The sequence below is a fragment of the Cytobacillus sp. FSL K6-0265 genome, from assembly GCF_038003465.1.
Taxonomy (GTDB): Bacteria; Bacillota; Bacilli; order Bacillales; family Cytobacillaceae; genus Cytobacillus; species Cytobacillus stercorigallinarum.
In genome coordinates, this window is the sequence record NZ_JBBOPE010000001.1 from 3,571,706 (window position 1) to 3,687,048 (window position 115,343).

Below are 115,343 nucleotides of genomic sequence, written 5' to 3' on the forward strand. Positions count from 1 at the left end.
AGGTCGTGCCTCTGACAAAATACTGACTTCATCAAAATCCATAATAGTAGGGATTTTTTCAATAAATACCTTTGCAGTAGTATTAGCAATTAAAGCGGCTCTTTCTGGATGGGCATCAACTACGGTTATATTCACCACTTGCGTATCATCAACACTCGCCACAGTAATCTTATTCGCTAATTGATCACTTGTTTCTTCTAATTTCAACTCTTTAATTACTTCTTCTAATACAACTGTGTCTCGAATGATGACTTGTAAAGTATTTCGATAACCAACTTCTGCCCCAATAATAATATTCGTATCACTTTGATAGAGTAATGTTGGTTTATTTAATAAGTGATAAATAAAAGCAATCCCACAAGCAAGCAACATAAACAGGAGCACAAGCCAAAACTTTTTCTTAATGACTTTATACAGTTCAGGTAATTGTATTTCTTTAGCCCCAGGTTCATTCAAATATCTGTTCATTTGTAATCCACCTTTTGTGTTTTCTTTATAAAGAACAAAAAAAGTAAAAAAATAGAATTAGATTAGGTTTATTTCATTTTAGTTCTTTATAAAGAACAAGTCAACATGTTTTCTTTCTCGCACTTTGCAGCATTTGCCGTTTCCTGTTTAACCACAAAAAAGGCTTTATTACATAATAGAGTGGAAACAATCTTTTCGGTAACGGGAAAGCTTGATAATCTTCGGACAAAGGATAGAACCATTGTAAATAATGAATGAACTTCTGCTTCAAAGTAAATAAACTGCGTAAATATTGTGCATGATAATGAGCTATTTCCTTTGGTACATGATGATCATGTAACGAAACCAAATGGTGAAAATAAAATGATGCACCTTTTGCTAACTTGATTGCTGCGCGCTTATCCATATATGTTGATTCAATATTTGAATTAAATAGTTTTGCCGATAATAATAATGCCTGCCCAGCGATTTTTTCGTATTGATACTGGGTTAAATGATGTGACCAGTCCTTATCATTCACAAAACTTCCCTGTAACAAGATCTGATGAATATCAAACAGCCATCTTAACCTTGACCACCCGTGTCTAGCACCGTGAGTACTTAAGAAATAGAATAAATCTTTTTCACCTAAATAAGGAAAGCTAATTTGACTACTCCACTGACTTTCTCTCCTTCTCTCCCATAACTCGGTAAAATGGGGCTCTGTGCTTGGTGCAGGATGAAGGCGCCAGTGAACTTCTACCTTCGTTCGATGTTGCTTATGAAAGTAGGTAAAGTGATGATGCCGCCATTTCCAATCATCCATTACCGATTCAATGTAATCATCTTTTTCATAACCTTGTTGGAGCATTAATTGTTCTGCTTGTTCAATACGCTCAATTGGCACAAGCAAATCGATATCCGCACATGTGCGCAAAGACAGATCACCGTAAAGCTCTTTAGCCAGTATAGGACCTTTGAGAAAAAGAAGCGGTAAGGATGCTTGTTGAAACTGTCGATAGAGTGTATGCATTTCCGCAGTCAAATGCAGCATACGATAGATGTTCTGCTCATAATCTTTTTTTATTTTTGTAACGATATATGCTGGCAATTCATCTGCCAATCTTTGTTCATTTATTGCATGGAAGATTTGCGGGAATATTCGATGATGCTTAACCGCTAGTAGGAACTGATCCCAATCTACTTTGTTACATAATGAAAGCACTAGTTGCTTTTCATTTTTCATCAATGATATGATCAGTTGCATTTCTAATGGTAAATCTTTATTGTTTAAAAATGACGTTCTTACCATCTCTCTTTCTCCTTTTTCGGTATACATGCAAACATGCTAACAATTGTAAACTTATCTTTTTCATGCGCCCCGCTCAGAAAGAAAGTGCCACTCCTTAACCATGCATGAGCGACAAACTCACCACATTCATCCCTCGCAGTCCCTAAGTATAAAGTACTTTCTATTCCTCTTCTTTCAAGCATTTTCATACAAGCAACAGCCTTAACTAAACATTCACTCTCCCAAAACGTATACCGACTCATATGATGTACTGCTTCAGAAATTTGTTGAATCGCATTCTCTCTATGAATTTTCTGCGTTTCTTCTGTCTCTTTCATATGCTTGCCTAGTAGATGTGAAACTTTAGAAAATGGTAACTGCTTATAAATTCTTGCATATGCTAGGTAGATCATGGCCTCTATTAATAAGCGTTTTTTCTCCCAAGGAAGAGAAAGAAAATGTTTAAGTTTACGAAAAAGTATGCTATTCATGTTGCTGTACTTCAATAAGCCCTTCTTTTAGAAGCTGTTCAAGAAAGAAAAAAACCTCTTCTTCACATTTGATTTGCTCTACTTCATATTCTGCTTGCATTTGCGATATGAGAGAAGAGACCAACACGGTTTCTTGCATCTTTCCCCAAATATCACCACCAATGACACCTAAATTATAATATTTACCGTTTTCAATATTCAGCATCACTTTCTCACCGTTCATATCACTTACCATGTTTCCACTCACTTGTTTCACACTATCATTGATTGACAATGGCTTCTTTGCTATCATTATGTTCCTCCTCAAATAAGTTATGAATCGTATCAGCCAGCTCATATGCTGAAAATGAGTTCGACCGTTCGATCGCGTACATGGGAATTTGACTAGCAATCTTAACTGATAAGTCAAAATGCCAAGCTAATAGATCTAACCGCTCAATCATAAAAGGGCGATATGTATGAGTATCCAAAACTTCAATTTTTTGCAACCCATTTAAAGATTGTATTTCTTTTGGTCTTTCATTCACCTGATGTAGGACGAAAATACCTGCAAGTGGAACCGAATGATGGGTAAATATATTCTGTACAGGTATCGCATATTTATTTTCTCTCTCAAAAAGAGGGTGATAACTTGTAACGGATAAACCTAACTTTTTAATACTTTCATCCCATAGTTTTTGTTGTGGATAGCTCGGTACTACGTAGGCTATGCCGTTTATTAATTGAATAGGTATGACATCATCACTTAATAACGACCATCCTTTAAGAATAAGCGTCGAAGCTAGTGTCGACTTACCTGCCCCTGAATCGCCGACAATTAAATAAGCTTTGCCATCCCTCATTATTGCGCTTCCATGAAGGGGTAATATCCGCCTCTGCATTAATAGAACACCCATACACGATCCTAATATAAATAAACGGACTTTATCTATTGAACCACTAGGATGGGGATCAAAATAAATGACCCTGCCGCCCTCAATATAGAAAGTTGCCGTTTCATTTACTTTGAATAGAACTGATTGGTCTGTTAATACTTTAAATTGTCTTTCCTTACCATAACTATCCCATATAGATGATAAATCTCTTTGTTTAATACTAATTACCTCAGAGGGAGTAGAGGGCTCTGATTCTTCGGTAGCAACGAGTTCTTTAAACGGAATATCACTTAATACATATAAACCGAATGCTCGATATTTGTGTATCTTCTTTTCCAACACGTTCCTCCTTTCTAAGAAAAGCGCCAGACGCCACTGCCTATAAGCGTACAGAAAGATCTTTAGCCTATTTTTTCGAATGAAATACCTAAGGGCAATAGCGTCCATTTTTAGCGCACGAAATATCAATTAAACTTATCATCTTTTTGACTCTTCTCTAAGAAGCCCTTATACATAAGGCACAAGGGCCGTTTGCTTTAATGTGCTTACGAATAATGAATAGTTTCATCTTCATCTGGTTGGACAGCATCCGGGATTTGCAACCCTGGTCCTCCCATCGTTCTCTTTATTTCAAGTTCTTGCAAAATGGGTGTTTGCCAAATTTTTGTCACTGATTTCACCTCCTTTAATAAGAAAACGATAGAGAATAAGTGTCCGCATCGCTATGCGAAAATCATCATCAAACACTTGGTTTGCTTGTGGTTGCTGAATACGTTTTAGATGGTGCCGGATGACTGACACATCGATATAGTGCTGAATGCGCTGATCGTTTAATGCTTTCTCCATTTCATTTAGAAAAGACGGCCAATTTGGTTGCAATCGCAGCAACCCATCTGCACCTTGCACACCCTTGCTTTTTACATTTAATCGATTAAGATTCGGTAAATATCCTTTCGTTGCTCGTCGAATAAAGGCACGATTGAATCCATTTTTTACAAATTGGTCCTCTGGAAGAGATAAACAAAAACGGACCACCCTTAAATCATCTGTAGGGTCTCTAGGAATTACGCCATATTTCAAGGCCATTTTTGCGCCATATACTCCTGTTGTATGCCAATAATAAAGGTCTTTGAATTGCTGTTCTCTCACTTGATACGCATTAGTTAGACCGTTCCCCCCTTGGTCAATACCGTACTCTCTTAATTTTTCATATACCTTTGTTTGTCTTGCAAATGCGGGATGAATAAATTGTGGGAAGGGATGCCCCCGATTCACATGGGATGCTCTTATTTTTTTATTTATAATCGTCGACCAAACTTTTTTTCGATCCACGCCTATATTAGTACTATAGGCATTTGTCTCTTTAAAAAAATGTAATAATCGATACTTTTTAAGAAGACTGGCATAGTAATCAAGAGCTGGGCCCCAAGAAATGGTCCAATTGCCTCGTTGGCCATTGAGAAGAATACCTATGTCCAGTGCTGATGCTTGTTCGTAAATTCCGCGTAACCAATACGTATTGTCGAAGTATTTATAAGGTGATTCAATCACATTCAACCACTCATCTATTTCTGTATAAGCATTGCGTTCAGAGAATGAGAAGAAGTGCGGCACGAGAGTAGGATACAGCTTAAGCATTTCTTCAATCCATGGTCTTTCGTTCGCTTGTCTGCTTTTCGGTGTCCAATCTTCAAACTTGGGGATAGGGATATAGCTGAATGTATGTAGCGGTTCCCCTTGTAATGATTTCGCTGCGAATGCAGTGACAGTACCTGAATCCAAACCTCCACTTAAATGAGCACCTTTTGCCTTGAATGTTCTTAATTTGGAATCAACTACTTTTTGAAATAATTCTTGAAATGCTTCAATATATTGTTCATCATTCTTTAGGTGAAGCGGTTCTCTTTCTTCTAGTAGATGACAGTATTGCTTGAACTCCGTCTTATGTTTCGTTACTGTGATTGAGTGTGAAGGTGGTATTTGATAGATAGATTGATAGACCGTTGAGGTTAAATCTACTGATTCTATCGTTAATGGATTAGCAAGATATTCAGCGATCCAGTTTTCATTATATGTATCATCTACCTCTGGTAAGGTCAGTAAAGCACCCATTGTCGATGCGAATGAGAAGAACAAAGCATTTTTAGTAAAATATAATGTTCTCGTACCTGAGAAATCTCTAGCCCCAAACCACGATTGCTTTTTTTCATTCCAAATCATGAATACAAAATCACCGACTAAATACTTAGGACAGTCTTCTCCCCATTTTTCATAGGCATATAAAATCAGTTGACTATCGGTTATCATATATTTCTCATACTTCCGAATATTTAATTGCTGATATAAATCTTCACGATTATCAATAATACTATTGCATATGATAGTTAAACCTTTTTCACAATCGTAATAGGGGATTTCCTCATCCCTTGATTGTGGTGTAATCCAATTTAAAGAACAACTTAAGAATAGGTGGCGCTCTCTTCTTGTTTGCACTCGATCAAAACGGAACCCTTGAAACTGTTGCAACATCCTATCCCCGTAATGAACAGGAATTTCCCACTCATTGAAGCTCCCTATCCCAGCAATGGCTGTCATGCGCTACCTCCCTTATTGTTAGTTCTTTATAAAGAACATATAAGTACTCTTAAACTAACATCATACAAATCAACTGTCAATATTGTTTTTGATACAAATGGCTTATTTTTTTCAATTAAAGTTCATTTTTGTTTAAGGCTAAAATGAGCTTTGCAATCTTTCTCGTGAAGTTAAAAAAAGTCTGGTAGAACTGTATACGTTTCTACAGTTCTACCAGACCTACATATTCCCCTTCTACTTACTATCACCCCAAATATCAAATGCCCATTCAGGGTTATCAATGAAAGGATTGCGGTTATTTTGAAATTCTTCATAGATTAATTGATTTCTACGTTGTTCATTTTCATCTACAGGATCCTCTTTATGCCACTCTAACAATACGGATAACTTCCCATGTAAAGGCGTGCGCCCATTATTGACTTGATCGTTCAATTCTAAATCTAGTTCACCATCATCGCCTTCATAACGAACTGCCATATAAAAAAGCATTCTGGCAAGATCCCCCTTCACTTCATCACGAGGTTCAAAAGAATCATGATCATAATAATTACCTTTTGCTTCCTGATGCTCTTGTCCACCATTATCAAAATCTAAGTTTCCTCTAGAAGCATTTACACTTACATCTGTCGGCCTTAAATGATGCAGGTCTGTTCCTACACCTGGATTAGTATCAAACCCACCATGAGATTTTGCCCAAATATGTTCACGGTTCCAGTCATCTGCATCTGGACCTTTTAAGTCCTTGTCTTGCGATCTTCCACTATAGAATAAAATCACATTATCTCGGTTTTGGGGATCTTCATCCGTCACCATTAACGCTTCCCATACCTCACGATAAGTGAGTTCATTATGATCATCTATAATCTCATGAAGCGCTGCTTTTAATTCATCTCCCGTTTTCCCTTCTGCCTCTTTATAATAGTTACTATTAACCTTATATTCATTTGTTTCGTTTCCCTCTGTTAATGGGGGTTCCCCTCCTTTTGAACAACTAACTAACAAACTCAATAAAACGAATAATGGGATAAATGAACGTATGCTCATTGTTTCCTCTCCTTCATAAAGTACTTAAAAGAATATTATCTATGAAAAATAAATATTTGAACAGCACCAACAGTAGGCTTTTTATATAATAGAAATTTTCCGTCCCTTTTATCAAAGAAATGAAATACTTATATGAAGAACAAAAATCCTTGTGTGGAAATTACATACAATTTATGAAGTATTGTTTCCAAATGAAACTAGAGCAAATTCTCTATTAGAATTTGCTCTAGTTTCATTTTATTTACCTATCCATGTCTCAGTATTTTTCCTAAATCCCTTTTAGCGCCTCGTCTATCGTTTCCTCTCCTGTAACGAGGTCAAATGATTGATGAATGGTCCGATCATTATGTAGGACCTCAACGATTGTTGCAGCCACATCTTCACGTGGAATCGTATTTCTCTCGAGAGAAGCAGATGCCTTCACTTTCCCTATGCCTGGTTCATTCAATAAGCCACCAGGACGTACGATTGTGTAGTCTAATGAGCTATTCATCAACATTTTATCAGCATAATGTTTAGCTGCCATATATGGTTCGATTGCAGTCCATTTTTCTCTGTCATTCGCATGTATGGCGCTAACCATCACAAATCTAGAAACACCGGCTTGTTCTGCGGCTTCAATAGCTTTACCTGCACCGTCTAAATCAATGAGCAATGTTTGATCATATCCAGTGTGACCTCCTGATCCTGCTGTGAAGACAACAGCATCACATCCTTGCATAGCCGTAGCCAATTCATCCACTGTACCAGTTAATGATGCATGAACTGCTTCCAATCCACTGTTTTTAAAATCGTTTAATTGTTCTACTTTTCTTACCATTGCTACAGGTGTATCACCGGTTGATTTACTTAATTTGTTCATCACCTGTTTACCAATTTGCCCGTTTGCTCCTATTACTAATACTTTCATTCTTTTTCTCCTCTCTTCCCTTTTCATTTATTGGTGAAAATCGTTTATGAAAATGTTTTTTCACCTATACTAAATAATACTATTTTCTAGGGGAGTTTATAAAATGCCACATTATCTGTATTCTTATTTCACTCGCTTACCATTGGTCTTTCGTATACTCATCATGGCACTGATGACAATTATCCTTTTTGGCGGTTTTGTTCACTTATTAGAGCCAAATAGTTTTCCCACTTGGTTTGACGGTATTTGGTGGGCTGTCATCACTGCATCAACTGTTGGATATGGTGACTATGTTCCTCACTCTGTTGTCGGTAGAATAGCAGGAATTGTCCTTGTTTTGACAGGAGCAGGTTTTATTGCTTCTTATTTCGTCGCATTGTCTACTGCCGCTGTCGCTAAGCAAAATGACTATATTCAGGGGAATTTTCAATTTAAAGACCATGATCATATTATTGTCATTGGTTGGAATGCTCGTTCGAGAGAAATTTTGAAAACGATTTGTAGCTATGTTAATAGCGTACCCGTCACATTAATCGATGAAACATTGGAGGAAAATCCACTGCCCCATGAAAACCTTCATTTCGTCAAAGGGAATCCACAAAGAGATGATGTGCTCATGAAAGCAAGTGTGATGGACGCTAGACAATTGATTATTACAGCTGATCAAAACAAAGACGAACATCAAGCAGATATGCACAGTATTTTGACTTTAATTGCTATTAAAGGGTTGAATCCAGCTTTGCCTTGTATTGTTGAAGTCCTTACTACCGAACAGATGAAAAATGCGAAACGTGCAGGAGCAGATGAAATCGTGCAAACGAACTTATTAACAAGCTTTGTCATGATTAGTAGTCTTACTTCAAGGGAAATGGTTACTGCATTTCTCAGTTTACTAAGGCAAATGGATCAAAGGAGACTAGGGATTGAACCCGTATTGACAGACCATATTGGGGCCAATTTTCGTGATGTGAGCATTAACTTAATGAATGAAGATATATTGATTCTTGGTGTCAAACGGGGAGATGAGATGATTATTCATCCCCCTCACCCATTTTCACTTCAGGCAGAGGACTTGCTTATTACAATAAAAAATTAATATTCTAAAATCCTCTCTAATTCTCCAACAAGTTCGTGACCTATAGCTACGTATTTTTCGGTAACTTCTCCGTCTTTATCAACTGGTGATTGAAATTGATTAAATGAGGCAGAGAAATTACCGATATTGGCATTATTTTCATCAATATTGCTCTCGTAAATATGTGACAAGAGGTAAGGTGTTCCCAATTCTACTGTACAATTGCTCGTATCTAATTGACCATCTATGGACTTGAAGGGTATACGTAAGAAATGATACCCATTGTTCGTATCAATTTTGTAATCAAACGCACCATGGTCGTAATCCCAATTTCCTCCGATTGTATAACCCATTGGTTTTAATAATTGCTCCAGTTTAAACAAGTGATATTGCTTTCCCTCGATATTAGAATGAATTTCTCTCATTGCTTTCATTCCTTTCATCATCATATTTGCGTTTAGTTTTACCATTTCCCCTCTCACTAATACTCGCCCTTTTCACTTCTTTCTTTTAGGAGAATCTCATTTACTCCAAATAATTACCCAATTATTCATTCGAGATAAATAACTAACCTAAAGGGACAAACACACAATCGGGATAGGATCTTAACTCATAAAGTAATAGCAGAACCCAGGGAAATGTATACAGATTGTTTTATTTTTATATGCCCAAAAAGTCTTTATTTTTTTACCAGTATGGAAGGAGTGATTTATCAATGCCAGAATGCAATCGCAATGCGAATGGTGCCTGTTCTGATGCAGGTGGAATAAATACAGTTGCAAACGGGGAGGCTGCTCACGCGGAAGGGAATTCAACGACTGCTGATGGTAATGCTTCCCATGCAGAAGGATTTGAAACATTAGCTACTGGAGTCGCTTCTCATACGGAAGGGAGCCAAACTAATGCTATTGGTACAACGGCCCATACGGAGGGGTTTCAAACCGTTGCTGTTAGTGACGCTGCTCATGCGGAAGGGAGTTTAACCACTGCTGAAGGTGAGTCCTCTCATGCGGAAGGGTATAATACTTCAGCTAGTGGAGCTGCCTCTCATACGGAAGGTTCTAGTAATTCGGCAACGGGTGATACTGCTCATGCGGAAGGATTCAAAACTATTTCTGCTGGTAAAGCTAGTCATGCGGAAGGCGTTAATACCGCTGCCATGGAATTAGCTGCTCACGCGGAAGGCCTAAACACTTTATCAACTGGGGAAGCTAGTCATTCTGAGGGAATAGATACGCAAGCTGCAGAAAGTGCAAGTCACGTGGAAGGATTGACTACTTCTGCGCTCGGTGTTGCTTCTCATGCAGAAGGAAGCTCTACCCAAGCAAATGGCGTTGCTTCTCATGCGGAAGGGTTTAGTACAACTACTATTGGTGATGCTTCTCATGCAGAAGGGAACTCAACTAGAGCTATCGGATCTGCTTCTCATACAGAAGGGTTTGAAACTGTTGCAAGTGGGGAAACAGCACACGCTGAGGGAAATACAACCGAAGCCTCTGGATATGCTGCTCATGCAGAAGGCCACCAAACGGTTGCAAGTGGCAATCAAGCACATGCGGAAGGAACACTCACCTCAGCCAATGGTCTTAGTGCCCATGCTGAAGGGAATACAACAACTGCTAGTGGTGATTACACGCATGCGGAAGGGGTAAGAAATACCGCCTCTGGCGAAACCGCTCATGCTGAAGGAATGGACACCGAAGCGAGTGGCTTTGTTTCTCACACAGAAGGAAGAAACACAGTTGCAAATAATTCTTACGCTCATGCAGAAGGATATTTAACGACTGCATCTGGCTCCACTTCCCATGCAGAAGGTGGTAGCAGTGTAGCATCCGATAGTTTTGCACATGCGGAAGGCCTTTTTACCCAAGCAAGCGGCTATGTTTCTCACGCAGAAGGAAGTTCAACTGTTGCTTCAAATGCCTTTACCCATGCAGAAGGAATTGAAACGACAGCAGCAGGATACGCTTCGCACACCGAAGGATCTCTTACAAGAACAGAAGGGATAAGCGCCCATGCTGAAGGATATACAACGCTAGCAAGCGGGGATTATTCCCATGCTGAAGGAAGCGGAACCACCGCGAGTGGGAACTATGCACATGCAGAAGGATTCAATAATGTCGCCTCTGGTTATGGAGCCCATGTGGAAGGTGGAGTGAATGCAAGTAACGCTTCTTTACCTAATACTGCTTCTGGTAATAGTTCGCATGCTGAAGGTTACGGAACCACTGCAAGCGGTACAGGTGCTCATGCAGAAGGATTAAATACCCAATCTGCAGCGAATGCCTCACATGCTGAGGGTGTCAATAATAACGCGACGGGGCAAGCTGCTCATGTAGAGGGACAAAATAATGTAGCCCAAGGTGTCTTTTCTCATGCAGAAGGATTTCAGAACATAGCTACAAACATCGGCTCGCACATAATGGGACTATATGGAGAAACAACAGACGATTACTCTTGGCATGTCGGCAACGGAACAAGTGCTAACAGCAGAGGTTTAGCTGCGCTACTCCAAGGATCTACAGGAGATTTATATATCGATGGCACACTTCATGAAAATGGCGCTGACTATGCTGAAATGTTTGAAACGATTGATGGAAACAGCATTACACCAGGTAGATTTACTACATTGCAAGGTAAAAAGGTGAAAATAGCAACTAGCAATGACACTTATATTTTGGGCATTACAAGTGCTGCTCCTGCCATTAAGGGTAATGCCGCTGAACTGCATTGGCATAATAAATATCTAAAGGATCAATGGGGCCGCATTCAATATGAACAAATCCCAATTGACCCAAATGATGAGAACCTCGCAAAGCTAATGCGACAAGCACCAAAACTAAACCCAGCATACGATTCACAACAATCTTATATACCAAGAAGCAGACGTGAAGAATGGGTAACCGTTGGTCTACTCGGTCAATTATTAGTTACTGATGATGGTAGTTGTTCAACTGATGGTTACTGTTTACCGAATGATGAAGGGATTGCCACATTTTCAGAAACTGGTTATCGTGTGATGGATAGAATAAGTTCTAATCAGATACTAGTCATGTTTAAATAAGCGAATCATTTTTATGGTGTTGGCAAGTACGATGGAAGGACCAATGGTTAACGTGATATTCACATTCTTAGGTCAACTGTTCATCTTAGGAGAGACCTTTGATAGAAATCATTTCAAAACTAAATGAACTCGCCACCCCGTGCGAGTTCATTCTTTATTTTATTTCGTTATTTCAAGCGTTCTTCAAGCTCTTTTTTCTTCTCTTCAAAACCTGGTTTCCCAAGCAAAGCAAACATATTTACTTTATATTCCTCCACACCAGGTTGGTCAAATGGATTCACACCAAGTAGATATCCGCTAATAGCGCAAGCTTTCTCAAAGAAATAAACAAGATAACCAAAAGTAAATGCATCCATTGCTGGAATCGTTACAATGAGGTTAGGTACATTCCCATCTGTATGGGCAAGCATTGTCCCTTCGAATGCTTTATGATTCACAAAATCAACCGATTGACCAGCTAAATAGTTTAAGCCGTCCAAGTCATTTTCTATTTTTTCAATCTTCACTTCATGTCGTGGTTTCTTCACTTTAATAACCGTTTCAAATAAATCTCTTCTACCTTCTTGCACATATTGCCCAAGTGAATGGAGATCGGTAGAAAAGTTGGCAGATGAAGGATAAATACCTTTTTGATCTTTTCCTTCACTTTCACCAAATAATTGTTTCCACCATTCAGAAAAATATTGTAACCCCGGCTCGTAATTAACAAGCATTTCAATTGTTTTTCCTTTATTATAAAGAATATTTCTGACAGCTGCGTATTGATAAGCGATATTTTCTTCAAGGTTGGCAGAACTTAACTCTTTACGAGCGACTTCAGCCCCCTCCATTACTTGAGTAATATCAATATTGGCCACTGCAATTGGTAATAAGCCTACAGCCGTTAACACAGAGAATCTTCCGCCAACATCATCTGGAATGATAAATGATGCGTAGCCTTCTTCATTCGCTAATGTTTTTAAAGCGCCCTTTTCTTTATCAGTAGTAGCATAAATCCGTCTTCTCGCTTCCTCTAGGCCATATTTCTCTTCTAATATTTTTCGGAATAATCGAAAGGCAATCGCTGGTTCTGTCGTTGTTCCAGATTTGGAAATCACATTAATAGAGAAATCTTTATCCTCTAGTAAATCGATGACATCATGAATATAACTAGAGCTAATATTATTGCCAACAAAAACGATTTGAGGTGTGTTTCGTTTTTCTTTAGAAAGAGCATTATAAAAACTATGTTGTAACATCTCAATGGCAGCTCTTGCGCCAAGGTAAGAACCACCAATTCCGATTACTAAAAGAACATCAGAATCTTCCTTGATTTTTGTTGCTGCCTGTTGAATTCTTGCAAACTCCTCGCGATCATAGTTTTGCGGTAAATCTACCCATCCTAAGAAATCATGACCTGCACCTGTTTTACTTTTAATAGCGGTATGCGCTGCTGTTACCGCTTCCTTTAAATATGATAATTCATGCTCACCAAAAAAGCTGAACGCTTTCGTATAATCAAACTGTATATGAGTCATCGTTTTTCCTCCGCTTATGTAATTCATGAATCAATAGTCCTCTACCACTTTATCGAAAGACAAGGAATTTTTCAAGAATCAGTCTTTGCCAATGGCGGTTTGAACAACCATTTTAATCGTTTAATCATTTCCAAAATAAGGTTTAGTGCATGAATTATATTATAAACAGATTAATTCTTTTATCTTTTTCAACAATCCCATAGATCCTATAAAGAAAGCTCTCGCTTCACGAGAGCTTCTTACTTATAATGCTGAACGATAGATTGAAAGAACATCCTCTTTATCTAATACTTGAAAACGACCAAAAGGACCATTATAAACGGCTTTATTTGCCATATCTTCTAGCTTACTATCATCTATACCATAATCTGATAATTGTTCTGGCGCATCAATACTGTTCCAAAATAGTCTTAAACGGGCAATTCCTTCTAATGCGACTTCCTCATCTGTCTTGCCTGTTGGATCGACTTCAAACACTTTTATTGCTAATTGTTTCATTCTCTCAGGCTTTGCATGTAATGTATGCTTCATCCAATGAGGGAATAAAATGGCCAGACCGCCACCATGAGGAATATCATAGACTGCTGATACGGCATGTTCGATATTATGAGTTGCCCAGTCTCCTCTATAACCCATATTGAGAATGCCGTTTAATGCCATTGTACCGCTATATAAAATGGTTGCACGGTGCTCATAATTTTCTAAATCATCTATTAGTTTCGGGGCTGTATCCATTATCGTTGTTAAGAGAGATTCACACATACGATCTTGAAAGTCCGTGTTTTCTTCTAAATGGAAATAATGTTCAAGTACATGAGACATCATATCAACTATGCCATAAATTGTTTGGTCTCTTGGTACTGAATATGTATGTGTTGGATCTAAAATAGAAAATTGAGGGAATACAGCCGGGCTTCCCCAAGACAATTTTTCATGTGTTTCCCAATTCGTAATGACCGCCCCTGAGTTCATTTCAGAACCGGTAGCAGCTATTGTAAGTACGGTACCGAATGGAATAGCTTCTTCCACTCTTACTTTATCCGTCACCATTTCCCAAGCATCACCAGCAAATTTCGCTGCTCCAGCAATGGCTTTTGTACAATCGATGACACTTCCTCCACCAACAGCTAGAATGAAATCAATCTCTTTCTCGCGGCAAATATTGACACCTTCACGCACAGAAGAGACACGAGGATTTGGATCCACCCCACTTAGTTCATACACTTCTGCATCCATTTTCTGTAACTCTTTCATCACCTGATCGTAAAGACCATTTCTCTTAATACTTCCGCCACCATAAACGACCAACACCTTACGGCCAAAAGGAGAAATCTCTTCACTTAATTTACTTAGTTCACCTTTACCAAAAATCAATTTCGTTGGATTCCAAAATGTAAAATTCTCCATTCTATCACCTTCCTTTTTTGTTATTATCATTTTTTTTACTAAGGATTGCAAAGAATACATCTTTTTTTATTTATTTTAAAAAATAAAACAAATGATTCTCTATATTCTCTCTTCCGATGAACGAAATGATTCTTTGTTTCGACAAAAAAGACACCGAGAATTTCCCGGTGTCTTCTACCTGAAGCTGAACTAGCTTATTTTTTAATTAAATCTTCACGTTCAGATTGTGCAATCCACTCTTGCAACTTATCTTTTAGTGTATTGAAACCTTGGCTACCATTATCCTCTACTTTTTGCGCTACAGGATTATTTGGGCGTTTGCGAGGTTTTTTCTCTTTTTCTGTTGGAGCTGGCGCTTCTTGTGTTGCACGGATAGAAAGGCCAATTTTTCCAGCATTTTCATCAATAGAAAGTACTTTTACTTGCACTTCATCTCCAACACTTAAATGTTCATTAATATCTTTAACGAAGCCATGAGTAACTTCTGAAATGTGAACAAGTCCTTGTGTATTTTCATCTAATGCAACAAAGGCACCATAAGGTTGAATACCTGTTACTTTACCAGTAATCACGCTGCCTACTTCAATTTTCTCTGACATGGGAACACTCCTAATTATTAATATTTTATCGTTTATATACGCAATAAAAAATTATATCATACTCTATTGCTAATATCAAAAGTTAAATGGATAGTCAATAAATAGCCATAATTAATTAACGAAATGTTCACACAATTAACGAGTAAAAAAGTTAAATGGTGGTAAAATTAAATATAGAAGGGGTGATAAAAATGAATCACATTGGTGAAAATATTCGCTTAGTCCGTGAACAACATGGGTTAACAAGATTAGAACTTGCAAAAAAAGCGCGGGTAGGTAGGGCAGTAATCGAAAAATATGAGTCAGGTAGTTCCACCCCAGATACGCTAACAATCCTCAAGCTATGTACAATATTGGACATCCCAGTATCAACTATTACAAACCAACAAGTTGACCTTCAAAATCAGAATGAGTTCCATCATACGATGCTTCATCAACAGGATTTTAATGAAAATAGTTTCCATTCTTACGTATAAACATATAGATTTTCGGCAAGGCTTGTATTGTAAGTCTTTCTAGAATTCCCCCTTTGTTGAAGGCAATCTGTTATAGGATTGCCTATTTTTATTTTTTGTCGCAAATACAGTGTTTCTCCTTGTAAGCAATGGCCATGAATGATATGACTTAAGAGCAACACCTTACATAACCGTAAAGAAATGAGGACAACCATTGCCAAACGAAAAAATGCTTCTAAATGGAAATGACTTTTATTATGAATATTACCCACACCCAACCCCTAAACGATCATTTGTATTATTGCATGGGTTTCTTTCTTCCAGCTTTAGTTTTCGCAAGCTCATACCATTGCTACAAAAAGAAAATACAGTACTCACAATTGACCTTCCCCCATTTGGGAATAGCGGAAAAGCGAAAAAGTTTACCTACTCTTATGAAAATATTGCTTCATCGGTTATTTTACTTCTTGAAAAATTATCTATTCAACAAATGGTGATGGTCGGGCATTCAATGGGAGGACAAATTTGCCTAAACATTGCTCATCAAAGACCTGACCTGCTTGAGGCTGTCGTCTTATTATGCAGCTCTTCTTATCTACCGAAAATGCCGGCAAAGTATGTTTACGCAAGTCGCCTCCCTTTCTTTTCTCTTTTTGTAAAAAAGTATCTTGAAAAATCAGGGGTAGAAAAAAACTTAAACAACGTTGTTTATGATAAAGAAATGATTGATGATGCCATGAGGAATGGTTATTTAGAACCTTTTTTAAACAAGGATATATTCTATTCTTTAGCGAGAATGATACGTGACCGGGAGGGAGATTTGGATGAGGCCTTATTAAAAACAATTATCACTCCTTGTTTACTCATTTGGGGAGAGGCGGACAAGGTAGTCCCCCTCTCTATCGGTCAAAGGTTACAGAGAGACCTACCGCATAGTGAATTACATATCCTTAAACAAGCAGGACATCTTATTCCCGAAGAAAAACCTGAGGAGATTGTAGCAATTATCGAACAATACTTACAGAAAAAAAGAGAATGAATGGATTGAGATCATTTTTATTCCTTCATTCAATCTCGCAGGAACTATTACTTTTTATCACCAGGAGCTTATTTGCATATTTTTTACATTGATCGAGAGGAATTACTTCATCAAAAGAGAATTCATAGGTTGCTTGGATATAACGGGCTAATTCATCAGTATCGTCAACAGTTTGGACCATTTGGAGGATATCCGCAATTTCCGTATCGTAATTGCCAGTACCGACATGAAACGGGTCCCAATCATTTAAACAATCTACTAACAAAAGATTCATTTGTTGTGTATTCATTATACATTCACCTAATTATTTTTCATTTATGTTTACATATCTTATCATATAGATAGAAATCGATAAATAAAGAAATGGTGGGATAGAATTGGAAAATCAATATTTTCATGAAATTTTTGATCGTAAAAATACGTCATCAGTGAAGTGGGAAATGACCAAAATGGTTTTTGGAGAAGAAGACGTCCTACCAATGTGGGTCGCAGATATGGATTTCAAACCGCCTAAAAAGGTGACAAATGCACTTCAAAAACGTTTAAATCACGGAATTTATGGGTATACATTTGCTTCCCCATCCTTACCAAAAGCAATCAAGGATTGGGTAAGTGCACATCACGGCTGGGATATTCCCCTGCAATCCATATTATACAATAGCGGTGTGGTTCCTTCCTTGGCAGCGGCTGTACAGACCTATACAGAAGAAGGGGACAATATATTAATACATACCCCTGTTTATCCGCCATTTACAAATGTCATTGAAAGTAATCATCGTAAAGTTTTACGGTCTCCATTAAATCTTGTCAATGGACATTACAAAATTGATTTTGATGATTTTGAACAACAACTTAAAAAAGGGGCGAAGATGTTTATTCTCTGTAACCCTCATAATCCAGGAGGGAATGTATGGTCAAAAGAGGATTTACAGCAGATCGGAGACCTATGTATCGCTTATGATTGTTTAATCCTATCGGATGAAATTCATGCGGATCTAGTCTATAAGCCAAAAAAACATGTGGCTATTGCCAGCTTAAGTGAAGAATTGCGAGATCAGACGATTACATGTATTGCACCAACGAAAACTTTTAATATTGCTGGTTTGCAAGCATCAGCCCTTATCATTCCCAATGAGACATTAAAGAAGAAATTTGCAGATTTTCAAGCAAAACAAGGCTTCCATCAGTTATCCATTTTTGGAATGATCGGTATGGAAGCTGCCTATACTTATGGAGCAGATTGGTTAGAAGCTTTACTCTCTTATTTACAACAAAATATCCAGAGTGTAAAAAGTTTTATAGAAAAGGAATTGCCTGATATTAATGTCATTGAACCAGAAGGGACGTATTTAATCTGGCTAGATTGTCGTCAACTCGGCTTAACTGATGAGGACATTCAGCAAAAGCTTGTAAAGAAGGGGAAACTTGGATTAGAGCCAGGACCTAAATACGGCCCAGGTGGAGAAGGGTTTGTCCGTATGAATATTGCCTGCCCTCATGACTTACTTATGGAAGGACTTCACCGTTTAAAAACAGCTTTTTCTTAAATAAAAACATGTCGGAAGAACTATCTCCGACATGTTTTTTATTTTAATAAATTCTCTATATGCTTTTTTGTTTCTATCCAATCTTCTATTGTCACACTATACATCACTGTGTGACGAATTTCTCCATTCCTGCGAATCATATGATTGCGTAATACCCCTTCCTTTTTCGCACCAATTCTCTCAATTGCCCTTTGTGATTGGAGGTTCTCGTGGCCTGTTTTTATTTGTACTCGATTTAATTTCAGTTCTTCAAAACAATAAGATAATAAAAGGTATTTACAATTTGTATTGATTGCACTGCGCCAATACTGAGGATGAAGCCATGTTGATCCGATTTCTAACTTTTTATGGGTAAGATCCACATCTAAAAACCAGGTGCAGCCAATAATTTGCTGCTCCTTTTTATTAAAAATAACAAAAGGGAACTCTCTTCCTTCTTCACGCTTTTTGATACCTGATTCTACATATGTAACGACGTCATTATATTGAGTTAAGTCCACTGACATATGTGTCCAAATTGACTCCTCTTTCGCTGCCTTACTTATCCCTTCTATATGACAAGTTTCTAGTGGAACCAGTTGTACTACACTATTTTCTAATACCTTCATAAAACTCCTCTCCTTTAACCTATTAAAGCATATTTACAGTCAAATAATACAGGTTTTTACTTAATATTCTTAATTTTATTTCCGAGTTGATTTTCATTAAATTTATTTCATAACTTATGACAAACTTGGCTCACTTTAATCGGTTACTGCCATTTCCATCGATTAACAAGCCTAGTTTTTTATCGTTCTCTAAACAATGAAAAAAAGAACAAATCCATTCCATTAGAATCTGTTCTTTCTTCCATGCCTATAATGATGATTAACTTTTACTATTTTGTGCTTCTTTCTGCTTTGGTTCTTTGTCTTTTGAAATCACTCCACATGCAATTCTTTCTCCTGAATCGCCAGAAGGCTGTGTTATGCCATCATCGTTTTTTTCATCAATGACAATAGATGTACCATCTTTTGTTAATAATGACGACTTTTCATCTTTCATTGTAACCTCAGCTGCAACTAAATCCGTCTTCACTTTCCCATCATCTTCCACAATAATATTAGGTAAATCCCCCGCATGATGACCATCTTGATTCAGTAAACCATGATCTTTATCTTCGGGATTAAAGTGATTGCCAGCCGATTTAAAGTCAGGTGCCTCACACTCACCTTTCTCATGGATATGAATCGCATGATCCCCTGGTGGCAGACCCTTTAAATCTAACCCTACCTTGACCCCACTGGCCTGCTCTTCTAATTTAACTGTACCAAGAGAATCCCCAACTGCATTAAACATTTCTACATCTACTTTTTTTACTTCCTGTTCAGTACAACCCATTAATAAAACAGATAGACTAAATAATAAATAAACCATCTTCTTATTCATAAAGAAAGCCTCCAAAAAGAAAATCATGCCCTTAGCTTTTCCCAATCAAAAAAAAATACAACCACTACTCAAAGTGGTTGTTGAAAAGTTTACAAACATGAAAGTCGCCTTCAATCAACTGAAGAATTTTTACTTTTTTGTTTTAATTGATTTTCGAGTTCGCGTGTTTTTTCACTCTCTTTTTTTGAGTGGTGAATAAACCATCTCATTGCCAATGCAGCTAAAATCATAAAGGCAACTAACCATATAACGGCCGGAATATATTCTGTCTTGTCTTCAGGAAAATAAAGAAATAAAGAAAACACATAAGTTTGAAGCACGGCTATGTTCCTTTCTTACCTTCGTTGGATATCCTTATTATAACAGTCGATGTAATCTATACCAACCTTTATTCGATGACTTGTATTTTCTCAATAATCACGTCTTCTACTGGTTTATGGTTTTCATTTACTTCCACTTGTGCAATTTCATCAACAATATCCATCCCATCTATCACTTGTCCAAAAACAGTATGACGCCCATCTAGCCATGGCGTCCCACCATTTTCCACATAAGTCTCAATGATGTCAGCTGGATATTCATTATCTTTCATTTGTTGTTCTAGGCCATCCCCTAATGTTGTATTCTGAACAATAAAGAATTGGCTACCATTTGTATCAGCACCTTTGTTAGCCATCGATAATGCACCACGAATATTAAATAATTGATTGGAGAACTCATCCTCAAAGAATTCCCCGTAAATACTTTCTCCACCAAGACCTGTACCTTCAGGGTCTCCCCCTTGAACCATAAACTCTTCCATCACACGATGAAAGATAACCCCGTCATAATAGCCTTCTTTACTATGGGTGATAAAGTTTTCTACTGTCTTTGGTGCAATATCCGGAAAAAGTTTAATCGTGATTTCGCCTAATGATGTTACCATCTTAACCACTTGCTCATTGTCCCCTACTTCATTTGAAAGCTGCGGGAAATCCTTTACTGCATCAGTTTCACTTGTATTCTTTTGCTTTTTTTCTTCTGTTTTCGACTCGTCCACTTTTTCAGCATCAGTTGTATCGTTATTCTCACCACAACCAGCAAGTAATAAAAGAAGAGTGGCAAATAAAACGAACCATTTTTTTCTCATTTTCTCACTCCCAAACATATGTATTGTACTACCATTATTTTTAAAATAAGCCATTTTGTAAAGAGCCTATCTATCTGTTTTATAGATTGTCTTTCCCTTATTTATCCTTCATAATAAAAAAAAGATCATTTGTCAGGGGGTACATCAATGAGTGAATTAAACATCGGAGATAAAGTTACCGGAATATACAAAACAGGGAAATATATTGGAGAAATCACAGACATTCGTCCGCAAAGTTATTTAGTAAGGGTCTTAGCAGTCCTGAAACATCCTACACAAGGTGATTTACATCATCCTAAAGAAGTAGATGGCGTTTTCTTTCAAGAAAGAAGAGCATTGGCCTATAAAGAACAAACGAATATCCCTTTAAAAATGGTGAAACCTTTTACGGAAGAAATTCCCGACTATCAAGCTTCTCTTCAAGAAGCGATAGAAAAAATGCGCACGGACTTACTTAGCAAAAGCACACCATGGGCAGAAAAAAGCTTAATGAACTTAACATCATTAGAAAAAGACTATTTTAGATAATATTTTACAATGCCCCTGAATAATAGCGATTGTTCAGGGGTCTTGTTTATATTTTCCTTTACACACTGAACTGTTTTACTGCTGTCATTAATACCCCAAATTATTAATCCAAACTAGTCCTGTAAGATGGATTGTAAAATATTCAGTATTTAGGTTCATTTGACCACTTCCTTGATAACCTATAGAAAACGCAAAAAGGGCAAAAAAATAAGACCCAAGTTTACTTTGAGTCTTTACACATGCTGTTTTAACACTTTCGAGAAATCTATGACATCACCGATAGTAGCAGGCTTTGGCTTTTTTAAATAGCGCTTATCTTTTTCAACGAGCTTAAAGATTTGATAAGTCGTTAGGGCATCATCCAATGCTTTATGATGCTTACCCGTGCCTTCTTTTCCATACTCTTGCACCGCCTTCCATAAACCTGTCTGATTCTGATTGCCGAAGAATCTTTTATACTCCATTGATAAATCTATTTCTTTACCATCAAAAGGGAAAGGTAATTTCGTATGTAGGCAATTATTACGGAGCACCTTCATGTCCATATTTCCCCATGTCACAATATGCAAAGCGTTTTTACTTTGTATTTTCCTTAACTGTTCTAACATTTGTTGAAAAGTTATTCCTTCATCCACCTGTTGTTGAGAAATTTTCAAAAACGTGCTACACCTTTTAGATAAATGAGGATATTTGATCGGTTTTACAAAAGATGAAAACTGTTCAATAATTTTCCCATTCTCTACTAAAATATAACCGACTTCGATGATTTCCGGATAAAACCCTTTCCAATTCCGCTCAGGCATTGTAAATTCAAAGTCAATAAATAAGTACCTCTTACCTTCCACCATTTACGCCCCCCTTTGTGATATTCATAAGAAAAGCTTCTATATGTTGGTGCAACTCCTTTATTCTTATTATAACATGCTATTTTTTTATTTTTCAGTTATTCATATTGAAATAACTAATCTCAAACTTACTCAATCATATTTCGCGATTGTCCAAAATATGTATTGTTTCGTTTAAATAAGCGTGTTACAATACCTTCTTTTGTCCGATTGTATTATTTCTTTATAATTTTACCGTCGAGTAAAATAACATTTTTTGTAAAATTTACTCAAGGTACTTTGTATCATTTTATATGATTGTGTGCTATAACAACTTGATTTAAGATCTCTCAAATATATAATAGAATTCATACACAACTTATTTGTATTTATTAAAGGTTAGTAGTAAATTTATAATATTTAAATAATTAACAACACGAGAAATGCAGGCAAATGTTAAAAAGATGGACAATCTTTTAACAATTACACACATTTGTCATTATTGTACAGAGAGGGGTTTAGTATGGCTAAGCAAGAGTTAAAGAGAGATTTAAAGAACAGACATGTTCAGTTAATAGCCATTGGAGGAACGATTGGGACAGGCTTATTCTTAGGAGCAGGTAAATCGATTCAGATGGCTGGACCTGCTATTTTATTCGCCTACATAATGATTGGGATACTTGTATTTTTTATCATGAGGGCATTAGGTGAGCTTTTATTATCTAACTCTGATTATCAGACTTTTACCGATTTTTCCATTGATTATATTGGTCCTTGGGCCGGGTATGTGACTGGCTGGACTTATTGGTTCTGTTGGATCATGATTGGGATGGCAGATATCATTGCTGTTGGCGTGTACATGCAATATTGGTTTGATATACCCCAATGGATTCCAGCCATCATTTGTTTAATCTTGTTATTGACGCTCAATTTACTAACAGTAAAACTTTTCGGAGAAATTGAATTTTGGTTTGCATTAATTAAAATTATTACCATAATCGCTTTAATCATTATTGGTATCATTCTTTTAGTGATAGGATTCCAAACAGATTATGGAACTGTCTCAGTAAGTAATTTATGGGAACATGGTGGTATGTTACCAAACGGTATAACCGGCTTCTTGTTCGCTCTTCAAATGGTTGTTTTCGCATTTGTAGGTGTTGAATTAATTGGTGTAACGGCTGCAGAAACTGAAAATCCAAAAAAGAATATTCCATCTGCCATTAACAAAATACCACTGCGTATTCTCATTTTCTATATTGGAGCATTATTCGTAATCTTAAGTATCACACCATGGACAGAGCTATCTGCTTCCAGTAGTCCGTTTGTCTCTGTGTTTGGTTTAATAGGTATTCCGGTTGCTGCAGGTATCATTAATTTTGTTGTTATTACTTCCGCAGCATCAGCAGGTAATAGTAGTTTATTCTCAACAAGTAGAATGCTATATACTTTAGGTAAAAATGAGGATGCACCGAAAAAACTTGGGAAAGTAAATAAAAACCATGTACCAAGTAATGCACTTTTTGTTTCTACAATCATCGTTGCATTAGGTGCGTTACTAAGCTATGTCATTCCTGATCAAGCATTCACGGTTGTTACAACTATTAGTACAATCTGTTTCTTCTGGGTATGGGGGGTCATTCTTGTTTCTCATATTCGTTATACAAAAACTCGACCGGACTTGCACAAGGCATCTACATTTAGAGCTCCACTGACACCTTTTGTGAACTATGTAGTCCTTGTAGCTTTTGCCGCTATACTAGTAATCATGTTCTTTTCAGATGACACACGAATACCATTAGTGCTTACACCTATTTGGTTTATTGCTCTATTTATTGCTTATCGTATTCGACGAAAAAAATAAATAAAAATTGGCTTCTTAGTCATGCAAAAACGAACCAATTCTTTTACACAATAGAATTGGTTCTTTTTATTTTATGAGTATCATTAGTCTCATAATTAAGAGCCTCTCCCTTCAGCAAATCCATTGGGTTATTATTTCAGTAACTCTAACCCTTTCTCAACAAATGCTAAGCTTTTATGAGACACTTCTGATTTTAACATATTCTCTTGGTGCAAATTCAGTCACACCTGCTTCAATTTCTAGGTCACTCCATTCACTTTCATATCGATTAGATTGATCGGTTTTAAACTTACTTGTCATTTCTTTTGCTTCAATTAACCAAACACTAAAGAAAATGGCAAAGAAAATCCCTAGAGAAATGATTATTTTTCCATACATATACAAACCACCACCTAAAAGTAGTTTGTATATTTATTCAAAAATTTATTCCTTCAAAAATTTTTTTCTCAAAAAATACGTGTTTCTACCTATTTAAAAAGTTAATTGGGAATCCTACTGGCAAACGATTTCTTCAATGCAAGTAACAACAATTTACGTTATAATTACTACCGTAGCCGTTAGGTTCTAATAGGAATGAGTATATTAGAGTGCATTAACTTGCAATTCATGATTTTTCTTCAAAGGGGGTAATTTCTTGTCACTGTTACACTTGGCGATTATTGCGCCATTTATTATCGCAGTGTTTGTACCGCTTATATATAAACATATTAAGTCAGTACATACAGGGTGGTTTATACTACCACTTCCTATTCTGCTGTTCGTTTACTTTAGTAGTTACATTTCAAAAACAGCAAATAAACAAGTAACAATGGAATCGTTTTCATGGATCTCTTCCTTAGGAATTGACTTCACAGTTAAAGTGGATGGACTTGGATTATTATTCGCTTTATTAATTACCGGAATTGGTTCATTAGTTATTTTGTATTCAATTTATTATCTTTCTAAACAAAGAGAGAAATTAAATACATTCTATGTTTATTTATTGCTATTTATGGGGGCAATGCTTGGCGTTGTTTTATCAGACAATTTAATTGTCCTTTATGCTTTTTGGGAATTAACTAGTTTTTCATCCTTTCTCTTAATTGGCTACTGGTATAATCGGGAAAAATCGCGTTATGGTGCCCAAAAATCTATGATCATCACCGTTCTAGGTGGACTAGCTATGTTGGGTGGTATCATCCTTCTTTATAATATGACGGGCACATTCAGCATTACCGAGATTGTCGCACAAGCTGATACAATCATTAATCACCCACTCTTTGTTGCCGCTCTTTTATGTATTTTATTAGGAGCATTTACAAAATCCGCGCAATTCCCATTTCATATCTGGTTACCTGATGCGATGGAAGCACCTACACCTGTTAGTGCTTATCTTCACTCAGCGACAATGGTTAAAGCGGGAATTTATCTAGTAGCTAGAATGAGTCCGGTTTTTGCAGAACATACATTATGGATGGGACTCATCATTGCTTTCGGATTGTTCACATTATTCTGGGGATCTTTCTCAGCGGTCAAGCAAACGGATTTAAAATCAATCCTTGCCTTTTCGACCGTTAGCCAACTTGGCTTAATTATGTCTTTATTAGGGGTTGGGGCAGCTGCCCTACATTTCGATCATCCTGAATACTTTATGGTAGCAACTACTGCCGCAATTTTTCATTTGATGAACCATGCTACTTTTAAAGGAAGTTTGTTTATGGTAGTAGGAATCGTCGATCATGAAACAGGTACGAGGGATATCCGTAAGCTTGGTGGTTTGATGAATCTCATGCCTATCACCTTTACCATTGCGATAATTGGCACCTTTGCAATGGCCGGTCTACCACCATTCAACGGTTTTCTGAGTAAAGAGATGTTCTTTACTGGCATGATTAATGCGCTCCATATGGACTTTGATTGGAGTATTATTATTCCAGTTATCGCTTGGATTGCAAGTGTTTTTACGTTCATTTATAGCATGATCCTTGTTTTCAAAACATTTACAGGGAAATATCAACCAGAAAAGTTAGAGAAAAAACCGCATGAAGCGCCAATTGGCATGCTTATTTCTCCTATTATTTTGGCATCTTTAGTTATTGTTATTGGCATTTTCCCTAATATCGTAAAACCGATATTAGTTCCTGCTATTGAAACCATTATGCCAATGTACGAGTTTGATGTTCATATTTCTATGTGGCATGGCTTTAATACAGAATTATTTATGACAATAGGCGTGATTGTCGTTGGGGTTCTCATGTATCTCGGATTAAATAAGTGGCGTGGAATTTATGGGATATTCCCAGAGAAGCTTGCCCTTAATCGGTTTTATGATGGGCTCCTTGATTCAATGCATAAAGGTTCTTACAGCTTAAACCGCAATGTAATGTCTGGATCCATTAACCATTATTTGAGTTATATGTTTATCTTCATGGTGGTTCTTATTATTGGTTCGTTATTTGGACAAAATGCCTTTACCTTTAGTACCGATAATTTAGCACCGATTGAGTTTTACGAAGTGATACTCACATTGATAGTTGCTGTCTCATCAATCGCATTATTATTTGTTAAGTCTCGTATCGTTTCGATTCTTTTAACTGGAACAATAGGATATATGGTTTCCTTGTTATTCATTGTATTTCGAGCGCCAGATTTAGCACTGACACAATTAGTGATTGAAACGATTTCTGTATCATTATTTTTACTATGCTTCTACCATTTACCGAAAAAACTAACGGATGATCCGATGCCAGTTAAAGTCCGTAATGCGGTTATCTCAGTCGGAGTAGGTTTATTCGTGATTTTAGTTGGTTTAACCGCGCATAGTACAAAACTATTCGATTCGATCTCGCAATATTATATTGAAAACACGTATAGTGAAGCTGCTGGTAAAAACATGGTCAATGTTATTCTCGTTGACTTTAGGGGCTTTGATACAATGTTTGAAATCGCCGTGCTGGGTATTGCTGCACTAGCTATTTTCGGTCTGATTAAGTTAAGGAGAAATGGAGGAAAGAAAATTGAAAACAAGTAATGTTATCTTGCAATCGATGACGAAAGTATTATTATTTCTCATCATGATTTTCTCCATTTATATCTTTTTTGCCGGACATTATACACCTGGGGGCGGCTTTGTTGGTGGCTTATTAACTTCAGGAGCCATCCTGCTCTTACTCTTGGCCTATGACCTCCAAACAGTAAGAAATATTTTACCAGTCAACTTTTTATATATGGTTGCAGTCGGTTTAGTTTTTGCCATCGGAACTGGTGTTGGCTCACTCATTTTCGACAAACCTTTTTTAACACATGCATTTGGAGACATTCATGTACCTATTTTAGGTGAACTTCACTTGCATACAGCTACATTGTTTGATTTAGGGGTATATCTTGTTGTTGTAGGTGTGACAATGTCCATTATTCAAACGATAGGAGGAGATGATGAATAATGGAAATACTAATGATTTTTATTGCCGGCATTTTATTCATGTCAGCGACCTATTTGATGCTCTCACGAAGTGTTGTACGAATCATTTTAGGGACAACCGTATTAAGTCATGGCGTACATCTTCTCTTATTAACAATGGGCGGCTTGAAGAGAGGAGCACCACCTCTAGTAGGTGAAGAGGCAAGTGCATATACAGACCCGCTTCCTCAAGCACTTATTTTAACAGCGATTGTTATAGCTTTTGGGGTTACTGCTCTATTTCTCGTATTAGGGTATCGCTCTTATAAAGAACTTGGAACAGACAATATGGAGAAATTGAGAGGAAATGATGGCAATGATTAATTTTTTAATACTACCAATTTTAGTCCCATTAATTACCGCCGTCATTCTGATCTTCTTAAATAAGTCAGTTATTGCTCAAAGGTGGGTTTCTGGTCTATCGGCGTTTGTAACAGTCATTCTATCTGCCTTGTTAGTAAATAAGGTGAAAAATGACGGCATACAAACATTAAACTTATCAAACTGGGATGCGCCTTTTGGCATTACCCTCGTCTCTGATATGTTATCTGCTTTACTTGTATTAACAACGAGTATCGTCGCATTTGCTTGTATCATTTATTCGTTTAAGGGCATTGGCGAAGCACGCGAAAAACATCATTTTTATGCTGCATTACAATTTCTCATTGTAGGTGTGAATGGTGCTTTCACAACAGGCGATATCTTTAACCTTTTCGTCTTTTTCGAAGTCATGTTAATGTCTTCTTACGCCCTCATACTATTAGGTGGAACGAACATTCAATTAAGAGAATCCATCAAGTATATTCTCGTTAACGTTATTTCATCTGGTTTGTTCGTAATTGCTGTTGGTTATCTTTATTCAGTTGTTGGAACATTGAATATGGCGCATATTGCCGAAAGAATTAGTGAAATAAGCGGTATCTCTCAACCTGGTGTGATTTCCATTATCGGAATCATATTTCTCATTGTATTCGGTTTGAAAGGTGCAATCTTCCCGCTATATTTCTGGCTCCCGGGCTCATATTATGCACCTCCCGCACCTGTAATGGCCATTTTCGGGGCACTTCTTACGAAGGTCGGTGTTTATTCCATTATCAGGACCTACTCTTTATTCTTTTACGAAGACGGCGGGTATGTTCAACAAGTCATCATGATTCTAGCAATATTAACCATAATTGCTGGGATTATCGGGGCACTGGCTTATTGGGATGTTAAGAAAATTATCATATACAATATTATTGTTGCAGTAGGTGTTATCCTATTCGGTGTCAGTACAATGAATGAAAATGCCTTAACGGGATCAATATTCTACCTCATTCATGACATGATTATAAAAGCAGCTTTATTCCTACTCGTTGGTTTAATGGCGACCATCTCGGGGACAAATAACTTGAAACAAATGGGTGGATTGATTAAAAATTATCCAGGATTTAGCTGGACCTTCTTCCTTGCAGCACTTGCACTATCCGGTATCCCACCATTAAGTGGTTTCGTAGGAAAAGTGCTTATCGTTCAAGGTGGATTTTCATCTGAATACTTCATTGGCGCTGCAATTGTATTAGCATCTAGCTTGTTCGTGCTCATCTCTATTATGAAAATCTTTATTAATGGCGTTTGGGGCGAACCAAAGACATATGCAAATGAAAAGTCAGTTCCTTATAAGCAGTTATTAATCGCGCCAGTAATCTTAGTCATTCTTTCTATCTGCTATGGTGTAGGTGCAGATTTTGTTTATCCTTATATCTCTCAAGCTGCTGAAAGCTTAATCAACACCAATATATATATCGATGCAGTTCTAAAGGAGTAGTGAGTATGGCAGTTCAAATTTTATTAAATGTTTGTCTTGGTTTTATGTGGATGTTTCTAACAACAACGTATGATCTAGTGGCATTTATCAAAGGATATTTCTTCGGCCTACTCATCCTGTTTGTCTTTAGAAACTTCTTCAGTAGCCGTTTTTATTTATACCGTGTATATGCGGTCGTGAAATTACTCTTTATTTTTATAAAAGAGTTAATTCTAGCCAACATTGCTGTTGTTAAAATTGTTTTAACACCTAAGTTACACAACACTCCCGGGATTTTTGCTTATCCAACACGGTTAGAGAAGGATTGGGAAATAACTACCTTATCTAATTTAATTACGTTAACACCGGGTACGTTAGTTGTAGATATATCAGAAGATAAAAAGATTCTCTTTGTTCATGCAGTAGATATGAATGATGTGCAGGATGAAATAGAAGCGATTCAAACAAGCTTTGAAAAAGCAATTATGGAGGTGAGCCGAAAATGATACAAACTGCTGTTACAATTGCAATCATTTGTTTAGCTCTGTCCATGCTTGCATTAGTCTACCGAATCATAAAAGGCCCAACATTGCCGGATCGTATCGTTGCTTTAGACGCAGTTGGAGTAAACATTGTTGGTATTGTCGCGTTAATATGTATCAAAGTGGATACAACTGCCTATGTAGAGTTCATTTTGCTATTTGGCATATTAGCGTTTATCGGGACAGTAGCCTTCTCCAAATATCTAGAGAAGGGAGTCATCATTGATCATGATAGAGATCGCTAATATAATTATTGTCCTATTTATAATTCTCGGGGCATTCTTTCACTTAATAGCTGCGCTTGGCGTGTTGAGATTACCTGATGTATATACGAGAAACCACGCTGCTTCAAAAGCTGCTACACTTGGTGTCCTTTGTATATTATTAGCTACATTCTTTTACTTTTATTTTCATGAAAGTGAATTTAATACAAGAGTACTTCTCTGTATCGTCTTTATGTTTTTAACAGCTCCAGTTGCTGGACATTTACTTGGAAGAGCCGCTTATCATCATGGTGTAAAAATGGAAGGCAGTAAAGTTGATGAATACGAAGAATACATTAAGGTAAAAAAATCTAATGAACCAAAGAAGTATGAAGCATATAAAAAGAAATTAGAGAAAAATTTATAAAAAAAAACGCTACCACATGCAGTATGAACTTCATGTAGGTAGCGTTTTTTCATATTTTATGAAACCAGTTTCTCAAACAGCATCATTAATCAAATGAATGATATGTAATTAAGTTGGGGGATTCATTATGTCGAAGGTTTCGAGGCACTTTCATTTTTTCAATAAGTTAAACCTTTCATCAGGGGATTGTAGCAGGTTGGTAATTAAACTAGATACAATGCTAGCCGTTGATTTCCACATTAAACTTATGGACTCAGTATCTACTAGGCTAAAATACCACGAAAAAATAGGGTGGAAAAATTAACTTTCCACCCCGATTCCTATTAAGACTTTTTCAATTTTAAAACAGCCATTGTACATCTTGAAGCACATATTAATTTTTCTTGTTCATCAACGATCTTTATTTCCCAAACCATCGTTGTTTTTCCTTGATGTAGGACTGTTGCAATGGCTGTTACAACGCCGTCTTTCTTTGACTTAATATGGTTAGCATTAATCTCTAATCCTGCTACGCCTTCTGTTTCTTTATCAACAAGTTCATAAGCACCTAAGCTTGCTACAGTTTCAGCAAGCGCTACAGAAGCTCCTCCATGAAGGATACCAAATGGTTGTCTTGTTCTGCCGTCTACAGGCATCGTAGCAACAACCTTCCCCTTCTCAAGACTTGTAATTTCAATACCTAATGTTTCTATCATTGTTTCTGAATACATATGTACGCCTCCTCTCAACTACCATTATAACCGAACATATATTTTATGGGAATATTCTGTTTAATCATAGAATAAGCCCTCGATACATATATTTATGCTAATGAGATGTTGAAAGGAGACCTAAGATGTATCCTATATGTTTTAATCCCTCTCCTATTTGCCCGTATCCGTATACATATCCTACCTATTGCCGACCGTATCCACCAATACATACACGTTCATTTCCTCCAGTGAATCCGGATCAGTTCATCAAATCTGCAAAAGAAATGGAAGTATTGATGAACAGTGCAAGTAAATTACTTGATAAAATGGCGAAGTCTAGAGAATACTCCTATAATATTATGACTGCTGCTCAAGAATCAAATCAAACTAAAGTTAATCAACTCATTGAATCTGCAGACCTTAACAGTCATCCGAAAGTTACTTATACGCCAGATGGATTGACTTTAAATTTTCAATCTGCGGGTGATCAAAGTGCGAACTTGTCATTAAAATTAAAATGGACTACGATGCAAATGTAGGGTAATGGCTTATTTTCAAACCTAATATAGAATTTTTACAAGAGCAGTCTTTGTACGACTGCTCTTTTATTTTCGTAAAGTAATCTCTCACATGCCTATGAAGCGGACAAAAAAATACCACAGCACTATCTGTGGCATCAGTTTTATCTAGTTAATCTCATTATTTATATTAATATACGGTCCATAAGGATTGGGGTTACCAGGATAGGCATTTGGATAGCCACCAAAACCTTGATTGCCATATGGAACAGGGCCGGGTCCATATCCATACGGCGGGCAAGGTCCACCAAAACATGGTCTTGGTCTAAAGAACAACGGTGCGGCTAAAGCACCTCCTGCTAATCCGCCAAGAAAACCGCCCACGAATGGTGCAGCGAAAAAGGGAAAAAAGCGTTCGTCCGCGACACCAGGATGTCGATAATAATAATGCACTAGGGATTACCTCCTTTAATTAAGAGCTGGGTACCTTCCCTATTACATATGCATCTATCACCAATTAAGCGTGGGCTTAATATGAGTTATTCATCATTCACTTTTCGTTAAAATTGCATCTGCAATCCCATAATTAACCGCTTCTTGAGCGCTCATAAAATAATCACGTTCTGTATCCAATTTCACCTTTTCTAATGGTTGATTTGTTTTCTCAGCAATCATTTGATTGGTTACGTCTTTTAGCTTTAATATCCTTCTTGCAGAGATTTCAATATCTGTCGCTTGCCCTCTTGCGCCACCTAAGGGTTGATGAATCATTACTTCACTATGAGGGAGCACAAACCGTTTTCCTTTCGTCCCAGATAGAAGCAGTAGTGCACCAAATGAGGCAGCCATTCCTGTACAGATGGTGCGAATATCGCATTTTACATAGTCGAGGGTATCTAAAATAGCAAAGCCCGCTGTTGTTGATCCTCCAGGACTATTAATATAAAGTGAAATATCTTTTTTCTCATCTTCTGCAGCTAAAAATAATATTTGGGCGACAATATTATTCGCCATATGATCATTGATTTCTTCACCAATCATAATAATCCGATCTCTCAACAATCTTGAATAAATGTCATAGGACCTTTCACCTTTAGCCGTTTGTTCAATTACATAAGGGATCGTACTCATTATAAAACCTCCAAAAAGGCAAGCATTATGCTGCCATCATATTGAAAGCATTGGAAGGGGTGCTTTGCTTTGAGGTATGATAATGGCTAATTATTGGCAGTATTTTGATGAGCTCAATGGGATTTTGCTGTTCAAGTGCCCGATGGAAAACTTGAAAAATTCTCCTCTTTACCGGCTCATCCCACTGCTGATTCAATTCTTTCATATCCATTGCTAAACGTTTTCTTGCCCGATGCAATAAACTTTTAACAGTGACTTCTTTCATATTAAGCATTTCTGCAATTTCACTATTCTTAAATAAAAACGCTTCTTTTAATGAAAAAGCTAACGCCTGTTGCACCGTTAATTTCTCTAATAATAATTCAATTGTTTCCGTCAAATCATGATTGCTCGTTTCAATATCCACATGATCTTCTGTTAATTGTTCTTTTTTCTTTTTTCTAACGACATCGATCCATTGATGATAAGCAATTTTCTTTAACAAAGCTCGTGTTATTTTAGCCTCGTTATACTTCATTGCCTTTAAGATGGTTTCTTGAGCGACATCCTCACCATCCCACTCATTTTGGCAAAGAAAGGTGCAATAGCTTACTAAGTCTTGGTAATACTTTTTCCCAATCATATCTAACGTTGCTGACCGCCTTGCCATCTGCTCGTTATGCATTGTTTGTTTCACCCCTTCACACTTTCTATTACTTAAACGGCTGTAAGTGAAAAAAAGATATGGGTCAATAAAATTTTTTCTTAATAAGCTTTTGCCCAATAGACAAGATGCTTTGCTTCTTCTTTACAACAAACACATGCTTTGGCAATCGCCGCTTCATCAAATGGCATGCAACGGGAAGTAACACTTGTATCTTCTTTTATTTTCTCTTCGCACGCTTGATTGCCACACCACATCGCTTTGACAAACCCTTGTTTTTCATTAAATATCTGCTTAAACTCCTCATAAGTATATGCTTCATACGTATGATCGTTGCGATGTTCTTTTGCCTTATTATATAGGGAAGTTTGAATTTCTTCTAAAAGTTGAACAATCTTTTCTTCTAGATTTTCTAATGGAGCAAAAATTTTCTCTCCTGTATCTCTTCTAGCTAGTACGACTTGACCCTTTTCGATATCTTTAGGACCTACTTCTAAGCGAATTGGTACACCCTTCATTTCATATTCATTAAACTTCCAACCTGGCTTTTTATCACTAGCATCAATATCTACGCGAGCCACTTTACTTAGTTTTTCTTTTAAATCATAGGCGAAATCTAATACGCCTTCCTTATGTTGCGCAATAGGAACAATCATCACCTGCTTTGGGGCAGCCTTTGGCGGGATTACTAATCCTCTGTCATTACCGTGGACCATAATCATCGCACCGATAATTCTCGTTGTGAAGCCCCAGGAAGTTTGCTGCACATACTGCTCTTTTCCATCTTTGTCAGTAAACTGAATACCAAATGCTCTCGCAAAGCCATCACCTAAATGATGAGATGTCCCTGATTGTAATGCTTTACCATCGTGCATTAAGCTTTCAATTGTATAAGTTAATTTAGCACCAGCAAACTTTTCTTTCTCCGTTTTTTTGCCTTTAACAACAGGAATAGCTAGAAAGTTTTCACATATATCTGCGTAGACATCAAGCATCTTTACGGTTTCTTCTAACGCTTCTTCATCTGTAGCATGACAAGTATGGCCTTCTTGCCATAAAAACTCCAACGTTCGTAAAAATGGTCTTGTTGTTTTCTCCCAACGAACTACATTGGACCATTGATTATAAAGCTTTGGTAAATCACGATAAGAGTGAATAATATTTCTATAATGTTCACCGAATAGTACTTCTGATGTCGGACGCACGCAAAGTCTCTCAGCAAGCTCCTCTTCCCCACCATGAGTTACCCAAGCCACTTCTGGGGCAAATCCTTCAATATGATCTTTCTCTTTTTGAAGAAGGCTCTCAGGAATAAATAGAGGCATATAAACATTTTCATGCCCGGTTTCTTTTATCATTTGATCAAGTGCTGACTTAATGTTCTCCCAAAGGGCATAACCATATGGACGAATAATCATAGAACCTCTAACACTCGAATAATCCACTAAATCAGCTTTCTTTACGACATCTGTATACCATTGTGGAAAATCTTCATTCATTGACGTTATCTCTTTCACAAATTGCTTACCCATATTAACACCTCATTTTATTTTTTTATTCAAAGACACAAAAAAAGCCCTGCTTTCAAATAGGGACCCAATGACTGGTGGTACCACCCTATTTCAAAGCAAAGCTTTGCACTCTTATTGATAACGGTTCAACAAGTAAACCGCATATTCTAGAGAATATGTACTCAGAGGGCAGGTTCAGCTTTTCACTAATAGATATCTCACAGCACAAACGGATACCTTCTCTGAAAATAATGATAAAAACTTACTATTCCTCATCAACGATTATCTATTTTTTGAAGATTATATAGAGTTTAATGGAAAAAGTCAACTTTTGGTTAAAGATCCTTGGTCTAATGGCTTTTTACTTCTCTATAGCCACCTTAAGTGAACATTTTTTATTAGGAGACGAATGGGTATACAATGAGGATGCAAAAATAAGATGATTATTAACAGAATGAGACAAGAACCATTTTAATTTGAATGAAATCCATATAAATAAGGAATCAAAATAAAAAAACCTACCCCAATTATGAGGTAGGAGATTGTATCATTAGTTTGTTATGCCTTCATTTGTGAATGCTGCATCGACTTGAACATAGTCATAACCTAGGTCCCTTGCAACTGCTTCATACGTTACATGCCCATTTACTACGTTTACCCCTAATTTCAATGCTGGGTTTTGCTCAACAGCTAGATGTGCCCCTTTTGTTGCTATTTGTAATGCATAAGGAATCGTTACATTTGTTAAAGCAATTGTTGATGTTCTAGGTACAGCACCTGGCATATTTGCCACGGCATAATGAACAACACCATGTTTAATATAAGTTGGATCATCATGTGTAGTTACATGATCAACCGTTTCTAGAATACCACCTTGGTCAACCGCAACATCAATCACGACTGCGCCAGGTTTCATTGTTTGAATCATTTCTTCTGTTACTAATTTTGGCGCTTTTGCTCCCGGAATAAGGACAGCACCAATTACAAGGTCAGCTTCCTTAACAGATTCAGCAATATTAAATGGATTAGACATTAATGTTTGAATACTATTACCAAAAATATCATCAAGTTGACGGAGTCTTTCAGGACTTAAATCAATGATTGTTACATCTGCACCAAGACCGATAGCCATTTTCGCTGCATTAATGCCCACAACGCCCCCACCAATAATCGTCACTTTTCCTCGAGATACGCCTGGCACACCTGCAAGTAATATTCCTTGGCCGCCGTTTGTTTTTTGTAAGAATTGCGCTCCAACTTGTGTAGCCATTCTACCAGCAACTTCACTCATTGGTGTTAGTAATGGAAGTGTACGGTTCACCTCGACTGTTTCATATGCAATAGCCGTTACTCCACTTTTCACTAGCGCATCTGCCAATTCTGGTTCTGCTGCTAAATGCAAATAAGTAAACAACACTAGGCCTTTACGGAAATAGTCATATTCAGTTGGTAGCGGTTCTTTTACCTTCATTACCATCTCCGCTGCCCATGCTTCTTTTGCCGTGCCTACGATTTTCGCGCCTGTTAGCTCGTAATCTTGGTCTTGAAATCCACTTCCGAGTCCTGCAGTCGTTTCAATAAGTACTTCATGCCCAGCTTTTACTAATGCATCTACCCCCGCTGGTGTCATTGCAACACGGTTCTCGTTGTTTTTAATTTCTTTAGGTACGCCGATAATCATATCCTTTTGGCCCCTTCCATTTATGATATTAATTTTTAAGTATGAATAAATTGCATAGAATAAATTGTCAAATAATAAATGACAATTTTATGTTTCCCTATTGTCAGTATAATAATAGAATGTTGAAATGACTTTGTTTATATTTGAAAAATGAAAAAGCGTCGTTTGTGTAATTTCACAAACGACGCTTTTTTTCTATGTATTTGCGGATTTGCAGTTCTAAATACAAGGAAAATTTCTCATGTGTACTTTTAAAGTTCACATGAGTGAGCTCTGTAATTCTCTTCAAACGATAATTTAATGTATTAACGTGAACATGTAATACTTTAGCAGCGTCATTTACATTGCTATCATTTAAAATAAAGGCTTCTAAAGACATTAATAGCTCCGTTCGATGAGCATGATCATAATCTATTAAACGTTGGATGACAGGATGTTCATAAGCATCACGGCTTCTTATTTCAAGAATGGCATCCAAATATTTAAAAACACCCAATTGGTGATAAGTATAGATTTCTTGCATTTCTTGCGGATATTGTGATTTTAAACGAAGTACTTCTAAGCATTCTGAATAGCGATCTTCAACATGGTCATATGTCAATTTCAAACTGCTGCTACCACTGATGATATGATCAATATCAAACCTTATATACATTTGATTAATAACAAACTGTATAAACTCAGATAAATCTGTTTCATTTGCCTGTGTAGATGGCGGAGATGCTAGTAAGATAAAGTCATTGCCCATCGTTGCATAAAACGTCATATGGATTTTTTGGCTCGTTGAAATGAGATAAATCATGCTTTGTTCCGTTTGCATGTCTATATCGTCTATAAAGCGAAAAATAATGACAGCAGAATAGAGAGATGGTTTGATATGAAAATCATCTAACTTTTCTATTACTTCTGTATGTTTGGGATATCTGCCAGTTAATAACTGCCAGAAAAAATCCTGATAGCTTTCTTCTCTTTTCTTTTTTTGACGATAAAGCTTCAACAATTCAATTCTTGCCGATTGTGCAGCCAGTTTTAATAAATACATATCTTCGGCCGTAAGGGACTTATCTCGTTCAACCACCCATATATACCCAAGCACTTCTTCTTGATGCCTGATAGAAATTGCTACCCTATTACCCAGCCCAATTTCTTTAATTTCTGGAATTTTTAATGGTTCAGCGCTCCTTAATAATTGAGGAATAGCATCTGCCTTCCATAAACTATTTATTACCTTTTCGGGCACTTTTCTGCTAATAATCGTTGCAATCCTAGCCTGATCCGTTTGATCATCATGCGTACTATATGCTAATAACCGATGATTTGCATCTTCAATAGTTACAGGACATTCAAGAACATCTCTAATTTTATCCACAAATGTTTCTAAGTTATCAAATGATCGTTTAAATGGATCTTTACCGTACTGTTTTTCTCTCTCCATTTCAAACCTCCAACTGCCTCTTTTTTTTATTATATCTAAACCTTTACATGCTGTCGAAAGCTCAATCTATACTATCTAATTATTATAAATAGTTAAACTTTTTTAAAATTGATTGAAGTTATCCTTGTATAATTTTACAATAATAAGTATTCTTACAATTTTCCGTGCTCTTCAAGAATTTTACCAAGATTAAAGTAGTTTTGGTTTATCCATTTAGGAAAGCGATTACATTCCAAAAAATTCTTGATACATATTTAGCATGATACACAATTAAAGAGAGGAAGATTCATCTGTGGACATTATGAACATACTTGAAAAAATTAATTCCTTTTTGTGGGGAACACCCAGTTTAATCTTACTATTTGGGACGGGCCTACTCCTAACGATCATGCTTAAAGGTCGTACATTTACGAAACTCTTTTATGCTTTTAAATTAGCATTTACAAAGGAAGGGAACGCTAAGAATACAAATGATGAAGGTGATGTAAGTAATTTCAAAGCATTAATGACTGCACTGGCCGCAACGATAGGTAACGGAAACATAGCTGGTGTCGCCACAGCTATCACCTTAGGTGGACCAGGCGCCATTTTTTGGATGTGGGTTGTAGGGCTTTTCGGAATGGCTACTAAATACGCGGAAGCCTTACTAGCAATGAAATATCGCGTAAAGAATGCCAATGGTGAATATTCCAGTGGACCCATGTACTATATTGAGAGAGGTCTAGGATCTAAGTATAAATGGTTAGCCGTTGCCTTTGCCATTTTTGGTGCTTTTGCCGCTTTAGGTATAGGAAATAGTGTGCAATCTAATACGATTGCTCAAGTAGCTAGTGAATCTTTTGGTATCAACAGTATTGTTACTGGCATCGTTTTAGCTGTCTTTGCTTCGCTTATTATTTTTGGAGGCCTTCAAAGAATTAGTACGGTCGCTGGCTTCTTTGTACCCATTATGGCGTTTCTTTATATTGGTGGCGCTTTAATCATCATTGCGGTCAATTATGAAATGATTATTCCGTCATTTCAGTTAATTTTCCATTATGCTTTTAATCCGATTGCAGCAACCGGTGGTTTTGTAGGGGTTGTCGTATCAGAGGCAATTAAAAATGGTGTGTCAAAGGGTATCTTTTCTAATGAAGCTGGTTTAGGTACTGCTGCTTTAATCGCAGGTAATGCTAAAACAGACCATCCTGTGAAGCAAGCACTTGTTGCCATGACAGGGACTTTCATTGTTACCATCATCGTGTGTACGATGACTGGACTTGTATTAATCATTACTGGTTTTTGGGATTATACAGGCGGATTACTTTCTGGCGTAACCCATGACCCTAATCTCGATGGTGGGGCATTAACGAGTGCAGCATTTGCCTCAGTATTAGGAACAGCAGGAGAATATATCGTCGCTTTCTCTGTTATTTTTTTCGGATTTACAACAATTGTCGGCTGGTATGTATACGGCGAGAAATGCTTTGAATATATAGCTGGTACAAAAGGAATTGCTGGCTACCGTGCGATTTATATTATTGCTTGTGCGGCTGGTGCAATGGTTAACTTAGCTACCGTTTGGGCATTTGCAGATATGGCTAACGCATTAATGATGATTCCGAACTTAGTTGGTCTTCTTCTATTGAGGAAAGTCGTTGTACAAGAAACAGACGAATTCTTTACTAAACATTATAAAACAAAATAACTGTCTTAATGACATAAGAAATAGGAGCCTCACAAATGTGATAATTTGGGGGCTTTTTTTATCATTTACTTGTTCATTTAATAAAAAGCATTCTTCTTCTTTATGTTTTTAAAGATTTTGTAATGAAATAAGAATTCTTTACAATATAATTCTTCATCGTGGTCAAAATCATATATAGTTAGAAACTCAGATAATATATTTCGATCTGCCTCTAGCCATTGATAAGCAATCCATAATTTGTACTTTAATCGTTCATATAAGTGGTAATGCCCTGACTCATGGAAGATGTCTTCTAATTCGTATTCTGTCATTTCACCTATACCCCCATCTGTTTTCTTCATTGTCCCCACTAAGAGCGTTTATTACTCCTCAAGTTGTAAAATATTCACTATCTTTGACGAAGCAACACTTGTTTTGTCAAACGTAAAGGGAAATGTATTTCTTAAGCGAATGCTTTTAATAAAGTAATGATAAGGAGGAGATTACTTTTGAATACAGGCGCTGTAGCAAAACTACTCGGTGTATCCCAAAGTACGATTCAGCGATGGATAAAGCAGCTAAATTTAAATATGACAAAAAATGAGCAAGGACATTATGCTTATTCAGAAGAAGATATTCAATTATTAAAAAAAGTTCATGAACAATTAAATAAAGGTGTCCTTCTTCAAGACGTAAAAGTTACTAGCAAAAAAATTCGCCACGCCACTATAACTAGTCCACAGAAATCTAATGATGAACTAAGCGCAAGAATGGATCTGTTAGAACAACGCTTAAATGCGAAAGCAGATGATGTGACTTCTTATCAATTGCTCCATCACCGCCAAGAGTTAGAAGAATTACACGCCGAAATTGAACGTTTACATGAGCGTTTACACATTCTAGAAAAAAAGAATTTCGTGCAAGTATCTCCTATTCCCTCTGACAGTTCTACTGCTAGTATCTTTCCCAAAAAAAGAATAAAAAAGCGTAATATCCTTACAATGCTTTTCGGCATTAAATTTTAAACAAAAATGGTTCCACCTCAGATTTGGATGGAACCATTTTTTTATACTTATAGCGGTAATACTTAACGAAAATCCTGTTAAAGGTCACGTAGACAAACTAACAGGAGGGTGACTGATATGGCGTATTTTTCAATCATCTATAAACGTGTACCTTTATGGACAATAAAAATAAAAAATTGAAAGCATGGGGGAGAAAAGGAAAAAACCGGAAATGCAATATTTTGTGTTATAATTAAAAACGTGTATTTATGGAGGAGATATTATGCAACAAAACTGCGAATCACCTACTTCAAATCATTTTTTAAAAAAAATAAAAGTATTAGGCGGTATTTTCACTATTAATTTTATAGTGGTTGGTCTTATTTATCAATTTGATATTAGTGATAATTTGTCTTTCAATTACTTCAGATTATTTTTGATATTATCTTTAATTTTCGTTGGTTTAAATAGTTATTTCAAAAAGAATAGGGCGTCTTTGACTCTTTTAGGAATAGTATTTGTTACATACTTAATTTTAGATTTTGGTTTTGAAATTTTTCCTAAATAAATAATTTAGTAGTATCATCAGTAGTAATTCCTAGAGCAGATGCTCTCATATCAGGATATTAAGGCTCATGCTTGATTTTCATTTGCACCAATTTGGAATTTAAGGCTTGTTTCCTCAGCGCTTTTACCTTCTACAGCATCAGCTCCAACTACACTTACAGAAGATGTTGCACCAGTAACTTCTGCTGCTGCTCCTGCATTAAGGTGAGTTGAAACTAAATTCCATCATCCTCCACAGTTAGATACATATATAGCGTCAAAGCGAGTGGTAAGGTGAGTCAGTAATCGATTTCGATTCTTTCATCAGTAGAAGAATCACCATTCCTAAAAGAAGAAAATATTATCTTTTTGAATGACTGAGAGTAATGATCCTATCGTTAAAATTCCTTTTATGTCCGTATCTTTCTTATTCTAAAGGCAAAGTACGACTACATTCTGCTTTTTGATAGTCATTCTTATTCGTGTTTCGGAACCTATATACATTGCACCAAGGTCAAGCCCACTAAAAATAAACCCAATCAAATATGATTGAGTTTAAATAATACTAATTTATTTCTTTTATAATACCATTGCAGCAATCCAGCCAAATATAATGACAGGAATATTATAATGAATAAATGTTGGTACACATGTATCCCAAATATGATTATGATGACCATCCACATTCAATCCTGATGTCGGTCCAAGTGTACTGTCTGAAGCAGGAGATCCAGCATCACCTAAAGCAGCAGATGCACCAATTAACGCAATCGTAGCCATTGGACTAAACCCTAGTTCTAAACATAATGGCACAAAAATGGTCGTGATAATTGGAATAGTTGAAAACGATGAACCAATACCAATGGTGACTAACAAACCTACTAAAAGCATTAATAACGCACCTAAGGCTTGATTATTCCCTATCATCTCAGCTACATTCGACACAAGGACTCCAACATCCCCTGTTTCTTTCAGCACATCACCGAAACCAAATGCCGCGAGCATGACAAACCCGATAAATGCCATCATTTTCATTCCATCTGTTAATAAGCTATCTGCTTCAGTACCCTTTATCGTTCCACTTAAATAGACAGTAATAATACCGGCCACTGCGCCCATAATCATTGAATCTAATTGTATTTGTACAACTAACGCAATAATGATTGCTAAAACGGCAAATAAGATACCGCGCTTACTATAAGATACTCTTTCAGTTTCTATGATTTCTGTTGATTGATAAACTCTCGGTTTTCGATAAGATATGAAAACGGCTATTATTAGGCCAACAACCATACCTAAAGCAGGAAGTAGCATAGCTACTGGTATTTGTTGCATATCAACATCTAAACCGCTACTTGTCATATTATCTGCTAAGATTTGGTGAAATATTTGTCCAAATCCTGCAGGGATAAGCATATAAGGAGTGACTAAACCAAATGTAAGGACGGAGGCAATTAATCTCCTATCTATTTTAAGTTCATTCAATACTTTTAATAAAGGTGGAACTAATATGGGAATAAACGCAATATGAATAGGAATAAGGTTTTGTGAGAAACACGCCATCATTAATAATGATAAAATGACTAACGTTTTAGATAAACCTTTCTTCCTTTCCTCTCCCTCTTTCCCTACCTTTTGAATAATTTTATCAACAAGGAGATTCGGTAGGCCTGTACGAGAGATAGCAATCGCAAAGCCTCCTAATAAAGCATAACTAAGTGCTACTTCTGCACTGCCACCTAATCCATTTGTAAAGACTTCAATTGTGTTTGTTATACCAAGTCCACCTGTTAAACCTCCCACCAATGCACCAATAATAAGGGATAACACGACATTTACACGTAATAAACTTAGTATCAACATGACTAATACAGCAAGTAAAACAGCATTCATGATTAAAACCTTTCTTTCTATTTATTTTTGCTTTATTTTAGTAAAGTGTTAGAGTAATAAATTAACATACTCATTCATGTTCGTCAAATAATGGACTTTTAGGAAAAATAGGATAATTCACACTTTTATTAAACCCTATGCAAATTATTTCCCTGAGTATATAAAATGAATGTACTTAACTTTGAACAAAACAGGTACATCTTCTATTGACACAGGCAAATATTTAACATTTCATCTTCTGCTTTTATTGAAGAAGTTTGATGCGCTTGTTTCTCGGAAAAAGGGGTGATTATCTATGAATAAGGAGACGAAGAATACAAGGAAATCTACGCCTACTGAAAAGGATCTGTAGAGGAATTGGAGGCATGTATAAAGCAACTGGAAATGGAGAATGCCTACTTAAAAAAGTTAAATTCTTTAGTTCAAATGAAAGACAAATTACCAACCAAATCAAAGCGCAAGTAAAATAAGATCTTTCAAACAAGGGAAAATTAAAAGACCTAAGCCCAGTGGAAAACCGAACTCAGGTCCTTTTGTCAGATCACCTTTAATATGCTTTTAATAAATGATTTATTATTTCACTTCAAATCTTTCTACAAGTAGAGCTAACGTACGTGTCATTACACCTGTGGCACCAGCAGGACCTAATTCATAAGGTTTATTTGTTGTAGATGTACCTGCTATATCTAAATGCACCCATGGCGTATCTTCAGCAAATTCTCCAATAAAACCACCTGCCATAATTGCATGGCCTTCTCTTCCAGGGGAATTGTTTAAATCTGCCACTGGGCTATTGCGAATTCTTTGTTTATCTTTTTCAAATAATGGGAGTCTCCACATCGCTTCACCTGCTTCGAATGACGCTTCTAATACTTGTTCGAAGAAGGTTTCATGATTAGTAATCGCACCTGTTGTTTCTTCTCCTAAGGCAACAATGACTCCTCCTGTTAAAGTAGCAACATCGACTAAATAATTAGCACCATGCTGTTTAGCGTACGTAATGGCATCAGCTAAAACGAGACGTCCTTCTGCATCCGTATTTAAGATCTCTATTGTTTTTCCACTTAACGAAGTAATAACATCATCTGGTTTAAAAGCAGATCCACTTATCATATTATCTGTTGATGGAATAACAGCTAATACATTCTGTTCTGGTCTTAACTCACCGATGATTTCCATCGCCCCCAGAACGGCTGCAGCTCCGCCCATATCTGTTTTCATTCCAACAATCCCTGATTTCGGCTTTATCGAGTAACCACCAGTATCGAAGGTAATTCCTTTTCCGACTAAACTAATGACATCTTCCCACTGATCTTTCCCTTGATATTTTAGAACAATCATTTTCGGTGGCTCTGTTGAACCTTGGTTTACTGCTAACAGCGCACCCATCCCAAGCTCTAACATTTCTTTCTTATCTAATATTTCTATTTCAAAATCATATTTCTTTGCTAGCTCCATGGCGTACTCTGCCATCGTTGTGGCAGTTAACATATTCCCAGGCATATTCACTAAAGTTCTTGCAGAGTTTGTCCCCTTACCATAGGCATAACCAACTGTTAAAGCAGATAGTACATCTTCTCTATTTTCAGTCGTATAAGCTGTGATTTTATCAATCTTCTTTTCAGGTTCATTTGACTTTTGTTTATATCCTTCAAAACGATAGGTAGCGAGTGTATATGCTTCACTGACGGCGTGACCAACATCGAGCGCATCAAGCTGATCAGCAACAGTAAATGTGTCTAAATAAACGGCTACTTCCGAAAGTTTACTTTTTTGAATTTCTTTAAAGGCTAATCCTATCGCTTCTTTTAATTCATTGAATTGTAAGGCCTTCTTCTTACCTAGACCCACAAATAATAATCTCTTCGCAGCAATTTTATTGAATGTATGTACTTTGCTTATTGATTTTAACTTCCCTGATATATCACCTTGCTTAAGAAAATCAGTCATTTGTCCTTCAAATTTTTCGTCTAAAGAAGATAGTCCATCTTTTATGATATTCGGTTCATCGAACAAACCGATGATTAAAACTTCATGGGCTGAGTCATAAAGATTTTCTTTTTTGACTGTAAACATTTTAAACACCTCCATAAGATATATAATCATTATATCTAATCTTTCATATTATTTCGACTAGCTTACTTTAACCTTCAAGAGGATCTGATTTTCAAATCAAAATACTTTGTGCTAATCTGTTACTAATAGAAAATCCTTCCTTTTAGTAAAGAATACAAACATCGATAAGGTGGTTAAATAATGGAAATATTTTTGAACTTTCCTCTTTGGTCAGCATTAGCTGCCATTCTCTTTGCACAATTTGTAAAAGTCCCCATTACTTTTTTTGCTACTAGAAAGTTAGATTGGTCACTGTTAACAAGTACAGGGGGGATGCCAAGCTCACACTCTGCTGCCGTTACAGCTTTATCTACAGGGGTAGCCATCGAAGCTGGATTAGATTCCATTCCCTTCGCGATATCAGCCATGTTTGCTATCATTACTATGTTTGATGCAACCGGAGTACGAAGGCAAGCAGGGGAACAAGCCATTGTCCTTAATCAACTTGTCAATGACTTTAACCGTTTTGTCGATGAAGCAAAATCATGGCCCAAAAAACCAGACCAAGTAAAACGTAAAGAACTGAAAGAATTATTAGGCCATAAACCAGTAGAAGTGTTTTTCGGAGGGTTAACAGGTATTTTACTAACATTACTCTTATATGCATTAATATTTTAAGATATTGGAGGTTTTCAATCATGCGAATCGCTTCTCTTTGCCCAAGCAATACAGAAATTATCGCCTACTTAGGATTAATCGATCAACTTGTTGCAGTTGATGATTACTCTGATTGGCCAGCAGCGGTAAATACTCTACCAAAACTCGGTCCAGACCTATCCATAGATATGAATGCTGTAGAAAAAGCTAAACCGGACCTTGTGTTGGCATCATTAAGTGTACCGGGAATGGAAAAGAATATTCTGGCATTGGATGAACGGAACATTCCTTACATAACATTAAATCCACAAAGCTTAACAGATATTGAAAATGACTTAATCACCGTAGCCACAGCCTTAGGTAAAAAAGAAGTCGGTATGCAAGCTGCAGCAAACTTTCATGAAAAAGTCATGAACCTAAAGAACCTAGCTAAACAGGTGAGCACGCCTCTCTCTATCTATTGGGAATGGTGGCCAAAGCCCATTTTTACACCAGGTGGTACAAACTGGCTCACTGAAATTAGTGAACTTGTTGGCGGTGAAAACCTTTTCGCATCTAAAGAACAAGCAAATATCCAAACAGATTGGGACGCCATTCGTATGCAAAATCCCGATGTAATCTGTTTAGCCTGGGTAGGTGTAAGGCAGGAGAAAATCAATCCAGCCATTTTACAGAAACGTCCAGGTTGGTCAAATATGGACGCATTGAAAAATAATACTGTTTATGTCCTCGAAGAAGAATTGTTTTGTCGCCCTTCACCAAGATTAATCGAAGGGGCAATCAAATTGGGACAGTTATTACATCCGAATATATTTTCTTCTCCAATAAAAAAGTAATGGGTATTCATCCCCATTACTTTTTTAGTTAAGTTATTCTTTTGTATACTGCTGTCTAAATACTTGTAGTGATTCCGTTTCATTTAACTCTTGTAAATCTTCTTCAGTTAACGTACCATCACCGATTGATATTACATAGACATCCAACGTTTTCTTCCCCCAAGAATTATATACATCATCTACTGTTTCATAATATAAGTCCAATTTATTTCCTTTAATAGCGCCACCTTTGTCAGCAACTACGCCAAACCCATAATCAGGAATCCACAGTATCGTACCAATAGGGAAAACAGTTAAATCTGCAGCAATCGTAGAATATAAATCCCTTTTCACCTTTACACCAGAATATGTAATACCAAATTCAGGATGTCCAGGATTTTTACCTGTCGACTCATAATAAGCTGTGTATCCGGTTGCGATGACTTCTTTGGTATCGTATTGTGACCAATCCCAATCATTCAAAGAAGGCGGTTCTTCAGCGACTGTGCTTGTTAATAATTTCAAGTGTTCCCCTTCCAATGTCTTGTTTAGATCTTTAAATGCCAGTCCAATCGATTTTAATGCATGTTTGAAAGATAGAGCAGCTCCCTCTCCTTCATTCGCTTGTTCACTCATATAATCAATCACTTGCTTTGCTTCTACACCTGAAATCGTTTGGAATGTGGATAATAAAGCGACAGAAAAAGCAAGGGACATGACCATTCGTTTCGCCCATTTTTTTATATCATTCATAGTTAATCACTCCTCCCAACAATAGTCATTTCCCTTCATTCAAGGAAATATTCATTTTTTTGAGAAAAGAGAGGAACGTACGGTCTTATCCCCTACTAAAAACGATAGTTGGAAATGATCAGAGGAACTTCTTATTCGTTCTACTTCTCTAGCTGACATTCGTTTGTTTTACCACTTGCAAATGGTTATATTTGTTGTTTTCTTATATAGAGTAATTCAATCAAATTTTTGCTTGGGGCATGCTTTTTTGACTCGTTTCTGCTTGAATCCAATCAAATTTTGGCTTGGATACGCTTTTTTGACTCGTTTCTGCTTGAATCCAATCAAATTTTTACTCGGGCATGCTTTTTTGACTCGTTTCTGCTTGAATCCAATCAAATTTTTACTCGGACATCTTTTTTGACTCGTTTCCGCTTGAATCCAATCAAGCTTTTACTCGGACACGCTTTTTTGACTCGTTCCCACTTGAATCTAATCAAATTTTTGCTCAAACACGCTTTTTTGACTCGTTTCTGCTTGAATCTAATCAAATTTTTACTCGGGCACGCTTTTTTGACTCGTTTCTGCTTGAATCTAATCAATTTTTTACTCGGGCATGCTTTTTTGACTCGTTTCTGCTTGAACCCAATCAATTTTTTACTCGGACATCTTTTTTTGACTTGTTCCCACTTGAATCTAATCAAATTTTTGCTCGGGCATGCTTTTTTGACTCGTTTCCGCTTGAATCCAATCAAACTTTTCCTCGGGCATGCTTTTTTGACTCGTTTCCACTCGAATCCAATCAAACTTTAGTCAAGTCCTTAATATTGTGTAAAATTCTAAACCACTGTTTTCAACTATTAACTAGTGATATGATTTATCCCCTTACATTTTTTGAGGGAATCTTCCATGGTTCTATTCCTTCATAGCCAGGGTGGGATGTCAAAGGCTCCTCACTTTGACAGTCCACCCTGGCTATGAAACCATCTATAATGGAAGTTTCACCTCAAATGTAGAGGCTATTTGCATAAGGATTTTCTCTTTGAGTAAACTGTTTGTTGATAATGAAGTAAGACAGCTCCCACTAAACGAAAAGCGGACTGAGTGTTAGGAAAAATCCGTATGACTCTTTCCCTTCTGCGAACTTCTTGATTTAACCGTTCTAATGAATTCGTACTTCTTATATGAGGCCAGAGAGCTTGTGAATGTTCCATATATTGAATGGTATCTTCAAAGCCTTCATCAAGAATTTTTAAGGCGTTTGTGAATTTAGGGTTTTCACCGAATTGGTTCATAAGTTCCTCTTTGAAATTCCTCATATCCTCTATAGTTACCGCTTCAAAAATCCGCTTGACCATCGTCCTAATTTCACCAGAATCTTTCTTTGGGAGTTTCTCGATAATATTACGTTTAAAATGTACATTACATCTCTGCCAGCTAGTGCCGATAAACTCCCGTAGAATTGCTTTTTGAAGACCTTGATGAGCGTCTGAAATAACGAGCTTTGGAGACTGAAGTCCACGGGATTTAAGCTGTTGAAAAAATCGACTCCAGCTATCATAGTTCTCAACATGATCAACTTGAAGGCCAAGAATCTCACGAGTGTTTTTATCAGTCAGGGCGGTCGCAATATAAATCGCTTTGGAGACAACTCGATGGTGCTCGCGCACCTTAATATACATAGCGTCCACAAAGATAAAAGGATAGTAGGAGACATTAAGTGGTCTCTTGGCCCAGTCGTTAACGATAGGATCTAGCTTTTGAGTAAGAGAGGAAACAAAAGACTTTGAAACGTTCTCCCCACAAAGCTGTTCCACAATATGTGTAACCTTACGAGTAGATATACCATTAATCACCATTTCGACCATTGAGATAACGAAGGCTTGATCACATCGTGCATATTTTTCAAAAACGGAAGTTGAAAATTCACCATTTCTAGTGCGTGGTACTTTAAGTTTTAGCTTCCCAATACTCATCGTAAAATCACGTTCGTAGTAGCCATTACGATAATCTAAACGGTCAGTCGTGCGTTCGTAACCAGCAGCTTGTATATATTGATCTCTTTCTTTTTCCATGTATTCATTTAATACAAGGACAATAGCAGATCTAACCACAGTATCAATATTTGAGTTTATAACGGCTTCTTTTAAAACATCCAAATCTAGGTTAAACTGTATTTGAGTCATTCTTATTCCTCTTTCATTGTTTATCGTCGTTGAAAACAGTGTTGACAAGAAGGAATAAAATGACTCTTCTTTTTACACAATTATATGGACTTAATCCAAACTTTTCCTCCAACACGCTTTTTTGACTCGTTCCCACTTGAATCTACTCAAATTTTTACTCGGACACGCTTTTTTGACTTGTTCCCACTTGAATCTACTCAAATTTTTGCTCGGACACGCTTTTTTGACTCGTTTCCACTCGAATCCAATCAACCTTTTCTCCGACACGCTTTTTTGACTCGTTTCCGTTCGTTTTAACTTCATCATTGATCCACTTCTTCATTTGCTTTGATATGTTTTATTCTTTTTTCATAATATGCTCCACGACCATTGCCTTTTAATGCGTAATGATGGCCGAGGACTCTTCTTATAGTTGATTTGCTTATTATGCGGTTACACCACTCATATATCACTTGGTTTGTTATTCTCATAGGAGCAAAGAGAATAGAAAATTCATCGATTAGGTTTAACAGTGCGCTTTCGAAAGAATACACAGTTTTACAGGAAGTACAGATCATCCTATTCCTATTAGCCATTCTCTCCATTCTTTGATTACATTTTTTACAAAAAAGTCCTTTAGCAACATCATGATAGGTATAGTCGGGTATAACAAACAATGGTTGTTCAGTTTGATGGGATAATAGCATTTGGATTATCTTTGTGTGATGGATTGTGGGGGTATAGCGAATTTGCTTAAGCTTTTTTATTAAACTTGGAATTTGTGGGGGGAGAATGAGATTCTTCCTTGGCGTAGCATCATAAAGCATAAATTCAGGATTGACAAAAATCAATAAATAGTCAAAAGTCAGATGCAAATGATGTTGTTTGAAAAATTGTCTAATGAGCGTTTCATTCCGTTCTATTTGAATAGATGGATTTTTTATTTCTTTATCTGTTGAGTGATACCAATGCCTATCTTGACTAGTGAAGTTGCCGCTATAATTTTTAACTTCAAAGAAAGTAATATGTTGTTGGTAAATGATGAGTGCATCTATCTGGAAAGTCGTGTGATTAATATTTAGCGTGAGATCATACAGAATAGGAATCTCAGGGGGAAGCTCCTTTAAATAATCTTGCCACCTTTTTTCTCCTTCATAGCCTTTTTGCAATGAGTGAAAATATTGGCTTTCTTCTGGGGAAAATTCCTTGCGCGCACTCAGTGCACGAAATAATTGGAGCTGATGTGAAGGTTTGAGGGGTTTAATAACTACCATTTTGCACCGCCTTTCTTTTTATCCATTATAAAAGATTCCACCTCAATAAACGACATTATTTTACAAAACAAAAAACTCTACTTTACTTTTAGTAGAGTTCTTTCATTATGTATAGACTAAAACATGCGATATCCTCTTTTGCGAAGCATGTTAATGACTATGCCAGCAACAATGGCACCAACAAAGCCACTGCTTAAGATGAGAATATCAGCTAATTGAAGGCTCGTGAGTTCCGCCCATAGACTAGAAAAAGAAGCCCGGGTGTCATTAAAATATTCAATGAGTCGAACCTTATCAACAATTCTAATAACGACAATTGGATATACAATTGCCATGATCCATGACATTCTTAAAAGCATATTTAATATAAAACCAATTCCGAAAAATAAAACAAAAAAGAGTAACATAGAAATCGGCAATACGAAAATGGTCATCTGCATTCAGCTTGTCCTCCCTTGCACATCAGTATTAAGTTTACTGAAACTTCACTCTATGCGTCAACATGTTCTTACAATAGAAATGACAAAAAATGAAGATTTTTCTACTTCCAGCTCTTTTTTGTACCTTGCAATTGGTCCCTTACTCCAAACCTAAAAAAGCTAGAGGTGCACATCAAATACGCACGCCTAGCTTCAATATAATTCGTTCATACCTTAACAGATTTCTTCTCATTCGGTTTCATATGAATCGCACGGTTATTCAAGCCCTCAATGGCTTCTAAAATCGTTTCGTTAAAACTTGGATGAGGGTATAGTGGGAAATTCAAGTCTTCATCACGACCAACGAACTCCATTGCCGTAACCGCCGTACTAATTAATTCAATAGCGGAAGAGCCAATGGCATGAAAGCCGAGCAGAACATCATTATCTGCGTCTTTAATTATTTTCATTATGCCACTTTTTTCACTAGTTACCATCGCATAGCCATTGCCACTATAATTGAATTGACTAACAGCAATATTTAAGCCTTTCTCTCTTGCTTCTTGTTCTGTCATCCCCACAGTAGCGAGAGGTGGGATCGTATGGACAACTGTAGGCATTAAGCTTAAATCCACTTCACTATTCAAGCCTGCAATCCTTTCAGCAACCACTTTCCCTTCTTTAATCGACTTAACAGCCAATTGCTCTCCACCCGTGACATCACCAATAGCGTATATTGTTGGTATATTCGTTTGCAATTGCTTGTTGACTTTAATAAAACCATCCGTTGTACATTCTACACCTATTCTTTGTAAATCGAGTGTCTCTATATTCCCCCGACGCGTTCCTTCCATAAATAAATGGCTACCTTCACATGTCAATTCCTGGTTTGAATTAGATAACTTCAATTGCAAGAGCGTATGACTTTCTACTAAATCTTTTAATTGATAATCACGGTATACTTTAATTTTTTGTTTCTTTAATAATCGCAGTAACTCCCTATTTATACTTTCATCAAAGGAAAAATGTTCTTTAGTTAAAATGAGTGTAACATCTGTACCAAGTTGACGATAAGTAAACGCGGCTTCTAATGCAATATAACTTTGTCCATATATGATAAGATGAGGAGGGATCTCATTTAACTGATAAAGTTCAGCTTCTGTTAAAACTTTTGCAGAGCGATATTTTTTAGGTATTTCAACAGTGCTTCCGGTCGCTATAATGACTCTCTCAAAATCATATAAATCAAAGTGATGAGATATTTCAATACCTAGACGTTTCTGATTAATAAATTGGGCTTTACCCCGAATGACCTCTATTTTATTTGCCTTACATAATTCTTCTACCCCTTTACGCAACCGCTCGATGGTAATATTTTTATAATCATTTAACGGTTCGATCGCAAAAGTAGGTTCATGAATAGCAATACCAAAAGAAGCATATTGCCCTAGCGCATCTAACTTCTTTGCAGCTTGCGCGTAAACCTTTGAAGGTATACAACCAGAATTTAAGCAAACACCACCCAATTCATGCTGTTCAACTAAAGTTACCTTCAACCCTAATTGCGCTGCCCGAATCGCCGCGTTGTATCCTCCAGGACCGCCTCCAATAATGATTAAATCCCGCTTTTCAGCGAATTCGCCTACAACCATTTAAATCAACTCCACTAATAATTTTGTTGGTTGTTCAATTAATTCAATGAAACGGTTAGAAAAAGCAATTGATTGCGCACCATCTATAACACGATGATCAAAAGAGATAGAAATATTCATGATTGAACGAATAACGATTTCATTTTCAGCATTTACTACCGGTTTTTTCTTCACTGCATGGAAAGTAATAATACTCGTTTCAGGATGATTAATAATTGGCGTTGCTCCTGTTCCGCGGCCAAGCGGGCCAACATTATTAACTGTAAACGTTCCGCCCTTCATATCACTCGGAGTTAGCTTACCTTCTTGTGCTTTTTTCGTTAACGATTTCATCTCCTCATGGATCGCTCGAACTGACTTTTTATCAGCTTGGTGAATGACCGGTACCATTAATCCTTCTTTTCCATGTGTCGCCACACCTATATGATAATCCTTTAACAACCGAATGACCCCTGCTTCTTCATCTAATCTTGCATTAAATAATGGGTGTTCTTTTAAGCAGATCACAACTGCTTTTAAGAAAAATGCGGCTGGAGAAAGACGATCACCTAAATCCTTTAATTCATTTCGCGCTTCTACTAATTGGGTAACATCGACCTCATCGTAATGCGTAACATGAGGAATCGTTTGTAGGGAATGACTCATTCGTTGAGCGATGACTTTTCTGATTCCTGTAAAAAGAATCGTCTCCTCTGATTTTGTTGTTTCTATTTGTGGCTCTGGTCTCTCTTTTTTCGTTTCTTTAGCACGATAGCCTTCCACAAATTGATACACATCATCATCCATTACTCTTCCTGCTGGTCCTGTACCAACAATTCTTTCTATATCTACATTTAGATCTCTTGCAATTTTTCTTGTATAAGGTGCTGCAAGTATCCGCTGATAGCGATTTCGATTCGCTTCAGGAAGAACCTCTTTTTCCACACGCGGTGGTACGGTTTCAATCACCACTTCTTCTCTCTTTGCAAGGCTCTGTCCATTATCGATTGTCATAATCACCGTTCCAACCGTAACGACTTCTCCTGTTTGAAAAGGAATGGAGGTGATGACACCAGCTGAAGGAGCAGGAATTTCAGCCACCATTTTATCGGTTTGTAGTTCAACCAATGGCTGATCTATTTCCACTGTATCTCCTTCTTGGACAAAGTAATGGATAATCTCTCCTTCTGTCATTCCTTCTCCTATATCGCTAAATTTCACATCAGTCATATCATCTCACCCTCCCCTCTAAAATGTATAAGCTTTACGAATGGCTGTCTCTACTCGTTCTGTTGATGGTAAATAATCATTCTCCAAAGAAAATAATGGCACAGGTACATCAAAGCCTGTCACTTTCTCCACTGGTGCTTTCAAATAGAGAAAAGAAGTATCGTTTATAATAGAAATAATCTCGCTACCTAACCCGCCTGTCTCATGTCCTTCGTGAACTATGACAACCCTCCCTGTTTTTTGCACAGAATCAGCAATTAAGTCACGGTCTAGTGGATAAAGGCTTCTTAGATCAATCACATCACATGAAATACCGTCTTTTTTCATTTGTTCACTAGCTTTCATGACTAAAGGAATCATTGCCCCCCAAGCAAAAATGGTGACATCATTTCCTTCTTGTACACGAGTGCCTTTACCTATTTCAATACGATAATCACCCGTAGGCACATCTACTCTACTGCCACGGTATAGACGCATAGGTTCTAAAAATAGGACAGGATCCGGGTCTTCTACTGCTGCTAACAATAAGCCTTTGGCATCATAAGCGTTAGATGGACATACGACTTTTATCCCTGGTAAATGGGTAAATAATGCTTCGACACTTTCCGAATGGATTTCTGGGGAGCGAACGCCTGCACCGTATGGGGCACGAATCACCATAGGAATATGATATTGACCGAGTGTGCGCATACGCATTCTTGTGACATGTGTCGCAATTTGTTCAAATGCCGGATAGATAAAACCGAGAAATTGAATTTCGACGACTGGTTTCAATCCGGCTAACGCCATCCCTACCGCTGTTCCGACGAACCCTGCTTCACTTAATGGTGTATCGATGACTCTTTTCTCACCAAAAGTCTCCTGCAAACCATCTGTTGCTCTAAACACACCTCCATTACGTCCAACATCTTCACCCATAATAATCGTGTTTTGATCACTTTCGAGCATCGTCTTTAATCCATCCGTGATTGCTTGAATCATCGTTAACGACTGACTTGTTGCCTTCGTTTTTATTATTTCATTTGACATGACCATGATTATCGATTCCCCCCAATCAAGCCTAATTGTTCTTTTTGCCTTGATATCGTCCATGTAGGTTCATTAAAGACATGATCAAACATGTCGTCTGTATTAGCAGTTGGTGCACTTTCCATTTTCACTACAGCAGATTCTATCTCCGTACGTATATCAGATTGGATACTTTCTACCCACTCTTCACTCCAAAAGCCGCGGAATTGCATATGCTTTTTCAGTCGTAGAAGAGGATCTTTTGCTTCTTTTTGACGATTGATTTCTTCTTGATCACGATACTTTGAAGGGTCATCAGCTGTTGTATGAGCCCCAAAACGAATAACAACCGCCTCAATAAGCGTCGGTCCCTCCCCTTTTCGCGCTCGTTCTAAAGCTTCTTTCACTGCATAATGTACAGCAAAAACATCCATACCATCTACTCTCACACCCGGTATCCCATAAGCAACAGCTTTCTGTGCAATCGTTTCGGAATTCATCTGTTTTTCAATAGGTAACGAAATAGCGTAACCATTATTTTGATTAAAGAAAACGACTGGTGCCTTAAATACACTTGCAATATTTAACCCTTCATGAAAATCACCTTCAGAGGTTGCACCATCTCCAAAATAAGCAATGGCAGCATTGTCAGTTCCTTTATAAACCTCAGCTATTGCAGCGCCAGTAGCATGTGGTAAATGAGTAGCAATTGGTATCGAAGCTGGCATGATTCGCTTTTCTCTAGATGGTAAACAACCTTCTATTCTACCGTTCCAATGAAGGAGCATCCGATCTAAATCTGCACCAAATGTGAGAGAGGCACCATGATCACGATAAGTAGGGAACATCCAATCATTTTCTGATAATGCAAGCGCACTTCCTACTTGTGCTCCTTCATGACCTGGAAAAGGCACATATGTACCAATCCTCCCTTGGCGCTGCAACGCAACTCCCTTCTGGTCATAAGTGCGTATACGCAACATGTGATAATAAAATTCTTTTACCTTTTCCTCATTTAATTCTTTTTCATATGACTTATTAACCCATTCCCCGTTCTCATCGATGATTTGATATAGTGGATAATTTTCCATAGTAACGCCTCCCATCATTTAAAATCCCACTTAGGTCTTACATTCCGAGAGAAAAAATTGCTTCTATGTTGCTGCTCTTTCATCTGTCTTTGCAGACGATCTTGTGCGGCTTCTACTGTGTTTTTTCCAGTTGCAGCAGATTCTCGATATAATTGCAGTAAAGTATGATAAATCGTCCTTGTTTTTTGCAGTACTCGCTCTTTACTCGGACCATATAATTCATCTGCTACTTGAATGAGTCCTCCAGCATTCACAATATAATCAGGCGCATATAGGATACCCTTGTCATGTAAAAGAGCGGCGTCAGTAGAATGTGCCAGTTGGTTATTAGCAGATCCGACAATGGCCTGGACTCTTAATTCATTGATGGTTCTTTCGTTTAACACGCCACCCATTGCACATGGAATGAATACATCGGCCGATACACGATAAATTTCTAGATGATCAACTACTTGCACATTCCCTCTTAACGTTTCAGCCTTTTCTACAAGATCTGTTATTGCCTCTTGATTAATATCTGTGACAAACACGTCACCACCAGCTTCAAGCAGTGATTCTGCAATCTTCATCCCCACTTTGCCTAATCCTTGAATACTGTAAGTGCGTCCTTCCAAAAGATCTGTACCATGTAAATATTGATTCGTTGCCTGTATAGCATAGATAACCCCTTGAGCCGTAGGAATTGACGAATCTCCCCCACCTCCATATGCCTCAGGTATCCCATTAATAAATTGCGTTTCTTTTGAAGCATGGACAAAGTCTTCCATCGTTGTTCCCATATCCGTCCCTGTATAAAATCTACCATTCAATGAATCTACAAATTGACCAAATGCACGAAATAAGGCAGGTGTTTTATCCTTTTTCGGATCACCAATAATGACTGCCTTTCCCCCTCCAAAATCAACATCTGCTGCTGCACATTTTGCTGTCATGCCTTCAGCTAAACGTAAAGCATCTTCTAAGGCGGCATCCATATTTTCATAAGGGTACATCCGTGTTCCACCAAGAGCTGGACCTAATGTGGTATTATGAATGGCTATAATTGCTCGTAAACCTGTACTCGGGTCATTACAAAATACTACTTGTTCATGATTAGCCATCTTCTTAAAAATATCGTTTTCTACTTCTTGAGAATGATTAAGCTTTTCCATCCTTGCTCCCCCTTAATTGTTGGTAGCTAAAACTTTCTTCGCAATCACTTCTTTCGGAAGAACCGCTTGTTTGACTTCCCCTTTTCCAATTAGTCCACTTTCATTGGTCACAGTAACCTCTGTTACTAAAGTACGTTCAGTAACTGCCGTAACGGTCGCTATTAAAGTTACTTTAGAATTTTCTGCAGATGGTGCAACATGTTGCATGTGGACAGCTGCCCCCATTCCTTCTTCATGATCCTCAAGAAACGGAAGAAGAATTTTTCTTGAAACCCACTCCATGTGATACACCATGGATGCAGTAGAATAGACGGGGTGAACCACCTCTCCGTCAAACTGCGCAAACATATCCTTTGTCACTTCAATTGTCATTACTTCTGATAGACCCATATGTAATCCGTCTTTCATTGCTACAAACCACCTTTCGTGTATGCGCTTTCATTGTAGTAACAAAAGAAAATTACTGCTTGTTTAGTTATTTATACAAAATCATACTTCTGAATTTTCTTTATATTTCGGATATTACAACATTTCCTTTTTTTAGTCAACGGAAAACAGTTAACCAACATACCTCTTAGTTTATGAATCGCCTTCATAGACTTGAAAGAGTGTAAAGAGTTAAAGCTGAAAATTGGTCTTTTCCTACATACTTTATGTAAAAAACGGATAAAAAAGACATACTCACTTTGTACAATAGAAGTAAGGGTTACATTAGGAAATGCGGAAAAAGAAGGAGAATACTTTGACGGGAGGCACCTGAGGATTGAAAAAATCCAATCCTCCGTTAGTGACGCGGTTGCTGTCAGATCAAATATAAGATAGCTACAGCGAGGCTCGAAATTTAGCTACATATGGATGGAATTATTTTGTGCACTATTGATGAATGATTGAACTAACTAATTTAGTAAAAGGGATTGGATCTATAATGGCACTTCTGTCACTAAAAAACACAGAATTACAAAAAAGCTCTGCCAAACCAAGACAACCTCTCTCTTCTTCCATACGGTAATATTTAAGGATGAAACAAGCTGACTTGCCTCACCAGTGCAACAGTCAGACCTTCAAACCGATCTGCCTTAAAATTCAAAAACAAAGCTACTCTATGTAGACTCTACTTAGAGTAGCTTTGTTTTACTTAGACGCGTTTTTATCTATATGCATAAGGACGCCATCAAGCCCTTTTTTAATATGCTGTCTAATATACTCTTGTGCTCCTCTTTCATCCCCGCTAAATAATAAATCTATGATTTTTTCATGTTCTTCTACTAATGTCGGATAAAAGTTTTCCTTTACCATATTACTACGCATATAATGAATTTTTGCTCTAATCATTTCTAATAACTCTGTTAACTGCTTATTCTTTGAGGCATAAATGATCATATCATGAAAGGCTTGGTCGAGCTTTCCTAGTTCGATTATATCTTTCTTTTCATTCGCCTGATAACTAGCTACTAAATTCTCCTGTAGCTTTTCTTTTTCCATCTCAGAAATATTATGAATAGCTAAGCTGATAGCGAGCGCTTCTAAACTTTCTCGACATTGGAAAAGATCTACTACATCTTGAACCGTCGGCGTATAAACCTTTACATAGCCATCGTTATAGACAAGAAGACCATCTTGAATGAGCATTCGAATCGCTTCTCTAACGGGTCCTCTACTTATACCTAATTTACTTGCCGCTTTTGCTTCTACAATTCTCTCAGAAGGTTGATATACCCCTTCAAGAATTTCGCTCTTGATTATATGATATGCCTGTTGATGCAGAGACTCAGGTTTAACGATACGCATAAATTACAAAACCTCCATTACAAACTTCGCCAATTAATAAACTTTATTATAGCAGAATTTTATTTAAAAATTTTGACATTTCATAACATGGATGAAATTCTTCGGTTTTTCAACAAAATTAAAAGCACTCTAGAACTTAGAGCGCCACCATAACATTTTTATTCATTTGCGAATTATTTTTTATGTTTACCAGAACCACCGCAACAAGCGCATGTTTCCGATCCTCCAAGGATCAGTTGGAAATATCCTTGACCTGCACAATAGATACAAACTTTAGATTCATTTTTTACTGTCATGTTGTTCATCCCCCTTGGAATAATTGAATTTTCTGATAATAACTAAATAATACAGAAAAATATCAAAAATAGAAAGGTTCAAAAAACTGTAAAAACCCTTTATGTAAACGCATACAAGCGTTATTCTCTTTCTTATGCTTTAAATTATGCAATATATCGCAGGGTTACAAAAATAGTTTATAAGCAGTGTAGCCAAATTGATCTCCAGGATTAATACCATCAATTAATGTTTTGTTGTTATGATTGAGGTTCTCCCATATGTACTGAATCATGACTGAGGTTGGTTGGTGATGGATAAGTTCCAGTGGATCCATAAATTGGACATCATCTATTTCTTTTTCTTCTTTTACAATTGCCTGATTTACATCAGCTTCCAAAAGAAAGATGACCATATTGTCGCTAATGTCATTTTTAATCACTCCCGTACGAAGCCCTATCATCTCTTTCACACGACAAGATAGCCCAGTTTCTTCTTTCACTTCTCTAATAATGGCTTCATCTGCTGTTTCATCTCGCTCTACAAAACCGGCAGGTAATGACCACTTTCCTTTTAAACCACCGTATGTCTTGTTTACAACTAACCATTCATTCTTTTCATTGATTAACAGGCCGCAAACCCCGAGCCACACTTTCCCTCTATCAGCTTTCCCCATTTTATCCCTCCTCAGATGGATTAATTGATAAAAAAAAGAGCAAACATATCGTTTGCCCTCATATATTTAACTTATTAAAGAACGTTGAATTTACCTTTTTTCGCAACTAATGAAGCGCCACCGATCATTAATAATGCACGGTTATCAACCATTTTCTTCATAAATGAAGCTTTTTTACCAACCACTTTTTTACCAAATACAACACCAATTGCATCATCTTCACCTAAAGAACATACTGTACCTTTGTTATCAAAAGTAAATGTTCCTAGGTCTTTATTTTGAATAAGTGCAGCAATATTTTTTGCAACTAATTCACCTTGTTGCATAGCAATTTGTGCAGTTGGTGGATAAGGACGATTAATCTCTTCATTAATGACTAATGAACTGTCACCAATAACAAAGATATTGTCATGTCCTGGTGCTCTTAAGTTCTCATCTACTTTTATACGTCCACGCATAGCTTCGAATCCAGATTTTTCAATAATTGCATTCCCACGAATACCAGCAGCCCAGATGACAGTACCAGCTTTAATTTCTTCTACATCATCTTCGCCTTTTGCCACGATAATACCATCAGGTGTACCTTCTTTAATCGCTGTACCAATGCGGAATTGAACACCTTTCTTCTCAAGATGAGCAACTGCATATTCAACTAATTCAGGATCAAAACCTGGTAATACCATTGGAGCTGCCTCAACACAAACAATTTTCACCTTTTCAAAAGGTACATCATATTCTTTGCATAGTTCAGGAATACGGTTACCTAATTCACCAAGGAACTCGATACCTGTGAAACCAGCACCACCAACAACGATTGATAGGCGTGTATCATCTTTTACTTCTTCTGTATTATAAGTAGCAAATTGATACTCGATATGCTCACGAATTTGACGCGCAGAATTGATATTAGAAATTGAGAAAGCGTATTCTTTTAATCCTTTAATACCAAATGTTTCTGATTCTCCGCCTAGTGCAACAACTAAATAGTCGTATTCAAGCTCACCTTTTTCAAGAAGAACTTTCTTCTCATCTGTTTTAATTTCAACAGCGGTGCCTTTTACAAACTCAACTTTACCGTTGTCAATTACTTTACTTATATCATAACGTACTCGGTCGTGATGTAATGTACCGGCAGATGCTTCATGTAACCAAGTTGTTTCATAATGGTAATCATTTTTATTCACAAGAATAATTTCAGCATCATTTGCTCCGATTTGTTTCTGCAAACGAGTTGCAGTCATTAATCCACCGTAACCTGCACCTAAAATAACGATTTTTGGCTTTTTCAAGTGTATCACTTCCACCTTTAATATATTTTATAGTACTTCTTATCCCCTATTTTTTTAAAAATAAAAGATTGTGATATCCTTCACTAACACGGACAAAAAAATGTTCGAAAAATGTCACAAAAAATTAATAAATATATCTTCTATTACATAGTATTCCTTTTCTATCTTATTTTCAAGCTAAATTGACACTTTGAGAATTTTAAGATTTTTTTATTTAATAATGATTTTCAATACTATCAAATCAACATTGGTACCGCTTTCATGTTTTACCTTCCTAAAGGAAATTTAACCGTATTTTTCTAGTCATCGCATTATTTCCAAAAGATAATATGAAGGGACTTCTTTTGACATGTAACGCCAAATGATACAGAATAGTCTAATATTATGATAAACTAATTAAAACACCATAATATATAATTAGGGGGAATCACTTTGACTGAACAGAAGATTTTTGACATCACGATTATTGGCGGGGGGCCAACTGGGCTATTCACCGCTTTTTACGGTGGGATGAGACAAGCATCTGTTAACATTATTGAAAGCTTACCTCAACTAGGTGGGCAGCTTTCTGCCCTTTATCCTGAAAAATATATCTACGATGTTGCTGGATTTCCGAAAATCCGCGCACAAGAGTTAATAGATAATCTTGTTGAACAGATGGACAAATTTGACCCAACGATATCTTTAGAGCAATCTGTACAAACTTTGGAGAAACTAGCAGATGGAACATTCAAAATTACGACAGATAAAGATGTCCACTTTTCAAAATCTGTCATTATCACTGCTGGTAACGGCGCATTCCAACCACGTCGTTTAGAATTGGAAAGCGCAAAAGAATACGAAGGAAAAAACCTTCATTACTTTATTAACGACCTCAACCATTTTGCCGGCAAAAGAGTCGTCGTATTTGGTGGAGGAGACTCTGCAGTAGACTGGGCTTTAATGCTTGAGCCTATCGCAGAAAAGGTCACAATTGTTCACCGTAGAGACAAATTCCGTGCCCATGAACATAGTGTTGAAAACCTCGAAAACTCTAAAGTCGATATTAAAACACCATATATTCCAGCCGAATTAGTGGGCGATGAAAGCGGCGTTAACCAAGTTATCCTCGAAAAAGTTGGTGAAGAAGAGAAAGAAGTAATCGACGTCGATGCAGTTGTTGTTAACTATGGTTTTGTCTCTTCATTAGGTCCAATTAAAGAATGGGGCTTTGACATTCAAAAGAACTCTATCGTAGTTAACCAAAAGATGGAAACGAATATTGAAGGCGTATATGCCGCTGGAGATATTTGTACTTACGACGGCAAAGTAAAATTAATTGCTTGTGGATTTGGCGAAGCACCAGTTGCAGTCAGTCACGCAAAAACATATATTGACCCTAAAGCAAGAGTACAACCTAAGCATAGTACTTCAATGTTTTAAGAAAAAAGCCCGGAAATCGTTTCCGGGTTTTTCTACACCTTCAAAACCAATATACGGTTTCTCACCATTTTTACTTTACTAATTTCAACTAACAATCCTTATATGATAAGTTTTAACTTTCTAACTTTACATAAGCATGCTAAGTAAAAAAAAGATCTCCCCTAATTAAAGGAAGATCTCTTCACTAATAAAATGAGTTAGCACTCTTCAGGCGTGCCAACCTTTGTTGCTGTTCTAAAAGAAGATCCACAGCCGCAATTGGCAATCGCATTTGGGTTGTCGATGGTGAAACCGCCACCCATCATGGATTCTTTATAGTCTATTTTTGTTCCTTGTAGAATCGGTGCATCTTCTTTGCTTACAACGATTTCAAGGCCATGTAATTCAAAAGGAATGTCGTCTTCTTCCACTTCTTGAGCAAAGCCCATTCCGTAAGACAATCCGCTACAGCCACCGCCCTTAACAGCTACACGTAACTTGGCATTCTCTTCTTCATTTTGTTTCATCATTTCTTTAATGTGAAGGGCTGCCGCTTCTGTAATCTCAACAACTTGATTCATCATAATCCCTCCAAGTTTATATTATAGGCTTAGTATATACTTCTTTACAGTGTTTCACAAACTTACTGCCTTCATTAACGTCACTATACCTTATTATATGGCAACAAACGAGTAAAGGAACAAAAGTTATTCATCCAAATGTTGATAAATGTTATAAACCAGTTCCTCTGCATTCTCTCCATGAATGATGTCATTGTCAACTAGAGCAAATAATAAATGACGGCACTTCCCACAATATCCTAAACAGCCATATTCAATGACATCTAAATCATAATCTTTTTTTAACTTGGCAAAGGCATGGTGAGAACCATTGGCCATATTTGTTACACAAAATTCTACAACACTCTTCCTCATATGATTAACTCCTTATTTTCTTTCTTTTTCTAGAAACTACAAATATCAGAATATTTTTACTCTAACTCACCTGCATAAGTTTCCTTTCGTTTTCTGTTGTGATTTAGAGATAATTTCGTTATACTTTTTATGGGATTATGCAATATGGATGGTTATATTTATTTTTTTAAGATAATTTGGACACTTATGTTTTTTCCATTGTATCAGATTATCTTCTTGTATGAGAACGGACAAAATAAAGGGGATATCAACAAATGAAAAATCTTGTTATTCTTGGGGGAGGATACGGAGGAATGCGAGTACTTGCTCGCCTTTTACCGAATCAACTGCCGGATGATGTTTCGATTACTCTCGTCGACCGGGTACCTTATCATTGTTTAAAAACAGAATACTATGCACTGGCCGCTGGAACGATTTCCGATCAACATGTACGTGTTGCTTTTCCAGAACACCCTCGCTTGAACATTCAATATGGAGATATTACAAAAATTGACACAAAAGAAAAGACAGTCCATTTAAAGGATCAACAACCAATTTCATATGACGATCTTATTGTTGGGCTTGGTTGTGAAGATAAATATCATAATGTTCCTGGGGCAGATGTATATACTCACAGTATTCAATCTATTGCTAAGTCACGCAAAACATATGAAACGCTCAATAATTTGCCAGCAGGCGCCATTGTTTCAATTGTTGGTGCTGGTCTAAGTGGTATTGAGTTAGCATCTGAACTGAATGAAAGTAGACCTGATTTAACGGTCAAATTGTTTGATCGGGGAAATCGCATCTTATCTGCCTTCCCAGAGAGATTAAGTAATTATGTACAAAACTGGTTTAACTCTCGAAGCGTACATGTCATTAACAACTCTAATATTACTAAAGTCGAGGAAGGCGCTCTATACAACCATGATGATCGGATTGAAAGTGATGTCGTTGTATGGACTGCAGGTATTCAACCGACACATGTTGTACGTGCGATGGATGTTGAAAAAGACAAACAGGGTAGAGTCGTATTAACAAAGTATCACAATATCCCTGATGACGAGCATGTGTATGTAGTAGGTGACTGCGCGAGCCTTCCCCATGCACCAAGTGCGCAACTAGCTGAAGGGCAAGCAGAGCAAATTGTACAAGTCCTTTTAAAACGTTGGAAAAATGAAGACCTACCTGAGACCCTTCCAGTTATAAAACTAAAAGGAATCATGGGTTCTCTAGGTAAAAAACATGGTTTTGGTTTAGTTGCTGAACGCCCAATTACAGGACGAGTTGCACGCCTTATTAAATCAGGCATTCTTTGGATGTATAAATATCATAACGGGTAATCATTCACTAGATTATCTGCAATTTTATCATTCATTGATTTAAAAGGGTTTTTCAATCCTTTTAACTTCAGAAAGTACAATTTCTTTCAGGAGATTGTACTTTTTTTGTTGGGTTTTTGTATTGCGATTCCAACTTCCTTCAAAACTTTCAACAACATCGGCATAATTTGTATAAGCACATACCCAAGTGCTCCATTTGATTATAACTTTTAACCGTTAAACTAAAATGCCTAATGATTTAGCACATTTATTAAATAATAAGAGTTAATCCACTGATTAATATCAATTATTCTATTAAAAGGATTTAAAATCAATCTCAATACATCGTGTAGTAGCTTCTTTAAAAATCCTCTAATTGCAGATGTATATTCCACTAGGCACATAAGATCTTGACCTAATCAGTAGCATTTTTCCTATCCTACGTTCTTACCTTGAGAAGAAATAATTCTATTATTTCCATATCTATTACTTAAAATCATTATTTGGAGTATATAGAAATATTTGTCTACTTTTTGGTAATTAACATAATTTTTGTAAATTTTTGTAGAAATTTTTAAAATTTTAAATTATTATATAGAAGTGAAAATAAAAAATAATTCAGGGGGAATAGTATGATTAAGAAGATTGTATCGTTAATAGGGGTTGCCGTATTATCATTGACGCTAGTTAGTGGAATTAATTCGGTTCACGCCCAAGCCGAAGAAACAGGATCTACATGCATAGATGAATCTTCATTAAATATTCAATCAGAACATGGTAACGAATATTATGAAGTTTCTTTTGAAACTGCAGATTGCTTGCAAGCTGAGGCTGTAAAAAATGCAGGAAAATCAGTAGAAAAGGCAAAAAAAGTATTAGACATGAGAAGTGATGGCTCTGAAACTGAGGATACTTTATTAGAGGTATTCCAATCTGAATCTACAGGTGTAAGAGGAGAAGTTAGAGCAGTGAATGCAGAAGAAGCTATTATTGCAAAGGAAGAAGTAGGGTATCCTGATAAAGTTACAAAAGTTAAAATTATAAAAGATAAGGATGCTTCTTTAGAAACTCATAAACATCCGGGAAATGAAAATCTTGAAAAATTCGAAAATGAATCTTTACTGCCTAATCCTACAATTAAACCTTTTGGTAAAGATACTAGTGGCTGGGATTTAGTTGGAACAGAATATTGGAAAATAAATTTCAGTTGGCAAACTGATACAGTTTGGCATTCACATGGTGGAAATTATAGTGTACTAATACCTAAACATAATAATTTTAAAAATGAAACAGTAATACGGTTATATGATCATGATCCAAATTTTAACAAAGATGAGTTTATAGGTACAAAAACTGTAACTACTTCTACCAAAGTAGCTACACGGGTTACATGGTCAGGATTAAACAATTATATAGATGGGGATAATAAACTAGTTGAAACATATACAATGCATTATAATTACTATGTATTGGGTGAAAATTTACAAAATGTAAGATATTATGATTAATAACTAATCCAGTTAAAAAAGAGACATTAAAACTGATACCACTGAAAAAGTCTTTTATTTACTAAACAGCGTATCTTTCTTCGAGAAATCAAAGAAAGATACGCTGTTTTCTTGTAAAATGGATGTACTACATAAAAGTGAGGGATTGGATGCTTGATCATCAGTTGTCAATGAATATAACTCAATACGGGGGATTGTATGATGGGGTTGTACCACAAGATCACCTTCTTCGTAAAATTAATAAACTTGTGGACTTCTCCTTTGTCTAGGACAAATTAAAGGATAAGTATTGTCATACGAATGGACGTAACTTTGTCCATCCTATTCGTATATTCAAATATCTTCTTCTAAAGACCATTTACACGTTATCCGACGTTGACCTTATTGAAAGAGCCCGAGTTGATATGTCGTTTAAGTTTTTCTTAGAAATGGCACCGGAAGACGATGTGATTGATCCAAGTTTATTGGCCTACTTTCGACGTAAGCGATTGGAGGACGAAGACTTATTAGACACATTGATTAACAAGACGGTAGAATCGCTCTTGAAAAAGGCGTCATTCGATCCAAGTCGGTCATTGTAGACGCTACTCACACAAGGTCTCGTTATAATCAGACCTCTCCTGTTGAGGTGTTGAGAAAGCGTTCGAAAAAAGTGCGGAAAATGATTTATACCATTGATGAATCGATGAAGGAAAAGTTTCCGACTAAACCAACGGAGGATACAATCGAAGCCGAGTTGGATTATACACAAAAGCTTTTGGAAGTCATTGAGAAAGAACCCATATTAACCGACTTTCCCAAAGTAAAAGAACCATTAAAACTACTCAAAGAGACAGTAGAAGATGATTTACTAGAACTTCAACAGTCAGAAGATCCAGACGCAAGAGTCGGTCATAAATCAGCGGATTCATCCTTTTTTGGATACAAAACGCACTTAGCTATGATCCAAGAGCGAATCATTACTGCCGCAACGATTATAACTGGAGAAAAGACGTTATCCACGTTAATTGAAAAAAGCAAAGAAGAAGGCATTGATATAAAAGAAGTCAGGTGATGCGGCTTATTCGGAGAAGAAAAACCTCACGTACGTGAAAGAACATGAGATTGAGTTAATCGCAAAGTGAATCCTTCTGTCTCCCATGGATATCGAAAAAGGGTGATGAATTTGAGTACATATAAAGATGCCAGTATGTACGTTTGTCCTGCGGGGCATATGGCGATAAGGAAAGCGCGACAAGGGAAGAAAAACCAATCTACAAACCAAACAGATACGTAGAAAAGTGTAAGTGTTGTCCTTTCCAAGCAGGGTGTTATAAGCCTGGAGCGAAAACCAAATCATATTCGGTCAGTATATAATCGGAAGAACATGCAAACCAAATCAAATTTCAAAATAGTGACCATTTTAAGGAGAGAGCGAAAGAACGATACAAAATCGAAGGGAAAATAGTGAATTGAAGCACAGACACGGTTATGAGGTCACCTCATCTTCGGGTCTAAAAAGGCATGCGCATACAAAGGAGATAGGCCCCTTCTCTGTAGAAAAACGGCCGTTTGGAATAAATCAACTCCAAACGGGCCGTTTTTTAATTGAATTTCTTTCAGAGTCGATAGTTCTTCATTGTCCTTTTAAAACTACGGCTCTTTTTTAAGTAGAAGGAACATTGTTAAAAAACTAGTTAAATTTAAACCACTGCTTTTTGAGAATTAGAAAAAGTTTCAGGGTTTCCTGAACCACACTTCAAAGATCTCCTATTTAAAAATTGGAAAGATATATATGCTAGGATTTCACTTTAAATATAATTACAGTTATTTTTATTAAAATTACCACCCTTATTGATAGAACTAGATTACGTTTTTTACCATTCAGTCCATAGATAAATATCTAAGAGGCACCCAGAAGTGCAATAGATTTACATAAAAATACATACTGACATAAAAGAAATTATTAACTCAAGTGCAAATAGACAATTATATTTTTCCTATATATAAAACACTTGAGTGATCTATATTAATTAAGGTACACTAATTTCTATTAATTCTACTTTTCCTTATCAAACATACCAGATGACAATAAAGCGTTTACCCTGTTTTCACTTATTTTTAATTGATTCCATAATGAATAATTAAATCCTAATGATATTAAAAAGCTAATTAAAAAAATTATAGTTAAAATTTTTTTTGCGAGTTTTTTCTTATCCATTTTTCTCTACCTCCCATAATCGTGTTATTAAGGTGATTGACTTTACAACAATTTTTAGCAATATTAATACAAATCTATTGTTGCTCCAATAGTTGAAGCTTGAATAATCTCTAAATCTTGAAATTTTTCCAATTCATTAGGTGTCCCAGAAACAATTACTCCAGATATTCGAAGATCATCAACCTCCGGAAAGGAATTTGGATTAATTCCCTCAGCCAGTTTTTTTACAGTAGTTTGGTATTTCCCTTCCTTACTCAACAGTTCGATGTTACTTATAAAAGTCTTAGCTGCCGAATTTAAATCATCCCCCCTTACTTGAAAACCGTCCGCAGATGGACCATCTACTATTCTAGAATTAGAATCAGATTTTACATTGCCTAGCTTATCTTCTTTAATTGTTTTCACCCATACCCAGTTGATATTTTCCAATCCCATCAGATTTTGAATTTCTTTAAGAGTATAGTTTTTATCAAATGATAATGCCACTTCTGCCAATGTATTATCATCTAATTGCGTGGCAATTTCCAACTCATTTGGATAATAATCATATTTTTGTTGAGGATAATAAAAACTTACTTCTCTTTCACCGTTAAAACTATTATATTGGACCTCTCTGTTAAGCCGCTCACTAAAATTTGTTCTCTCAGTAAACCGTTCATTATCAATTACAGTTTTTTTTCCGATAAAAGGAATTTCTACTTCTTTTTTATTCCAAACGATTTCACGATCACCGATTGTCTTATTAACTGTAATATGCTTTACAGCGCTTAGATTTAAAAATCCATAAACATGCATCTCGCTAACAGTATAAACATTTGCCCCATTGATTTGATTAAACAACGATTGGTCATCATTTACAAGTCGCTTTTGCAGAAGATATTGACCAGTAGAAAAAACTCCAAAAAATAAAATACAAGTACTTAACAAGCTAATAATTAAAATTTTAATTGTTTGTTTCGATTTGGCTTTTTTGATTGACTTTTGCAAGGATGGACTTGTAACAAAATCCAGGTCTTTGTTATTTTCTTCTGATTCATATTCCTTATCATTATTACTCATTTGTATACCTCCCTGTAAAGTTTCGCAAATTCCTTCCTGGCTCGAGCTAAGAATGTTTTTATCGTGTTAACCTTCAAATCAAGAATTTTAGCTATCTCATCGTATTTTAATTCCCATTTGTATTTAAGAAGTAATACTTCCCTGTATGTTGGTTTAAGTTTAGATAAAATACATTCAATTTCAGACCAATGTTCATAACTTATAAGAATCTCCTCAGGTAAATCTTTTGAAAGTGTTTTTACTTGATCTTCCCTTAAATCAAGCTTAACTCTACTATTTTTACGAAATTGATCATAATGAAAATTGATAGCGACACGGATTAACCAACTCCGAATTTTAGGAGTTCTTATTGAATCATAATACTGAAGAAATTTATAAGCCGTTTCTTGTACAATATCTTCTGCATCTTCATGAGATATCTTCAATTTTCTTAAATATCGGTAAACAAAATTCAGTTCCTCATTTAAACTTTTTAAATCATCTGAATTATCCATTTCTCCCCCCTGCAATTATAAGACGAATGAGAAAGAAAAAAGTATACAATTATCTTTAAATTTTTAACAGTGACTTCATTTTTAAATATGAAAGGCGGGTCATGAAAACAACACTTTGTTCAACTTTAACTATTTCAACTGAGTTAGCTGCGCAAATTGCGTTTGCTCATCAAGCTTTAGCAATTACAACTAAGTTAGCTACGCAAATGTAAATTGCGCGTACATTTTGAGCAATTTCACTAATAATTACTGCACACACGGAATTTCCGCGGACATCTATAACCATTTAAACAGACAGCTGTGCGGCAAAAACTACATAATTCCCTCTGATATCATCGTTATCTTGCTTATAAGTTTTTAATTCAATTTTTCTATACAGGTAACCAATGCTTTCGGTGGATAAGATTCAAGCATGCGACTATATCCGATAGCTACTTGATCACCAGTAACAATCCTCTCTAAAAGAAGTGGGGACTCTATATGTAATAATACAATTTGGTATTTTGCTTGTAATTCATCCATATCTAAATGGATGTCATTGGCATGGAAATTTCCATCTTCTATTAAAATTTTTTCTTCTATATGTATATGTCCTACCAGTTCACTCTTTTTTTCACAAGATGATGTATACAATTCCATACGTTTTACAGCGATTTGAGGAATTTTTGTTTGATACATCTCACTATATCTCACCTTCACTTTATCGCCGTTCTTTATACTGTCTGGAAGCTGAGATTCTTTATATGATAGATAGTGGATGATTTCATACTTTTCTCTTAAACGATTTACATCAAGATGAAGGTCTGCCTTTTTAAAATCTGCATCACCAATTAATAGATGCTTATCTACTAGGAGATAGCCTATATGTGATCTTTCATCATATTCAGAAGAAGCGGAAGGGAATTGCATATACACGAAATAATTCAATCCCATAAGCAACAAAAAAAGGATAATAAAATCTTTCATTCCTTCTCTCCTTTTCCACTTATTATTTAGCAGTTTAAGAATCATTCAGCTTCCAAGAAACGTTCATTAACAGCAGTGCTTCTGCAAAATGGGCAATGATGGCTCCGGTATTCGTTCCAATTATGATGCAATTAGGTTATTCACCTGAACTTACTCAGATGGCCTGGCCTATCGAATGGCAGATTCATCAACAAATATCATTTCTCCGTTGATGACGTATTTTGCCATTATTATTGCTTTTGCACAGAAATATGATAAAAAAATGGGAATTGGTACCCTTGTATCAACAATGATTCCTTATTCAATGTTCTTCTTAATCGGATGGACACTTATGTTAATTGTGTGGATGTTACTTGGTATAGAGCTTGGACCAGGTGCACCGATTATGTATGAATAAATTCTTCTTTAACCAAAAAATGCAACCTCTATCTCATTTAATCTGAGGGTCTGAGGTTGCATTTTTTCATTTACACCGCTGTGAATCCGTATTTTTCCATCTCTGCATAAATGACTTTCAATCTAGGGTTGCCTTCTCCAACAATTTGATCTTTGATTTTGACTACTGGATAAAACATATCTTCTTCAATTACACGAGAAGCGAATGCTTGTTTTTCCTCATCTAATGGTGGGTTAAATATATCGACATAAGATACTTTAAATTTTTGATTTTCAAACTTTCTTGCCAGTGCCGCTTCAAGCCATTCGTATGTCTCTTTAGATGACGGTAAATTCACACAGCTTGCACATAGGACATCTGCTCCATAGACGATAATCTCTAATTGGTCAGCCATCAAATGCTTCCCCCTTTTTCAATAAAAAAAATAATTTCACTCTTCATTCTATTTTACAATATAGTATAATAACAGACATAAGTAAATGTTTCCTTATCATAGATTTTTATGGTTATCTTGATTATAATATAGATATGAAAGGAGTCGATTTTAAATGGCAGAACAAGCAGAAATGACAGGTCAAGTCCAAGAAGTACTAGATAAATTAAGACCATTCCTTCTTCGTGATGGAGGAGATTGTGAATTAGTAGATGTAGAAGACGGGATTGTAAAATTACGTCTTTTAGGCGCATGTGGTAGTTGCCCAAGTTCTACAATTACCCTTAAAGCTGGTATTGAGCGCGCTCTTTTAGAAGAAGTTCCTGGTGTTGTGGAAGTAGAACAAGTTTTCTAATGCCTACGAATAAAAAAGCGATGTCACATGACATCGCTTTTTATTTTTGAATCATTTTCTTTATAAACGCGACTACCGATTAGATCCATTTGCAATGGAACTACTTGCATTCCATGTAAACCTGCACTCAAATGCGTTGCTAGTTTTTGTCCTTCCCCATCACGAGCTAAACAAAATACAGTCGGTCCTGCGCCACTTAGGGCAACACCAAGTGCTCCATTCGCCATCGCAACTTTTTCTACTCCTTCAAGCTCCGGTACAATTTCCTTACGATAAGGTTGATGATAAAGATCTTTCATCATCATTTGGCCTGCTTGTTCATAATTCCCACTAATAAGTGAAGCAATAAACACATTGCCAACTGCCCCTGCATGCACAGCCTGCTTATAAGAAAGTTCCGTTGGCAATACTTGGCGCGATTTCTTCGTTAATAATTCAGATGTTGGGATACAAGCGACAAAATCAACTTGAAGGTGATATAGTGATAAAGCATCTACACCATCATCTGTTTGACTACCGATGAGCAATCCTCCAAGTAGGGAAGCACCAACATTATCAGGGTGTCCTTCTATTTCGGTTGCCCATTCGAGTTTTTGTTGTTTTGTTAATTGTAAATCACATAATGTATCAGCAAGTTCGATTCCCGCCACAATCGCTGCCGCACTTGAACCTAACCCTCTAGCAATGGGGATATCACTGCTCACCGTTAACCGACACGGCGGGCATTCCTGATTGTATTTCTTTGCTGTTTGCATAGCCACTTGAATAATATAATTCCGCTCATCTGTTGGAAAAGTCATCAATCCTTCTGAAAGAGGAATGACTTCCCATTGATCATGGGTTGTTACCTCGAGTCGCAAATACAAATTGAGAGCCAAACCAATGGAATCAAAGCCTGGCCCTAAATTTGCTGTACTAGCAGGTACTTCAATGACGAGCATTTCACCTGCCATCATACGTGGACAACTCCCTTAATATGCGCTGCCACAGCTTGCTCATCATTTGGCAATTTCACAGGTTGAATAGGACTCGCATCAATCGCCGTATTCGGATCTTTCAATCCATTTCCAGTTAAAACTGCTACTACTTTTGTTTGATGCTTAATTTCTCCATTACGTAATTGCTTATATACACCTGCTAGAGAGGCACATGATGCCGGTTCAGCAAAAATCCCCTCTGATGAAGCTAATTTTCTATACATACAAAGAATTTCTTCGTCACTGACTTCATCAATTTTACCTTGCGATTCTTTCGCTGCATTCACCGCTAAATCCCAGCTTGCTGGATTACCGATGCGGATAGCGGTAGCAACTGTTTCAGGGTTTTCAAAAACCCGATTATGAACAATGGCTGCTGCTCCTTCTGCTTCAAATCCATGCATTTTTGGTAGGCCTGTTTGTTTTGCTTGATGATATTCTTTAAACCCTTTCCAGTAAGCGCTAATATTGCCCGCGTTTCCAACTGGTAAAGCGAGAATATCTGGCGCCATTCCACCTAGCTGATCACAAATTTCAAATGCAGCTGTTTTTTGCCCCTCAAGACGATAAGGGTTTACAGAGTTTACCAATGTAATAGCTTCTGTTTCACTAATTCTTCTAACCATTGACAATGCTTGATCAAAATTCCCTTCAATCGAAACCACTTCTGCCCCGTACATGACTGCCTGTGCTAATTTACCCATAGCGATTTTACCTTCAGGAATCACGACAATACATCTTAAACCAGATCTCGCTGCATACGCTGCTGCTGCTGCAGAAGTATTACCTGTCGATGCACAAATAATCGCTTCGCTTCCAGCTTCTTTCGCTTTAGCTACTGCCATCACCATACCGCGGTCTTTAAATGAGCCTGTTGGGTTCGCTCCTTCTGTTTTCACATATAAATCAATTCCCCATTCTCTTGAAAGGTTATCTAACCGAATTAAAGGCGTGTTGCCTTCATTTAATGTGAGCATCGGAGTATTTTCAGTTATTGGTAAAAATTCTTTATATGATTGTAATAAGCCTTCCCATCTCATCGTTTGGCTCCTCCTTCTACACGATACGAACTTTTAATTTCTTTTACTGCCTCTAAGTCTCTTAAATGATGCATAATATTTTCATAGTCTTCTAACGATGCTTGGTGTGTAACAACAACAATTTCTGCTAGCTCTTTCTCTTTAACCGGTACTTGAAGAATCTTCTCGAAACTCACACCTCTTTGCGAGAAAACATTTGTGATATTAGCGAAAACACCGACTTCATCACTTACATGTAAACGCAGGAAGTATTTCGCAAAAATTTCGTTATCGTCTTTTAATTTCTTCTCAAACTGTGGAACTGCCGCACTTCTTCCATTGACTCCTAATCGCATATTCTTCATAACCGCAACTAAGTCTGAAACAACAGCTGTTGCTGTAGGTAAGCTCCCCGCACCAGGTCCATAAAACATTGTTTCACCAACTGCCTCACCATACACATATACGGCGTTATATTCATCTTGTACACCCGCAAGTGGATGGGTTTCTGCCAACATCGTCGGTTGTACACTCACTTCCACTTTTTCGCCTTCTCGGTGAGCGATTCCAATTAATTTCATTGAATAGCCGAGTTGTTTCGCATATTGTAAATCTTCTTCTGTTATTTCTGTAATCCCGTTAACTTTCACATCATCTAAATCAATATTCATAGAAAAGCCTAATGTCGATAAGATGGCCATCTTTCTAGCTGCATCCAATCCTTCTACATCAGCAGTAGGATCACTTTCTGCATAACCAAGTGCTTGTGCTTCTTTTAGAACCTCTTCGTAAGCACTGCCCTCTTTACTCATTTTTGTCAAAATAAAGTTTGTCGTGCCGTTAACAATGCCCATCATTTTCGTAATACGGTCTGATGCTAAACCATCTACTAGCCCTCTTAAAATAGGAATACCACCAGCTACACTTGCTTCATAAAATAAGTCACATTGATTCTCCGAAGCGGATTGTAATAATTCCGGCCCATAAACCGCCATTAAATCCTTATTAGCTGTCACAATATGCTTATGATGATTGATTGCTTCTTGGAGATATTCCTTCGTTTTCTCTAGTCCGCCCATCACTTCGATGACTACATCTATATTAGCGTTCTTTAAGATATCATCAGGGTTCGCTGTAAGTAAATCTGGGTTTATTTCTACCTCTCGCTGTTTATCTAACTCTCTCACCAGAATTTTACTCACCTTTACCGGGCATCCAATTTGATGCATAAGCTTATCCTGGTTTCTTTCAATGATTTTTACCACACCTGAACCTACTGTGCCCAAACCTAATAAACCGATCGAGATTGCTTCCATTTCCGTTCCCCCTCAGATTGTTCTTATAGAAAGTACATTTGTATTTGTATAGTAGACATTATAGACCTGTTTCTTGTATTTGACAATAGGAGAAAGTAGTTTTTATCTATTTTTCTATGAACGCTTGAAGACAAAAAAGACATTTCCATAAAATCTGAAAATGTCTTCACCCTGCTTATTCTTTATTTTTTTCACAAAAATAACTATACACTCAACAAGTGCCATGATAATAAGTGATATACCAAATAAGGTTTGCTCTTCATAATGTATCGTTTTTTTCTCATTTTTTTAAAAATAATGATGAAAAGAAATGTGCTTGTGGATATTTATTAAGGAAATCATTCGGATAAAACATAAACTAGAATACTTATGTCCCAACCTCTTTAACTTTTTTCGATTCATCCAATATGGTTGATTATTTTACTGGTGTAAGTGGGGCCTCACCTGAAAATACTCGGTCAATGTTCTGTACGCATAATTCCATCATTTTATATCTTGTTTCAGTTGTTGCACTTCCAATATGAGGCAATGCGACTACTTGTTTTAATTGTAATAGAGGATGATCTCCTGAGATTGGTTCTTCTGCGAACACATCTAATCCAGCTCCCGCAATTTCACCCTCTACTAAGGCTATGTAGAGATCATCTTCATTGACTACTGGTCCACGTGAGGCATTAACAAAAATAGCTGAAGATTTCATTTGCTGAAAGACTTCTTTTGTGAAAAGATTTCTTGTTTCATTTGTTAAAGGCGTTAAACAGACGATAAAGTCAGATTGACTGACAAGTTCTTCAAATGAAACATACTGAGCATGAAGTTCTTCTTCCGCTCTCATTTTCCTAGAACGATTATAATATAGGATATGCATATCAAATCCTTTTGCCCGTTTAGCAACCACTTCACCAATACTCCCCATTCCAACAATTCCAATGGTTTTCCTATGGACGTCATGTCCAGCTAATAGCAGGGGGCTCCAGCTTTTCCACTGACTATTTTTCACATATTCTGCTGCCTCAATCATTCTTCTAGCCGTTGCTAATAATAGTGAAAAAGTCAGATCTGCTGTTGATTCTGTTAGGACATCAGGTGTATTGGTGATTGTGACATTCGCACGCTCTGCCGCGTGAATATCGATATTGTCATAACCAACTGCCATATTGGCGACAATCTTTAACTCGGGGGCATATTGAAATAATTCCTCATCGACTTTTTCTGATAACATTGTTATTAAGCCTTCTGCATCTTTCACCTTATCGAGTAAAACATGACGAGGAATCACTACATCCTCCTTGTCCCACATCTCAACATCGTATTTCGCTTGTAATGGCTCAATGATCTCATTTGGAAGTTTCCTTGTAATAAACAATTTCTTACCCATTCTTTCACCACTTCCCATTTTCTTTTCATTATAGGCAATTTTTTCATTTGGTGGAAGTGATTTTCTTGGTGAGAAAGCACGATCCAGCTTGAACTTGGCTCGTGCTTATAAATGGTTGATCTTTAGCTTTAGGTGAAAACTCATCATAATTGCTACATTATTGGAATGAAGGTGTGCTGATTTCAGATTTCCCCACCCTTTCCAAACTTTTTGACTGATGAAGTGTACAAATATAAAATTTATTTATTTCGATTCCAGCCATTCAGGCATTGGAATATACCATTGTTTAGCTACTTCCTGATGGTTGACGATTTCAAAAAACCGCGAGATGAATTGTTCGTATTCTGGCGATTGATGTAAATACTTTTCTAATTTTTCCTTCAAAATATTCCGTTCTTGTTCTGTTTGTGCACCATAATAGCTTTCAATGCATTCAAAGTAATGAAGGGGGAACATCATTCTCGCATAATATAAACGCCATGAAAAACTTGATAACGGACTGATCGATTCATATTCTTCAACAAACTTTCTTACGTCTGGTTGATAGGTTTTTATATTCTTGAAGTACTTCTCTCTCGTCCATTCGGCTAAATCTCTTGTGGCATGGTCAAATACCCAATCAAAAGGGTTTTTCACATAATATTGTTCTCCCCATGTACGATTAGAAAATCTTTCATGGCAGACAGTGCCAGTATCAGTCATCATCGGTTCATCATCAAATTCCGTATCCACAATATATTGGATCGCATTTTCAGCCATTCCCATGTAATAAGGAAATGATTCTAAAAATAGGCGGTCAAATTCACTTTCTCCATCAAATTGAAATACCATATCATTCCATACCTTTTCCATTTGATCGAGTCTTGTTTCCCACAGTGTTTTCCATTGACCGATTCGACTTGTTTGTTCCACTGCAAAATTAACCGTTCTCCCTCGAAAGTGGAATTTTGCCAACTTCCTGCCGAAATGCCCTTCTTTTCTTGGCTGTAAACGTTGATTACTTAAAACTGCATATCTCGCTTCCTCCCACTCAGTATAAGGCTTTCCTTCTGTTGTTTTTTTAAATCCAGCAATATTCTTATCCCCACTCATTCTTAAATGCTCTGCAATTTGATCCAGTTCAGTTAGCGCCTCTTCTTTTAAATGATTAGCAGGGACTAATATATACACTTCATTTTGTGATTTACAAGCATTATAATGATCAAATCGAAACTCTTCTTCCGCCTGAATATTATATTTTTCCTTTAGTAAACGTCTTAACATTCGTCATAACCCCCTTTTAATCAAGCTAAAAAGATGCATTTTATTCAAATATATGAAAAAATAGCTAAAACTTGTTGATTTATTTTTAGGGGATATGATGGTTTGAAAGTTCGCAAGCTATCATTACTATCATATAGTAGTAAAGAGCAGCATAAAGCGAATAAAATTATAGAAAAAGGTGAACTCATGAGTGAAGAAAAAGCAATTACTTTAACAGAGAAAACAGCAAGAAAATGGCTCAAAGAAAGAGGAGTAGAGATTGTTGATATTGCTGAGTTAGTGTATTTTCTTCAAGAGAAATATCATCAAAACTTGAAAATAGAAACGTGTATCGACAATGTAGAAAGAGTATTATCCAAACGTGAAGTACAAAATGCCATTCTCACCGGTATTCAATTAGATATGCTTGCAGAAGAAAAGAAATTAATGGAGCCACTGCAATCAATTATTGAAACAGACGAAGGATTATATGGGGTTGACGAAGTATTAGCGTTATCAATTGTAAATGTGTATGGTTCTATCGGCATGACGAATTTTGGTTATGTAGATAAATTAAAACCCGGTATTTTAGGGCCATTAAATGATAAAAACTCTGAAAGATGCCATACTTTTCTAGACGATATTGTTGGCGCCATTGCTGCAGCAGCCTCAAGCCGCCTTGCCCACCGTGCGCATCATGTAGAATAGCTAGAAAAAATAGTGGGACGTCACTTTATAGTGAGCCTGCTATTTTAATTTGCTCTCCTTTTTATTACCGATACCATTTTAAGCTTTACCAACAATATAAAAAAACAGCAAGTACATTTTTCGTACTGCTGCTCTTCATTCTTATAAGTATTTCCACTGATTTAGTGTATCCACAACAAAGGTTGGTTGCTGCTCATAGCCTTTTAGTAGTTCTTTTGTTGTTACGCCTGTATGAACCAATAATGTGTCTATACCAGCATTCATTCCTGCCTTGATATCTGTATCATAGTTATCTCCAACCATCAATGTATGAGCTTTATCTGTGCCTAAAACTTTTAACGCTTGCTCCATAATGATCGCTTCTGGCTTGCCAATAAATGTTGGGATAGTTTGCGTCGATACACTAATGACTGAGGTTAATGAGCCATTGCCAGGTAAAAGTCCTCTTTCAGTTGGGATGGCAATATCTCCGTTTGTAGAGATAAAGGTAGCTCCATTTCTTACAGCCAAACAAGCCGTTGCAAGTTTCTCGTAATTGATATCACGATCAATCCCTGAAACAACATAATCGGCGTGCTCACCTGCAAATTGAAATCCCTTTTCTTCTAATGCCTGGCGAATCCCTTCTTCTCCGATCACAAATATAGACGCTTCCGGACTTCTTTGATAAATATAATTCGCCGTTGCCATACTCGTTGTAAATACTTTATCTTCTGTCGCCTCAATGCCAAAATTCTGTAATTTTTCAGCAACTTGTTTCGGCGTTCTAGATGAATTATTTGTGACAAAAAGATAGGGAATGTCTCTTTCTTTTAACCCTTGTATAAAGGAAACGGCTTCATGAATTAACTGTTTTCCTTTGTACATCGTCCCATCTAAATCAATTAAATAACCTTTATATTTAGTCATTTAGGTTCCCCCTTAATTTCTAAAAGCTGATACAGGACCAAGTTCCTTTATTAAATAGTCTCTAACAGCTGAAGGGAATTTTTCTAATTGAGCTAATTCTAATTGGAAGCTCTTGCTTAATTCATCATGTTGAATGCCTGTATAGCTTTGCACTAAAGGCTTTCGGTATGCAATAATCTTTTTATAGCTGATAGCCATTTCATGGTCAATGACTTTTTCATCTTCCAGAATATCAATAATATCCTCATAACTACCTGGGTCCCTCATAATAAAGCCATCAATCATTGCATTTCCTACATCTAAGATCGCTTCAATGATCATATGGCTCAATCTTTCAAGCGCCAGTTTTTCTATATCCGAATGAAGTGCTGTATGTTTCCCTAATAGTGATAGTTGTTTATCCAAATAAACAAGGATTTCTTCAATCTTTTCTCGATCAACAAAATACATGTCCCTCACCTTTCTCATCCCATACTTCCTATCTATTGTATCTCATTCATCACAATGAAGAAAGTTCTCCCTTATATGAGTATAAAATCAATTTCCTGTCCGATGAGATTTTGTTATGATAAATGTAGCATGGATAGTTAGAAAGGGGTCTATACGTTAAATGACCGAGAGATTCTTTTTATATGATGACTTAGAAGATACAAAAACACGCTTTGTTAGTTTTATGGGTGAAAATCAACGCTTTGATTTAGCGCTTGTACGTTCAGATCGGTATTATGGAAAACAACTCGTTCTTGATATTCAAGGAAGCCGCTTTGCAATTATTGGTACCGATGACCTTGAAGAAGAGGGTTATTTAGAACATGCTTTTCAACTAGAGTACGAAGATGCAGAAGAGTTAAGAGCCTTTTTATATGAGGTTATTTAACTGATTGGATAAATTGATTGCTCCTGCAAATAATATCAAATGAGAGCGTAGTTAGGCTTTCATTTTTCTCATATGATTAGGAGTGATATCAATGGATCAAAACAAGAAATACTCGGATTTTGACAATGTTGAATCACAAAAGGAAAACCTCGCAGTGGAAGATCTACCTGAGGGCCCATATGGTTCACCAAGAGGGAAGCATACACCTGTTGAGAACAAGAGTTCAGAGTGGGAAGAAGGTCAACACCAATCTAGTGCATTTGTTTATGAAAACAGGGAACTTCATGCTGATATTCCTAGAGAAATGCCTGGAGCACACGATCCTCATTCAGAAGCTGAAAATGAGTAGCTTATAGCAGAAAAAAGCTGGACGATTTCCGTTCAGCTTTTTCTATTGCTTCACCCTTTTTACAACGAAATAAGGACAACCAAAATTACAGTATTCGTATAAATACTCTGTCAAAGTACTTATTTTCGTATCATACGTCGCTTTTTGATTCTGATCATCAAAAAATCCTCTTAGTCTGAGTTGGCCGTAACCCCAGTCACCTACAATATAATCATAACGATTTAATATTTCACTATATCGGCCACGAAAAGCTTCTTCATTAAATCCGTCTCTCATATCTTCAATTACTTCATAACAAGCGTTTTGTATACAAACCAATTGATCTCACCTCTTTTTCATTGGCTCACTATATTTAAATTATAAAGAAAGTTAACGTCTATGTACAATCGTCCTATTTTAAATTATAACTGATTCACCATCAATTACTAAGGAAAAAAACGAAAGAATCGGAAAAGATATTGTTAAGGGGGTGTTTCTGATGAAAAAAATGATCATGTTCATCGGGATATCCAGTATGATTGCACTCACTGGATGTCAAGCAGCTGATCACTCCGCTAAAGGCGATATTTATCCCGAAAGTGGCAATACAGTTAATGTGAATGATCAGCGAACAGATATTTACAATACAAGTCAGCAAAGTAGTGAAGATTTTGGATACGTTCGCCATCAAAAAAGTCCAATTTATGGAGAAAAGGTATCCAATGAACATTATGCTGCCATCAATCGTGAAAAGGTGGCAGATATTATCGGAAAATATTGCACTGAACTGCCAAATGTGGATGATGTATCGACATTAGTGACAGACAATGAAGTGTTAATTGTTTACAATACGGATTCAGAAAATCGTGAATCAACTGCTACACAAGTACAAAAAATGGCTGAATCAGTTGTTCCAGGGTGGTTTGATATTTATACGACTGACAATACCCATCTACGTAAAGAAATAGAAAGTTATTCTACAATGGATGCTGATAGTGAGCATACCCATTATGGGATTGAACAATTAACGAGCCAAATGAAAAAGGCCGATATTAACCATTCTGAAAAGATGTCAAATAAGTAACGCTGTTAAATATCAAAAGAGGATTAGCTCCTATAAGCTAATCCTCTTTCTTACGTTTATGCTTCTTTCGCGTCTATATCACCCATTTGTTGCCTTTGCTTAGCTGCAGCATTGACTTGTTCATCTGCATGATAGGAAGAACGAACCATTGGACCTGCTTCACAATGACTAAATCCTTTGGACATTGCAATCTCCTTTAATTCATTAAACTCATCTGGGTGATAATATTTCACAACTTTTATATGTTTTTTCGATGGTTGTAGATATTGACCAATCGTCATAATATCTACATCATGTGCGCGCAAATCATCCATCGTTTGAATGATTTCTTCTTTTGTTTCCCCTAACCCTACCATTAAACTCGATTTGGTCGGAATATCTGGTTGCATCTCTTTAGAACGTTGTAAAAATTCAAGTGATCGTTTATATGTAGCACGCGCTCTTACTCTTGGCGTCAGTCTTTCTACTGTTTCAATATTATGGTTTAAGATATCTGGTTTCGCATCCATGACTGTTTTAAGATTATCATATACCCCGCCCATATCAGAAGGCAAAACCTCTACAGTTGTAAATGGACTTTTTCTTCTAATTGCACGAATCGTTTCCGCTAAAATAGCTGAACCACCATCTTTTAAATCATCTCGTGCAACCACTGTAATAACTGCATGTTTTAAATTCATTAAAGCAACTGAATCAGCTACGCGTTCTGGTTCTTCCCAATCAAGCTCAGTTGGAAGTCCCGTTTTGACCGCACAAAAACGACAGGCTCTTGTACAAACAGAACCTAAAATCATAAATGTTGCTGTTCTTCTTACCGCCCAACATTCATGAATATTAGGGCATTTTGCCTCTTCGCATACAGTATGAAGATTCTTTTCTCGCATCATTTTCTTTAATCCGGTGTAGTTTTTATTTGTGTTTAACTTTATTTTCAACCAATCCGGCTTACGTAAATGATCATTTTTCATAGTCGTCATTCTTCTTCACTCCATCCCAGAATTTCAAAAAGACGCTTTTTTTTATCATCATTATTATCTAGAGGTTCTTACAGAAGCAACTTTAACACATGGAAGTAGATAGAACAACCTCGTTCATCAAAACCTTCCAATATTTTATATTTATCGTTTTTTTATTTTATCACAAACTATAACAGTAATTAGAAGAGAAGGGAGGTTTATTGGTGCGATTTTTCACATTACTTTTCACCTTAATAACGGTCTTATCTTTTATCCAACCAGATACGACAGCAGCCTCCGAAGTAGATGATGTTTACACAAAAAGAATGGCACTTTATGAAAGAATTGAAGCAGTTACAACCATTCCTTGGTATTATCTTGCTGCCATTGATCAATATGAAAGAAATGTAAGACAATCTAGGAGAGAATTACCTAAAGCTGAAGGGATTACTGGCATTTACTTTAAACCGGAGGAATGGGTTGGATTCACAAACCCAAATATAAATGATGAAGACCCAAAGACGATTAAGTTTTTTAACGGTATTGGCTTTGATGGTGATGGTGACGGAAAAGCAAGTTTGCATAGTGATGACGATGTATTGTACGCATTTGCCAACTTTCTACTTCGTTATGGAACGGACTATGAGAACATTAAAATTGGTATTTGGAACTATTATAAGCGTGATAAATCAGTAAGAATAATTATGGGAAAAGCAAAGCTTTATCAAAACTATGGGAGACTTGATTTAGACGAACATGTTTTTCCTGTCCCAATTGGTACTCATTATAGCTATCGTAGTACATGGGGCAGCGCGAGAGGTTGGGGTGGTAGAAGAATTCATGAAGGAACGGATATTTTTGCTGATTACGGCTTACCCGTTAGAGCCACCAGTTATGGTATTGTCGAAATGAAAGGCTGGAATAAATATGGTGGTTGGCGAGTCGGTATTCGCGATATCAACAATAACTATCACTATTACGCTCACCTAAGTGGATTTTCTGATGATTTAACAGTGGGGCAAGTTGTTGAACCTGGTAAAGTCATTGGTGGTGTCGGAAGTTCTGGCTATGGCCCAAAAGGTACTTCGGGAAAATTCCCTCCACACCTCCATTATGGGATGTATAAGGATAATGGCTATACTGAATGGTCATACGATCCGTATCCTCATTTGAAACTATGGGAAAGACAAGAAAAAGCAAAATAAACGAGGAATAGATGGCGCCTTCTCGTTAGAAGCGGCATCTCATTCCTCGCTTTTAAATGTTCCGTCTCTTGATTCATCTTCTCTTTTTTGATATACGGGCTTCCACTGGTTCTTTTTTATCCGCCCAAATAAGCCGTACGGATTTCATCACTTTCACGTAAATCTTTTGCTGATCCGGTAAGCACCACTTTTCCAGTTTCAAGGACATAGCCTCTTTTCGCAATAGAAAGGGCCATATGCGCATTTTGTTCAACAAGCAAAATCGTTGTTCCGTTTGTTTCATTAATTTCTTCTATAATACTGAAGATGGTCTTAACCATAATTGGGGCCAGGCCCATGGATGGTTCATCTAACAATAGCAACCTAGGTCTAGCCATAATGGCTCTGCCCATCGCTAACATTTGTTGTTCTCCGCCTGATAAAGTTCCGGAAAGCTGTCCTTTTCTTTCGAATAATCGCGGGAAAAGTTCATATACTTTTTGGATATCTTTTTGTACTTCTTTATCTTTTCTCACAAAAGCGCCTAGTTCTAAATTTTCTTCTACAGTCATATTTGAGAACACTCGTCTTCCCTCTGGTACATGGGATATCCCAGCCTTTACAATCGTTTGTGCTTGTTTACCAACAATCGATTGATTCTCATATTGAATCACGCCTTGCTTCGGCTTTAATAATCCTGATAACGTTTTTAATAGCGTACTTTTCCCTGCTCCGTTTGCACCAATTAAAGTGACAATCTCACCTTCTAATACCTCTAATGAGACGCCCTTTAATGCATGAATATTTCCATAGTAAACATCGATTCCATCAACCTTAAGCATCCGAAGAAACCTCCTCTCCGAGATAAGCCTCGATCACTTTTGGGTTGCTTCTAATTTCTTCTGGCAATCCTTCGGCAATTAATTGCCCATGGTCAAGTACATATATTCTTTCACATATCCCCATAACTAAATTCATATCGTGTTCGATTAAGAGTATCGTTAGATCAAACTTCTCTCTAATAAAGCGAATGAGCTCCATAAGGTCATGTGTTTCTTGTGGATTCATTCCGGCAGCCGGCTCATCTAATAGCAAAAGTTTTGGTCCAGCCGCTAATGCCCTTGCGATTTCTAATCGCCTTTGTTGCCCATATGGCAAGTTTTTAGCCAATTCACCCTTTACATGTTCAAGCTGAAAAATACGTAATAGTTCTATTGATTTGTCTTCCATTTCTTTTTCCCCATTAAAATGAGAAGGCAACCGCAGAATCGAGCTTAACATCGAATGTTTCGCACGCGAATGATTGGCTACCTTTACATTATCTAACACAGAAAGATCATTGAATAAACGAATGTTTTGAAATGTCCTACTGATTCCTTTCCTTGTCACTTGATAGGGAGGGAGCCCATTTAAACGTACCCCTTCTAAGAAAATATCTCCTTCAGTTGGCACATAGACACCGGTTAATAGGTTGAAGCTGGTCGTTTTCCCTGCTCCGTTCGGGCCAATCAAACCGACCAGTTCCCCTTGGTGAATTTCCAAATCGAATCCTGAAACAGCCTTTAAACCGCCAAAAGAAATACCTGCTTGATTGACTTTTAATAATGGATGTTTCTCCATTTTAACTTCCTCCTTTCACGCTTTTACGTTTAAAGAGGTCCGTAATTTCCTTTGTCCCCAATAAACCTTGCGGACGGTAAAGCATAACTAGAATGAGCACGGCACTATAGATAATCATTCGTGTTTCAGGATAACTTTGTAAAAATGTGGAGACAATTGTTAACAAGATAGCCGAGATAACCGCCCCAGAGAGACTGCCTAATCCCCCTAATACGACAAAAATGAGGATATCAAATGACTTCAAAAACCCAAATTGAACGGGTTGAATAATATAAAAGTTATGGGCGTATAATCCACCTGCGATTCCTGCAAAAAAAGACCCAATAGCAAATGCCGCTACTTTATAATAGGTCGTATTAATGCCCATCGCATCTGCAGCAATTTCATTTTCTCTAATCGAAATACACGCCCGCCCATGCCTTGAATTTGTAAAATTTACAATCACTAATACGGTGATAAATAGGCAAATGAAAGCAGAAGTCCAAGTTGTCATCTTTGTGACCTGCATACCTGCTGCTCCACCTACTGCATCAATATTTAAGAAAATGATGCGGATAATCTCTGCAAATCCTAAAGTTGCAATCGCTAAATAATCACCCCGTAATCTTAAAGACGGAATGCCAACAATTAATCCAGTTAAAGCGGCAACAATCCCACCAATAATAAGGGCAATAGGAAATGGAAGTGAAAGTTTCATCGTCACAATTGCTGAAATATAAGCCCCAACAGCTAAAAAACCAGCATGTCCGATTGAAAATTGTCCAGTAATTCCGATAACTAAATGTAAACTTACAGCCAGAATAATATTAATACATATATAAACAAGTGTATTTACATGATAATTATTAATCATCCCGATATTTGCAGCCATCTGAACTGCAAAGTATACAATAATAGAGAGAATAACAAACAACCAGAAACCTTTAATCTTCTTCGTATTCATCCTTTTACACCTTCTCTCTTGCATTTTTGCCAAAGATACCTGATGGCTTAAATAAAAGGATTAAAATCAGAATGACAAATGCTGCCGCGTCTCTCCATAAAGAGTAACCAAGGCCACTAACAACCGTTTCAACTACTCCTAGCACAAGACCTCCAACCATCGCTCCAGGAATTATTCCGATGCCACCTAGTACAGCTGCAACAAAGGCCTTTACTCCTGGAATCACACCCATTAACGGTTCTATTTTTGTATAATACACGCCAAAGAAAACGCCTGCTGCCCCAGCCAACGAAGAGCCAATAGCAAAAGTAGCTGAAATGGTTGTGTTTACATTAATCCCCATCAACCTTGCCGCATCCATATCATGTGACACAGCGCGCATCGCTTTACCGATTTTTGTTTTATGAACAATAAATTGTAAAACGATCATTAGTACAATAGAAGTGCCTAAAATCATGAGTGATTGACTACTGATTTGTGCACCAAAAATGTTAAATGTTTGATTGCTAATGACTTCAGGATAAGCCTCTGGTTGTGCCCCTCTAAAGTAAATAAATAAGTACTGTATAAATAAAGAAATTCCTATCGCTGTTATGAGAGCAGCAATTCGAGTAGAACCTCTCAACCTTCGATATGCTACACGCTCAATTAACATACCCATTCCTGCACAGACAGCCATTGCAATAATTAAAGCAGGGAAGAACCCTAATCCCCATCCAGCAATAGCATAAAAACCGACAAAAGCCCCAATCATAAATACTTCACCGTGGGCAAAGTTGATCAATTTGATAATTCCATAAACCATTGTATAACCTAAAGCAATTAGTGCATAAATACTTCCTAACGATATCCCATTTACTAACTGTTGAATCCAATCCATGAATCCCCACTCCTCTTCAAATAACCCGAATAGCTTCAGATAGAGAGTGACAGCTAGCGAAAACGCTATGCTGAATATCTCCTTTTAAGGTAATTGACACGCTTATTCTAAAAAAGCTGATGATCTTTGATAATCCACAAACACCGACCGGACAAAGATCATTCACTCTTTTCTTTGTCCCAAGTAACCTTGGACTATAGGTATTGGCAATGGCATCTAAAATTTGCCCTTATCTGATAAAAAAATGGAAGGCCTCTTTCGCTCCTCCCATTTCAATACAGCCTTAATTTAAGGATTTACTTTCGTTTTGAAGACTTGTTCCCCATCCTTATATTCCAATACAGTAGCTGATTTAATTGGGTTATGATCTTCATCGACTGAAATGATACCCGTTACAAGAGTTAAATCTTTCGTCTCAGCTAAGGCATCTTTAATTTTCTTTGCATCACTTGTACTTTTGGCACGCTCCATGGCATCTTTCAACATATATACAGAGTCATAACCTAATGCATTAAAAGCGTCTGGTGATGAGCCATTATATTTTTCCCCGAACTTTGTTACAAAGGATTGGATCGTCTCATCTGGATCACCAGAAGAATAATGGTTTGTAATAAATGTATTATTTAAGGAATCCCCTCCGGCTAATTCAACTAGCTTTGGTGAATCCCAACCGTCAGCCCCCATTAGCGGTACGTCAATACCCATCTCACGGCCTTGTTTGACAATAAGTCCTACTTCTTCATAATAACCGGGGATAAAAATAAATTCTGGATTAGCTGATTTAATTCTTGTAAGTGTGGACCTGAAATCAGTATCCTTTGCCACATACGATTCTTCGGCAACTATTTTCCCACCTGCTGCTTCGAAAGTTTCTTTAAAGGAAGCTGCTAAACCTTTTGCATAATCACTTGCATTATCAGCATAGATAGCTACATTTTTAACTCCTAATTCATTTGCAGCAAAATTCGCTGCGACCGTTCCTTGGAAAGGATCAATAAACGATGTACGGAAGACAAAATCATTTAAGCTTCCATCTTCATTCACTGTGACATTGGGACTCGTACCTGATGGAGAAAGCAATACCGTCTCGGAATTATTAGCCACTTGTGCTTGAGCAACTGTGTTACCACTTGTAGCAGACCCAATAATAGCTACGACATCATCATTTTCCGTTAATTTAATTGCTGCATTTGTTGCTTCTGCTGCATCCGATTTATTATCGACTTTTACGATTTCTATTTCTTTACCGTCAATCCCACCATCTTTATTAATTTCATCCACAGCCAATTCAATTCCTTCGGCAATTCCTTCACCATATGAGGCAACAGCACCAGAGAGTTCTAGGTTGGCACCTATTTTGACAGTATCGCCAGACTCACCACCACCTGCACTATCACTACCACAGCCAGCAAGGAAACCTGCAGCTCCTATAGTAGAAGCTAGAAGAACAGCGGTCATTCTCTTTTTAAAAAACATAAAGATCCCCCTTTTTTGATTATTCCAACAACTAAGGTCATGGTTCAAATCCCCCATATAACCCCCACAAGAAAAGATACCATACAAGAAATAGACTAAAATAACCAAAATAAAATATTTTTCTGATAATTGCTATAAATCTAAAAATAGTATAGTATCATTTTATTCATCTGTCAAAACAATCTTTACGAATAGTATTAATATTTAGAAATCTATCAACCGTTTAGAGCGTTAAAGGTTTTTTCTCTCTTATGTTTTGTTTATAAAACTCTATCATTATATTCAAAAAATAGTTAAAAGTAGATAGATATAATGTAGTTTTTATAATTGTTAATAATTTGGAATTCTATTGGAGGTAAAATAATTTTGCTTATGTAGTGATTTTAGACTTGTAGAATAGAAAAAGAGGAATAAACCGATGAGTTCATTCCTCCTTCCTTTATTTTCAAAAAAGCGATCATATCATCTTTTCGGTTTTTGTACCGAACATTTTAACAACAAATAAAATCCCAACCATCATCACAATCAAAGCAGCTAATGAAATAAGTACACTTCCACTTACACCCAAAATGATATAAGAGATGGCTGCAACAACAGCTGCTGTAAAGGCATAAGGAAACTGCGTAATGACATGATCAATCAAATTACTACCTGCACCTGTGGCGGATAAAATAGATGTATCAGAAATCGGTGAAGCGTGATCTCCGAATACTGCTCCTCCAAGTACAGCTGCCATTGCAGGAATCAACAGGGATATATCCGTTGCTACTGCAATATCACCAGCTATCGGAAGCAGAATGCCAAATGATCCCCAAGATGTACCTGTACTAAAGGCCATAAGTGCCGCAATAATAAATAGGATAACAGGGATAAAGTCATGACTAAGATTCGATTGATTAATTACGCTAGCCAAATATTCCCCTGTACCTATTTGACTAATTAAATCTCCGAGTAACCAGGCAAAGATTAAGATTAATACTGAACCAAACATAGATTTCATCCCAACCCATGTTGCTTTCAAATAAAACTTATTCGTTAGTTTATCGTCTTTTTTTATTACTTGAGCAAATTGTACGTAAGCAACAACTAAACTCAATAATCCTCCGACAATGAGTGACAAGGCCACATCTGTGTTTTCTAATAAGGATACGATTGACAAATTCCCCTCTGCACCACTAATGCCTGTCCATGCCATCATACTCACTGTCCCTATAAATAAAACAATGATTGGCCAAATAAGATGACCTACAGTCCCTTTCGTACTAGTAGGTAGTTCCTCTTGAACCTCGTCTTTCAACTGTTTCTTCTTATCAAATAGAATTCCTTGTTGAATAGCTTGGTTCTCATGTTTCTTCATTGGACCAAAATCAATTTGCCCAACAACGATGATAAATACCATTATAATTGCAGCCCATACATAAAAATTTAACGGAATGATTTGCATGAAGGCAGAGAATGCACTATAATCCGTTATTTCATGAGCCACTAAAATCGAGCCAATTAAGGCAATAATTGATGCTCCCCAACTCGAGATGGGCGAAATCACACATAAGGGTGCGGATGTAGAATCAATCAAATAGGCAAGCTTTACACGTGAAACCTTTTGTCGATCTGTAACAGGGCGAGATACTTGTCCGACTGTTAACGCATTAAAATAATCATCTATAAACAAAATCATACCTAAAACTACGGTTAATAACTGTGCACCCACTCTTGTTTTTACACGCTTCATTGCCCATTCACCAAAAGCACGACTACCACCAGATATTGAAATAAAGGCAGTAATGCTACCAAGAATAAGTAAGAATAATAGAATATAAACATTCCAAGTATTTAACCCTTCATCCGTTATAAAAAGTTCTATGAACGACGAGAAAAATATTTGCAACGTATCTAGCGGTTGATATCCTGCAATTAAGATAGCTGCTGTTAACGCCCCTAAACCAAGGGAGAGAATTACTCTTTTTGTTAGAATAACCAAAAGCATAGCTACCAAAGGTGGCAGCACAGAAATAAATGTACCTGTCATAAAAAAAGACCTCCTATTAGTATAGGAGCTATAGACATGAACGAATGCGTCTCATATCAATTAACGATCAGAGAAAGGTGTCCCCACTTTTCTTTGATCCTTAATTGATAATAAAAAAGAGTAACGATAGAGATTCTATCATTACTCTTCTAGAAGTAACGTTATTCTCCATCACGACTGTAGCTCCCCATTATGGTTAATATACCTCCATAATGACAGTGTTACTCTTATTTAGAGCAACCCCAACAAATAAATATTGACGTACCTATTTGCTTCGGCAAATCTCCCTTTTATCAATGTTCACTGTTGTCATCCTCACATTGATTACTAATGATGATTTGCGCCTCTACCCCATCGGATTGATAAGGCATTATTCAATTGCTATACATTATATCAAAATATAAATATTTATGCAAAACTCTATCAAAACCTTAAATATTCTTAAATTTATTGTTTTGAAGATATAGTAGGATAAACTATACCATTCTTAATAACGCTTCTCTTCCGCTCATCCCTTTTTTTATTCCTAAATCCTCCGCAGCAAAAGTGACTGATTCAAGTGGTGCATCGATTAGCTGCTGAATCGTTTTCACCCCAACTGCTCTTCCAGCAATTACCTTGCGATCTTTTAATTTCTCATTTAATAACGCAACGTCTAATGCACCACACATGATATATCCTTTATCATTTGATACGACTAACAAATTAGTCTTTGGCAGCTCAACGGATACAGTCATAAACGTATGACCATCCAAAATAACAGGCTTTAATTCAACCATGACCGTCCCCCCTTCCCTTTAACAATTTATGTTATAGGTAGAGATTCGGTGTACTCTTTCATTAAAATAAACCGAGTTGTTTTGGAGCTAATCCATCATATTCAATGCCCAATATGTGAAGCATTTCCTTTGCATTATCCGCTGCGTCACCACCAGAATTATTATTAAAAAGCACATAGACCTCCTTCGCCTCTTTTTGTAATTGCTTTAATCGGTCTGCCCATTCCAATAATTCCTGGTTATTATAACGGTATAGATATCGAACTTCACGCCAATTTGGTTGTTTTTTATTTTGCCACCCATGAACATTTCGACCATGAAACCTGACAAGCACAATTGGGTGACCGCAAGTATGCAACGCAATTGGAACAGACCCCTCCCCTGCTTGTGGTTCATCACAAACAGTATGTATCCATTTCTCTTCTTTGATAAAATTTAGAGTACCTTCTATAAACGTTTCTTGATACCAAGACTGATGTCGAAATTCAACTGCACATGGTATTTCTCCCATTTGCTGTTTACACCAACGTAAATATTGGACATTTTCCTTTTTACAATTAAACCAAGGTGGAAATTGAAATAGGACCATCGCTAATTTATTTTCTCTTATATAAGGGGCTAGCGAAGCTTTAAAAGCAGCAAACATTTCTTCCTTTGACTCAAATGGAATCTCACCTCTTTGATGCCCCGTCATCCCTTGATAAGCTTTCACAACAAATTTAAATGAAGCAGGGGTTTCTCTTACCCACTTTTCCCCGTTCCTTTCCGGCTGTACGGCATAAAAGGAAGCATCAACCTCAACTGTTGGAAAATGAGCGCCATATTCTAATAGTTTATCACGGTTAGATACACGCTCCGTATATAGGCTATCATGATCTCCCCATCCAGTAAGACCAATCCTAATCATTCCATCACCTCATCTACCAATCATCTTCATACAGATTATTTTACCTAAAGGATACAACCATAAACAAGAAAACGCGCAAAAATAAGTGAAAAAGAAATAAAAAATAACCCGAACTATTGTTCAGATTATTTTTTATTAAACAGATTAACTCGATTTGATTTTGTTTGTTTTTTTCAATAAATAAAGTAAGTAAGGTGCACCGATTAAAGAAACAATTACTCCTGCTGGTATTTCTTTTGGTGCTAATACTACCCTTCCAAGAAAATCAGCTGAAATAAGTAAAATTCCGCCAATTACTAAGGTTAATGGCAGTAACTGTAGTAGCTTCGGACCTACCAGTTGCCTAGCAATATGAGGAGCCAGTAAACCGATAAATCCAATAGCTCCAACCACCGATACACTTATGCTTGACAACATAACAGCTAATATAATCATAAACATACGCATTTTACTTGTTTTCACACCTAGACCGATGGATAGTTCATCACTCAATGATAAGATTTCGAATGTATTGGCCATATAGAGAATAACCGGAAATAGTAGCAACGATGTTATCATCACTATTACTATATCACTCCAGCTCGTACCATAGGTGCTACCAGCAAGCCATGTCAAAGCTTGTGATGCATGAAGATTAGCACGCACTAATAAAATCTGTATAATAGCAGAACCTACCGCAGAGATAGCGACACCCATTAATAATAGAATCATCGGTTGATAACCGCTCCGCGCACTAATAAACAATACAATGCCCATTGTGACAAGTGCACCAATTAATGCACCAAATGGAATAAGGACAAAGGGGGCTTGTGGAAAAACAATGAGAACCAACATCGCCACTACACTAGCACCTGAAGTTACACCTAAAACAGAAGCATCAGCAAGTGGGTTACGTAAAACAGTCTGCATCATTAAACCGCTAGCCGCCATCATCATGCCAATTCCGAAGCTGACGATCACTCGAGGCAAGCGAAAATCCCAAACGAAGGTATTATACATCAATTCTCTTGGCAATTCTAAAAGACTAGTGAAACTTGTTCCCCCAAACGAAAGGCTAAGCCCTACTAATCCAAGGACGGCGAGAAATATGAGGAAATAAAATCTTTTTACATGCTTAATACGCACTTTCCCCTCTAATGCTCCTCCAGCCGTTCTAGTTTTCCTACTTACCTTTAAGGCTAAATATACTAACCAAGGTGCTCCTATAATGGCCGTCATTGCTCCTACAGGTAACTCGGACATACTCGATATCATACGAACAAAGATGTCAGCACATATGAGTAAGCCTGCACCAACCACTATATTTCCTATTAGCATGGATCGATGCTTTCTAAATCCCATTAGACGCACAATATGTGGAGCCATAATACCAACAAAGCCAATTGGGCCTACTACTGTAACAGAGACAGCAGCTAATATAATTGCAATGCCCCAACCTATTAATTTACTAATCATCACATTTTGTCCTAAGCCTACAGCTACATCTTCCCCCAACAGTAAGGCGTCAAAACGATGACCTATTATAAAGGCAAAAAGAAGAGTAAAAAGAATCCATGGCAAAGCGAATTGAACACCACTCCAATCAAGCTGTAACAATGTTCCCGCTCCCCATAAAAACAACCCGGACACTTCATTTTCATATATCAGCTGCAGGGCACTAGTAAATGAAGAAAACAACATGGTTACTATCAATCCAGTTAATGCGATTCTAATAGGATCCAATGCTCTACCTACTAGAAAACTAACAATTAAAGCTGCTATGATCCCCCCAAGCATCGTCACGAAAAATGGAAAGGCACCCTTTATAGAAGGAAAGAAAATAGAAAAAAGAACAACAAAGAAAAATGCTCCTGCATGAATGCCTAATGTACTTGCACTTGCGAGCGGATTTCTTGTCATTGTTTGTAATAACATCCCTGCTACGGCAAGTGCAGCTCCAACTAAACAACCAATTAAAAACCTCGGCATTCTACTATAAAGGAGAAAATTCAGTTCCTGTTCATTATCCCATACTTCCATCCAAAAGCTGAGTAAACCTGTTGAAGCTTGTCCTTGACTTAAGTGGATGAGGCCAAGAATAATAAACAAGAACACACATGTCGCAAATAATAAAAAGGGTTTAGCTCTCATAACATTACTTCACTAATGTCTCTTCAACATGAGCAACTAAAGTTTCCATTGAAAGAACACTACCAAACGTCCAGACACCTGCTCCTACATCATACATCAAGTCTTTTTCTACAAAGTATAAAGAATTCCAAGCTTTGTTTCCTTCTAAATTACTAAATAACGGATCATCTTTTTGTACAGTATGAAGAAATAAAGCTTCTTCGTACTTAGATACACCCTCTACATTTGTTGTAATAAAACCACTCGGCTGTGGATCTTGGTCCTGGATTTTATTCGTCAATCCTATACCTTCAAGTGTATGGCTCACCGTTGAGTTTTCTGTAAATAATCGAAAGGTCGGTGCTTGATTCGCAGAATAAGCTTGTGTAAAAACAAATTCATTTGTCTTTAATTGAGCTGCAGAAATATTCTCTTTCGCTTCTGCCATTTTTCCCTCTAAATGAGCAACTGCCTCATCAGCCTCTTGCTCTTTACCTACTAGCTTACCTGTCTGTTTTAATGTATGTAACATGTAAGCATATAAGTCTTTTTGAGCTTCATCTGTCGAACTATCAAAAATCACGACAGGAGCTATTTTTTCAAGGTCCGTTTTAAACTGCTCTTGATATTCCATACCAATAATCACATCAGGCTCTAACTTTGCTATTTCCTCAATATTTGGTTCTGTCCTTAAACCAATATCCACAACACTATCATCTAATTTAGCATCAATTGTTACCCACTTATTAAACCCCTCTACATCCGCTACTGCAGCTGGTTGTACACCAACAGCTAATAACTCTTCAGCAACGCTCCATTCAAGAGCAACTACTTTTTCCTGAACTCCCTCAAAGCTGCGTTCACCTGACGCATCTTCAATAACAATGGTTTGATCATTATTATTCTCTTCTCCACTATTACTCACTTCTTCCTTTTGCATACAACCAGTTAAAACAAGAACAAATAAAAGCATAATAAAATATAATTTCTTCATTAATCAAAGCTCCATTTCCAAAAAATTTAATTATCACAGTTATTGCATTTAAAATAAAGAAGATTCCGAAATATTAGCAACTAATCATATTGGAACTTAATTTGTTTTTCCTCTTTTAACAATGATAATCATTCTCATTTTAATGTAAAAAATGAAGTTTGGCAATACACTATTCATTGCAAACGTTTTTTTAATTAAATCATATAAAATCTCGATTATGTCCTGGGTGAACATTCATAAACAAACACAATGAAAACGCCCACCTTCATTGTGGTGGGCGTTCCTTTTTATATTTATTTACCCTCAGATGTCCCGTTAAGGTCTACGTCTTCCAGTGAATAATTGGAATAATAAAACGACAAGTGCGATGACTAATAATAGGTGGACAAGTCCTCCTGCGACATCAAAGCTAAATCCCAAAATCCATAAAATAATTAAAATACCGATAATCGTCCAGAGCATTTTACATTGTCCTTTCTGTTGTTTATTTGTTCGATACTTTTAAATACCCCAGAAAAAAAACACTTAAACCTCTCATCCATTCCCTCTATGTTTAGAATGTTAGAGAGAAAGGAAAATATAGAATAGTTATTTCACCTATTAATGGAAGAAGGGATACTATTGGTTACACCTGTCGTTTATGATTTTATTGGCATTGGCTTAGGGCCTTTCAATTTAAGTCTTGCAGCTTTAACTGATCGAGTCAAAGAGATAGATGGATTATTTTTTGAACAAGAAGAGGCGTTTGTTTGGCACCCGGGTATGCTTATAGAAGGCACTGATTTACAGACACCCTTTTTAGCTGATTTGGTAACATTTGCCGATCCAACCAGTCCATATACATTTATCAATTATCTACATAGTAATGAGCGCTTATATGCGTTCTACTTTCTCAACCAATTCACCATACCGCGCAAAGAATATAGTGACTATTGTAATTGGGTAGCCCATCAATTATCACATTGTTATTTCAATCACCGCGTAACAAATGTGACAGAAACAGAGGATCATCTTTATCAAGTAACCGTAGAGAATCTACTAAAAAAAGAAGTAGCCAACTATTTAACAAAAAATCTCATTATCGGAACTGGCAGTATACCAATGGTTCCAAAGGGATTAGATGGAGATTGGATAAACAATGATATTAGTCACTCAAGTGAGTATTTGTTTCATGAGGAGCAATTGAAAAGTGGTCACTCTGTCACTGTGATCGGTTCTGGTCAAAGTGCATCTGAGATTTTTTACGACTTATTGATGGATCAGAAATACCATGATTATGAACTAACCTGGTTTACAAGATCATCAGGCATTTTCCAAAAAGAAGATGCCAAATTAGGGAAAGAATTTTTCTCACCTGAATATATTCATTATTTCCATCAACTTGATTTTGACAATCGTCTAGAAGCATTGGATTCTTTAAATCAACTGCGAAATGGAATCGACCCCGAAACTTTAAAGAAAATTTATAATCTGCTTTACCATCGCTCTATCAGTGGGGAAAAGCTCAATGTAACCATTCAACCCTTAACAGAAGCGAATAAAATAGAGAAAATAGAGAATACGTACCATCTACATTGTCAACAATGGCAGCAGAAGAAAAAATTCATTCACCAAACGGAAAAGGTTGTCTTAGCAACTGGTTATAAACCTGCCCTACCGAATTGGTTATCGCAATTTGCCAATGAAATCATTTGGGAAGACAATAAACGATTTAAAGTAACGGAAAATTATCAAATTGACTTTAAGAAAAAGAAAACAAATCAAATCTATACCTTAACTAATATTGAACATTCACATGGGGCTAGCGCAACAAATCTAGGACTATCTGTTTTCAGAAATCAAAAAATCATCAATTCAATTGCTGGAAAAGAAATCTATCCAGAACCAACAAAAACGGTTTTTCAACAATTTTCACCGAAACACTAGACAATAAAGACCCTGCTTGATGAGAATCCAATCAGCAGGGTTTCTTCTTTATTTGAGATTAGCGACAGTGCCTCCATCGACTCTTAAATCTGTTCCAGTAATATAGCTTGCAGCATCACTTACTAAAAACGCCACAGCTGAAGCAATTTCCGTAGGTTCACCTTCACGTTGCAATGGTGTCTTTTCTAGTAACACCTTCATTTGCTCAGATTGACTAGCTTCCTGTCTACCCATTGGTGTATTAATCGTACCAGGAGAAACAGAAACAATGCGCGCTCCTTTCTGTCCCCACTTCCATGCTTGGTCTTCTACAATTAATAAAACCCCTAATTTCGAAAGGCTATAGGCAGTACCAGCATTTGCTTGATTGAAAGGCTCCATCTTCTCGTGCAGATCTTTAGCCAACGGCGTCTTAAGTATCTCTGTATATGGGCCTTCTTTTGGCACCATATGTCCACTCATTGAGGAAATACAGACGGCAACTGTCCCTCTTTGTGCGATCTCATAGAAAGCATCTAAAATGATACCCGTTCCTTTTAAATTAACATCAAGAATTCTTTCCGCATCAGCCATTGTCGGTGATAATCCCGCTGTATTAATGATCGATTTTAATTCACCTAATGAATCAGCTTTCTGCACCAATGCTTGGACATTTTCTTGATCTGTTATATCTACTGTTTGATAATGTACATGAGCCATTCCTTTGTCATTTAACTCTCGTTGGGTCTGTTGTAATCTCTCTTCATTCACATCAGCTAGCAAAAAGATATCTTCCTTGTTTAGCGCTTCTGCAATCGCTTTTCCCATACCACCTGTACCACCAGTTATTACATGAACATTTGTCACTTAAGTTCCCCTCCGTTATACTTCAAATTACGACTCACTATAATTGTAAAAAAGAAAGCCAATACAAACAAACGACATTTTCACTCTAAATGTCCAATTTAAGGAGTTGAGGAAACAATGCTACAAAATCCATCTGCGAAAACGTATATCATCACAGCACTACTTGAACTTTTACAGCAAAGGACATTCTCTTCTATTACAGTAAAAGAGATAGTAAAAAGAGCAGGCATTAGTCGCTCTACCTTCTATGTCTATTATTATGATAAATTTGATTTACTTGAGCAACTCTCAAAGGACATCATCATCGAATTCATAGCATTTTATCAACAAGCTAAAAAAAAGCACAATCCCCATTTACAGGTAGAACAAACAACCAAGGATATATGTAATCATGTCTTTTCTTATCAATCTTTCTATAAAGAACAGTTAAAAAACCCACAATTCATTCACCAATTATCACGAGAACTATCTGCAACATTAATGCATGTCTATAACCATAAAAGTTACGCCTCCTTTTCTAGCTATGGCACAGTGGGCTTTCTGGCTGAATGGGTATATGACTCTTTTCAAATGAGCCCTGAGGAAGCTGCTATAGAATTAAGAAAAATAGGGACTACAGATTGGTCGGCTTCACATACAGAAATGAATAAATGACTAACTTTATAGAAAGCAATAATAAAAAAAAAGCAAGGTGTATATTTCATCTTTACAGTACCCTTGCTTTTTTATGTTCATTTATTTAACAAAGGTTCCTGCATTTAGTCGGCGTTGCATTTCTTTTACGACGAGAGATGGACGACTTAATACACCATCGACAACCGTCCCCAAATATATTTGTAACGCTCGTATTGTATGAGGACCCATTAAACCATCAGGATTTGCACCAATCAGTCGTTGTAATGCTATTATCACATTACTTCCTTGTTTTCCATTAGCAAAGTGAATCGTTCCATCATAGAAGGCATTCGTTACACTATTTTTCGGCTGATTACTGATGATACCATCAACAGGAGTACCCAATGCTTTTTGTAGTGCTCTCGTTGTTGATTTCCCCCATTTTCCGTCTACGTTCAGATTTGCTTTTGTTGATGGTTTCTTCGAGACTCCTTTTTTGATTTTTTCTAATAAAGCAATGTTTTGCGCCGCCGTACCTTGATAATTATTCATACCATATTGCTTTGCTAATTTTGCTCGGTTCTTGAAAGATGAGTCTATTCCTTGTGCGTTTAGATAGTCGACAATACTATTTCCACTCTGAACCGGTTTCGGTTGAGTAGGACTAGGCTGAGGGGACCCAAAGTTTTCCTCTACCTGCACTCCATCTACTTTATTCAAAAAATCCTCCCATGTAATGCCCTTATAACCCGCGCGCAATTGTGCGGGACAATTTTTTCCTGACCAATCATGATGCTGTTTAATTCGACTCCGATCCAACCCATACTTGTCCATTAACATTTTAACTAATGCTGCGCCATTATTGATTGTCTGTTCATAGTCACCATCGGCATTGATGCACATCTCAATATGAATCGACGCCGTATTCCCAGGCCCTCGCCCATCTCCTGCTGCCCAGCACATCACATCATCTTCAAATGATTGGATCGCTATCCGGTCATCGACTTGGTAATGCCAACTAGCTTGTCTTGAATTTAAGTTCGACTGTAAATTAGCATGCATCTGCGCATTTGCTCCGATTCCCATATTACCTGTTTGATGTGGTGTAATATATTGAATTTTATTACCTTTACCATAAGAGCGTTGATTAACTACTTCCTGAGATACAAGTTGCTTTATCACATTAACCATACATAACCCTCTCCTTTCTATAATATATAAGTAAAAAGGACTGCCCGTGTGGACAGCCCTTCATAAAAAATACATATAGAAAGCCTATTTTTTCTATAGAATGGAAGAGTGAAAAGATATAATGATCAATTTACTGATCTGAGTATAATAGATGCATTTGCTACTTTATTGTTTCAACCTTGTTGTTAGTACAAATGCATTTTGCTCCCCAAAATATAGCGTAGCAACCTAAGACATGATTGACATTCAAAATTATGACAATAACGAACGACTTGCTAAGGTTTTTGGGTGGGAAATTCCTTGCATGCCTCTCTCTCTGTAGACAAATATGAAGAAGTAGCATGACTGATCAAACCATATATAACCTCTGACCTCTGACTTAACTCAAAAAAAGAAGAAGACGAACTAAAAAAGTTCGCCTCATACACTAAAATAAACGAGAAAAAAACTGTATCTGCCCGAAATCGGCACGAATAATTTTCACTCCAAACAAAAAACCCTTATATAATAAGGGTTTTAAGCATTTATCCAATTGAACCTTCCATCTCAAACTTGATCAAACGGTTCATTTCAACAGCATATTCCATTGGAAGTTCTTTTGTAAATGGTTCGATGAAGCCCATGACAATCATTTCTGTTGCCTCTTCTTCAGAAATACCTCTGCTCATTAGATAAAATAATTGTTCTTCAGATACTTTAGATACCTTCGCTTCGTGCTCTAATGAAATATTGTCATTCATGATTTCATTGTAAGGGATCGTATCAGAAGTTGATTGATTATCCATAATTAATGTATCACATTCAATATTTGAACGTGCACCAGTTGCTTTACGTCCAAATTGAACAATTCCGCGGTAAGTTACTTTACCACCTTGTTTAGCAATTGATTTAGAAACAATTGTTGAAGATGTATTCGGTGCTAAGTGTAGCATTTTCGCACCTGCATCTTGGTGTTGTCCTTTACCTGCTAATGCGATGGACAATGTCATACCACGTGCGCCTTCACCTTTAAGGATAACGGCTGGATATTTCATTGTTAGTTTAGATCCGATGTTACCATCAATCCATTCCATTGTTGCATTTTCTTCACAAACTGCGCGTTTTGTAACGAGGTTAAACACGTTATTTGCCCAGTTTTGAATCGTTGTATAACGGCAATATGCGCCTTTTTTGATGATAATTTCAACTACGGCACTATGCAGTGAATTGGTTGTATAAACAGGTGCAGTACAACCTTCAACATAATGTACATGTGCGCCTTCATCTACAATGATTAACGTACGCTCAAACTGACCCATATTCTCAGAGTTAATACGGAAGTAAGCTTGTAATGGTGTATCTACTTTAATTCCTTTAGGAACGTAGATGAATGAACCACCAGACCAAACTGCTGAGTTTAATGCAGCGAATTTATTATCTGTTGGTGGGATTACTTTTGCCCAGTGCTCACGGAAAATATCTTCGTTTTCACGTAGTGCAGAATCTGTATCTTTAAAGACGATCCCTTTTGACTCAAGATCCTCTTGCATATTATGGTAAACTACCTCAGATTCGTATTGAGCAGAAACCCCTGCAAGATATTTTTGCTCCGCTTCTGGAATACCTAACTTATCAAAAGTTTGTTTGATTTCTTCAGGAACCTCATCCCAAGAACGCTCAGTTTTCTCAGATGGTTTTACATAATACGTAATCTCATCAAAGTTAAGTGCTGATAGATCGCCACCCCATTGAGGCATTGGCATATTGTAGAAGTGCTCTAAAGATTTCAATCGGAAGTCAAGCATCCATTGAGGCTCTTCCTTCATTTTAGAAATCTCTTGCACGATTTCTTTTGTTAAACCGCGTTTTGACCGGAAAATGGAAATGTCCTTATCGGCAAATCCATACTTGTAATCGCCGATTTCAGGTGCTTTTTTTGCCATTTCGTCTTCCTCCATTCTTATGGTTAGAAAAAACCTTCACCATGATTTATTTTAACGTCACAATTATGACTACTTAGCTGTATCTTCCTCGTTCATTCCCTTTTCCATTGCCTTCCACGCTAGTGTCGCACACTTAATACGGGCCGGAAATTGGGAAACACCTTGAAGTGCTTCAATATCACCCAAATCGATATCATCGTCATAATCTTTCCCAAGCATCATTTCAGAAAAAATATGAGATAGCTTTACTGCTTCTTCCTTTGTTTTTCCCTTAATTGCCTGTGTCATCATAGATGCCGATGACATTGAGATAGAACAGCCTTCACCTTCAAATTTGGCATCAGCGACTTTCCCATCTTCGAGCTTTAATGTTAACTGAATTCTATCTCCACAAGTCGGATTATTCATATTAACTGTTAAGCTATCATCTTCAAGTACGCCTTTGTTTCGAGGGTTCTTGTAATGATCCATAATCACTTGGCGATAGAGGGTATCTAAGTTATTAAAAGACATCGCTGAAATACTCCTTCGTTTTAATAAGCCCTGCTGTAAGCTTATCAATATCTTCTTCTGTGTTATATAAATAGAAGCTTGCTCTAGCTGTTGCTGATTGCTTCAACCATTTCATTAACGGTTGTGCACAATGATGCCCCGCTCTAATAGCGATTCCTTCAGCATCTAATACCGTTGCCACATCATGCGGGTGAACATCATCTAAATTAAATGTAACAATCCCTGCACGATTTGCTGCTGTTTTTGGGCCGAAAATTTTCATGCCTTCAACTTCAGAAAGTCTCTCTAAAGCATAAGCAGCAAGCTTGTGTTCATGAGCTTCAATTTGGTCTAGACCGATTTCTTCTAAGAAATCAATCGCTGCACCTAGTCCAATCGCTCCAGCAATGATTGGAGTGCCACCTTCAAACTTCCACGGAAGTTCTTTCCATGTAGATTCATATAAGCCAACAAAATCAATCATTTCTCCACCAAATTCAACTGGCTCCATGTTTTCTAAAAGTTGTTTCTTTCCATATAGAACACCAATACCAGTAGGTCCACACATTTTATGTCCTGAGAAAGCAAGAAAATCACAATCTAGATCTTGCACATCAATTTTTAAATGAGGTGCCCCTTGTGCAGCATCAACAACCATTACAGCTCCATGCTGATGAGCAATCTTGGCAATATCTTTAATAGGATTGATTACACCCAATACATTAGATACAAGTGTAACAGAAACAATTTTCGTTTGGTCTGTAATTGTAGCGGAAACATCACTCAAAGCAATTGTTCCATCTTCTTGTAATGGTAAATATTTTAATGTTGCACCAGTTTCCTTAGCCACTTGTTGCCAAGGAATAATATTACTATGGTGCTCCATGTAGGAGATCACAATTTCATCTCCTTCTGACAGATTCGCTTTCGCATAGCTTGCAGCCACTGTGTTTATACTAGTCGTTGTCCCTCTAGTAAAGATGATTTCTTCAGTGGATTTTGCTTGAATAAACTTGCGGACTTTTTCTCTGGCGCCTTCATAGCCGTCAGTAGCCCTTGTACCTAAAGTGTGTACACCTCTATGAACATTTGAATTATCGTAATGATAATATTTTTGTACCGCCTCAATCACTTGAATTGGTTTTTGTGATGTAGCACCGCTATCTAAATACACTAATGGATGGCCATTGACTTCTTGATTTAGTATAGGAAATAGCTCGCGAATCTCTTTTGCATTCATTATTGAACTTTCCCTTCAATCACAGCTGTTAATTGCTTTTTAACCCCTTCGATAGGAAGCGCATTAACTACTGGCGCAAGGAAGCCATGAATAACAAGGCGTTCTGCTTCTTTTTGTGAAATACCCCGACTCATCAAATAATATAATTGTAACGGATCGACACGACCAACAGAAGCTGCGTGACCGGCTGTTACATCATCTTCATCAATCAATAAAATTGGGTTGGCATCTCCACGTGCTTTTTCACTTAGCATTAATACACGAGATTCTTGTTCTGCATTCGCCTTTGTCGCACCGTGCTCAATTTTACCGATTCCATTAAAGATGGAAGTAGCTGCATCCTTCATTACACCATGTTTTAAGATGTAACCTTCAGATGCTTTACCAAAGTGTACGATGTTTGTTGTAAAGTTTTGCGTTTGTTTCCCGCGACCTACAACGACTGTTTTCATATCTCCGTATGAACCATCACCGATTAAATTCGTTTTATTATCAGATACTGTATCGCCATCATTCATTAAGCCCAATGCCCATTCAATACGTGCATCTCTGCCAGCAACTCCACGACGATTCACATAAACAGTAGTTCCAGCAGATAAAGTGTCTACCGCTCCATAAGTTACTTTCGCATTTGTATTAGCAACAACTTCTGAAATGATGTTAAAGATGCCTTTGCTTTCTTCCATTGTTGAAATGTAGTTTTCTACATAAGTTACAGAACTATTATCTTCAGCAACCAATAATACATGATTGAATAGGTTTGCCTCTTGATCGTCATGAATAAATACAGAGTGTAATGGCTCTGTGATTTCAACATTTTTAGGAATATAGACAAATGCGCCACCATTCATCAATGCAGCATGTAAAGCTGTTAACTTATGTTCGTCAACCTTTACCCCATCTGTCATATAATATTTTTGTAATAGATCTCCGTGCTCTCTAGCAGCAGTAAAGATGTCAGTGAAAATAACACCTTGATCAAGAACTGTCTTTGATAAAGAGATATATGCCGGACGGTTATTACGCTGTATATATAAATTTTGGTCAGCTGATTCTAAATTGATTAAGCTTCTTACTTCTTCTGGCAAGTCTGTTAATGAAGAGTAATCTTCACTCCCCACGATATGCTTATCAAATTGAGTGAAATTCCATTTTGAAATATTTGTTTTATCAGGCTTAGGCATTGGAAGATCTTCAGCTTTCTCCAGTGCGTTTACACGGAGTTCTGTCATCCATGCAGGCTCGCCCATATCTTTTGAAAAAGAATGTACGTATTCTTTATCAAATGGTAACTTTATTTCTGTTGACATAGTGATCCTCCTAACTCTTACGCTTCTTGCTCAACTGATTCGTCTTCGATACCTAATTCTTTTTTAATCCAGTCATAACCTTCAGCTTCTAGTCTTTGTGCTAATTCTGGTCCACCAGACTTTACAACACGACCTTGCATCATTACATGCACGTGATCAGGTGTGATGTAGTTTAATAGACGTTGGTAGTGAGTAATAATTAAGCAACCAAATTCCTCACCGCGCATTTCGTTAATCCCTTTAGAAACGACTTTCAATGCATCGATATCTAATCCAGAATCAATTTCATCAAGGATCGCAATCTTAGGCTCAATCATCATCATTTGTAGGATTTCATTACGCTTTTTCTCCCCACCAGAGAAGCCTTCGTTTAAGTAACGTTGGGCCATATCTGTATCCATTTCAAGATACTCCATGTTTTTATCCATTTTACGAATGAATTTCATTAGAGAAATCTCTTCGCCTTCTTCGCGACGGCTATTAATTGCTGAACGTAGAAAATCGGCATTAGTTACGCCACTGATTTCACTTGGGTACTGCATTGCAAGGAATAGACCTGCACGCGCGCGTTCATCTACTTCCATTTCTAGTACATCTTCACCGTCTAAAATAATACTTCCTTTTGTTACTTCATATTTCGGATGTCCCATAATTGCGGAAGATAATGTTGATTTACCTGTTCCGTTAGGACCCATAATTGCGTGGATTTCTCCACCCTTTATCTCAAGGTTAACACCTTTTAAAATCTCTTTTCCTTCAATTTCAACATGAAGGTCTTTAATTGTTAATGTAGATGCCATGTTTATACCTCCGTAATAAAAAAGATTTGCCCTGTTAAGTCAAATCTCATTTCTAGTTTAATTCTCACTTTATTCTCATTACAATCTTATAACAAATTAAATGTGATATCAACTCTTTGCACATATTAGACGATATTTCCACTATGTATATGTTGTAAACCTATCACCCTACATTATTCTACACTAAATTTAGTGAAAAAAACTCATTTTTCTTCTATTTATATATCACTTGTTGGTATATTCTTCTCTACTTGCATTTATGTCCAAATTAAAATCATCATAATCATCTTGTTTACAAGCAAAAGAGAAGTCAGATTCCCGATATATATATATATATAAGGTTTCACGCTTCCTAATCATTGACGAAATTAAACCTCATGTCACTTTATTATATACAAAAAGAGCCGTCTATCTGACAGCTCCTCTCTTTATTTAAGCATGTGCTTTACGTTCGATATCGGCAACAATTCTTTGACTTTTTAAGTAATCTCTTTCACGCTGTTTTTCTACGCGCATCCTTACATCCTGACTTTGGCAATACGTTTCATATCCTACTCCGTATGCTCCGTGCATGGCTTTTTCCATTTCGCTCGTGTAATTCAGCTGTAGCTGACTAATAATGAATCAATCCTTTCAAATTTTCGCCGTTTAAAGCGTTATAATGATTACAATAAAAATACTACACTATAAGCGTACCCCACTCAAACACGATAAAACATGAAAATACGCTTTTTTTCTGAATTTACCGTGATTCGTTTTATCCACCTCCTTTATTCATAAATTAATGGGTCATTCCTTACAAATATTCACCTTTACTCATACACAAGTTAGAAATGATTATTTTGTCTGCGCAAAATACCTCTAATCAACAGTTCAGGCCACCTTTGTGAGATTAAGCAATATACAGAGAATTATTATCTTCTTATACGAGCTAATAGACTTTGTTCTGGTATCTCTGGTTTTTTTACTCTTGATGCACGTGCAAATCCATTTTGTTCCGCTATCTTTAGGTTTTTCACTCTTGATGTACGAGCAATTCACTTTTGTTCCGCTACCTTTGGCATTTTCACTCTCGATGTACGAACAATCCCTATTTATTTAGCTATTTTTCGTAAACCTTGATGTTCGCGCAAACCCGATCATGGGGGAAAAGCTTGTAAACTTGATTATTTGTCTTAATACAAATTATCCACACTACTTGTTTCTCCAATAGCCATTAACCTTTATTTGAATCAATTGACTCAGTGCAATGTATTTTTTCCATTACCTTACTAAAAAAAGAAGCCTACAACTATGTAGACTTCTTCGATAAATATCGATTATTCAGTTACAGGTACAACTGCACCTTCATATTGTTCTTCAATGAAACTTTGGATTTCTTCAGAGTGTAATACTTCTAGTAATGCTTTTATTTCTTCTTTGTCTTCATCCCCAGCTTTAACTGCGATAACATTCACATATGGAGAATCACTTTCTTCAAGTGCAATTGCATCTTCTACTGGATTTAAGCCAGCATCAATCGCATAGTTAGAGTTAATAAGAACGGCGTCACCTTCACCATTATTATATATTTGTGGAAGAAGTGCTGCTTCATACTCCGTATCAAACTTTATATTTTTCGTATTTTCCTCAATATCATCAATTGTCGCTGTTGTTTTATCGACATCAGCTTTTAGTGTAATCAAACCTTCCTTTTCTAACATAGTCAAAATACGACCATGGTCAGGAACAGAGCTGCTCATAATAATGGTTGCTCCTTCTGGAAGATCATCTAAGCTATCATATTCTTGTGAATAAACACCAATTGGTTCAATATGAACGCCACCAGCATTCACAAAATCATAACCGTTTTCTGCCATTTGCGATTCTAAATAAGGGATGTGTTGGAAGTAGTTCGCATCAATATCGCCACCCTCTAACGCTTGGTTCGGTACAATATAATCTTGGAACGTTGTGATATCCAACTCAATTCCTTTTTCTTCTAATAATGGTTTTGCTTCATTTAGGATTTCAGCATGCGGTACATTAGATGCCCCAATTTTTAATGTTTTTGTTCCTTCATCAGATCCTTCGTTACCTTCATCTGAAGAACCACAAGCAGCAATAAATAAAGTAACAGCCGCAATCATTAAAACAGATAACCATTTTTTCATTTTTTAGCTCTCCTATCGTTTGTCTAGTTTGGAAGTAATCAAATCACCAATCATTTGGATGATAAACACGATAATTAAAATGATAATCGTTGCAATCCATACAACGTCATATCTACTTCTTTGGAAACCTTCTAAGTAGGCAAGGTTCCCTAATCCACCTGCACCTATGACACCTGCCATCGCCGTATATCCGACTAGCGCAATCGCTGTAACAGTAATCCCCGAAACAAGCGCTGGCATAGATTCAGGAATGAGTACTTTCCATATAATCGTACTTGTTTTGGCACCCATCGATTTAGAGGCTTCAATGACTCCTTTATCAATCTCACGTAAGCCAATTTCGACCATTCTTGCATAGAAAGGTGCTGCACCAATTATGAGTGCTGGCAAGGCTGCATTTTCTCCAATCATTGTTCCTAATATCATTTTTGTGAAAGGGATGAGTAACACAATTAAGATTAAGAACGGAATGGATCGAAAGACATTGACGAATGCCGCAATGATCTTATTAACAAACTGATTTTGCCATATATTACCTTTAGAAGTTAAGAACAAGAGTAGTCCAAGAATAATTCCTAAAATAAATGTGGCTACAACAGAAATACTTGTCATATATAAAGTTTCTTTTGTTGCTTCCCACATTCTTTCCCAATCCACATTTGGTAGCCATTCATTAAGCATGGGAAATCACCTCCACGCCAACCTTCTGCGAATGAATATATTCAATCGCGCGGGTAACCTCATCCGACTCTCCATCTATATGAATAAATAAGGTACCGTAAGAGCCACTTTGTGTTTGGGATATCTTTCCTTGTAATACATTCACTGTTACATTGTAGTGGCGAATTAAGTTTGTGATTAACGGTTGTTCCGCTGATCCACCTACAAAACCAAGTTGAACAATTTGACCATTTGGATAAGCATTTAGTAAATGTGTAATCGTTTCCTTCGTTTCTTCCGGTTCGGTCACTTGTTGAACAAATCGCTTCGTAATAGGTTCTTTTGGCTTTTGGAACACATCTAGCACTTCGCCAATTTCAACAATTCTTCCACCTTCCATGACAGCCACACGGTGGCAAATCTTGCGAATGACATGCATTTCATGCGTAATTAACACAATAGTTAACCCTAAACGTTCATTAATATCAACAAGTAAGTCGAGAATACTATCAGTTGTTTGCGGATCTAGAGCACTTGTCGCCTCATCACATAACAGTACTTTAGGATTATTGGCAAGTGCTCTAGCAATGCCTACTCGCTGTTTTTGTCCACCACTTAATTGTGAAGGATAGGCATCCTCTCGACCATCTAGACCGACCAATTTAATTAGCTCATTCACTCTCTCTAGTCGCTCTTTCTTAGGTACACCAGCAATTTCTAATGGAAACGCAATGTTTTCTCTTACTGTTCGTGACCACAATAAATTAAAATGTTGAAAAATCATGCTGATTTCTTGTCTAGCCTTTCTTAAGCTAGCACCTTTTATGCGAGAAACTTCATTCCCTGCTACAGATACAACGCCTTCAGTCGGGATTTCAAGACCATTTAACATACGGATCAATGTACTTTTACCGGCACCACTGTATCCGATTACACCGAATATTTCACCCTCGTTAATTTCGAGGTTAACATTGTCTACTGCATTTACTTTCCCATTTTTCGTTGAGAAAATCTTTTTTACATCTTTAATTGAAATCATCTTTCTTCACCTCTTCAATCCAGAAAACAAACACATTGATAGCCTATCCATAGTTTTAAAAAAAGCCTTTCTGCTTGTGAGCAGAAAGGCTTGTTATGAAAATTCCTTTCTCTCATCTTTCAAAGCTACAGCTTTGAGTGAATTGGCACCATTTCAATTAAATGACGGTTGCCGGGCTTCAAAGGGCACTTCCCTCCACCTCTCTAAATAAGAGCAATCTATGAATATATTGAATTTTTTGTGTACCTGTGTAATAGTATCATGTCATTGAAGAAGATGTCAAATGTGAAATAATAGATGTTAGGCCCTTATATTTAATGAAGCAATACCCGTTGCCGCTTCAATAGCAGATTCAAGATCATCGATTAAATCTTCTACGTTCTCAATTCCAATTGATAATCGAATTAAGTCTTCAGGTACACCAGCTTGTTTTAACCCCTCTTGATTAAGTTGTTGATGTGTTGTGCTCGCTGGATGTATAATAAGACTTTTTGCATCACCTACATTCGCTACATGCGCGAAGAGCTCAACCGAATTAATAACCTTAGCACCTGCTTCTCGGCCACCCGATATGCCAAAAACGACAACTGCCCCTGCCCCTTTAGCTAAATATTTATCTGCTAATTCTTTATTAGGATGGTTTTCATCGCCCGGATAAAGTACCCAATTAACAGCAGGGTGATTATTTAAATATTGCACAATTTTCTTCGTATTCGCAATATGTTCTTTCATTCGAACGGTTAACGTTTCTAAACCTAAAGTGAATTGAAAAGCACTTTGGGCACTTAAGGCTGGTCCTAAATCTCTTAGAAGTTGCACTCTCGCTTTTGTAATATACGCGACAGGACCAAGTGCCTCACTATATACTAAATCATTATAACTCGAATCTGGCTGACTTAATCCTGGATACTTCTCTGAATTCCAATCAAATTTACCACCGTCAACAATGACTCCTCCCATTGTCGTCCCATTCCCAAGTAACCATTTCGTTGCAGAATGAACAACAATGTCTGCGCCATGCTCAATTGGTCGACACAGATAAGGAGTTGCAAATGTGTTATCAACCACTAACGGTACACCATTTTCATGGGCGATATTTGCAACAGCTTCAATATCTAGTACTTGTAAACTCGGATTACCAATGGTTTCAGCAAATACAGCTCGTGTCTTTTCATTGATTGCTGCTCGTAGTTCCTCTTCATTATTAATATCTATAAGCCTGACATAGATGCCGAACTTTGGTAAAGTGACTGTAAATAAATTATATGTACCTCCATATAAATTAGAGGCAGCTACAATTTCATCGCCCGCTTGAACAATATTAAGAAGAGCTAAGTAAATGGCTGCTTGACCACTTGCTAATGCTAATGCACCTGTTCCCCCTTCCAACAATGCTACTCTTTCTTCAAACACAGTAACCGTTGGGTTATGAATACGAGAATAAATATATCCTGTTTCTTTTAGGCCAAATAAGTCTTGTGCATGCTCTGTATTTTCGAATTGATAAGCATTATTTTGATAGATTGGCACCGCTCTTGCCCCTGTTACTGGATCAGGTTTTAGCCCACCATGCACACCAATTGTTTCAAATCGCAATTGCTTTTCTTTTTCTGCCATTTTACATCTCTCCTCTTTTTTAATTGGAAAGAAAAGACGACCAAAACCCCTCTTCACAAAGAAGAGGGGTTATCATCTCTTCTTATCTACCAGAGCTTTTATGCTCTGCTGGAATTAGCACCGTGTATTAAACAACCGGTTGCCGGGTTTCATAGGGCCAGTCCCTCCACCACTCTCGATAAGAATATTTAATTTTCTAATTATTCTAAGGATAGAATAACAACCTTTTTTTGGGAAGTCAATCTTTTTTTTAGGACATTTGATATATATATTTATGATTATTGCTGATTTAATAAGAAAATCGCATCTAATTTCAATAATTGTCTAAAAGTAGATTTAAGAATGATATGCTTTTCATCCACTTTCTTCTTTAGACTCGTACGTCCTTGAAGCAATGGATAAAAATGATTAGCAGTAGTTTGAATGTGGATATGATAACTTTTCAATGGCCGAGTATGTTTAATTAACAGCTTTTTCCGGTCTAATGTAAAATACAATAGGTTTTGTTCTAATTCTACTCGAATTCTTATAGGTTCCTTTAACATCGTTAAAATATGATCGTTTACTCTTAAGGATTGATTGAAATGGTAAATGAGTTCCTCTATTGAAACCACCTCCTGCCACGTCTTACATTCTATTATTCTGTTCCAAAAAATGAATTCCTTCTCCTAACTGTCGACTTTAACTGACAGAACATTTCATTTCCAACAACCTTCACACCTATTTCCCGAGAAATATGTCAAAAGCTAGACCTATCGACAGAAAAGAGATATTGCCAATGGCTTCTCTGTCTAAAATGAGCAAGGTAGACTTCACGTAAAATCCCCCAACTTTAAAGCATAAAAAAACCACTTATTCCTGAACAATAAGTGGTTTTAAAATTGAGACTGTAATTCATATGATTGAATTTGCTCAAGTAAATAAGGTACGGAATGGAAAGCATATAGCTTATCAACTAACTCTCCTTTTTTAAACACAAGTAAACATGGTACACTTTCAATTTCATATTTTTCTGCTACTTGTGGCAAAAAATTCAAGTCGGCTTTACCTATGGGAAGGTTCTTCAACATTTGCTCAGTAATTGTCAACATTTTCCCAGCAACTTGACATGTCCCACACATAGGAGTAAATAAATAAAATAAGCCAGATTGCTCCTGTGCGATCAAATCATTTAAGTCATTGTTTGACCATTCAATCATGTTATCATCCTTTATCTAAATACTCGGTATATATATCTATATTTGCACTTATTAAGACTGTCGCTAAATGATGTGCGGGTGCCGCCTCGACTTCACGATACATTTTATCAATATAGATATGCTCTGCCTCTGGTAACTCTCTCTTAAATTGTTTACGGAGTTTTTCTCCTGATGCGTCAGCATCGACTAATATATAGACTTCCTTACCTATTAAGTAATCAATTAATTCATCCAACTTCGATGTGCCAATCGTCCCATTTGTACATAAGATCTCTACAGGTTCTCTGATGATCCCTTTCACTTTACGTTTGTCAGATTTACCTTCAACAATAATCACTTTGTTGCCAGATTCTACATGCATGCTCATCACCTAATATATATCGTTTATATATTTTATAATATAATGCATTCTTACATTTGAACACTTTTCAGCACTCATCATGTTTATATAAAAATTTAGAAAAAGGTCAAACCATGTAATGATTTGACCTCCTCTATTTTAACGGCAATTAATCTTCTTTTGTCATTTCTTCATATTGTTCAGCTGTCATGAGCTTGTCAATTTCACTTGCATCGGATGGCTCAACAACAATCATCCATGCTTTCTCGTAAGGAGATTCATTCACAAATTCTGGACTATCGCTAAGTTCTTCGTTAATCTCAACGATTTTACCACTAATTGGTGCATATAACTCAGAAACTGTTTTAACAGATTCTACGCTACCAAATGGTTCATCAGCAGTTACTTCATCTCCTACTTCTGGAAGCTCAACAAATACGATATCTCCAAGTTCTGATTGAGCAAAGTATGTAATACCAATACGAACTTTATCTCCTTCTGTTTTTACCCACTCGTGTTCTTCTGAATAACGTAACTCTTTAGGTGTGCTCATGTTTCATACCTCCATTAATTTAGGAAATTGTTTATTTTAATGACCGTATAAACGATCGTTTAAAACGTATAAAGCTCATCCACCATTTACAGCCAATTTTGTTCAAACTCCGGCTCTTTAAATCCAACTGTGACTTTCGTTCCGTTTGTTGTTAATGGGCGTTTAATTAACATCCCATCAGATGCTAATAAATCCAACAGTTCAGACTCTGAGGCAGTTTTCACTCGGTCTTTTAATCCTAACTCACGATACTTTTGACCGCTCGTATTGAAAAACTTTTTCAGTTCTAACCCGCTCTTTTTGTATAAATCTTCTATTTCCTTGCGGGATGGAGGATTTTCCACTATATGTATCGCTTCATAGGCTATTTCATGTTCATCTAGCCATTTTTTCGCTTTTCGGCAAGTACCACATTTAGGATACCAATAGAAAGTAAGTGCCATGTTTTTTTCACCACCTATTTTATCATACCTCTATTCATGAATACTATCGTTTCATTAGCATAACATATTTCTTTTTATTTTCATAACGATGAATTGTAATTATTATCATATTAAAAACAAAACAAAGAGGCTCAAATTCGTTCTTGAGCCTCAAGTTATAACTTCGCAAATAGTTGAAGTAAATAGGGTTACTATCCTTCATCTCATTCCAGTGAAATATTATACTACGAACCTTTCAGCTTCAATAATTTTCTCAGCCACTTGACGTTTTTTCGCAATTACATTTGTTGGGGTATGTCTCGTAAACTTCTTAAGCGCTGAAAGCATCATACGTAATGTATCTCCTTCTTCCACACCTACTAAAGTTTCTTTCGCAATTAGCTCAATTTGATTAAATGCTTCCTGACAGAAAATTTGTGTGTACAATAACTTTTGCTCAGCTTTTTCTAATCCGTCTTTTACAATGGCTTTTTCCGTACGTAGAACCGTAGATTCCATAGAATAGGCGTAAGAAACAAGATCAGCAATGTTTACAAGAACTTCTTGCTCTTTATCCAAGGCTTTTCCGTATTTTTGTGCACCTAAACCTGCTGCAAGTAATGCGATTTTCTTAGCATTCTTTACAAGATATTTTTCTTGCTCTAATGCTTCAGTCCCCGGCTCTTCTGGCATCATCATCATCAATTCCTCTTGAAGTGCCATTGCTTTTTCGAATAAAGGCAGTTCACCTTTC

At 36.8% G+C, this 115,343-nt stretch carries 120 protein-coding genes, 2 pseudogenes, 3 riboswitches and 1 other annotated feature (2 of these 126 running past the window's edge); of the genes and pseudogenes, 33 read left to right on the forward strand and 89 right to left on the reverse strand.

The genetic code is table 11. The features are described 5' to 3' along the window. The 9 genes from MHH73_RS18060 to MHH73_RS18100 form a co-directional block, all read right to left on the reverse strand. Nucleotides 1-468, reverse strand: the 5' portion of a protein-coding gene (locus tag MHH73_RS18060; RefSeq protein WP_191816802.1) for a YveK family protein. 282 nt of this gene lie to the left of the window's left edge; 468 of the gene's 750 nt are visible here — the first part of the coding sequence; the start codon lies at nt 466-468; its stop codon lies beyond the left edge, outside the window. A 100-nt stretch (nt 469-568) separates the two neighbouring features. Then, entirely contained in the window at nt 569-1,759 is a 1,191-nt protein-coding gene (locus MHH73_RS18065) for a nucleotidyltransferase domain-containing protein (RefSeq protein WP_341068485.1), read from the reverse strand. Continuing rightward, nucleotides 1,753-2,229, reverse strand: a complete 477-nt coding sequence (locus MHH73_RS18070; protein WP_341068487.1) for a lasso peptide biosynthesis B2 protein — start codon at nt 2,227-2,229, stop codon at nt 1,753-1,755. The genes MHH73_RS18065 and MHH73_RS18070 overlap by 7 nt, the downstream gene beginning before the upstream one ends. Continuing rightward, nucleotides 2,222-2,521, reverse strand: a complete 300-nt coding sequence (locus tag MHH73_RS18075) for a lasso peptide biosynthesis PqqD family chaperone (protein ID WP_191816805.1) — start codon at nt 2,519-2,521, stop codon at nt 2,222-2,224. The genes MHH73_RS18070 and MHH73_RS18075 overlap by 8 nt, the downstream gene beginning before the upstream one ends. Beyond that, nucleotides 2,490-3,443 carry an aldolase gene (locus MHH73_RS18080; RefSeq protein ID WP_341068489.1) on the reverse strand — a complete coding sequence of 318 codons (954 nt, stop codon included), beginning with the start codon at nt 3,441-3,443 and terminating at the stop codon, nt 2,490-2,492. The genes MHH73_RS18075 and MHH73_RS18080 overlap by 32 nt, the downstream gene beginning before the upstream one ends. A 206-nt stretch (nt 3,444-3,649) precedes the next feature. Beyond that, on the reverse strand, nt 3,650-3,775 hold the full coding sequence (locus MHH73_RS18085) for a paeninodin family lasso peptide (RefSeq protein WP_191816807.1): 126 nt from the start codon (nt 3,773-3,775) through the stop codon (nt 3,650-3,652). Next, the gene (locus MHH73_RS18090) at nt 3,735-5,699 is read right to left on the reverse strand and encodes an asparagine synthase-related protein (RefSeq protein ID WP_341068493.1); all 1,965 of its coding nucleotides are present in this window, start codon (nt 5,697-5,699) and stop codon (nt 3,735-3,737) included. The genes MHH73_RS18085 and MHH73_RS18090 overlap by 41 nt, the downstream gene beginning before the upstream one ends. Nucleotides 5,700-5,933: 234 nt before the next feature. Continuing rightward, entirely contained in the window at nt 5,934-6,743 is an 810-nt protein-coding gene (locus MHH73_RS18095) for an endonuclease I family protein (protein ID WP_341068495.1), read from the reverse strand. 268 nt (nt 6,744-7,011) lie between these two features. After that, nucleotides 7,012-7,653, reverse strand: coding sequence for an SDR family oxidoreductase (locus tag MHH73_RS18100; protein ID WP_341068498.1), 642 nt, complete (start codon nt 7,651-7,653; stop codon nt 7,012-7,014). 76 nt (nt 7,654-7,729) lie between these two features. Between MHH73_RS18100 and MHH73_RS18105 the strand changes: the two genes are divergently transcribed. Beyond that, nucleotides 7,730-8,749: a potassium channel family protein gene (locus tag MHH73_RS18105; protein WP_341069826.1), complete on the forward strand. Its 1,020-nt coding sequence runs from the start codon at nt 7,730-7,732 to the stop codon at nt 8,747-8,749. On the opposite strand, the gene MHH73_RS18110 is transcribed toward MHH73_RS18105, so the two are convergent. Beyond that, complete coding sequence (locus MHH73_RS18110) at nt 8,746-9,153, reverse strand: YugN-like family protein (RefSeq protein WP_191816850.1); 408 nt, start codon at nt 9,151-9,153, stop codon at nt 8,746-8,748. The genes MHH73_RS18105 and MHH73_RS18110 overlap by 4 nt on opposite strands. 290 nt (nt 9,154-9,443) lie before the next feature. On the opposite strand from MHH73_RS18110, the gene MHH73_RS18115 reads away from it, so the two are divergent. Beyond that, nucleotides 9,444-11,792 (forward strand): peptidase G2 autoproteolytic cleavage domain-containing protein, encoded by a 2,349-nt coding sequence (locus MHH73_RS18115; RefSeq protein ID WP_341068499.1) that lies wholly within the window; start codon nt 9,444-9,446, stop codon nt 11,790-11,792. A gap of 167 nt (nt 11,793-11,959) precedes the next feature. Here the strand turns inward: MHH73_RS18115 and MHH73_RS18120 are convergent, their stop codons facing one another. The 3 genes from MHH73_RS18120 to yugI all read right to left on the reverse strand — a co-directional run bounded on the left by MHH73_RS18120 (nt 11,960) and on the right by yugI (nt 15,315). Beyond that, on the reverse strand, nt 11,960-13,309 hold the full coding sequence (locus MHH73_RS18120) for a glucose-6-phosphate isomerase (RefSeq protein WP_191816813.1): 1,350 nt from the start codon (nt 13,307-13,309) through the stop codon (nt 11,960-11,962). Between the two features lie 243 nt (nt 13,310-13,552). Beyond that, nucleotides 13,553-14,716, reverse strand: a complete 1,164-nt coding sequence (locus MHH73_RS18125; RefSeq protein ID WP_341068501.1) for an iron-containing alcohol dehydrogenase — start codon at nt 14,714-14,716, stop codon at nt 13,553-13,555. Nucleotides 14,717-14,910: 194 nt separating this feature from the next. After that, nucleotides 14,911-15,315: a S1 domain-containing post-transcriptional regulator GSP13 gene (gene yugI, locus MHH73_RS18130; RefSeq protein ID WP_095372077.1), complete on the reverse strand. Its 405-nt coding sequence runs from the start codon at nt 15,313-15,315 to the stop codon at nt 14,911-14,913. Nucleotides 15,316-15,506: 191 nt separating this feature from the next. Between yugI and MHH73_RS18135 the strand changes: the two genes are divergently transcribed. Further along, entirely contained in the window at nt 15,507-15,791 is a 285-nt protein-coding gene (locus MHH73_RS18135) for a helix-turn-helix domain-containing protein (RefSeq protein WP_341068504.1), read from the forward strand. 193 nt (nt 15,792-15,984) lie between these two features. Next, nucleotides 15,985-16,809, forward strand: a complete 825-nt coding sequence (locus MHH73_RS18140; protein ID WP_341068507.1) for an alpha/beta fold hydrolase — start codon at nt 15,985-15,987, stop codon at nt 16,807-16,809. Between the two features lie 25 nt (nt 16,810-16,834). Here the strand turns inward: MHH73_RS18140 and MHH73_RS18145 are convergent, their stop codons facing one another. Then, a complete protein-coding gene (locus MHH73_RS18145) occupies nt 16,835-17,098 on the reverse strand; it encodes a DUF1871 family protein (RefSeq protein WP_191816816.1) in 264 nt (87 codons plus the stop codon). An 88-nt stretch (nt 17,099-17,186) separates the two neighbouring features. On the opposite strand from MHH73_RS18145, the gene MHH73_RS18150 reads away from it, so the two are divergent. Next, nucleotides 17,187-18,356, forward strand: a complete 1,170-nt coding sequence (locus MHH73_RS18150) for a MalY/PatB family protein (protein WP_341068509.1) — start codon at nt 17,187-17,189, stop codon at nt 18,354-18,356. A 38-nt stretch (nt 18,357-18,394) separates the two neighbouring features. Here the strand turns inward: MHH73_RS18150 and MHH73_RS18155 are convergent, their stop codons facing one another. The 4 genes from MHH73_RS18155 to MHH73_RS18170 form a co-directional block, all read right to left on the reverse strand. Next, nucleotides 18,395-18,964, reverse strand: a complete 570-nt coding sequence (locus MHH73_RS18155) for a GNAT family N-acetyltransferase (RefSeq protein WP_341068512.1) — start codon at nt 18,962-18,964, stop codon at nt 18,395-18,397. Between the two features lie 259 nt (nt 18,965-19,223). After that, nucleotides 19,224-19,784: a superoxide dismutase family protein gene (locus MHH73_RS18160; protein ID WP_191816819.1), complete on the reverse strand. Its 561-nt coding sequence runs from the start codon at nt 19,782-19,784 to the stop codon at nt 19,224-19,226. 110 nt (nt 19,785-19,894) lie between these two features. Then, nucleotides 19,895-20,104, reverse strand: coding sequence for a hypothetical protein (locus MHH73_RS18165; RefSeq protein WP_191816820.1), 210 nt, complete (start codon nt 20,102-20,104; stop codon nt 19,895-19,897). 68 nt (nt 20,105-20,172) lie between these two features. Further along, nucleotides 20,173-20,913, reverse strand: coding sequence for a peptidylprolyl isomerase (locus tag MHH73_RS18170; protein ID WP_191816821.1), 741 nt, complete (start codon nt 20,911-20,913; stop codon nt 20,173-20,175). A gap of 147 nt (nt 20,914-21,060) precedes the next feature. Between MHH73_RS18170 and MHH73_RS18175 the strand changes: the two genes are divergently transcribed. Further along, complete coding sequence (locus MHH73_RS18175; protein ID WP_341068515.1) at nt 21,061-21,441, forward strand: kinase-associated lipoprotein B; 381 nt, start codon at nt 21,061-21,063, stop codon at nt 21,439-21,441. Nucleotides 21,442-21,674: 233 nt separating this feature from the next. On the opposite strand, the gene kapD is transcribed toward MHH73_RS18175, so the two are convergent. Next, on the reverse strand, nt 21,675-22,289 hold the full coding sequence (gene kapD, locus MHH73_RS18180) for a 3'-5' exonuclease KapD (protein WP_341068517.1): 615 nt from the start codon (nt 22,287-22,289) through the stop codon (nt 21,675-21,677). A gap of 499 nt (nt 22,290-22,788) precedes the next feature. Between kapD and MHH73_RS18185 the strand changes: the two genes are divergently transcribed. Beyond that, a complete protein-coding gene (locus tag MHH73_RS18185; RefSeq protein WP_191816824.1) occupies nt 22,789-24,129 on the forward strand; it encodes an amino acid permease in 1,341 nt (446 codons plus the stop codon). A 174-nt stretch (nt 24,130-24,303) separates the two neighbouring features. Here the strand turns inward: MHH73_RS18185 and MHH73_RS18190 are convergent, their stop codons facing one another. Then, nucleotides 24,304-24,507, reverse strand: coding sequence for a hypothetical protein (locus tag MHH73_RS18190; RefSeq protein ID WP_341068519.1), 204 nt, complete (start codon nt 24,505-24,507; stop codon nt 24,304-24,306). A gap of 256 nt (nt 24,508-24,763) precedes the next feature. Here MHH73_RS18190 and MHH73_RS18195 point away from each other — a divergent pair, with 256 nt between their 5' ends. The 7 genes from MHH73_RS18195 to mnhG are packed head-to-tail and all read left to right on the forward strand — an operon-like array spanning nt 24,764 to nt 30,526. Beyond that, nucleotides 24,764-27,139, forward strand: coding sequence for a Na+/H+ antiporter subunit A (locus MHH73_RS18195; protein WP_341068522.1), 2,376 nt, complete (start codon nt 24,764-24,766; stop codon nt 27,137-27,139). Beyond that, nucleotides 27,111-27,551, forward strand: a complete 441-nt coding sequence (locus MHH73_RS18200; RefSeq protein ID WP_191816827.1) for a Na(+)/H(+) antiporter subunit B — start codon at nt 27,111-27,113, stop codon at nt 27,549-27,551. Before MHH73_RS18195 ends, MHH73_RS18200 begins: the two co-directional genes overlap by 29 nt. Next, a complete protein-coding gene (locus tag MHH73_RS18205) occupies nt 27,551-27,892 on the forward strand; it encodes a Na(+)/H(+) antiporter subunit C (protein WP_095372064.1) in 342 nt (113 codons plus the stop codon). The genes MHH73_RS18200 and MHH73_RS18205 overlap by 1 nt, the downstream gene beginning before the upstream one ends. Continuing rightward, nucleotides 27,885-29,375: a Na+/H+ antiporter subunit D gene (locus MHH73_RS18210; RefSeq protein ID WP_191816828.1), complete on the forward strand. Its 1,491-nt coding sequence runs from the start codon at nt 27,885-27,887 to the stop codon at nt 29,373-29,375. Before MHH73_RS18205 ends, MHH73_RS18210 begins: the two co-directional genes overlap by 8 nt. A 5-nt stretch (nt 29,376-29,380) precedes the next feature. Further along, on the forward strand, nt 29,381-29,860 hold the full coding sequence (locus MHH73_RS18215; protein ID WP_191816829.1) for a Na+/H+ antiporter subunit E: 480 nt from the start codon (nt 29,381-29,383) through the stop codon (nt 29,858-29,860). After that, nucleotides 29,857-30,141, forward strand: a complete 285-nt coding sequence (locus tag MHH73_RS18220) for a Na(+)/H(+) antiporter subunit F1 (protein WP_095372062.1) — start codon at nt 29,857-29,859, stop codon at nt 30,139-30,141. Before MHH73_RS18215 ends, MHH73_RS18220 begins: the two co-directional genes overlap by 4 nt. After that, nucleotides 30,125-30,526, forward strand: a complete 402-nt coding sequence (mnhG, locus tag MHH73_RS18225) for a monovalent cation/H(+) antiporter subunit G (protein ID WP_191816830.1) — start codon at nt 30,125-30,127, stop codon at nt 30,524-30,526. The genes MHH73_RS18220 and mnhG overlap by 17 nt, the downstream gene beginning before the upstream one ends. 323 nt (nt 30,527-30,849) lie before the next feature. On the opposite strand, the gene MHH73_RS18230 is transcribed toward mnhG, so the two are convergent. After that, nucleotides 30,850-31,236 (reverse strand): hotdog fold thioesterase, encoded by a 387-nt coding sequence (locus tag MHH73_RS18230; RefSeq protein WP_191816831.1) that lies wholly within the window; start codon nt 31,234-31,236, stop codon nt 30,850-30,852. 125 nt (nt 31,237-31,361) lie between these two features. Here MHH73_RS18230 and MHH73_RS18235 point away from each other — a divergent pair, with 125 nt between their 5' ends. Beyond that, the gene (locus tag MHH73_RS18235; protein ID WP_341068527.1) at nt 31,362-31,757 is read left to right on the forward strand and encodes a hypothetical protein; all 396 of its coding nucleotides are present in this window, start codon (nt 31,362-31,364) and stop codon (nt 31,755-31,757) included. A 147-nt stretch (nt 31,758-31,904) separates the two neighbouring features. Here MHH73_RS18235 and MHH73_RS18240 read toward each other — a convergent pair whose 3' ends face one another. The 6 genes from MHH73_RS18240 to MHH73_RS18265 form a co-directional block, all read right to left on the reverse strand. Then, nucleotides 31,905-32,189 carry a hypothetical protein gene (locus tag MHH73_RS18240; protein ID WP_341068528.1) on the reverse strand — a complete coding sequence of 95 codons (285 nt, stop codon included), beginning with the start codon at nt 32,187-32,189 and terminating at the stop codon, nt 31,905-31,907. 93 nt (nt 32,190-32,282) lie between these two features. Next, complete coding sequence (locus MHH73_RS18245; RefSeq protein ID WP_341068530.1) at nt 32,283-32,867, reverse strand: ATP-dependent Clp protease proteolytic subunit; 585 nt, start codon at nt 32,865-32,867, stop codon at nt 32,283-32,285. Nucleotides 32,868-32,892: 25 nt separating this feature from the next. Then, entirely contained in the window at nt 32,893-33,531 is a 639-nt protein-coding gene (locus MHH73_RS18250) for a sigma-70 family RNA polymerase sigma factor (protein ID WP_341068532.1), read from the reverse strand. An 80-nt stretch (nt 33,532-33,611) separates the two neighbouring features. Beyond that, nucleotides 33,612-35,042, reverse strand: coding sequence for a proline--tRNA ligase (proS, locus tag MHH73_RS18255; RefSeq protein WP_341068534.1), 1,431 nt, complete (start codon nt 35,040-35,042; stop codon nt 33,612-33,614). Between the two features lie 55 nt (nt 35,043-35,097). Further along, nucleotides 35,098-35,309, reverse strand: a binding site (T-box leader). 262 nt (nt 35,310-35,571) lie between these two features. Beyond that, nucleotides 35,572-36,702, reverse strand: coding sequence for an alanine dehydrogenase (gene ald, locus MHH73_RS18260; RefSeq protein ID WP_191816836.1), 1,131 nt, complete (start codon nt 36,700-36,702; stop codon nt 35,572-35,574). A gap of 175 nt (nt 36,703-36,877) precedes the next feature. Then, nucleotides 36,878-38,137, reverse strand: a complete 1,260-nt coding sequence (locus tag MHH73_RS18265) for a PucR family transcriptional regulator (RefSeq protein WP_191816837.1) — start codon at nt 38,135-38,137, stop codon at nt 36,878-36,880. Nucleotides 38,138-38,438: 301 nt separating this feature from the next. Between MHH73_RS18265 and MHH73_RS18270 the strand changes: the two genes are divergently transcribed. Then, entirely contained in the window at nt 38,439-39,824 is a 1,386-nt protein-coding gene (locus MHH73_RS18270) for an alanine/glycine:cation symporter family protein (protein ID WP_341069831.1), read from the forward strand. Nucleotides 39,825-39,901: 77 nt separating this feature from the next. Here MHH73_RS18270 and MHH73_RS18275 read toward each other — a convergent pair whose 3' ends face one another. After that, nucleotides 39,902-40,165, reverse strand: a complete 264-nt coding sequence (locus MHH73_RS18275; RefSeq protein WP_341068540.1) for a hypothetical protein — start codon at nt 40,163-40,165, stop codon at nt 39,902-39,904. Nucleotides 40,166-40,312: 147 nt separating this feature from the next. Between MHH73_RS18275 and MHH73_RS18280 the strand changes: the two genes are divergently transcribed. Together MHH73_RS18280 and MHH73_RS18285 are read left to right on the forward strand one after the other, a co-directional pair. Continuing rightward, complete coding sequence (locus MHH73_RS18280) at nt 40,313-40,828, forward strand: MerR family transcriptional regulator (RefSeq protein ID WP_191816839.1); 516 nt, start codon at nt 40,313-40,315, stop codon at nt 40,826-40,828. A gap of 262 nt (nt 40,829-41,090) precedes the next feature. Next, nucleotides 41,091-41,375: a hypothetical protein gene (locus MHH73_RS18285; protein ID WP_341068544.1), complete on the forward strand. Its 285-nt coding sequence runs from the start codon at nt 41,091-41,093 to the stop codon at nt 41,373-41,375. Nucleotides 41,376-41,932: 557 nt separating this feature from the next. On the opposite strand, the gene MHH73_RS18290 is transcribed toward MHH73_RS18285, so the two are convergent. Then, on the reverse strand, nt 41,933-43,246 hold the full coding sequence (locus MHH73_RS18290) for a Na+/H+ antiporter family protein (RefSeq protein ID WP_191816840.1): 1,314 nt from the start codon (nt 43,244-43,246) through the stop codon (nt 41,933-41,935). 573 nt (nt 43,247-43,819) lie between these two features. Beyond that, nucleotides 43,820-45,322, reverse strand: a complete 1,503-nt coding sequence (locus MHH73_RS18295) for a leucyl aminopeptidase (protein WP_191816841.1) — start codon at nt 45,320-45,322, stop codon at nt 43,820-43,822. A gap of 180 nt (nt 45,323-45,502) precedes the next feature. Between MHH73_RS18295 and MHH73_RS18300 the strand changes: the two genes are divergently transcribed. Both MHH73_RS18300 and MHH73_RS18305 read left to right on the forward strand, forming a co-directional pair. Next, on the forward strand, nt 45,503-45,979 hold the full coding sequence (locus tag MHH73_RS18300) for a divergent PAP2 family protein (RefSeq protein ID WP_191816842.1): 477 nt from the start codon (nt 45,503-45,505) through the stop codon (nt 45,977-45,979). A gap of 20 nt (nt 45,980-45,999) precedes the next feature. Further along, the gene (locus MHH73_RS18305; RefSeq protein WP_341068548.1) at nt 46,000-46,794 is read left to right on the forward strand and encodes a cobalamin-binding protein; all 795 of its coding nucleotides are present in this window, start codon (nt 46,000-46,002) and stop codon (nt 46,792-46,794) included. A 33-nt stretch (nt 46,795-46,827) separates the two neighbouring features. Here MHH73_RS18305 and MHH73_RS18310 read toward each other — a convergent pair whose 3' ends face one another. From MHH73_RS18310 to MHH73_RS18375, 14 genes are all read right to left on the reverse strand, one after another. Next, the gene (locus MHH73_RS18310; RefSeq protein ID WP_341068551.1) at nt 46,828-47,526 is read right to left on the reverse strand and encodes a 3D domain-containing protein; all 699 of its coding nucleotides are present in this window, start codon (nt 47,524-47,526) and stop codon (nt 46,828-46,830) included. 998 nt (nt 47,527-48,524) lie between these two features. Continuing rightward, a complete protein-coding gene (locus tag MHH73_RS18315; protein WP_341068554.1) occupies nt 48,525-49,691 on the reverse strand; it encodes an IS256 family transposase in 1,167 nt (388 codons plus the stop codon). Nucleotides 49,692-49,993: 302 nt separating this feature from the next. Further along, nucleotides 49,994-50,944: a nuclease-related domain-containing protein gene (locus MHH73_RS18320; RefSeq protein WP_341068555.1), complete on the reverse strand. Its 951-nt coding sequence runs from the start codon at nt 50,942-50,944 to the stop codon at nt 49,994-49,996. Between the two features lie 116 nt (nt 50,945-51,060). Further along, nucleotides 51,061-51,384, reverse strand: a complete 324-nt coding sequence (locus tag MHH73_RS18325) for a YuiB family protein (protein WP_191817189.1) — start codon at nt 51,382-51,384, stop codon at nt 51,061-51,063. A gap of 206 nt (nt 51,385-51,590) precedes the next feature. Continuing rightward, complete coding sequence (lpdA, locus tag MHH73_RS18330) at nt 51,591-53,015, reverse strand: dihydrolipoyl dehydrogenase (protein ID WP_341068558.1); 1,425 nt, start codon at nt 53,013-53,015, stop codon at nt 51,591-51,593. Further along, complete coding sequence (locus MHH73_RS18335; protein WP_341068559.1) at nt 53,016-54,224, reverse strand: dihydrolipoamide acetyltransferase family protein; 1,209 nt, start codon at nt 54,222-54,224, stop codon at nt 53,016-53,018. It lies immediately after the preceding gene. Between the two features lie 18 nt (nt 54,225-54,242). Next, complete coding sequence (locus MHH73_RS18340; protein WP_341068562.1) at nt 54,243-55,259, reverse strand: alpha-ketoacid dehydrogenase subunit beta; 1,017 nt, start codon at nt 55,257-55,259, stop codon at nt 54,243-54,245. A gap of 2 nt (nt 55,260-55,261) precedes the next feature. Further along, nucleotides 55,262-56,323 (reverse strand): pyruvate dehydrogenase (acetyl-transferring) E1 component subunit alpha, encoded by a 1,062-nt coding sequence (pdhA, locus tag MHH73_RS18345; protein ID WP_341068564.1) that lies wholly within the window; start codon nt 56,321-56,323, stop codon nt 55,262-55,264. Between the two features lie 14 nt (nt 56,324-56,337). Beyond that, nucleotides 56,338-57,474, reverse strand: a complete 1,137-nt coding sequence (locus MHH73_RS18350; RefSeq protein WP_341068567.1) for a Leu/Phe/Val dehydrogenase — start codon at nt 57,472-57,474, stop codon at nt 56,338-56,340. A 12-nt stretch (nt 57,475-57,486) separates the two neighbouring features. Then, nucleotides 57,487-57,882, reverse strand: a complete 396-nt coding sequence (locus MHH73_RS18355) for a thioesterase family protein (RefSeq protein ID WP_341068569.1) — start codon at nt 57,880-57,882, stop codon at nt 57,487-57,489. Between the two features lie 723 nt (nt 57,883-58,605). Then, entirely contained in the window at nt 58,606-59,262 is a 657-nt protein-coding gene (locus MHH73_RS18360; protein ID WP_341068570.1) for a GntR family transcriptional regulator, read from the reverse strand. Between the two features lie 173 nt (nt 59,263-59,435). After that, the gene (locus MHH73_RS18365) at nt 59,436-59,558 is read right to left on the reverse strand and encodes a YuiA family protein (RefSeq protein ID WP_191817196.1); all 123 of its coding nucleotides are present in this window, start codon (nt 59,556-59,558) and stop codon (nt 59,436-59,438) included. 164 nt (nt 59,559-59,722) lie between these two features. Further along, a complete protein-coding gene (locus MHH73_RS18370; RefSeq protein ID WP_191817197.1) occupies nt 59,723-60,211 on the reverse strand; it encodes an NUDIX domain-containing protein in 489 nt (162 codons plus the stop codon). A 74-nt stretch (nt 60,212-60,285) separates the two neighbouring features. After that, a complete protein-coding gene (locus tag MHH73_RS18375; protein ID WP_191817198.1) occupies nt 60,286-61,500 on the reverse strand; it encodes an NAD(P)/FAD-dependent oxidoreductase in 1,215 nt (404 codons plus the stop codon). Nucleotides 61,501-61,932: 432 nt separating this feature from the next. Between MHH73_RS18375 and MHH73_RS18380 the strand changes: the two genes are divergently transcribed. Then, nucleotides 61,933-62,922 carry an NAD(P)/FAD-dependent oxidoreductase gene (locus tag MHH73_RS18380; protein WP_341068575.1) on the forward strand — a complete coding sequence of 330 codons (990 nt, stop codon included), beginning with the start codon at nt 61,933-61,935 and terminating at the stop codon, nt 62,920-62,922. A gap of 197 nt (nt 62,923-63,119) precedes the next feature. Here MHH73_RS18380 and MHH73_RS18385 read toward each other — a convergent pair whose 3' ends face one another. Together MHH73_RS18385 and MHH73_RS18390 are read right to left on the reverse strand one after the other, a co-directional pair. After that, nucleotides 63,120-63,482, reverse strand: a complete 363-nt coding sequence (locus MHH73_RS18385; protein ID WP_191817221.1) for a HesB/IscA family protein — start codon at nt 63,480-63,482, stop codon at nt 63,120-63,122. 126 nt (nt 63,483-63,608) lie between these two features. Continuing rightward, entirely contained in the window at nt 63,609-63,836 is a 228-nt protein-coding gene (locus tag MHH73_RS18390) for a DUF1450 domain-containing protein (protein ID WP_191817222.1), read from the reverse strand. 254 nt (nt 63,837-64,090) lie between these two features. On the opposite strand from MHH73_RS18390, the gene MHH73_RS18395 reads away from it, so the two are divergent. The 3 genes and pseudogenes from MHH73_RS18395 to MHH73_RS18405 all read left to right on the forward strand — a co-directional run bounded on the left by MHH73_RS18395 (nt 64,091) and on the right by MHH73_RS18405 (nt 68,294). Continuing rightward, nucleotides 64,091-65,158, forward strand: a complete 1,068-nt coding sequence (locus MHH73_RS18395) for an NAD(P)/FAD-dependent oxidoreductase (protein ID WP_191817223.1) — start codon at nt 64,091-64,093, stop codon at nt 65,156-65,158. 611 nt (nt 65,159-65,769) lie between these two features. Further along, nucleotides 65,770-66,645 carry a hypothetical protein gene (locus tag MHH73_RS18400; RefSeq protein ID WP_191817224.1) on the forward strand — a complete coding sequence of 292 codons (876 nt, stop codon included), beginning with the start codon at nt 65,770-65,772 and terminating at the stop codon, nt 66,643-66,645. A 149-nt stretch (nt 66,646-66,794) separates the two neighbouring features. Next, nucleotides 66,795-68,294: pseudogene (locus MHH73_RS18405) on the forward strand (IS1182 family transposase). 389 nt (nt 68,295-68,683) lie between these two features. On the opposite strand, the gene MHH73_RS18410 reads toward MHH73_RS18405, so the two are convergent. From MHH73_RS18410 to MHH73_RS18425, 4 genes are all read right to left on the reverse strand, one after another. Further along, complete coding sequence (locus MHH73_RS18410; RefSeq protein ID WP_191817225.1) at nt 68,684-68,845, reverse strand: hypothetical protein; 162 nt, start codon at nt 68,843-68,845, stop codon at nt 68,684-68,686. Nucleotides 68,846-68,908: 63 nt separating this feature from the next. Continuing rightward, entirely contained in the window at nt 68,909-69,904 is a 996-nt protein-coding gene (locus MHH73_RS18415) for an anti sigma factor C-terminal domain-containing protein (protein ID WP_191817226.1), read from the reverse strand. Then, nucleotides 69,901-70,398, reverse strand: coding sequence for an RNA polymerase sigma factor (locus tag MHH73_RS18420; protein ID WP_191817227.1), 498 nt, complete (start codon nt 70,396-70,398; stop codon nt 69,901-69,903). Before MHH73_RS18420 ends, MHH73_RS18415 begins: the two co-directional genes overlap by 4 nt. A 357-nt stretch (nt 70,399-70,755) precedes the next feature. Next, nucleotides 70,756-71,364: a hypothetical protein gene (locus MHH73_RS18425; protein ID WP_191817228.1), complete on the reverse strand. Its 609-nt coding sequence runs from the start codon at nt 71,362-71,364 to the stop codon at nt 70,756-70,758. 62 nt (nt 71,365-71,426) lie between these two features. Between MHH73_RS18425 and MHH73_RS18430 the strand changes: the two are divergent. Then, nucleotides 71,427-71,761: pseudogene (locus MHH73_RS18430) on the forward strand (AbgT family transporter); the annotation flags it as partial. Between the two features lie 70 nt (nt 71,762-71,831). On the opposite strand, the gene MHH73_RS18435 reads toward MHH73_RS18430, so the two are convergent. Continuing rightward, nucleotides 71,832-72,155, reverse strand: coding sequence for a YuzD family protein (locus MHH73_RS18435; RefSeq protein ID WP_404826125.1), 324 nt, complete (start codon nt 72,153-72,155; stop codon nt 71,832-71,834). Between the two features lie 154 nt (nt 72,156-72,309). Between MHH73_RS18435 and MHH73_RS18440 the strand changes: the two genes are divergently transcribed. After that, nucleotides 72,310-72,549: a NifU family protein gene (locus MHH73_RS18440; RefSeq protein WP_095372024.1), complete on the forward strand. Its 240-nt coding sequence runs from the start codon at nt 72,310-72,312 to the stop codon at nt 72,547-72,549. A 23-nt stretch (nt 72,550-72,572) separates the two neighbouring features. Here the strand turns inward: MHH73_RS18440 and thrB are convergent, their stop codons facing one another. The 5 genes from thrB to yutH all read right to left on the reverse strand — a co-directional run bounded on the left by thrB (nt 72,573) and on the right by yutH (nt 78,502). Next, nucleotides 72,573-73,505 carry a homoserine kinase gene (gene thrB / locus MHH73_RS18445; protein WP_191817042.1) on the reverse strand — a complete coding sequence of 311 codons (933 nt, stop codon included), beginning with the start codon at nt 73,503-73,505 and terminating at the stop codon, nt 72,573-72,575. Further along, nucleotides 73,502-74,566 carry a threonine synthase gene (thrC, locus tag MHH73_RS18450; protein ID WP_191817043.1) on the reverse strand — a complete coding sequence of 355 codons (1,065 nt, stop codon included), beginning with the start codon at nt 74,564-74,566 and terminating at the stop codon, nt 73,502-73,504. The genes thrB and thrC overlap by 4 nt, the downstream gene beginning before the upstream one ends. After that, nucleotides 74,563-75,861, reverse strand: coding sequence for a homoserine dehydrogenase (locus tag MHH73_RS18455; RefSeq protein WP_341068585.1), 1,299 nt, complete (start codon nt 75,859-75,861; stop codon nt 74,563-74,565). The genes thrC and MHH73_RS18455 overlap by 4 nt, the downstream gene beginning before the upstream one ends. Nucleotides 75,862-76,276: 415 nt before the next feature. Beyond that, on the reverse strand, nt 76,277-77,239 hold the full coding sequence (locus MHH73_RS18460; protein ID WP_341068587.1) for a 2-hydroxyacid dehydrogenase: 963 nt from the start codon (nt 77,237-77,239) through the stop codon (nt 76,277-76,279). A 243-nt stretch (nt 77,240-77,482) separates the two neighbouring features. Then, nucleotides 77,483-78,502 carry a spore coat putative kinase YutH gene (gene yutH / locus MHH73_RS18465; protein WP_191817046.1) on the reverse strand — a complete coding sequence of 340 codons (1,020 nt, stop codon included), beginning with the start codon at nt 78,500-78,502 and terminating at the stop codon, nt 77,483-77,485. Nucleotides 78,503-78,688: 186 nt separating this feature from the next. On the opposite strand from yutH, the gene MHH73_RS18470 reads away from it, so the two are divergent. Further along, the gene (locus tag MHH73_RS18470; RefSeq protein ID WP_095373610.1) at nt 78,689-79,189 is read left to right on the forward strand and encodes a phosphatidylglycerophosphatase A family protein; all 501 of its coding nucleotides are present in this window, start codon (nt 78,689-78,691) and stop codon (nt 79,187-79,189) included. A gap of 141 nt (nt 79,190-79,330) precedes the next feature. On the opposite strand, the gene MHH73_RS18475 is transcribed toward MHH73_RS18470, so the two are convergent. Next, nucleotides 79,331-80,098 carry a TIGR01457 family HAD-type hydrolase gene (locus MHH73_RS18475; protein ID WP_341068590.1) on the reverse strand — a complete coding sequence of 256 codons (768 nt, stop codon included), beginning with the start codon at nt 80,096-80,098 and terminating at the stop codon, nt 79,331-79,333. Nucleotides 80,099-80,110: 12 nt separating this feature from the next. Continuing rightward, the gene (locus tag MHH73_RS18480; protein WP_341069834.1) at nt 80,111-80,548 is read right to left on the reverse strand and encodes a DUF86 domain-containing protein; all 438 of its coding nucleotides are present in this window, start codon (nt 80,546-80,548) and stop codon (nt 80,111-80,113) included. Between the two features lie 160 nt (nt 80,549-80,708). On the opposite strand from MHH73_RS18480, the gene MHH73_RS18485 reads away from it, so the two are divergent. Next, nucleotides 80,709-80,975, forward strand: a complete 267-nt coding sequence (locus tag MHH73_RS18485; protein WP_191817048.1) for a DUF3055 domain-containing protein — start codon at nt 80,709-80,711, stop codon at nt 80,973-80,975. A gap of 91 nt (nt 80,976-81,066) precedes the next feature. Next, nucleotides 81,067-81,324, forward strand: a complete 258-nt coding sequence (locus MHH73_RS18490; RefSeq protein ID WP_191817049.1) for a hypothetical protein — start codon at nt 81,067-81,069, stop codon at nt 81,322-81,324. A gap of 42 nt (nt 81,325-81,366) precedes the next feature. Here the strand turns inward: MHH73_RS18490 and MHH73_RS18495 are convergent, their stop codons facing one another. Further along, the gene (locus tag MHH73_RS18495; RefSeq protein ID WP_191817050.1) at nt 81,367-81,642 is read right to left on the reverse strand and encodes a YutD family protein; all 276 of its coding nucleotides are present in this window, start codon (nt 81,640-81,642) and stop codon (nt 81,367-81,369) included. Nucleotides 81,643-81,802: 160 nt separating this feature from the next. Between MHH73_RS18495 and MHH73_RS18500 the strand changes: the two genes are divergently transcribed. Next, the gene (locus MHH73_RS18500) at nt 81,803-82,387 is read left to right on the forward strand and encodes a YhcN/YlaJ family sporulation lipoprotein (RefSeq protein ID WP_191817051.1); all 585 of its coding nucleotides are present in this window, start codon (nt 81,803-81,805) and stop codon (nt 82,385-82,387) included. Between the two features lie 56 nt (nt 82,388-82,443). Here MHH73_RS18500 and lipA read toward each other — a convergent pair whose 3' ends face one another. Continuing rightward, nucleotides 82,444-83,364, reverse strand: a complete 921-nt coding sequence (lipA, locus tag MHH73_RS18505; protein ID WP_191817052.1) for a lipoyl synthase — start codon at nt 83,362-83,364, stop codon at nt 82,444-82,446. A gap of 233 nt (nt 83,365-83,597) precedes the next feature. On the opposite strand from lipA, the gene MHH73_RS18510 reads away from it, so the two are divergent. Then, nucleotides 83,598-84,548, forward strand: coding sequence for a M23 family metallopeptidase (locus MHH73_RS18510; RefSeq protein ID WP_341069837.1), 951 nt, complete (start codon nt 83,598-83,600; stop codon nt 84,546-84,548). A 116-nt stretch (nt 84,549-84,664) separates the two neighbouring features. On the opposite strand, the gene MHH73_RS18515 is transcribed toward MHH73_RS18510, so the two are convergent. The 11 genes from MHH73_RS18515 to MHH73_RS18565 form a co-directional block, all read right to left on the reverse strand. Continuing rightward, nucleotides 84,665-85,369: an ABC transporter ATP-binding protein gene (locus MHH73_RS18515; protein WP_191817053.1), complete on the reverse strand. Its 705-nt coding sequence runs from the start codon at nt 85,367-85,369 to the stop codon at nt 84,665-84,667. Next, nucleotides 85,362-86,147: an ABC transporter ATP-binding protein gene (locus tag MHH73_RS18520; RefSeq protein ID WP_341068599.1), complete on the reverse strand. Its 786-nt coding sequence runs from the start codon at nt 86,145-86,147 to the stop codon at nt 85,362-85,364. The genes MHH73_RS18515 and MHH73_RS18520 overlap by 8 nt, the downstream gene beginning before the upstream one ends. Before the next feature lies 1 nt (nt 86,148). Then, nucleotides 86,149-87,090: a branched-chain amino acid ABC transporter permease gene (locus MHH73_RS18525; protein ID WP_341068602.1), complete on the reverse strand. Its 942-nt coding sequence runs from the start codon at nt 87,088-87,090 to the stop codon at nt 86,149-86,151. A 4-nt stretch (nt 87,091-87,094) separates the two neighbouring features. Further along, a complete protein-coding gene (locus MHH73_RS18530) occupies nt 87,095-87,970 on the reverse strand; it encodes a branched-chain amino acid ABC transporter permease (RefSeq protein ID WP_191817056.1) in 876 nt (291 codons plus the stop codon). A 288-nt stretch (nt 87,971-88,258) separates the two neighbouring features. Beyond that, nucleotides 88,259-89,446 carry an ABC transporter substrate-binding protein gene (locus tag MHH73_RS18535; RefSeq protein WP_341068605.1) on the reverse strand — a complete coding sequence of 396 codons (1,188 nt, stop codon included), beginning with the start codon at nt 89,444-89,446 and terminating at the stop codon, nt 88,259-88,261. A gap of 457 nt (nt 89,447-89,903) precedes the next feature. Then, on the reverse strand, nt 89,904-91,475 hold the full coding sequence (locus MHH73_RS18540) for a Na+/H+ antiporter NhaC family protein (RefSeq protein ID WP_341068608.1): 1,572 nt from the start codon (nt 91,473-91,475) through the stop codon (nt 89,904-89,906). Nucleotides 91,476-91,647: 172 nt separating this feature from the next. After that, nucleotides 91,648-91,832, reverse strand: a riboswitch (Lysine riboswitch). 119 nt (nt 91,833-91,951) lie between these two features. Next, nucleotides 91,952-92,254, reverse strand: a complete 303-nt coding sequence (locus MHH73_RS18545; RefSeq protein ID WP_191817059.1) for a YunC family protein — start codon at nt 92,252-92,254, stop codon at nt 91,952-91,954. Between the two features lie 61 nt (nt 92,255-92,315). After that, a complete protein-coding gene (locus MHH73_RS18550) occupies nt 92,316-93,161 on the reverse strand; it encodes a DUF72 domain-containing protein (RefSeq protein ID WP_341068611.1) in 846 nt (281 codons plus the stop codon). A 144-nt stretch (nt 93,162-93,305) separates the two neighbouring features. Beyond that, nucleotides 93,306-95,291 (reverse strand): iron ABC transporter permease, encoded by a 1,986-nt coding sequence (locus MHH73_RS18555; protein WP_191817061.1) that lies wholly within the window; start codon nt 95,289-95,291, stop codon nt 93,306-93,308. A 4-nt stretch (nt 95,292-95,295) separates the two neighbouring features. Beyond that, nucleotides 95,296-96,264 carry an ABC transporter substrate-binding protein gene (locus tag MHH73_RS18560; protein WP_191817062.1) on the reverse strand — a complete coding sequence of 323 codons (969 nt, stop codon included), beginning with the start codon at nt 96,262-96,264 and terminating at the stop codon, nt 95,296-95,298. A gap of 315 nt (nt 96,265-96,579) precedes the next feature. Beyond that, the gene (locus tag MHH73_RS18565) at nt 96,580-96,726 is read right to left on the reverse strand and encodes a lmo0937 family membrane protein (RefSeq protein WP_191817063.1); all 147 of its coding nucleotides are present in this window, start codon (nt 96,724-96,726) and stop codon (nt 96,580-96,582) included. Nucleotides 96,727-96,885: 159 nt separating this feature from the next. Here MHH73_RS18565 and MHH73_RS18570 point away from each other — a divergent pair, with 159 nt between their 5' ends. After that, a complete protein-coding gene (locus MHH73_RS18570) occupies nt 96,886-98,190 on the forward strand; it encodes a lysine N(6)-hydroxylase/L-ornithine N(5)-oxygenase family protein (protein ID WP_341068613.1) in 1,305 nt (434 codons plus the stop codon). A 48-nt stretch (nt 98,191-98,238) separates the two neighbouring features. Here MHH73_RS18570 and MHH73_RS18575 read toward each other — a convergent pair whose 3' ends face one another. Next, nucleotides 98,239-99,036 (reverse strand): SDR family oxidoreductase, encoded by a 798-nt coding sequence (locus MHH73_RS18575; RefSeq protein ID WP_341068614.1) that lies wholly within the window; start codon nt 99,034-99,036, stop codon nt 98,239-98,241. Nucleotides 99,037-99,153: 117 nt separating this feature from the next. On the opposite strand from MHH73_RS18575, the gene MHH73_RS18580 reads away from it, so the two are divergent. Continuing rightward, a complete protein-coding gene (locus MHH73_RS18580) occupies nt 99,154-99,690 on the forward strand; it encodes a TetR/AcrR family transcriptional regulator (RefSeq protein WP_191817066.1) in 537 nt (178 codons plus the stop codon). An 81-nt stretch (nt 99,691-99,771) separates the two neighbouring features. On the opposite strand, the gene MHH73_RS18585 is transcribed toward MHH73_RS18580, so the two are convergent. The 17 genes from MHH73_RS18585 to MHH73_RS18665 all read right to left on the reverse strand — a co-directional run. Beyond that, the gene (locus MHH73_RS18585) at nt 99,772-100,842 is read right to left on the reverse strand and encodes an N-acetylmuramoyl-L-alanine amidase (protein WP_341068616.1); all 1,071 of its coding nucleotides are present in this window, start codon (nt 100,840-100,842) and stop codon (nt 99,772-99,774) included. 524 nt (nt 100,843-101,366) lie between these two features. Next, nucleotides 101,367-102,764 (reverse strand): Fe-S cluster assembly protein SufB, encoded by a 1,398-nt coding sequence (gene sufB, locus MHH73_RS18590; protein ID WP_095371998.1) that lies wholly within the window; start codon nt 102,762-102,764, stop codon nt 101,367-101,369. A gap of 69 nt (nt 102,765-102,833) precedes the next feature. Continuing rightward, nucleotides 102,834-103,277, reverse strand: coding sequence for a Fe-S cluster assembly sulfur transfer protein SufU (gene sufU / locus MHH73_RS18595; RefSeq protein WP_191817068.1), 444 nt, complete (start codon nt 103,275-103,277; stop codon nt 102,834-102,836). Next, complete coding sequence (locus MHH73_RS18600; RefSeq protein ID WP_341068619.1) at nt 103,267-104,496, reverse strand: cysteine desulfurase; 1,230 nt, start codon at nt 104,494-104,496, stop codon at nt 103,267-103,269. The genes sufU and MHH73_RS18600 overlap by 11 nt, the downstream gene beginning before the upstream one ends. After that, nucleotides 104,496-105,806: a Fe-S cluster assembly protein SufD gene (gene sufD, locus MHH73_RS18605; protein ID WP_191817070.1), complete on the reverse strand. Its 1,311-nt coding sequence runs from the start codon at nt 105,804-105,806 to the stop codon at nt 104,496-104,498. The genes MHH73_RS18600 and sufD overlap by 1 nt, the downstream gene beginning before the upstream one ends. Nucleotides 105,807-105,823: 17 nt before the next feature. Beyond that, complete coding sequence (sufC, locus tag MHH73_RS18610; protein WP_095371994.1) at nt 105,824-106,606, reverse strand: Fe-S cluster assembly ATPase SufC; 783 nt, start codon at nt 106,604-106,606, stop codon at nt 105,824-105,826. A 432-nt stretch (nt 106,607-107,038) separates the two neighbouring features. Next, nucleotides 107,039-107,179: a hypothetical protein gene (locus MHH73_RS18615; protein ID WP_341068621.1), complete on the reverse strand. Its 141-nt coding sequence runs from the start codon at nt 107,177-107,179 to the stop codon at nt 107,039-107,041. A 746-nt stretch (nt 107,180-107,925) separates the two neighbouring features. Next, complete coding sequence (locus MHH73_RS18620) at nt 107,926-108,759, reverse strand: MetQ/NlpA family ABC transporter substrate-binding protein (RefSeq protein WP_191817072.1); 834 nt, start codon at nt 108,757-108,759, stop codon at nt 107,926-107,928. Nucleotides 108,760-108,771: 12 nt separating this feature from the next. Then, nucleotides 108,772-109,440 carry a methionine ABC transporter permease gene (locus MHH73_RS18625; protein ID WP_191817073.1) on the reverse strand — a complete coding sequence of 223 codons (669 nt, stop codon included), beginning with the start codon at nt 109,438-109,440 and terminating at the stop codon, nt 108,772-108,774. After that, nucleotides 109,433-110,458: a methionine ABC transporter ATP-binding protein gene (locus tag MHH73_RS18630; RefSeq protein WP_191817074.1), complete on the reverse strand. Its 1,026-nt coding sequence runs from the start codon at nt 110,456-110,458 to the stop codon at nt 109,433-109,435. Before MHH73_RS18630 ends, MHH73_RS18625 begins: the two co-directional genes overlap by 8 nt. Nucleotides 110,459-110,567: 109 nt before the next feature. Next, a riboswitch (SAM riboswitch) is annotated at nt 110,568-110,672 on the reverse strand. 86 nt (nt 110,673-110,758) lie between these two features. Further along, entirely contained in the window at nt 110,759-112,075 is a 1,317-nt protein-coding gene (locus MHH73_RS18635; protein ID WP_191817075.1) for an O-acetylhomoserine aminocarboxypropyltransferase/cysteine synthase family protein, read from the reverse strand. Between the two features lie 79 nt (nt 112,076-112,154). Next, nucleotides 112,155-112,260: riboswitch (SAM riboswitch) on the reverse strand. Between the two features lie 93 nt (nt 112,261-112,353). Continuing rightward, the gene (locus MHH73_RS18640; RefSeq protein WP_191817076.1) at nt 112,354-112,689 is read right to left on the reverse strand and encodes a hypothetical protein; all 336 of its coding nucleotides are present in this window, start codon (nt 112,687-112,689) and stop codon (nt 112,354-112,356) included. Nucleotides 112,690-112,950: 261 nt separating this feature from the next. Continuing rightward, entirely contained in the window at nt 112,951-113,274 is a 324-nt protein-coding gene (locus tag MHH73_RS18645) for a thioredoxin family protein (RefSeq protein ID WP_191817077.1), read from the reverse strand. A gap of 4 nt (nt 113,275-113,278) precedes the next feature. Then, complete coding sequence (locus MHH73_RS18650) at nt 113,279-113,641, reverse strand: toprim domain-containing protein (RefSeq protein ID WP_191817093.1); 363 nt, start codon at nt 113,639-113,641, stop codon at nt 113,279-113,281. Between the two features lie 142 nt (nt 113,642-113,783). After that, nucleotides 113,784-114,167 (reverse strand): glycine cleavage system protein GcvH, encoded by a 384-nt coding sequence (gene gcvH, locus MHH73_RS18655; RefSeq protein ID WP_095371986.1) that lies wholly within the window; start codon nt 114,165-114,167, stop codon nt 113,784-113,786. A gap of 86 nt (nt 114,168-114,253) precedes the next feature. Then, the gene (locus MHH73_RS18660) at nt 114,254-114,610 is read right to left on the reverse strand and encodes an arsenate reductase family protein (RefSeq protein ID WP_191817078.1); all 357 of its coding nucleotides are present in this window, start codon (nt 114,608-114,610) and stop codon (nt 114,254-114,256) included. 219 nt (nt 114,611-114,829) lie between these two features. Beyond that, nucleotides 114,830-115,343 carry the final stretch of an acyl-CoA dehydrogenase family protein gene (locus tag MHH73_RS18665; RefSeq protein WP_191817079.1) on the reverse strand. The gene runs 1,271 nt beyond the window's last position, so 514 of the gene's 1,785 nt are visible here — the last part of the coding sequence; its start codon lies off the right edge, out of view; its stop codon occupies nt 114,830-114,832.

Excerpts from the sequence above, each read along its gene's own strand:
- MHH73_RS18070 (WP_341068487.1), bottom strand. The coding sequence starts at position 2,229 with ATGAATAGCATACTTTTTCGTAAACTTAAACATTTTCTTTCTCTTCCT.
- MHH73_RS18065 (WP_341068485.1), bottom strand. The coding sequence starts at position 1,759 with ATGGTAAGAACGTCATTTTTAAACAATAAAGATTTACCATTAGAAATG.
- MHH73_RS18135 (WP_341068504.1), top strand. The coding sequence starts at position 15,507 with ATGAATCACATTGGTGAAAATATTCGCTTAGTCCGTGAACAACATGGG.
- MHH73_RS18660 (WP_191817078.1), bottom strand. The coding sequence starts at position 114,610 with ATGGCACTTACTTTCTATTGGTATCCTAAATGTGGTACTTGCCGAAAA.
- MHH73_RS18615 (WP_341068621.1), bottom strand. The coding sequence starts at position 107,179 with ATGCACGGAGCATACGGAGTAGGATATGAAACGTATTGCCAAAGTCAG.
- MHH73_RS18110 (WP_191816850.1), bottom strand. The coding sequence starts at position 9,153 with ATGAGAGAAATTCATTCTAATATCGAGGGAAAGCAATATCACTTGTTT.
- kapD (WP_341068517.1), bottom strand. The coding sequence starts at position 22,289 with ATGGTGGAAGGTAAGAGGTACTTATTTATTGACTTTGAATTTACAATG.
- MHH73_RS18310 (WP_341068551.1), bottom strand. The coding sequence starts at position 47,526 with ATGAATGATATAAAAAAATGGGCGAAACGAATGGTCATGTCCCTTGCT.
- MHH73_RS18480 (WP_341069834.1), bottom strand. The coding sequence starts at position 80,548 with ATGTATTTTGTTGATCGAGAAAAGATTGAAGAAATCCTTGTTTATTTG.
- MHH73_RS18565 (WP_191817063.1), bottom strand. The coding sequence starts at position 96,726 with ATGCTCTGGACGATTATCGGTATTTTAATTATTTTATGGATTTTGGGA.
- MHH73_RS18370 (WP_191817197.1), bottom strand. The coding sequence starts at position 60,211 with ATGGGGAAAGCTGATAGAGGGAAAGTGTGGCTCGGGGTTTGCGGCCTG.
- MHH73_RS18285 (WP_341068544.1), top strand. The coding sequence starts at position 41,091 with ATGCAACAAAACTGCGAATCACCTACTTCAAATCATTTTTTAAAAAAA.
- MHH73_RS18540 (WP_341068608.1), bottom strand. The coding sequence starts at position 91,475 with ATGACAGGTACATTTATTTCTGTGCTGCCACCTTTGGTAGCTATGCTT.
- MHH73_RS18325 (WP_191817189.1), bottom strand. The coding sequence starts at position 51,384 with ATGCAGATGACCATTTTCGTATTGCCGATTTCTATGTTACTCTTTTTT.
- MHH73_RS18550 (WP_341068611.1), bottom strand. The coding sequence starts at position 93,161 with ATGATTAGGATTGGTCTTACTGGATGGGGAGATCATGATAGCCTATAT.
- MHH73_RS18290 (WP_191816840.1), bottom strand. The coding sequence starts at position 43,246 with ATGAATGCTGTTTTACTTGCTGTATTAGTCATGTTGATACTAAGTTTA.
- MHH73_RS18440 (WP_095372024.1), top strand. The coding sequence starts at position 72,310 with ATGGCAGAACAAGCAGAAATGACAGGTCAAGTCCAAGAAGTACTAGAT.
- MHH73_RS18355 (WP_341068569.1), bottom strand. The coding sequence starts at position 57,882 with ATGAAAGACGGATTACATATGGGTCTATCAGAAGTAATGACAATTGAA.
- MHH73_RS18360 (WP_341068570.1), bottom strand. The coding sequence starts at position 59,262 with ATGCGTATCGTTAAACCTGAGTCTCTGCATCAACAGGCATATCATATA.
- MHH73_RS18245 (WP_341068530.1), bottom strand. The coding sequence starts at position 32,867 with ATGAGTACGATCCCTTATGTAATTGAACAAACGGCTAAAGGTGAAAGG.
- MHH73_RS18205 (WP_095372064.1), top strand. The coding sequence starts at position 27,551 with ATGGAAATACTAATGATTTTTATTGCCGGCATTTTATTCATGTCAGCG.
- MHH73_RS18215 (WP_191816829.1), top strand. The coding sequence starts at position 29,381 with ATGGCAGTTCAAATTTTATTAAATGTTTGTCTTGGTTTTATGTGGATG.
- MHH73_RS18475 (WP_341068590.1), bottom strand. The coding sequence starts at position 80,098 with ATGACTAAATATAAAGGTTATTTAATTGATTTAGATGGGACGATGTAC.
- ald (WP_191816836.1), bottom strand. The coding sequence starts at position 36,702 with ATGATTATCGGCGTACCTAAAGAAATTAAAAACAACGAGAACCGTGTT.
- MHH73_RS18520 (WP_341068599.1), bottom strand. The coding sequence starts at position 86,147 with ATGGAGAAACATCCATTATTAAAAGTCAATCAAGCAGGTATTTCTTTT.
- MHH73_RS18400 (WP_191817224.1), top strand. The coding sequence starts at position 65,770 with ATGATTAAGAAGATTGTATCGTTAATAGGGGTTGCCGTATTATCATTG.
- MHH73_RS18075 (WP_191816805.1), bottom strand. The coding sequence starts at position 2,521 with ATGATAGCAAAGAAGCCATTGTCAATCAATGATAGTGTGAAACAAGTG.
- MHH73_RS18635 (WP_191817075.1), bottom strand. The coding sequence starts at position 112,075 with ATGGCAGAAAAAGAAAAGCAATTGCGATTTGAAACAATTGGTGTGCAT.
- MHH73_RS18275 (WP_341068540.1), bottom strand. The coding sequence starts at position 40,165 with ATGAAGAAAACAGATGGGGGTATAGGTGAAATGACAGAATACGAATTA.
- lpdA (WP_341068558.1), bottom strand. The coding sequence starts at position 53,015 with ATGGTTGTAGGCGAATTCGCTGAAAAGCGGGATTTAATCATTATTGGA.
- MHH73_RS18425 (WP_191817228.1), bottom strand. The coding sequence starts at position 71,364 with ATGAAAGATTTTATTATCCTTTTTTTGTTGCTTATGGGATTGAATTAT.
- MHH73_RS18390 (WP_191817222.1), bottom strand. The coding sequence starts at position 63,836 with ATGAGGAAGAGTGTTGTAGAATTTTGTGTAACAAATATGGCCAATGGT.
- MHH73_RS18500 (WP_191817051.1), top strand. The coding sequence starts at position 81,803 with ATGAAAAAAATGATCATGTTCATCGGGATATCCAGTATGATTGCACTC.
- MHH73_RS18600 (WP_341068619.1), bottom strand. The coding sequence starts at position 104,496 with ATGAATGCAAAAGAGATTCGCGAGCTATTTCCTATACTAAATCAAGAA.
- MHH73_RS18100 (WP_341068498.1), bottom strand. The coding sequence starts at position 7,653 with ATGAAAGTATTAGTAATAGGAGCAAACGGGCAAATTGGTAAACAGGTG.
- MHH73_RS18630 (WP_191817074.1), bottom strand. The coding sequence starts at position 110,458 with ATGATTTCAATTAAAGATGTAAAAAAGATTTTCTCAACGAAAAATGGG.
- sufC (WP_095371994.1), bottom strand. The coding sequence starts at position 106,606 with ATGGCATCTACATTAACAATTAAAGACCTTCATGTTGAAATTGAAGGA.
- lipA (WP_191817052.1), bottom strand. The coding sequence starts at position 83,364 with ATGACGACTATGAAAAATGATCATTTACGTAAGCCGGATTGGTTGAAA.
- sufU (WP_191817068.1), bottom strand. The coding sequence starts at position 103,277 with ATGTCTTTTAATAACTTAGATACCCTCTATCGCCAAGTGATTATGGAT.
- MHH73_RS18560 (WP_191817062.1), bottom strand. The coding sequence starts at position 96,264 with ATGAAGAAATTATATTTTATTATGCTTTTATTTGTTCTTGTTTTAACT.
- MHH73_RS18460 (WP_341068587.1), bottom strand. The coding sequence starts at position 77,239 with ATGGGTAAGAAATTGTTTATTACAAGGAAACTTCCAAATGAGATCATT.
- MHH73_RS18200 (WP_191816827.1), top strand. The coding sequence starts at position 27,111 with ATGGAGGAAAGAAAATTGAAAACAAGTAATGTTATCTTGCAATCGATG.
- MHH73_RS18270 (WP_341069831.1), top strand. The coding sequence starts at position 38,439 with ATGAACATACTTGAAAAAATTAATTCCTTTTTGTGGGGAACACCCAGT.
- MHH73_RS18160 (WP_191816819.1), bottom strand. The coding sequence starts at position 19,784 with ATGAATAAGAAGATGGTTTATTTATTATTTAGTCTATCTGTTTTATTA.
- MHH73_RS18645 (WP_191817077.1), bottom strand. The coding sequence starts at position 113,274 with ATGATTGAATGGTCAAACAATGACTTAAATGATTTGATCGCACAGGAG.
- MHH73_RS18435 (WP_404826125.1), bottom strand. The coding sequence starts at position 72,155 with ATGGCTGACCAATTAGAGATTATCGTCTATGGAGCAGATGTCCTATGT.
- MHH73_RS18625 (WP_191817073.1), bottom strand. The coding sequence starts at position 109,440 with ATGCTTAATGAATGGCTACCAAATGTGGATTGGGAAAGAATGTGGGAA.
- mnhG (WP_191816830.1), top strand. The coding sequence starts at position 30,125 with ATGATAGAGATCGCTAATATAATTATTGTCCTATTTATAATTCTCGGG.
- MHH73_RS18580 (WP_191817066.1), top strand. The coding sequence starts at position 99,154 with ATGCTACAAAATCCATCTGCGAAAACGTATATCATCACAGCACTACTT.
- sufB (WP_095371998.1), bottom strand. The coding sequence starts at position 102,764 with ATGGCAAAAAAAGCACCTGAAATCGGCGATTACAAGTATGGATTTGCC.
- MHH73_RS18145 (WP_191816816.1), bottom strand. The coding sequence starts at position 17,098 with ATGAATACACAACAAATGAATCTTTTGTTAGTAGATTGTTTAAATGAT.
- MHH73_RS18210 (WP_191816828.1), top strand. The coding sequence starts at position 27,885 with ATGATTAATTTTTTAATACTACCAATTTTAGTCCCATTAATTACCGCC.
- MHH73_RS18155 (WP_341068512.1), bottom strand. The coding sequence starts at position 18,964 with ATGAAGGTATTAGAAAATAGTGTAGTACAACTGGTTCCACTAGAAACT.
- MHH73_RS18470 (WP_095373610.1), top strand. The coding sequence starts at position 78,689 with ATGAGTGAAGAAAAAGCAATTACTTTAACAGAGAAAACAGCAAGAAAA.
- pdhA (WP_341068564.1), bottom strand. The coding sequence starts at position 56,323 with ATGGAAAATTATCCACTATATCAAATCATCGATGAGAACGGGGAATGG.
- MHH73_RS18230 (WP_191816831.1), bottom strand. The coding sequence starts at position 31,236 with ATGTATTCAGAAACAATGATAGAAACATTAGGTATTGAAATTACAAGT.
- proS (WP_341068534.1), bottom strand. The coding sequence starts at position 35,042 with ATGGGTAAGCAATTTGTGAAAGAGATAACGTCAATGAATGAAGATTTT.
- MHH73_RS18220 (WP_095372062.1), top strand. The coding sequence starts at position 29,857 with ATGATACAAACTGCTGTTACAATTGCAATCATTTGTTTAGCTCTGTCC.
- MHH73_RS18525 (WP_341068602.1), bottom strand. The coding sequence starts at position 87,090 with ATGAATACGAAGAAGATTAAAGGTTTCTGGTTGTTTGTTATTCTCTCT.
- MHH73_RS18295 (WP_191816841.1), bottom strand. The coding sequence starts at position 45,322 with ATGTTTACAGTCAAAAAAGAAAATCTTTATGACTCAGCCCATGAAGTT.
- thrC (WP_191817043.1), bottom strand. The coding sequence starts at position 74,566 with ATGAGATGGGAAGGCTTATTACAATCATATAAAGAATTTTTACCAATA.
- MHH73_RS18410 (WP_191817225.1), bottom strand. The coding sequence starts at position 68,845 with ATGGATAAGAAAAAACTCGCAAAAAAAATTTTAACTATAATTTTTTTA.
- MHH73_RS18340 (WP_341068562.1), bottom strand. The coding sequence starts at position 55,259 with ATGGTCATGTCAAATGAAATAATAAAAACGAAGGCAACAAGTCAGTCG.
- MHH73_RS18320 (WP_341068555.1), bottom strand. The coding sequence starts at position 50,944 with ATGGTAGTTATTAAACCCCTCAAACCTTCACATCAGCTCCAATTATTT.
- MHH73_RS18650 (WP_191817093.1), bottom strand. The coding sequence starts at position 113,641 with ATGAGCATGCATGTAGAATCTGGCAACAAAGTGATTATTGTTGAAGGT.
- MHH73_RS18090 (WP_341068493.1), bottom strand. The coding sequence starts at position 5,699 with ATGACAGCCATTGCTGGGATAGGGAGCTTCAATGAGTGGGAAATTCCT.
- MHH73_RS18300 (WP_191816842.1), top strand. The coding sequence starts at position 45,503 with ATGGAAATATTTTTGAACTTTCCTCTTTGGTCAGCATTAGCTGCCATT.
- yutH (WP_191817046.1), bottom strand. The coding sequence starts at position 78,502 with ATGTTAAGACGTTTACTAAAGGAAAAATATAATATTCAGGCGGAAGAA.
- MHH73_RS18235 (WP_341068527.1), top strand. The coding sequence starts at position 31,362 with ATGTATCCTATATGTTTTAATCCCTCTCCTATTTGCCCGTATCCGTAT.
- MHH73_RS18185 (WP_191816824.1), top strand. The coding sequence starts at position 22,789 with ATGGCTAAGCAAGAGTTAAAGAGAGATTTAAAGAACAGACATGTTCAG.
- MHH73_RS18120 (WP_191816813.1), bottom strand. The coding sequence starts at position 13,309 with ATGACTCATATACAGTTTGATTATACGAAAGCGTTCAGCTTTTTTGGT.
- MHH73_RS18385 (WP_191817221.1), bottom strand. The coding sequence starts at position 63,482 with ATGAATCAAGTTGTTGAGATTACAGAAGCGGCAGCCCTTCACATTAAA.
- MHH73_RS18415 (WP_191817226.1), bottom strand. The coding sequence starts at position 69,904 with ATGAGTAATAATGATAAGGAATATGAATCAGAAGAAAATAACAAAGAC.
- MHH73_RS18175 (WP_341068515.1), top strand. The coding sequence starts at position 21,061 with ATGAGTGAATTAAACATCGGAGATAAAGTTACCGGAATATACAAAACA.
- MHH73_RS18455 (WP_341068585.1), bottom strand. The coding sequence starts at position 75,861 with ATGGAAGCAATCTCGATCGGTTTATTAGGTTTGGGCACAGTAGGTTCA.
- MHH73_RS18095 (WP_341068495.1), bottom strand. The coding sequence starts at position 6,743 with ATGAGCATACGTTCATTTATCCCATTATTCGTTTTATTGAGTTTGTTA.
- thrB (WP_191817042.1), bottom strand. The coding sequence starts at position 73,505 with ATGATGGCAGGTGAAATGCTCGTCATTGAAGTACCTGCTAGTACAGCA.
- MHH73_RS18420 (WP_191817227.1), bottom strand. The coding sequence starts at position 70,398 with ATGGATAATTCAGATGATTTAAAAAGTTTAAATGAGGAACTGAATTTT.
- MHH73_RS18315 (WP_341068554.1), bottom strand. The coding sequence starts at position 49,691 with ATGACTCAAATACAGTTTAACCTAGATTTGGATGTTTTAAAAGAAGCC.
- gcvH (WP_095371986.1), bottom strand. The coding sequence starts at position 114,167 with ATGAGCACACCTAAAGAGTTACGTTATTCAGAAGAACACGAGTGGGTA.
- MHH73_RS18115 (WP_341068499.1), top strand. The coding sequence starts at position 9,444 with ATGCCAGAATGCAATCGCAATGCGAATGGTGCCTGTTCTGATGCAGGT.
- MHH73_RS18265 (WP_191816837.1), bottom strand. The coding sequence starts at position 38,137 with ATGGAGAGAGAAAAACAGTACGGTAAAGATCCATTTAAACGATCATTT.
- MHH73_RS18350 (WP_341068567.1), bottom strand. The coding sequence starts at position 57,474 with ATGGAAAAGCTTAATCATTCTCAAGAAGTAGAAAACGATATTTTTAAG.
- MHH73_RS18170 (WP_191816821.1), bottom strand. The coding sequence starts at position 20,913 with ATGAGAAAAAAATGGTTCGTTTTATTTGCCACTCTTCTTTTATTACTT.
- MHH73_RS18620 (WP_191817072.1), bottom strand. The coding sequence starts at position 108,759 with ATGAAAAAATGGTTATCTGTTTTAATGATTGCGGCTGTTACTTTATTT.
- MHH73_RS18395 (WP_191817223.1), top strand. The coding sequence starts at position 64,091 with ATGAAAAATCTTGTTATTCTTGGGGGAGGATACGGAGGAATGCGAGTA.
- MHH73_RS18190 (WP_341068519.1), bottom strand. The coding sequence starts at position 24,507 with ATGTATGGAAAAATAATCATTTCTCTAGGGATTTTCTTTGCCATTTTC.
- MHH73_RS18545 (WP_191817059.1), bottom strand. The coding sequence starts at position 92,254 with ATGGTTGAATTAAAGCCTGTTATTTTGGATGGTCATACGTTTATGACT.
- MHH73_RS18535 (WP_341068605.1), bottom strand. The coding sequence starts at position 89,446 with ATGTTTTTTAAAAAGAGAATGACCGCTGTTCTTCTAGCTTCTACTATA.
- MHH73_RS18365 (WP_191817196.1), bottom strand. The coding sequence starts at position 59,558 with ATGACAGTAAAAAATGAATCTAAAGTTTGTATCTATTGTGCAGGTCAA.
- MHH73_RS18335 (WP_341068559.1), bottom strand. The coding sequence starts at position 54,224 with ATGACTGATGTGAAATTTAGCGATATAGGAGAAGGAATGACAGAAGGA.
- MHH73_RS18515 (WP_191817053.1), bottom strand. The coding sequence starts at position 85,369 with ATGCTTAAGGTTGATGGAATCGATGTTTACTATGGAAATATTCATGCA.
- MHH73_RS18305 (WP_341068548.1), top strand. The coding sequence starts at position 46,000 with ATGCGAATCGCTTCTCTTTGCCCAAGCAATACAGAAATTATCGCCTAC.
- MHH73_RS18250 (WP_341068532.1), bottom strand. The coding sequence starts at position 33,531 with ATGCATAACGAGCAGATGGCAAGGCGGTCAGCAACGTTAGATATGATT.
- MHH73_RS18485 (WP_191817048.1), top strand. The coding sequence starts at position 80,709 with ATGACCGAGAGATTCTTTTTATATGATGACTTAGAAGATACAAAAACA.
- MHH73_RS18530 (WP_191817056.1), bottom strand. The coding sequence starts at position 87,970 with ATGGATTGGATTCAACAGTTAGTAAATGGGATATCGTTAGGAAGTATT.
- MHH73_RS18555 (WP_191817061.1), bottom strand. The coding sequence starts at position 95,291 with ATGAGAGCTAAACCCTTTTTATTATTTGCGACATGTGTGTTCTTGTTT.
- yugI (WP_095372077.1), bottom strand. The coding sequence starts at position 15,315 with ATGTCAGAGAAAATTGAAGTAGGCAGCGTGATTACTGGTAAAGTAACA.
- sufD (WP_191817070.1), bottom strand. The coding sequence starts at position 105,806 with ATGTCAACAGAAATAAAGTTACCATTTGATAAAGAATACGTACATTCT.
- MHH73_RS18490 (WP_191817049.1), top strand. The coding sequence starts at position 81,067 with ATGGATCAAAACAAGAAATACTCGGATTTTGACAATGTTGAATCACAA.
- MHH73_RS18585 (WP_341068616.1), bottom strand. The coding sequence starts at position 100,842 with ATGGTTAATGTGATAAAGCAACTTGTATCTCAGGAAGTAGTTAATCAA.
- MHH73_RS18125 (WP_341068501.1), bottom strand. The coding sequence starts at position 14,716 with ATGGAGAATTTTACATTTTGGAATCCAACGAAATTGATTTTTGGTAAA.